This is a genomic window from Microcella sp., assembly GCF_025808395.1.
In the GTDB taxonomy this organism is placed as follows: domain Bacteria; phylum Actinomycetota; class Actinomycetes; order Actinomycetales; family Microbacteriaceae; genus Microcella.
The window spans coordinates 1,877,341-1,990,582 of sequence record NZ_CP075524.1; the positions used below are offsets into that span (position 1 = coordinate 1,877,341).

The 113,242-nt window shown below is 67.7% G+C and carries 113 protein-coding genes (2 of these 113 running past the window's edge); 56 read left to right on the forward strand and 57 right to left on the reverse strand.

Annotated elements, in window-relative coordinates:
• The 6 genes from KIT89_RS09145 to cysK form a co-directional block, all read right to left on the reverse strand.
• On the reverse strand, positions 1-203 hold the 5' end (the start) of the coding sequence (locus tag KIT89_RS09145) for a hypothetical protein (protein WP_297600584.1). The gene continues 310 nt to the left of window position 1, outside the view; the window shows 203 of its 513 coding nt (coding positions 1-203); its start codon is at positions 201-203; its stop codon lies beyond the left edge, outside the window.
• A gap of 110 nt (positions 204-313) precedes the next feature.
• A complete protein-coding gene (locus KIT89_RS09150) occupies positions 314-949 on the reverse strand; it encodes an NYN domain-containing protein (RefSeq protein ID WP_297600586.1) in 636 nt (211 codons plus the stop codon).
• A 123-nt stretch (positions 950-1,072) separates the two neighbouring features.
• A complete protein-coding gene (locus KIT89_RS09155) occupies positions 1,073-2,731 on the reverse strand; it encodes a SulP family inorganic anion transporter (protein ID WP_297600588.1) in 1,659 nt (552 codons plus the stop codon).
• A 5-nt stretch (positions 2,732-2,736) separates the two neighbouring features.
• Complete coding sequence (locus KIT89_RS09160; RefSeq protein WP_297600591.1) at positions 2,737-3,138, reverse strand: metalloregulator ArsR/SmtB family transcription factor; 402 nt, start codon at positions 3,136-3,138, stop codon at positions 2,737-2,739.
• Between the two features lie 66 nt (positions 3,139-3,204).
• Positions 3,205-3,771, reverse strand: coding sequence for a serine O-acetyltransferase EpsC (epsC, locus tag KIT89_RS09165; protein WP_297600594.1), 567 nt, complete (start codon positions 3,769-3,771; stop codon positions 3,205-3,207).
• The gene (gene cysK / locus KIT89_RS09170; protein ID WP_297600596.1) at positions 3,772-4,707 is read right to left on the reverse strand and encodes a cysteine synthase A; all 936 of its coding nucleotides are present in this window, start codon (positions 4,705-4,707) and stop codon (positions 3,772-3,774) included. It abuts the gene before it with no gap.
• Positions 4,708-5,139: 432 nt separating this feature from the next.
• Here cysK and KIT89_RS09175 point away from each other — a divergent pair, with 432 nt between their 5' ends.
• Positions 5,140-6,111 (forward strand): EamA family transporter, encoded by a 972-nt coding sequence (locus KIT89_RS09175; protein ID WP_297600599.1) that lies wholly within the window; start codon positions 5,140-5,142, stop codon positions 6,109-6,111.
• A gap of 343 nt (positions 6,112-6,454) precedes the next feature.
• Here the strand turns inward: KIT89_RS09175 and KIT89_RS09180 are convergent, their stop codons facing one another.
• Positions 6,455-8,383: a DEAD/DEAH box helicase gene (locus tag KIT89_RS09180; protein ID WP_297600602.1), complete on the reverse strand. Its 1,929-nt coding sequence runs from the start codon at positions 8,381-8,383 to the stop codon at positions 6,455-6,457.
• A gap of 242 nt (positions 8,384-8,625) precedes the next feature.
• Here KIT89_RS09180 and KIT89_RS09185 point away from each other — a divergent pair, with 242 nt between their 5' ends.
• Complete coding sequence (locus KIT89_RS09185) at positions 8,626-9,084, forward strand: GNAT family N-acetyltransferase (protein ID WP_297600604.1); 459 nt, start codon at positions 8,626-8,628, stop codon at positions 9,082-9,084.
• Here KIT89_RS09185 and KIT89_RS09190 read toward each other — a convergent pair.
• The 3 genes from KIT89_RS09190 to KIT89_RS09200 form a co-directional block, all read right to left on the reverse strand.
• A complete protein-coding gene (locus KIT89_RS09190) occupies positions 9,081-10,034 on the reverse strand; it encodes an ion transporter (RefSeq protein ID WP_297600607.1) in 954 nt (317 codons plus the stop codon). The two genes, KIT89_RS09185 and KIT89_RS09190, sit on opposite strands and share 4 nt — an antisense overlap.
• A gap of 121 nt (positions 10,035-10,155) precedes the next feature.
• Positions 10,156-13,269: an efflux RND transporter permease subunit gene (locus KIT89_RS09195; protein WP_297600610.1), complete on the reverse strand. Its 3,114-nt coding sequence runs from the start codon at positions 13,267-13,269 to the stop codon at positions 10,156-10,158.
• Between the two features lie 152 nt (positions 13,270-13,421).
• Entirely contained in the window at positions 13,422-14,873 is a 1,452-nt protein-coding gene (locus KIT89_RS09200) for a PLP-dependent aminotransferase family protein (RefSeq protein WP_297600612.1), read from the reverse strand.
• Positions 14,874-14,935: 62 nt separating this feature from the next.
• Here KIT89_RS09200 and KIT89_RS09205 point away from each other — a divergent pair, with 62 nt between their 5' ends.
• Positions 14,936-15,604: a hypothetical protein gene (locus KIT89_RS09205; protein WP_297600615.1), complete on the forward strand. Its 669-nt coding sequence runs from the start codon at positions 14,936-14,938 to the stop codon at positions 15,602-15,604.
• A complete protein-coding gene (locus KIT89_RS09210; RefSeq protein ID WP_297600618.1) occupies positions 15,601-15,741 on the forward strand; it encodes a hypothetical protein in 141 nt (46 codons plus the stop codon). Before KIT89_RS09205 ends, KIT89_RS09210 begins: the two co-directional genes overlap by 4 nt.
• On the opposite strand, the gene KIT89_RS09215 is transcribed toward KIT89_RS09210, so the two are convergent.
• Positions 15,717-16,463, reverse strand: coding sequence for a MerR family transcriptional regulator (locus tag KIT89_RS09215; RefSeq protein ID WP_297600620.1), 747 nt, complete (start codon positions 16,461-16,463; stop codon positions 15,717-15,719). The two genes, KIT89_RS09210 and KIT89_RS09215, sit on opposite strands and share 25 nt — an antisense overlap.
• A gap of 201 nt (positions 16,464-16,664) precedes the next feature.
• On the opposite strand from KIT89_RS09215, the gene KIT89_RS09220 reads away from it, so the two are divergent.
• Both KIT89_RS09220 and KIT89_RS09225 read left to right on the forward strand, forming a co-directional pair.
• The gene (locus KIT89_RS09220) at positions 16,665-17,507 is read left to right on the forward strand and encodes a DUF4097 family beta strand repeat-containing protein (protein ID WP_297600623.1); all 843 of its coding nucleotides are present in this window, start codon (positions 16,665-16,667) and stop codon (positions 17,505-17,507) included.
• On the forward strand, positions 17,504-18,229 hold the full coding sequence (locus tag KIT89_RS09225; protein ID WP_297600626.1) for a PadR family transcriptional regulator: 726 nt from the start codon (positions 17,504-17,506) through the stop codon (positions 18,227-18,229). Before KIT89_RS09220 ends, KIT89_RS09225 begins: the two co-directional genes overlap by 4 nt.
• A 59-nt stretch (positions 18,230-18,288) precedes the next feature.
• On the opposite strand, the gene KIT89_RS09230 is transcribed toward KIT89_RS09225, so the two are convergent.
• Positions 18,289-18,945 carry a hypothetical protein gene (locus KIT89_RS09230; RefSeq protein ID WP_297600629.1) on the reverse strand — a complete coding sequence of 219 codons (657 nt, stop codon included), beginning with the start codon at positions 18,943-18,945 and terminating at the stop codon, positions 18,289-18,291.
• Positions 18,946-19,083: 138 nt separating this feature from the next.
• Between KIT89_RS09230 and KIT89_RS09235 the strand changes: the two genes are divergently transcribed.
• Positions 19,084-19,440, forward strand: coding sequence for a helix-turn-helix transcriptional regulator (locus KIT89_RS09235; RefSeq protein WP_297600631.1), 357 nt, complete (start codon positions 19,084-19,086; stop codon positions 19,438-19,440).
• Positions 19,437-19,898, forward strand: a complete 462-nt coding sequence (locus tag KIT89_RS09240; protein ID WP_297600634.1) for an SRPBCC domain-containing protein — start codon at positions 19,437-19,439, stop codon at positions 19,896-19,898. The genes KIT89_RS09235 and KIT89_RS09240 overlap by 4 nt, the downstream gene beginning before the upstream one ends.
• 88 nt (positions 19,899-19,986) lie before the next feature.
• On the opposite strand, the gene KIT89_RS09245 is transcribed toward KIT89_RS09240, so the two are convergent.
• The gene (locus KIT89_RS09245; protein WP_297600637.1) at positions 19,987-20,502 is read right to left on the reverse strand and encodes a GNAT family N-acetyltransferase; all 516 of its coding nucleotides are present in this window, start codon (positions 20,500-20,502) and stop codon (positions 19,987-19,989) included.
• Positions 20,503-20,580: 78 nt separating this feature from the next.
• Between KIT89_RS09245 and KIT89_RS09250 the strand changes: the two genes are divergently transcribed.
• Together KIT89_RS09250 and KIT89_RS09255 are read left to right on the forward strand one after the other, a co-directional pair.
• Positions 20,581-21,021 carry a CrcB family protein gene (locus tag KIT89_RS09250; protein ID WP_297600638.1) on the forward strand — a complete coding sequence of 147 codons (441 nt, stop codon included), beginning with the start codon at positions 20,581-20,583 and terminating at the stop codon, positions 21,019-21,021.
• Entirely contained in the window at positions 21,018-21,383 is a 366-nt protein-coding gene (locus tag KIT89_RS09255; RefSeq protein ID WP_297600641.1) for a CrcB family protein, read from the forward strand. Before KIT89_RS09250 ends, KIT89_RS09255 begins: the two co-directional genes overlap by 4 nt.
• Positions 21,384-21,391: 8 nt before the next feature.
• Here KIT89_RS09255 and KIT89_RS09260 read toward each other — a convergent pair whose 3' ends face one another.
• From KIT89_RS09260 to KIT89_RS09275, 4 genes are all read right to left on the reverse strand, one after another.
• Positions 21,392-22,663 carry a hypothetical protein gene (locus KIT89_RS09260; protein ID WP_297600644.1) on the reverse strand — a complete coding sequence of 424 codons (1,272 nt, stop codon included), beginning with the start codon at positions 22,661-22,663 and terminating at the stop codon, positions 21,392-21,394.
• 61 nt (positions 22,664-22,724) lie between these two features.
• A complete protein-coding gene (locus KIT89_RS09265; protein ID WP_297600647.1) occupies positions 22,725-25,688 on the reverse strand; it encodes a glycoside hydrolase family 2 TIM barrel-domain containing protein in 2,964 nt (987 codons plus the stop codon).
• Positions 25,685-28,729: a glycoside hydrolase family 38 C-terminal domain-containing protein gene (locus KIT89_RS09270; protein WP_297600650.1), complete on the reverse strand. Its 3,045-nt coding sequence runs from the start codon at positions 28,727-28,729 to the stop codon at positions 25,685-25,687. The genes KIT89_RS09265 and KIT89_RS09270 overlap by 4 nt, the downstream gene beginning before the upstream one ends.
• A gap of 37 nt (positions 28,730-28,766) precedes the next feature.
• The gene (locus tag KIT89_RS09275; RefSeq protein ID WP_297600653.1) at positions 28,767-30,830 is read right to left on the reverse strand and encodes an alpha-galactosidase; all 2,064 of its coding nucleotides are present in this window, start codon (positions 30,828-30,830) and stop codon (positions 28,767-28,769) included.
• Between the two features lie 78 nt (positions 30,831-30,908).
• Here KIT89_RS09275 and KIT89_RS09280 point away from each other — a divergent pair, with 78 nt between their 5' ends.
• Together KIT89_RS09280 and KIT89_RS09285 are read left to right on the forward strand one after the other, a co-directional pair.
• On the forward strand, positions 30,909-32,012 hold the full coding sequence (locus KIT89_RS09280; protein ID WP_297600656.1) for a Gfo/Idh/MocA family oxidoreductase: 1,104 nt from the start codon (positions 30,909-30,911) through the stop codon (positions 32,010-32,012).
• Positions 32,009-32,755, forward strand: coding sequence for a ThuA domain-containing protein (locus KIT89_RS09285; protein WP_297600660.1), 747 nt, complete (start codon positions 32,009-32,011; stop codon positions 32,753-32,755). Before KIT89_RS09280 ends, KIT89_RS09285 begins: the two co-directional genes overlap by 4 nt.
• 60 nt (positions 32,756-32,815) lie before the next feature.
• Here the strand turns inward: KIT89_RS09285 and KIT89_RS09290 are convergent, their stop codons facing one another.
• From KIT89_RS09290 to KIT89_RS09300, 3 genes are all read right to left on the reverse strand, one after another.
• Complete coding sequence (locus KIT89_RS09290) at positions 32,816-33,667, reverse strand: carbohydrate ABC transporter permease (protein WP_297600663.1); 852 nt, start codon at positions 33,665-33,667, stop codon at positions 32,816-32,818.
• Between the two features lie 2 nt (positions 33,668-33,669).
• The gene (locus KIT89_RS09295) at positions 33,670-34,530 is read right to left on the reverse strand and encodes a carbohydrate ABC transporter permease (protein ID WP_297600666.1); all 861 of its coding nucleotides are present in this window, start codon (positions 34,528-34,530) and stop codon (positions 33,670-33,672) included.
• A gap of 89 nt (positions 34,531-34,619) precedes the next feature.
• Entirely contained in the window at positions 34,620-35,951 is a 1,332-nt protein-coding gene (locus tag KIT89_RS09300) for an ABC transporter substrate-binding protein (protein ID WP_297600669.1), read from the reverse strand.
• 439 nt (positions 35,952-36,390) lie between these two features.
• Here KIT89_RS09300 and KIT89_RS09305 point away from each other — a divergent pair, with 439 nt between their 5' ends.
• From KIT89_RS09305 to crcB, 7 genes are read left to right on the forward strand one after another with little or no spacing between them, the layout of a single operon-like run.
• Entirely contained in the window at positions 36,391-37,590 is a 1,200-nt protein-coding gene (locus tag KIT89_RS09305; RefSeq protein WP_297600672.1) for a mandelate racemase/muconate lactonizing enzyme family protein, read from the forward strand.
• Positions 37,591-37,608: 18 nt separating this feature from the next.
• A complete protein-coding gene (locus tag KIT89_RS09310; protein ID WP_297600674.1) occupies positions 37,609-38,376 on the forward strand; it encodes a FadR/GntR family transcriptional regulator in 768 nt (255 codons plus the stop codon).
• Positions 38,377-38,397: 21 nt separating this feature from the next.
• Entirely contained in the window at positions 38,398-39,309 is a 912-nt protein-coding gene (locus KIT89_RS09315; RefSeq protein ID WP_297600677.1) for a hypothetical protein, read from the forward strand.
• Positions 39,306-40,046 (forward strand): SDR family NAD(P)-dependent oxidoreductase, encoded by a 741-nt coding sequence (locus KIT89_RS09320; protein WP_297600680.1) that lies wholly within the window; start codon positions 39,306-39,308, stop codon positions 40,044-40,046. Before KIT89_RS09315 ends, KIT89_RS09320 begins: the two co-directional genes overlap by 4 nt.
• Before the next feature lie 11 nt (positions 40,047-40,057).
• Positions 40,058-40,897 carry an SMP-30/gluconolactonase/LRE family protein gene (locus KIT89_RS09325; RefSeq protein ID WP_297600683.1) on the forward strand — a complete coding sequence of 280 codons (840 nt, stop codon included), beginning with the start codon at positions 40,058-40,060 and terminating at the stop codon, positions 40,895-40,897.
• A gap of 36 nt (positions 40,898-40,933) precedes the next feature.
• Positions 40,934-41,275 carry a CrcB family protein gene (locus tag KIT89_RS09330; RefSeq protein WP_297600686.1) on the forward strand — a complete coding sequence of 114 codons (342 nt, stop codon included), beginning with the start codon at positions 40,934-40,936 and terminating at the stop codon, positions 41,273-41,275.
• Positions 41,200-41,574, forward strand: coding sequence for a fluoride efflux transporter CrcB (gene crcB, locus KIT89_RS09335; protein WP_297600689.1), 375 nt, complete (start codon positions 41,200-41,202; stop codon positions 41,572-41,574). Before KIT89_RS09330 ends, crcB begins: the two co-directional genes overlap by 76 nt.
• Positions 41,575-41,902: 328 nt before the next feature.
• Here crcB and KIT89_RS13600 read toward each other — a convergent pair whose 3' ends face one another.
• From KIT89_RS13600 to KIT89_RS09395, 14 genes are all read right to left on the reverse strand, one after another.
• Positions 41,903-42,574, reverse strand: a complete 672-nt coding sequence (locus KIT89_RS13600) for a C1 family peptidase (protein WP_367275866.1) — start codon at positions 42,572-42,574, stop codon at positions 41,903-41,905.
• Positions 42,571-43,686 (reverse strand): ImmA/IrrE family metallo-endopeptidase, encoded by a 1,116-nt coding sequence (locus KIT89_RS09340; protein WP_297600691.1) that lies wholly within the window; start codon positions 43,684-43,686, stop codon positions 42,571-42,573. The genes KIT89_RS13600 and KIT89_RS09340 overlap by 4 nt, the downstream gene beginning before the upstream one ends.
• A 2-nt stretch (positions 43,687-43,688) precedes the next feature.
• Complete coding sequence (locus tag KIT89_RS09345; RefSeq protein WP_297600694.1) at positions 43,689-44,039, reverse strand: helix-turn-helix transcriptional regulator; 351 nt, start codon at positions 44,037-44,039, stop codon at positions 43,689-43,691.
• Positions 44,032-44,418 (reverse strand): holo-ACP synthase, encoded by a 387-nt coding sequence (locus tag KIT89_RS13605; RefSeq protein WP_367275867.1) that lies wholly within the window; start codon positions 44,416-44,418, stop codon positions 44,032-44,034. Before KIT89_RS13605 ends, KIT89_RS09345 begins: the two co-directional genes overlap by 8 nt.
• The gene (locus KIT89_RS09350; protein WP_297600696.1) at positions 44,415-45,248 is read right to left on the reverse strand and encodes a hypothetical protein; all 834 of its coding nucleotides are present in this window, start codon (positions 45,246-45,248) and stop codon (positions 44,415-44,417) included. Before KIT89_RS09350 ends, KIT89_RS13605 begins: the two co-directional genes overlap by 4 nt.
• Positions 45,245-45,589 (reverse strand): hypothetical protein, encoded by a 345-nt coding sequence (locus KIT89_RS09355; RefSeq protein ID WP_297600698.1) that lies wholly within the window; start codon positions 45,587-45,589, stop codon positions 45,245-45,247. The genes KIT89_RS09350 and KIT89_RS09355 overlap by 4 nt, the downstream gene beginning before the upstream one ends.
• Positions 45,590-45,628: 39 nt before the next feature.
• Positions 45,629-46,642, reverse strand: coding sequence for a nucleotide kinase domain-containing protein (locus tag KIT89_RS09360; protein WP_297600700.1), 1,014 nt, complete (start codon positions 46,640-46,642; stop codon positions 45,629-45,631).
• 16 nt (positions 46,643-46,658) lie between these two features.
• Positions 46,659-47,615, reverse strand: a complete 957-nt coding sequence (locus KIT89_RS09365) for a TylF/MycF/NovP-related O-methyltransferase (RefSeq protein ID WP_297600702.1) — start codon at positions 47,613-47,615, stop codon at positions 46,659-46,661.
• A 2-nt stretch (positions 47,616-47,617) separates the two neighbouring features.
• On the reverse strand, positions 47,618-49,174 hold the full coding sequence (locus KIT89_RS09370) for a thymidylate synthase (protein ID WP_297600704.1): 1,557 nt from the start codon (positions 49,172-49,174) through the stop codon (positions 47,618-47,620).
• A gap of 232 nt (positions 49,175-49,406) precedes the next feature.
• Positions 49,407-50,228: a hypothetical protein gene (locus KIT89_RS09375; protein ID WP_297600706.1), complete on the reverse strand. Its 822-nt coding sequence runs from the start codon at positions 50,226-50,228 to the stop codon at positions 49,407-49,409.
• 501 nt (positions 50,229-50,729) lie between these two features.
• Positions 50,730-51,521 carry a carbohydrate ABC transporter permease gene (locus KIT89_RS09380; protein ID WP_297603952.1) on the reverse strand — a complete coding sequence of 264 codons (792 nt, stop codon included), beginning with the start codon at positions 51,519-51,521 and terminating at the stop codon, positions 50,730-50,732.
• Positions 51,522-51,652: 131 nt separating this feature from the next.
• The gene (locus tag KIT89_RS09385) at positions 51,653-52,741 is read right to left on the reverse strand and encodes a carbohydrate ABC transporter permease (protein ID WP_297600709.1); all 1,089 of its coding nucleotides are present in this window, start codon (positions 52,739-52,741) and stop codon (positions 51,653-51,655) included.
• Positions 52,742-52,745: 4 nt separating this feature from the next.
• A complete protein-coding gene (locus tag KIT89_RS09390) occupies positions 52,746-53,972 on the reverse strand; it encodes a sugar ABC transporter substrate-binding protein (protein WP_297600712.1) in 1,227 nt (408 codons plus the stop codon).
• A 33-nt stretch (positions 53,973-54,005) separates the two neighbouring features.
• Positions 54,006-55,064 (reverse strand): LacI family DNA-binding transcriptional regulator, encoded by a 1,059-nt coding sequence (locus tag KIT89_RS09395; RefSeq protein ID WP_297600715.1) that lies wholly within the window; start codon positions 55,062-55,064, stop codon positions 54,006-54,008.
• Positions 55,065-55,152: 88 nt separating this feature from the next.
• Here KIT89_RS09395 and KIT89_RS09400 point away from each other — a divergent pair, with 88 nt between their 5' ends.
• On the forward strand, positions 55,153-57,231 hold the full coding sequence (locus tag KIT89_RS09400) for a glycogen debranching N-terminal domain-containing protein (RefSeq protein ID WP_297600718.1): 2,079 nt from the start codon (positions 55,153-55,155) through the stop codon (positions 57,229-57,231).
• Here the strand turns inward: KIT89_RS09400 and KIT89_RS09405 are convergent.
• Positions 57,154-57,360 carry a hypothetical protein gene (locus tag KIT89_RS09405; RefSeq protein ID WP_297600721.1) on the reverse strand — a complete coding sequence of 69 codons (207 nt, stop codon included), beginning with the start codon at positions 57,358-57,360 and terminating at the stop codon, positions 57,154-57,156. The genes KIT89_RS09400 and KIT89_RS09405 overlap by 78 nt on opposite strands.
• Positions 57,361-57,362: 2 nt before the next feature.
• Complete coding sequence (locus KIT89_RS09410; RefSeq protein ID WP_297600724.1) at positions 57,363-58,463, reverse strand: NAD(P)-binding domain-containing protein; 1,101 nt, start codon at positions 58,461-58,463, stop codon at positions 57,363-57,365.
• A 162-nt stretch (positions 58,464-58,625) separates the two neighbouring features.
• Here KIT89_RS09410 and KIT89_RS09415 point away from each other — a divergent pair, with 162 nt between their 5' ends.
• A complete protein-coding gene (locus tag KIT89_RS09415) occupies positions 58,626-58,835 on the forward strand; it encodes a DUF3073 domain-containing protein (RefSeq protein WP_297600727.1) in 210 nt (69 codons plus the stop codon).
• A 64-nt stretch (positions 58,836-58,899) separates the two neighbouring features.
• On the opposite strand, the gene purM is transcribed toward KIT89_RS09415, so the two are convergent.
• Positions 58,900-59,994 carry a phosphoribosylformylglycinamidine cyclo-ligase gene (purM, locus tag KIT89_RS09420; RefSeq protein WP_297600730.1) on the reverse strand — a complete coding sequence of 365 codons (1,095 nt, stop codon included), beginning with the start codon at positions 59,992-59,994 and terminating at the stop codon, positions 58,900-58,902.
• A gap of 73 nt (positions 59,995-60,067) precedes the next feature.
• On the opposite strand from purM, the gene purF reads away from it, so the two are divergent.
• Positions 60,068-61,525, forward strand: a complete 1,458-nt coding sequence (purF, locus tag KIT89_RS09425; RefSeq protein ID WP_297600733.1) for an amidophosphoribosyltransferase — start codon at positions 60,068-60,070, stop codon at positions 61,523-61,525.
• Positions 61,526-61,537: 12 nt separating this feature from the next.
• On the opposite strand, the gene KIT89_RS09430 is transcribed toward purF, so the two are convergent.
• From KIT89_RS09430 to KIT89_RS09445, 4 genes are all read right to left on the reverse strand, one after another.
• Positions 61,538-62,974, reverse strand: coding sequence for a sigma-70 family RNA polymerase sigma factor (locus KIT89_RS09430; RefSeq protein ID WP_297600735.1), 1,437 nt, complete (start codon positions 62,972-62,974; stop codon positions 61,538-61,540).
• Positions 62,975-63,251: 277 nt separating this feature from the next.
• Positions 63,252-65,162, reverse strand: a complete 1,911-nt coding sequence (locus KIT89_RS09435) for a choice-of-anchor G family protein (protein ID WP_297600738.1) — start codon at positions 65,160-65,162, stop codon at positions 63,252-63,254.
• 179 nt (positions 65,163-65,341) lie between these two features.
• Complete coding sequence (locus KIT89_RS09440) at positions 65,342-65,722, reverse strand: hypothetical protein (protein ID WP_297600741.1); 381 nt, start codon at positions 65,720-65,722, stop codon at positions 65,342-65,344.
• A 35-nt stretch (positions 65,723-65,757) separates the two neighbouring features.
• Complete coding sequence (locus KIT89_RS09445) at positions 65,758-66,114, reverse strand: sterol carrier family protein (RefSeq protein ID WP_297600744.1); 357 nt, start codon at positions 66,112-66,114, stop codon at positions 65,758-65,760.
• A gap of 133 nt (positions 66,115-66,247) precedes the next feature.
• Here KIT89_RS09445 and purD point away from each other — a divergent pair, with 133 nt between their 5' ends.
• From purD to purQ, 9 genes are all read left to right on the forward strand, one after another.
• On the forward strand, positions 66,248-67,495 hold the full coding sequence (purD, locus tag KIT89_RS09450) for a phosphoribosylamine--glycine ligase (RefSeq protein ID WP_297600747.1): 1,248 nt from the start codon (positions 66,248-66,250) through the stop codon (positions 67,493-67,495).
• Positions 67,495-68,358: a phosphoribosylaminoimidazolesuccinocarboxamide synthase gene (locus KIT89_RS09455; RefSeq protein ID WP_297600750.1), complete on the forward strand. Its 864-nt coding sequence runs from the start codon at positions 67,495-67,497 to the stop codon at positions 68,356-68,358. Before purD ends, KIT89_RS09455 begins: the two co-directional genes overlap by 1 nt.
• 190 nt (positions 68,359-68,548) lie before the next feature.
• Complete coding sequence (locus KIT89_RS09460) at positions 68,549-69,433, forward strand: VOC family protein (protein WP_297600752.1); 885 nt, start codon at positions 68,549-68,551, stop codon at positions 69,431-69,433.
• 10 nt (positions 69,434-69,443) lie between these two features.
• Positions 69,444-70,235, forward strand: a complete 792-nt coding sequence (locus KIT89_RS09465; RefSeq protein ID WP_297600755.1) for an SGNH/GDSL hydrolase family protein — start codon at positions 69,444-69,446, stop codon at positions 70,233-70,235.
• Between the two features lie 29 nt (positions 70,236-70,264).
• Complete coding sequence (locus tag KIT89_RS09470; RefSeq protein WP_297600758.1) at positions 70,265-71,026, forward strand: SGNH/GDSL hydrolase family protein; 762 nt, start codon at positions 70,265-70,267, stop codon at positions 71,024-71,026.
• Positions 71,023-71,868, forward strand: coding sequence for an alpha/beta hydrolase (locus KIT89_RS09475; protein ID WP_297600761.1), 846 nt, complete (start codon positions 71,023-71,025; stop codon positions 71,866-71,868). The genes KIT89_RS09470 and KIT89_RS09475 overlap by 4 nt, the downstream gene beginning before the upstream one ends.
• A complete protein-coding gene (locus tag KIT89_RS09480) occupies positions 71,865-72,509 on the forward strand; it encodes a nucleoside/nucleotide kinase family protein (RefSeq protein ID WP_297600764.1) in 645 nt (214 codons plus the stop codon). Before KIT89_RS09475 ends, KIT89_RS09480 begins: the two co-directional genes overlap by 4 nt.
• Positions 72,510-72,579: 70 nt before the next feature.
• On the forward strand, positions 72,580-72,852 hold the full coding sequence (purS, locus tag KIT89_RS09485; protein WP_297600766.1) for a phosphoribosylformylglycinamidine synthase subunit PurS: 273 nt from the start codon (positions 72,580-72,582) through the stop codon (positions 72,850-72,852).
• Positions 72,852-73,547, forward strand: a complete 696-nt coding sequence (purQ, locus tag KIT89_RS09490; protein WP_297600769.1) for a phosphoribosylformylglycinamidine synthase subunit PurQ — start codon at positions 72,852-72,854, stop codon at positions 73,545-73,547. The genes purS and purQ overlap by 1 nt, the downstream gene beginning before the upstream one ends.
• Position 73,548: 1 nt before the next feature.
• On the opposite strand, the gene KIT89_RS09495 is transcribed toward purQ, so the two are convergent.
• A complete protein-coding gene (locus KIT89_RS09495; RefSeq protein WP_297600772.1) occupies positions 73,549-74,346 on the reverse strand; it encodes a hypothetical protein in 798 nt (265 codons plus the stop codon).
• A gap of 159 nt (positions 74,347-74,505) precedes the next feature.
• Here KIT89_RS09495 and KIT89_RS09500 point away from each other — a divergent pair, with 159 nt between their 5' ends.
• Genes KIT89_RS09500 through KIT89_RS09515 form a run of 4 tightly spaced genes read left to right on the forward strand, consistent with a single transcriptional unit; the run spans position 74,506 to position 76,762 of the window.
• Positions 74,506-75,045: a hypothetical protein gene (locus KIT89_RS09500; protein ID WP_297600775.1), complete on the forward strand. Its 540-nt coding sequence runs from the start codon at positions 74,506-74,508 to the stop codon at positions 75,043-75,045.
• On the forward strand, positions 75,042-75,698 hold the full coding sequence (locus KIT89_RS09505; RefSeq protein ID WP_297600777.1) for an N-acetyltransferase: 657 nt from the start codon (positions 75,042-75,044) through the stop codon (positions 75,696-75,698). Before KIT89_RS09500 ends, KIT89_RS09505 begins: the two co-directional genes overlap by 4 nt.
• Positions 75,699-75,711: 13 nt before the next feature.
• Positions 75,712-76,299 carry a TetR/AcrR family transcriptional regulator gene (locus tag KIT89_RS09510; protein ID WP_297600780.1) on the forward strand — a complete coding sequence of 196 codons (588 nt, stop codon included), beginning with the start codon at positions 75,712-75,714 and terminating at the stop codon, positions 76,297-76,299.
• Positions 76,300-76,303: 4 nt separating this feature from the next.
• Complete coding sequence (locus KIT89_RS09515; RefSeq protein ID WP_297600783.1) at positions 76,304-76,762, forward strand: DUF3817 domain-containing protein; 459 nt, start codon at positions 76,304-76,306, stop codon at positions 76,760-76,762.
• On the opposite strand, the gene KIT89_RS09520 is transcribed toward KIT89_RS09515, so the two are convergent.
• Positions 76,719-77,972 (reverse strand): mechanosensitive ion channel domain-containing protein, encoded by a 1,254-nt coding sequence (locus KIT89_RS09520; RefSeq protein ID WP_297600785.1) that lies wholly within the window; start codon positions 77,970-77,972, stop codon positions 76,719-76,721. The two genes, KIT89_RS09515 and KIT89_RS09520, sit on opposite strands and share 44 nt — an antisense overlap.
• A 194-nt stretch (positions 77,973-78,166) precedes the next feature.
• Between KIT89_RS09520 and purL the strand changes: the two genes are divergently transcribed.
• A complete protein-coding gene (gene purL / locus KIT89_RS09525; RefSeq protein WP_297600786.1) occupies positions 78,167-80,491 on the forward strand; it encodes a phosphoribosylformylglycinamidine synthase subunit PurL in 2,325 nt (774 codons plus the stop codon).
• A 24-nt stretch (positions 80,492-80,515) separates the two neighbouring features.
• A complete protein-coding gene (locus KIT89_RS09530) occupies positions 80,516-82,969 on the forward strand; it encodes an HAD-IC family P-type ATPase (RefSeq protein WP_297600788.1) in 2,454 nt (817 codons plus the stop codon).
• On the opposite strand, the gene KIT89_RS09535 is transcribed toward KIT89_RS09530, so the two are convergent.
• Positions 82,896-83,843, reverse strand: coding sequence for a DMT family transporter (locus KIT89_RS09535; protein ID WP_297600790.1), 948 nt, complete (start codon positions 83,841-83,843; stop codon positions 82,896-82,898). The two genes, KIT89_RS09530 and KIT89_RS09535, sit on opposite strands and share 74 nt — an antisense overlap.
• Before the next feature lie 64 nt (positions 83,844-83,907).
• Entirely contained in the window at positions 83,908-84,231 is a 324-nt protein-coding gene (locus KIT89_RS09540) for a chorismate mutase (RefSeq protein ID WP_297600792.1), read from the reverse strand.
• A gap of 149 nt (positions 84,232-84,380) precedes the next feature.
• Between KIT89_RS09540 and KIT89_RS09545 the strand changes: the two genes are divergently transcribed.
• Genes KIT89_RS09545 through KIT89_RS09555 form a run of 3 tightly spaced genes read left to right on the forward strand, consistent with a single transcriptional unit; the run spans position 84,381 to position 86,507 of the window.
• A complete protein-coding gene (locus KIT89_RS09545; protein ID WP_297600795.1) occupies positions 84,381-85,151 on the forward strand; it encodes a glycosyltransferase family A protein in 771 nt (256 codons plus the stop codon).
• A gap of 39 nt (positions 85,152-85,190) precedes the next feature.
• Positions 85,191-85,847: a hypothetical protein gene (locus KIT89_RS09550; protein ID WP_297600799.1), complete on the forward strand. Its 657-nt coding sequence runs from the start codon at positions 85,191-85,193 to the stop codon at positions 85,845-85,847.
• A gap of 9 nt (positions 85,848-85,856) precedes the next feature.
• Complete coding sequence (locus KIT89_RS09555; RefSeq protein WP_297600802.1) at positions 85,857-86,507, forward strand: hypothetical protein; 651 nt, start codon at positions 85,857-85,859, stop codon at positions 86,505-86,507.
• A 9-nt stretch (positions 86,508-86,516) separates the two neighbouring features.
• Here KIT89_RS09555 and KIT89_RS09560 read toward each other — a convergent pair whose 3' ends face one another.
• The 3 genes from KIT89_RS09560 to KIT89_RS09570 are packed head-to-tail and all read right to left on the reverse strand — an operon-like array spanning position 86,517 to position 89,071.
• Positions 86,517-87,104, reverse strand: coding sequence for a GNAT family protein (locus KIT89_RS09560; protein WP_297600805.1), 588 nt, complete (start codon positions 87,102-87,104; stop codon positions 86,517-86,519).
• Positions 87,105-87,106: 2 nt separating this feature from the next.
• Complete coding sequence (locus KIT89_RS09565) at positions 87,107-88,393, reverse strand: adenylosuccinate synthase (protein WP_297600808.1); 1,287 nt, start codon at positions 88,391-88,393, stop codon at positions 87,107-87,109.
• Between the two features lie 39 nt (positions 88,394-88,432).
• Positions 88,433-89,071 (reverse strand): TetR family transcriptional regulator C-terminal domain-containing protein, encoded by a 639-nt coding sequence (locus KIT89_RS09570; RefSeq protein ID WP_297600811.1) that lies wholly within the window; start codon positions 89,069-89,071, stop codon positions 88,433-88,435.
• A gap of 108 nt (positions 89,072-89,179) precedes the next feature.
• Here KIT89_RS09570 and KIT89_RS09575 point away from each other — a divergent pair, with 108 nt between their 5' ends.
• Complete coding sequence (locus KIT89_RS09575) at positions 89,180-90,457, forward strand: MFS transporter (protein ID WP_297600814.1); 1,278 nt, start codon at positions 89,180-89,182, stop codon at positions 90,455-90,457.
• A 125-nt stretch (positions 90,458-90,582) separates the two neighbouring features.
• Positions 90,583-90,894, forward strand: coding sequence for a DUF3253 domain-containing protein (locus KIT89_RS09580; protein ID WP_297600817.1), 312 nt, complete (start codon positions 90,583-90,585; stop codon positions 90,892-90,894).
• On the opposite strand, the gene KIT89_RS09585 is transcribed toward KIT89_RS09580, so the two are convergent.
• Both KIT89_RS09585 and KIT89_RS09590 read right to left on the reverse strand, forming a co-directional pair.
• Positions 90,891-91,262: a DUF4440 domain-containing protein gene (locus tag KIT89_RS09585; RefSeq protein WP_297600819.1), complete on the reverse strand. Its 372-nt coding sequence runs from the start codon at positions 91,260-91,262 to the stop codon at positions 90,891-90,893. The two genes, KIT89_RS09580 and KIT89_RS09585, sit on opposite strands and share 4 nt — an antisense overlap.
• A 59-nt stretch (positions 91,263-91,321) precedes the next feature.
• Entirely contained in the window at positions 91,322-91,963 is a 642-nt protein-coding gene (locus KIT89_RS09590) for an RNA methyltransferase (protein WP_297600822.1), read from the reverse strand.
• 65 nt (positions 91,964-92,028) lie between these two features.
• On the opposite strand from KIT89_RS09590, the gene KIT89_RS09595 reads away from it, so the two are divergent.
• The 5 genes from KIT89_RS09595 (at position 92,029) to KIT89_RS09615 (ending at position 96,775) form a co-directional block, all read left to right on the forward strand.
• Positions 92,029-93,372, forward strand: coding sequence for an acyltransferase (locus KIT89_RS09595; protein ID WP_297600824.1), 1,344 nt, complete (start codon positions 92,029-92,031; stop codon positions 93,370-93,372).
• 78 nt (positions 93,373-93,450) lie between these two features.
• Complete coding sequence (locus KIT89_RS09600; protein ID WP_297600826.1) at positions 93,451-94,824, forward strand: HNH endonuclease signature motif containing protein; 1,374 nt, start codon at positions 93,451-93,453, stop codon at positions 94,822-94,824.
• A gap of 53 nt (positions 94,825-94,877) precedes the next feature.
• A complete protein-coding gene (locus tag KIT89_RS09605) occupies positions 94,878-95,741 on the forward strand; it encodes a site-specific DNA-methyltransferase (RefSeq protein WP_297600827.1) in 864 nt (287 codons plus the stop codon).
• Positions 95,742-95,784: 43 nt separating this feature from the next.
• A complete protein-coding gene (locus KIT89_RS09610; protein WP_297600829.1) occupies positions 95,785-95,919 on the forward strand; it encodes an LAETG motif-containing sortase-dependent surface protein in 135 nt (44 codons plus the stop codon).
• A gap of 58 nt (positions 95,920-95,977) precedes the next feature.
• Positions 95,978-96,775, forward strand: a complete 798-nt coding sequence (locus tag KIT89_RS09615) for an HAD-IIA family hydrolase (protein ID WP_297600832.1) — start codon at positions 95,978-95,980, stop codon at positions 96,773-96,775.
• Positions 96,776-96,814: 39 nt separating this feature from the next.
• Here KIT89_RS09615 and KIT89_RS09620 read toward each other — a convergent pair whose 3' ends face one another.
• Both KIT89_RS09620 and pyrE read right to left on the reverse strand, forming a co-directional pair.
• Positions 96,815-97,981, reverse strand: a complete 1,167-nt coding sequence (locus tag KIT89_RS09620; RefSeq protein WP_297600834.1) for a hypothetical protein — start codon at positions 97,979-97,981, stop codon at positions 96,815-96,817.
• The gene (gene pyrE / locus KIT89_RS09625) at positions 97,978-98,559 is read right to left on the reverse strand and encodes an orotate phosphoribosyltransferase (RefSeq protein ID WP_297600837.1); all 582 of its coding nucleotides are present in this window, start codon (positions 98,557-98,559) and stop codon (positions 97,978-97,980) included. Before pyrE ends, KIT89_RS09620 begins: the two co-directional genes overlap by 4 nt.
• Between pyrE and KIT89_RS09630 the strand changes: the two genes are divergently transcribed.
• Positions 98,558-99,391 (forward strand): exodeoxyribonuclease III, encoded by an 834-nt coding sequence (locus tag KIT89_RS09630; RefSeq protein ID WP_297600840.1) that lies wholly within the window; start codon positions 98,558-98,560, stop codon positions 99,389-99,391. The genes pyrE and KIT89_RS09630 overlap by 2 nt on opposite strands.
• Before the next feature lie 128 nt (positions 99,392-99,519).
• A complete protein-coding gene (locus tag KIT89_RS09635) occupies positions 99,520-99,990 on the forward strand; it encodes a hypothetical protein (protein ID WP_297600843.1) in 471 nt (156 codons plus the stop codon).
• Positions 99,991-99,995: 5 nt separating this feature from the next.
• Here the strand turns inward: KIT89_RS09635 and KIT89_RS09640 are convergent, their stop codons facing one another.
• The gene (locus KIT89_RS09640; protein WP_297600845.1) at positions 99,996-102,635 is read right to left on the reverse strand and encodes a LuxR family transcriptional regulator; all 2,640 of its coding nucleotides are present in this window, start codon (positions 102,633-102,635) and stop codon (positions 99,996-99,998) included.
• A gap of 106 nt (positions 102,636-102,741) precedes the next feature.
• Here KIT89_RS09640 and KIT89_RS09645 point away from each other — a divergent pair, with 106 nt between their 5' ends.
• From KIT89_RS09645 to KIT89_RS09660, 4 genes are all read left to right on the forward strand, one after another.
• A complete protein-coding gene (locus tag KIT89_RS09645) occupies positions 102,742-103,218 on the forward strand; it encodes a hypothetical protein (protein WP_297600847.1) in 477 nt (158 codons plus the stop codon).
• Between the two features lie 150 nt (positions 103,219-103,368).
• A complete protein-coding gene (locus KIT89_RS09650) occupies positions 103,369-104,850 on the forward strand; it encodes a DUF6421 family protein (RefSeq protein ID WP_297600849.1) in 1,482 nt (493 codons plus the stop codon).
• On the forward strand, positions 104,847-105,491 hold the full coding sequence (locus KIT89_RS09655) for an SDR family NAD(P)-dependent oxidoreductase (RefSeq protein WP_297600851.1): 645 nt from the start codon (positions 104,847-104,849) through the stop codon (positions 105,489-105,491). The genes KIT89_RS09650 and KIT89_RS09655 overlap by 4 nt, the downstream gene beginning before the upstream one ends.
• Before the next feature lie 4 nt (positions 105,492-105,495).
• Positions 105,496-106,566: a low specificity L-threonine aldolase gene (locus KIT89_RS09660; RefSeq protein ID WP_297600853.1), complete on the forward strand. Its 1,071-nt coding sequence runs from the start codon at positions 105,496-105,498 to the stop codon at positions 106,564-106,566.
• Here the strand turns inward: KIT89_RS09660 and KIT89_RS09665 are convergent.
• On the reverse strand, positions 106,556-107,332 hold the full coding sequence (locus KIT89_RS09665; RefSeq protein WP_297600856.1) for an IclR family transcriptional regulator: 777 nt from the start codon (positions 107,330-107,332) through the stop codon (positions 106,556-106,558). The two genes, KIT89_RS09660 and KIT89_RS09665, sit on opposite strands and share 11 nt — an antisense overlap.
• A 151-nt stretch (positions 107,333-107,483) precedes the next feature.
• Between KIT89_RS09665 and KIT89_RS09670 the strand changes: the two genes are divergently transcribed.
• Positions 107,484-108,047 carry a DJ-1/PfpI family protein gene (locus KIT89_RS09670; RefSeq protein WP_297600858.1) on the forward strand — a complete coding sequence of 188 codons (564 nt, stop codon included), beginning with the start codon at positions 107,484-107,486 and terminating at the stop codon, positions 108,045-108,047.
• Positions 108,048-108,058: 11 nt separating this feature from the next.
• On the opposite strand, the gene erm is transcribed toward KIT89_RS09670, so the two are convergent.
• Positions 108,059-108,892 (reverse strand): 23S ribosomal RNA methyltransferase Erm, encoded by an 834-nt coding sequence (erm, locus tag KIT89_RS09675; protein WP_297600860.1) that lies wholly within the window; start codon positions 108,890-108,892, stop codon positions 108,059-108,061.
• 225 nt (positions 108,893-109,117) lie between these two features.
• Between erm and KIT89_RS09680 the strand changes: the two genes are divergently transcribed.
• The gene (locus KIT89_RS09680) at positions 109,118-110,113 is read left to right on the forward strand and encodes an LLM class F420-dependent oxidoreductase (RefSeq protein ID WP_297600861.1); all 996 of its coding nucleotides are present in this window, start codon (positions 109,118-109,120) and stop codon (positions 110,111-110,113) included.
• Between the two features lie 48 nt (positions 110,114-110,161).
• On the forward strand, positions 110,162-110,812 hold the full coding sequence (locus KIT89_RS09685; RefSeq protein ID WP_297600863.1) for a LysE family transporter: 651 nt from the start codon (positions 110,162-110,164) through the stop codon (positions 110,810-110,812).
• 9 nt (positions 110,813-110,821) lie between these two features.
• On the opposite strand, the gene KIT89_RS09690 is transcribed toward KIT89_RS09685, so the two are convergent.
• Both KIT89_RS09690 and KIT89_RS09695 read right to left on the reverse strand, forming a co-directional pair.
• The gene (locus tag KIT89_RS09690; RefSeq protein WP_297600865.1) at positions 110,822-112,981 is read right to left on the reverse strand and encodes an AAA family ATPase; all 2,160 of its coding nucleotides are present in this window, start codon (positions 112,979-112,981) and stop codon (positions 110,822-110,824) included.
• 116 nt (positions 112,982-113,097) lie between these two features.
• On the reverse strand, positions 113,098-113,242 hold the 3' portion of the coding sequence (locus KIT89_RS09695) for a methyltransferase (RefSeq protein ID WP_297600868.1). The gene runs 962 nt beyond the window's last position; the window shows 145 of its 1,107 coding nt (coding positions 963-1,107); its start codon lies beyond the right edge, outside the window; it ends in the stop codon at positions 113,098-113,100.

Below are 113,242 nucleotides of genomic sequence, written 5' to 3' on the forward strand. Positions count from 1 at the left end.
CCGGTGCCACAAAACATGAAGTCAACCGATTGAGCGGAGTTGCGGATGTGAATCGCGTCGGAGAGCGGGCGCGACGGAAAGAACATGGTGCAGCTGGAAATCGCGCACAGCATCAGCAGCGTGCCGACCGCAGCGAGAGTACGTTGCCACATTGACGGGAGCATCACGTGCAGCCCTTCCTCGTTGTGCGCGAACGGCGCCACCGACAGTCGACAGTGGTACGGTGACATTACTCCCCCGGGCGCTTCGGCCACCGGGTACGGGGCCCCCTCGGGGGCCCCTGTTTTCATTTTTGCCCCCAGAAGCATTGGGCTCACCGCCATTCAGCGGGCCGGTGGACGGTCTTGCCATCGGGCGTGACTACTGCACGCGGCAACTGCGATGCGAGCAACACGGCTCTGCGTATGGGTTTGATGAAGAGCGGCCGCTGCTGAAGCAGCCGTGCGGCCGGCGACTCGACCGGTGAGAAAAGCCCGAAGCGAGCATTCAGTTCATCACCCAGAAGCCTCAGCATGTCGGCGAAGTCGGAGTCATTCGACACAAGCACATAGACGTCAGCTCGCTGTCGACTCGCGTCGACAACCATGCGTGCCGCGAGGTTGACGTCAGAACCCTTCTCTTCTGTCTTGCGCACCTTGACCCGTCGTGGCGCTCCGGCCTCGTCAAGTTCGATTGGTATCACCGGAAGGCGTCGGGTGTCGTGACGGAATTGACCGAAGTGCTGCCGCACAGTGGGAAGCGAGGTGAGTGCGCGTAGATACGTCTGCTGCCGGATCGGCGCCTGCGGGTCGGTGCCCAGAGCGGGCTTGAGGAGTGCCGTGAAGTACTCGACCCCCACAATGTCATGAGTCGGCAGAAGTAGCTCGGAGAGCTTGACCAGGTCAAGCCACTTCGCGTCGGGATGGTGCTGCAGCTTCTGTCGATAGAGGTTGAAACCATCGACGTACACGGCTGCCTTGAGTCGACTCGTCACCGCCTGAGGCTCTCAGGCAAGTGTCACGCCGCGTCTCTGCTTTCCCCAGCCCTTGCCGCGTGCGGTCAGCGGGGGCGCAGAAAGGCCACCGCTGACCAATCAGAGCCGCTCGCGCGCAACGTGTGAACGCGCGTGCTCGATCGCGTCGTCGAGGGAGGCGATGAGGTGGCGTGGGTGCCGCAGATGGTGAGTGACTCCGACGCGCTCGATGAGGCCGAGGTGCTGCGGCTGCACGCCCTTGACGATGGCGGTGACTCCTCGCCGTTCGAGGGCGTCGATGATGTCGGCGATGACGCGGGCGCCCGTGGCGTCGAGTGAGCGCAACTGCGAGAGCCTGATGATGACGACTGAGACCTCGTCGATGGCCGCGATCTCGTCAAGCACGCGCTCGGCCGCTCCGAAGAAGAGGGCGCCGTCGAGCCGCACGAGGGCGATGCGCTCGTCGCCATCGGCTGCGGGGCCGGGCAGCGGCTCGCGCGTGACGCTGCTCGAGCGTGCCAGATCGCGCAAGGCCATGAGGGCGGCTGCGGCGATGCCGATGAGCACCGCGACAATGAGGTCGAACGAAATCGTCACGATCGCGGTGATGATGAAGATCGCGGCGTCTGATCGCGTCGAGCGCACGATCGCGCGCACCGTCGCCGGGGCCACCATGCGAGTGGCGGTCACGATGAGCACGCCAGCGAGAGCGGCGAGCGGGATGCCCGAGACAAGCCCACTCGCGGCATACACGACGAGCAACAGAACAAGCGAGTGCACGATGGCCGACAGCCGCGACCGACCCCCACTGCGCACGTTGACGGCCGTGCGCGCGATGGCGCCCGTGGCCGGCATGCCCCCGAAGAGGCCCGAAGCGATCGAGGCCAGGCCCTGCCCGACGAGTTCGCGGTCGGCGTCGACGCCGCCAGTCGGTGCGAGCGAGGCAGCAACGCGCGCCGAGAGCAGCGACTCGATGGCGGCGAGCGCGGCAACAGCGGCGGCCGGGCCGATGAGCACGAGAGGGTCGATGCTGCCGAGTGCCGGAAGCCCGGGGGCGGGCAAGCTCGCCGGCAGGGCTCCGATGATCGACACGGGGGCGTTGAGCAGGTGCGTGAGCACCGTGGCGACGACGATGGCGATGAGTGAGGCGGGCAGCAGACGGTGCACCCTGGGCAGCACGACCATGATCGCGACGACCAGCAGGGTCACACCGATCGCCCAAGCGGTCGCAGGCCACTGCAGCTGACCGAGCGCTGCGACGGCTGCGGCCACGGCGTGCGGGTCGACCTGTGCCGCCACCCCGAGGGCCGCCGGAATCTGCTGCGCCGCGATGATGATCGCGATGCCGAGCGTGAACCCTTCGATCACCGGCCACGGAATGTAGGTGACGGTGCGGCCGAGCCTCAGCGCCCCGCCGATGATGACGAAGACACCCGCCATGAGCGACACCACGGCCACGACCTCGACACCGAACTGCACGACGATCGGTGCGAGCACGACCACCATCGCGCCGGTCGGCCCCGAGACTTGCACGTTCGACCCACCGAAGACGGCCGCGACGACGCCCGCGACGATGGCGGTGATGAGCCCCGCCTCTGCGCCCACCCCTGAGCTGACGCCGAAGGCGAGCGCAAGCGGCAGTGCGACGACTCCGACGGTGACCCCCGCCAGAGTGTCGGCGCGCCAGGTTCGCCGCAGCATGCTGTAGTCGGCTCGACTCGGCAGCAGGGCACGCACGCCTCGACCGACGACGCGCAGGCGGCGGCGCGCATCCGTCATGGTCGTCACGTCACCTCGACGGGCGGCATCGCCCGAGCCGCGTCGCGCAGCGATTGCTCATCGTCGGCGATGCGCATGAGCAGTTCGCGCGCGATGACCAGCAGTTGGGCGGCCTCGCGATGCGCCAGACGGCAATAGACCAGGCTGCCGCGCCGCTCAGACTCGACGAGCCGATGGCGTCGCAGCACCGCGAGATGCTGCGACAAGTGCGAGGCTTCGAGGCCGGTCTGCTCGAGCAGGTCGGCCACAGTGCGCTCGTCGGCAGAACTCAATAGTTCGAGCACGCGAATACGCAGCGGATGCGCGAGGCCCTTGAAGAAGTCGGCCTTGACTTGATAGAGCGGGCGATGCTGACGCTCAGGCTCAGGGTCGCTCTTGCGCCAGGCACCGCCGTCGCTTGTCGACATGATGAAGTCATCATATCAGGCTGGCACGCACTCACCTCGCTGGCCAGCGCGGCGGGGCCGACCCGCTCAGATGTGGATGGCGGGGTCGACGAGAAAGCCGTCAGCACCCGTCGTGCCCGCGCCGCGATCGAGCGGGCGTGAGGTCGCCGGAACCCCGGTGGCGACCGAGTCGGGGGGAACATCCTTCGTCACCAGCGCCATCGCGCCAATCTGCGAACGCGCACCGATCGTGACCGGGCCGAGAATCGTCGCCCCAGCACCGATGAGCACGCCGTCGTGCACCGTCGGGTGCCGCTTGACCTTCTGCAGGGTGCGGCCGCCGAGCGTGACTCCGTGGTAGAGCATGACGTCGTCGCCGATCTCGGCCGTCTCGCCGATGACCACGCCCATGCCGTGGTCGATGAAGAGGCGCTTGCCGATGGTCGCACCGGGGTGAATCTCAATGCCCGTCCACCACCGGGCACCCTGCGACACCATGCGCGCGAGCAACCGCAGCCGCCAACGCCACAATCGGTGCGCGATGCGGTGCCACCAGAGAGCGTGTAGGCCCGCCGAGGTGAGCAGCACTTCGAGGCCCGAGCGCGCGGCCGGGTCGCGCAGTCGGGCGTTGCGGATGTCCTCCCGCATGCCCATCTACGCGCGAAGGTCGTCGTAGAGCACGCTCGAGAGGTACCGTTCGCCGTAGCTCGCGACGATGACGACGATGAGTTTGCCGGCGTTCTCGGGTCGCTTCGCGAGCTCGACAGCGGCGTGCACGGTGGCCCCCGACGAGATGCCGGCGAGAATGCCCTCTTCGGCTGAGAGGCGGCGGGCCATGCTGATGGCCTGCGTGATGTTGACGTCGACCACTTCGTCGTAGATGTCGCGATCGAGCACTCCGGGCACGAAGTTGGCGCCGATGCCGGCGATCTTGTGGGGGCCGGGCTGGCCACCGTTGAGAATGGGGCTCTCTTCAGGCTCGACGGCGACGACCTTCAGCTCGGGCTTCTGCTGCTTGAGGTATTGACCCGTGCCGGTGAGGGTTCCGCCGGTGCCCACGCCCGAGACGAAGATGTCGACGGCGCCGTCGGTGTCGTTCCACACTTCGGGGCCGGTCGTGCGGCGGTGAATCTCGGGGTTGGCGGCGTTCTCGAACTGGCGGGCGAGAATGGTGCCGGGTCGCTCGGCGACGATCTTCTCGGCGGCGGCGACCGCACCCTTCATGCCCTCGCCGGCGGGAGTGAGGATGAGTTCTGCACCGTATGCCGCGAGCAGCATCTTGCGCTCGGTGCTCATCGACTCGGGCATGGTGAGCACGGTCTTGTAGCCGCGGGCAGCGCCGATCATGGCGAGCGCGATGCCGGTGTTGCCGCTCGTCGCCTCGACGATGGTGCCGCCGGGCTTGAGCTCTCCGCTCTTCTCGGCGGCGTCGATGATGGCGACGCCGAGTCGGTCTTTGACGCTCGCCGAGGGGTTGTAGAACTCGAGTTTGGCGAGCACCGTGGCCGCAGCACCGTCGGTCACTCGGTTGAGGGTGACGAGCGGCGTGTTGCCGAACACCTCGGTGATGTCTGAATAGATGCGGGCCATGGTGACTCCTCGTCGTTTGGGGGCGCGGGTTTAGCGTACGGGTCGCGCGTGCGAGCATCCCGAATATGACGCCGTTCGACCACTCCCGCCAACGACGCTCGTCGCTCGCGTATTCCCTGAGTGCGGTCCGCCCTCCGCTCATCACGGTTGCGGAGCGGGGAGGGGGTTTTTCTCTCGCGAGACTCCCGAAGTGTAGGAGGTTGGCGCGCGAGAAGCCGCCGCAACCCCCTACACTTCGGGAACGTTTTCGAAGAGCACGTCAGCCCCCACCCAGCCCACCCGCACTGAGTAACCCTGGCCGCCCATCCAGGCAGACCCTGGCACACACTGGCCCCCCGGCACGACCACCCCGCCCGCCGGCACTACTACCCCGCCCGCCGCGCACCCTGCCCGGCCCGCGCCCTGCCAGAATTGGCGCGGAGGTGCACCACGATGCTCACAGTGGTTCTCGGGCTTGCGGGTGCCCTGGTCTACGGCGCGGCCGACTTTCTCGGCGGCCTCGCCGCTCGGCGCATCAGCGCGCTGAGGGTTACGGCGATCGGCGCGCTGTCGGGGGTTGTGCTGCTCTTCATCGCAGCCGTCGTCGTCGGCGGGCGCTGGTCGGTCGAAGCGCTCTTCTGGGGCGGGCTCTCGGGCGTCACCGGCGCCGCCGCCATCGCCCTGCTCTATGCGTGTCTCGCGATCGGGCCGATGAGCATCTTGTCGCCCCTCACCGCGGTGACGTCGGCGATCGTTCCGCTCACGTGGGGGCTCGCCACGGGCTCACAGTTGGGCATCATCGCCTACCCGGCTTTCGCGCTCGCACTCGTCGCCGTCGTGCTGGTCGGACTCGTGCCCGATCAACGGGCAGTGCGCCCGACGATGCCGGGTCTGCTCATGGCGACCGGCTCGGGCATCTTGATCGGCGCTTTCTACATTCTGATCGACCAGACACCCGACGATTCGGGGCTCATCCCCCTCGTGGCCAACCGCACGGTCAACGCCTCCATCATGATCACGTTGATCATCGTGCTTGCGGTGGTGGCGGGGCGGCGTCACATTCGCGCCCAGGATGCTCCGCTCGCCGTCATCGCCGGCACCCACGCCGCGCCGCACGCGCTCGAGCAGGTCGAAGCTCCCGCTCGCCTCTCGCTGCTGCGGGCTAGTGCCGCTGCACTGCGGGGCGGATGGCGGGGCGGGCTGCTGCTCGCCATCGGGTGCGGAGTGCTCGACGCCATCGCCAACATCATCGTGCTCGCGGGTCTGCGGCTGGGCGACCTCACGGTCGTCTCGGTGCTCACGGCGCTCTACCCCGCCGGAACGATCTTGCTCGCCGCGGTCGTCTTGCGTGAACGCATCGCACCGCTGCAGTGGGTGGGGCTAGCGCTCGCCCTCGCCGCGAGCGCGATGCTCGCCGCAGCCTGAGCGTCGCCGCCGCCGCGCCGCTCTCGCCCGCGGCCGCCACCCCGCCGCGCGGCCACTCCGCGCAGCACCGCACGCTGCAAGTCGCTCTTCGTGGCACAAGTCGCCGAACGTTTCACGACCCATGCCACAGAAAGCGACTCGCGCGAGTGCCTCGTGGGGTGCTGAAACGTTCCCGAAGTGTAGGAGGTCGTGCCGGCTTCGCTCCCGCCGACCTCCTACAGTTCGGGAGTCTGCCGAGATGAACAACTACCTCCCCCAGAGACCCGGGCGAAGCGCCCGGGGCCCGGGAGACGTGCCAGGTAGCCGACGGCGAGGGGACCGAGGGGCGAGAAGTCGCTGAGTTCTATAGGGCCGCGAGCTCGTCGAGCAGGCGGTCTCCGGGCCGCACGTCGTAGGTCTCGGCGGTGATCTCAGCACGCGAGAGCAGTTCGGCGAAGCGCCGCGCGCGCGGACGGGTGATGAGCGTCACGACCGTTCCGATCTTGCCGGCACGGCCGGTGCGACCCGAGCGGTGCAGATAGGTCTTGTACTCATCGGGCGCGTCGGCCTGCACGACGAGCGAGATGTCGTCGACGTGGATGCCTCGCGCCGCGACATCCGTCGCCACCAGCACCGACACGCGCCCGTTCGTGAGCTTCTCGAGGTTGCGCGAGCGGCGAGCCTGGTTGAGGTCGCCGTGCAGGCTGACGGCCGGAATTCCCGCGTCGTCGAGCTGGTCTGCCAACTCTTCGGCGAACGCCCGAGTGCGAGCGAACACGAGCGTCTTGCCCCTGCCGGCCGAGAGCTGCTCGATCACGGCGCGCTTGTCGCGCTGCTCGACGAGCAGCACCTTGTGCTCGATCGTCGACGACTTCTGGTCTTCACCGGCGACCTCATAGACCGAAGGGTTGCGCAAGAACTCGGTGACGAGCGACGCGACTCCCGAGTCGAGCGTCGCCGAGAACAGCAGCTTCTGGCTGTCGCGCTTCGTGCGGCGGATGATGCGCTGCACTGGCTCGAGAAAGCCCAGTTCGCACATGTGGTCGGCCTCATCGAGCACGACGACCTCGACCTGGCTGAGGTTGAGGCGCCCCTGCTCGATGAGGTCTTCGATGCGACCGGGGGTGCCGATGATGATGTCGACGCCGCGCTGCAGAGCGCCGACCTGGCGGCCCTGGGGGACGCCGCCGTAGATCTGCGTCGTGAACAGCCCGACACTGCGCGCGATCGGCTGCACGGTTCCGTCGATCTGCAGCGCGAGCTCGCGGGTCGGTGCGAGGATGAGCGCGCGCGGGGCGCGACCCATCTGACGGTTCTTGCCGCCGCCGTTCTCCATGAGGCGCTCGACGAGCGGGGCTCCGAAGGCGATGGTCTTGCCCGAGCCGGTGCGGCCCCGGCCGAGCACGTCTCTGCCCGCGAGCACATCAGGAATCGTCGCCGCCTGAATCGGGAAGGGCGCGATGGCCCCGAGGTCTTCGAGCGTGCGCGAGATGTTGTCGCCCAGACCCAGATCACGAAACGTGATGCCCTCGACGTCTTTCGCGACGACAGCATTGGCGGTCAAGCGCTCGAGCACCACATCGTCGACCTTGCCGGCCTTCGCGTCACGGCTCGGGTAGAAGCTCGACTCGCGACGCACCGGGCGCTCGTCACGGTCGAACGCACGAGCGGGGCGCTCGTCGCGGTCGACGCTGCGGGCCGGGCGAGAGTCGCGGTCGACGCTGCGGGCCGGGCGAGAGTCGCGAGCGGGTCGAGAGTCGCGAGCGGGCCGCTCGGCACGACCTGACGACTCCTTCTTCGGTCGCCAGTCGGGTCGGTGGGCCGCGCGACCTGAGCCGGTGCGAGCCGTTCCATCGCTGTCGCGGACCGGGCGGCCGTCGCGAGCCGGTCGTCCGTCTCGGGAGGGGCGACTCGTGCGGGCAGTGCGGTCGTCGTGCTCCGGACGCTCACCGCGGGCAGACCGCTCATCACGGGCAGGGCGACCCGCGCGGTCGTCACGAGCAGGGCGACCAGCGCGCTCATCACGAGCAGGGCGCTCATCGCGACCGGCGCGCTCATCGCGAGCAGGGCGGCTGCGCTCCGGGGCGTGGCCGCGGTCGACGCGCTCGTCGCGGCTCCAACGGGCCTTCTTCGTGGGGGCCGTCGAGGCGTCTTCGGGGCGGTAGCCGCGGTGCTTCGGGCTGCGCGAGCCGGTGGCTGCGCCGCGCGACGAACCACTCGAGGCGCTGCGTGCGGACGAGTTCTGTGAGGTGCGGGGCGTGCGCGGAGCGCCGCCCTTGTTGTTCTGAGCCATGGTTCTTTCTGGGGTTACGCAAGAAGCTTCGCCGGCGCAGCAGCGCCGTGATCCCAGGCAGTCGTCGACTGGCTGTCGAAAGCTGGGGGCCGTCACATCTCGAAGTGTTCTCTGACCGCCGATTGGCGCAGAGCACCGGCCCGGAAGACTCACACAGTGCACACGTGATCGCTCACGCCGCTTCCAGCCGACCCCCCCATGGTACCCGAGCTGCCCCCGAAGGCCAGTATTCTGGGCCGATCGTGACCACTATCGCCGTCGAAGACCCCCGTCAGCCCGAGATCGCGTCGATGCTGCGCGAGGGTGCCGAGTTCGCGCTCGCCCTGTACCCGCCCGAAGGGTGCTTTCTGCTCGACCTCGACGAGTTGAGTGCGCCCGGCGTCTCGGTGTTCGTCGCACGCGATGACGCCGGAGTCGCGCTCGGCATGGCCGCGCTGGTCGACAACACCGACTCGACCGGCGAGCTCAAGCGCATGTTCGTGCGAGATGCTGCGCGGGGGCATGGTGTGGCGACGCTGCTTCTGGAGGCTCTCGAGGCGGCCGCGCGCGAGTCGAGCATCCACACGCTGCGGCTCGAGACTGGCACGTTGCACGTGGCCGCGCAGGCGCTCTATGCCAAGCACGGGTTCGACGGCATCGCCCCGTTCGGGCCCTACGTGGGCAGCGAGTACAGCGTCTGCATGCAGAAGTCGCTCGGCTAGCTGCCGCGCAGGCGCGCAATCTCTTCTCGCAGCCGCCTGATGTGGTCGGGCGATGCCGAACCACCAGCCTCGACGGCGTCGAGTTCGCCGCTGAGCTCGTCGAGTTCGGCCGCCCCTCGGTCGACCGGCAGGCGGATGCTGCCTGTCGCCGACACTTCGCCGGCGCGGTCGGTGTGCACTTCTTCACGCGCTTGATCCATGGCGGTGAGCACGATGCCGATGAGCACGTTGAGCACGGTAAAGACGATGAAGAACATGTACGAGAGGAAGAAGAGGAGCGCGATCGGTGTGATGTCGAGCCCGGCAAGAAACGAGTCGGGAAAGTTTTCGAGCGTCAGCATGACCGTGAGCGTCAGCATTGCCGCGCCGACGTTGCCCCACTGCTCGGGGTTCTCAGTGCCGAACAGGTAGACGCCCGCCATGGCGTAGATAAACATCAAGAAGCCGATGAGCACGGCAAGGTTGGCGAGCGGAGCGACCGACTTGACCATCGACAGCATGAGGATGCGCGCTTCGGGCAAGAAACGGAAGATGCGCAGAATGCGCAGCAGCCGCACGAGTCGGAAGATGACGGTGGCACCGTCGAGGAAGGGGATGGCGATGACGATGATGAAGTCGAAAACGTTCCAGGGGTTGCGGAAGAACATCCACGGCTTCTTGCCGTATGACACGATGCGAAAGACCAGTTCGACCGTGTAGAAGATGATCGCGAAGCGGTCGATCATCGTCGCGATCAGCACCACCTCGGGCGACACCCCGCTGAAGGTCAGCACGGCGAGCGCGGCGGCGTTGGCGATGATGACGGCGAGCACGACGAACTCGAAACCGTTGCCGTACATGAGCTTGGCCAACCACTGCACGCGGTAGGCCGGCAGCTGCATGGTGGCTGACGTGAACAGCCCGGGTGAGACGGTCGTTGACTCAGAGGGGGAGGGGGTGGGCGCGGTCATGGCGAATCGCTTTCGGTCAGGGGGTGTGCCCAACCTAGCGCCGCTCAGCCCACTTGCGAAGGTTGCCGTTCGTGGCAAGGGTTGAGAAACGTTTCGGCACCCTTGCCACGAACGGCCACTCTCACGGCGTTGCCGGCCGCGCTCGGCGTGCGGGCTGCCCGTCGAGCTCTGCCGCCTTCGCCGCGCGCTTCTCCTCGCGGCGCTCGCGCGCACCCTCCACGAGGTAGTACAGCGCGGGCAGCACCACGAGGGTGAGCAGCGTCGACGAGATGAGCCCGCCGATGACGACGATGGCGAGCGGCTGCGAGATGAATCCTCCGCTGCCGGTGAGCCCGATGGCGAGCGGGATGAGCGCGAAGATGGTGGCGGCCGCCGTCATGAGGATGGGGCGCAGGCGTCGCGACGAGCCCTCGATGACCGATTGACGCACCGACATGCCGCGTTCTCTGAACTGGTTGACGAGGTCGATGAGCACGATCGCGTTGGTGACGACGATGCCGATGAGCATGAGCACGCCGATGAGCGACGGCACTCCGAGCGGAATGTTCGCGATCAACTGCAGGCCGATGGCGCCGGTCGCCGCAAACGGAATCGACACGAGCAGCAGCAGCGGCTGCCGCAGGCTCTTGAAGGTGGCCACCATGACGACGTAGACGATGAGAATGGCGGCGAGCAGCGCGAGGCCGAGTTGGCTGAAGGCGTCAGCCTGCTGGGCGGTGACGCCGCCGAGGTTCGCCGAGGCGCTGTCGGGCAAGGTGGTCGCGTCGACGGCCTCGCGCACCGCGGTCGAGACGCCCCCGATGTCGGCGATGCCGGGAGTCACCGAGACGGTCGCGCTGCGCACGCCGCGAATGGTCGTGATGTTCGCCGGGCCGGTCGCCTCGTCGACGGTCGCCAGCTCGCTGAGGGGCTGGGGGCCGATTGCGGTCGGGATGCTGAAGTCACGCAACTCTTGCGCCGTGGTGGGCGCGCTCTCGTTGGGCAAGTAGATCGACAGGGTCTTGCCGTCGATGACGACCTGACCGACCGAGGCCGGAAACATGGCCTGCGCAACGATGCCGCCGACGGCGATCTCGCTGAGCCCCAGTTCTGCGGCCCTCTCGCGGTCGACTTCGATGGCGAGGTAGGGCTGAGTCGACGCGAGGTTGCTGCTCGCTTCGGCGACCACATCGACGTCGCGCACGGCGGCGAGGATGCGGTCGGAGGCTTCGCGCAGGTCGCTCTCGTTCGCCGCCGTGATGCGCACGTCGATCGTCGATGATGCGAATCCCGAACCGGCAGACTGCAGGGCGAGGTCGCCCACGCCGTCGAGGTCGGCGACGGCGTCGCGCACCGCATTCTGCAGTTCGACCTGGTCGAACGACTCGTCGGTGGTGATCGAGTAGGTGATGTCGCCACCGCCTCTGAAGAAGGCGAGCGCCGACCCGTCACCCGAGCCGATCGACACCTGCACGGTCTCGATGCCGTCGACCTCGAGCAGGGTGTCTTCGACTACCGAGGCCGCGCGGTCGAGTTCTTCGAGGCTCGTGCCGTTCTCGAGCGACTGCGTGACGGTGAGCGTGTTCTGCCCCGAGTCGCCGATGAAGTTGGTCTGCAGGTTGGTGGCGAGCCCGGCGGTACCGCCGAGCAGCATGAGCGAGAGCAGCACGGTGGCGACGGGGCGCTTGAGCGTCCAGCGCACGACGGGCAGGTAGCTGCGCTGCAGCCGGGTGGGCTGAGCCGATTCTTCTTCGAGCGAGAGCGCGGCAGCGTGCGAGCCGACCTTGGGTGGGCGCAAGAACCAGTACGACAGCACCGGCACGATCGTGAGTGAGACGAAGAGCGAGGCGGCGAGGGCGATGGCGGTCGTCAACGCGAAGGGGCGGAAGAGTTCGCCCGTGATGTCTCCGACGAGCGCGAGGGGCAAGAAGACGGCGATGGTCGTCGCGGTGGCCGCCGTGATCGCGGTGGCCACTTCGCGCACGCCGACGAGAATCGCCTGCATCTTCGGCTCACCGAGGGCGAGGTGCCGCTTGATGTTTTCGACGACGACGATCGAGTCGTCGACGACGCGGCCGACGGAGATGGTGATGGCGCCGAGGGTCAAGATGTTGAGCGAATACCCGGCCGCCTGCATGCCGATGAAGGTGAGCAGAATCGAGGTGGGTATCGAGATGGCGGTGACGAGGGTCGATCGCACCGACAGCAAGAAGACCAGAATGATGATGACGGCGAAGATGAGGCCGAGGGTGCCTTCGACGGCGAGCGCCTCGATCGAGCTCTCGATGAACGGTGCCTGATCGAACACCACAGTGAAGGTGGTGTTCGAGCCGATGGCGGTGGCGATCGCGGGCAGGGCATCTTGCACCAGTCGTGACACTTCGACGGTGTTGCCGGCGGGAGTCTTCGTAACGGCGAGGGTCAGCGAGGGTTCGCCGTTGACGCGCGAGACGCCTTGAATGGGGTCGCTGACGATGGCGAGCTCGGCGACGTCGGCGATGGTCGTGACGCCGTCGCTCTCGGCACCGATGAGGGGCAGGGCGCCGAGTTCGTCGATGCCCTCGATGCGCACGCCCGTCAGCACCGACAGAGTTGTGCCGTCTTCGGTGATGGTGCCTGCGGGCAGCAGCACGCCGTAGGCGTCGAGCGCGTCGGTGATGTCGGCGCGACTCAGCCCCAGGGTGAACAGCTCGTCGTCGTCTGGCGTGATCGTGACGCGGTCGCCGACAGCACCGAAGACGGCGACCTCGCGCACGCCTTCGAGTTCGGTGAGCTCGGGCACTGCCTGGTTCTGCAACGCGGCGGCGAGGTCGCCAGGTGAGAGGTTGCTCGTGACTGCGATTTGGATGACGGGCAAGTCGTCGATCGAGCCGGTGACCACCTGGGGTTCGACGTCGTTCGGCAGCGAGAGTCGGTTGACGGCGAGTTGCACGCGCTGCTCGGCGCGGGCGATATCGGTGCCGAACTCGAATCGCGCGCTGACGATCGAGAAGCCGGTGCTCGAGGTGGCGTTCGAGCTTTCGAGGTTGGGCACGCCCTGCACGGCCGTTTCGATGGGCGTGCTGACGTCGGCTTCGACGGCTTCGGGCGCGGCACCGGGGTAGGCAGTGATGATGAGCACTTGCGGAAAACTGACCGAGGGAATCAGCTCTTGCTTGAGGCTCGTCAACGACAGGTAGCCGAAGAACCCCACAACGATCGTGACCAGGGCGATGAGGGCGCGGTTGCGCAGGCTGAACACCGAAAGCAAGTGCACGGTCAACTCCGGTCAGTGGGCGAGCGGTGCTCGGGGGCTGTGGGTGGCATGTCGAACGCGGGTCAGCATCCCAGCATCCGCTGTGTATTCGCACAGCGAGCGATGGGCGCCGACCTCGAATTCGACCGATCGGTCAGGATGCCCGAGTCACGCTACACGACGGCCGCGAGCACCTCATCTGAGGCGACGAGCGGCTCGCGCTGCACGACACGGTTCCAGGCGAGCTCGAGCAGGTCGAGGGCTCGGAGCGTGTGCTCGGCCGGGTGGCAGAACGGCAGGCGCAGAAAGCGCTCGAAGGCTCCGTCGATGCCGAAGCGCGGCCCGGCGCCGATGAGCAGCCCTTCGGCGCGCGCGGCGAGTGCGAGCTGCGAGCTGACGGGGGCCCCGAGGTTGACCCACAGGCTCAGGCCGCCGTCGACGTGGGGCACTGCCCAGCTCGGAAAGCGCTGCTCGAGCTCTGCGATCATGAGCGAGTGCCCGGTGCGCAGGTCGGCGCGGCGGGCAGCCAGCACGCGATCATACGAGTCGAGAAGACGCAGTAGCACGAGTTGCTCGAGCACGGGAGACCCGAGGTCGCCGGCGAGGCGAGCAAGCGAGAGGCGCGTGATGAGGTCGCGGTCGCCGCGCACCCAGCCGAGTCTGATGCCGCCCCAGATGCTCTTGCCGACCGAGCCGACGGTGACCACGGTGGCGCCGCGCTGCTCGGCGCCGATGGCGAAGGGCGCTGGCTGGTCGTCGCGGCCGAAGCCGAGTTCAGCCATGGTCTCGTCGACGAGCAGCACGGTGCCGTGCGCGGCGGCGAGGCTCTGCAGTCGCTGCCGCTGCTCGTCGGGCATGGTGCGGCCGGTGGGGTTGTGAAAGTCGGGCATGAGGTAGGCGAGCGCGGGGGCGGTGCGCGGCATCACTTGCTCGAGCACTTCGTTGCTCCAGCCCTCGTCGGTCGTGACCGGAACAGTGACGAGTCGCGCGCCCGCATGCTGCAGGGCTTCGACGGCGTGCGGGTAGCTCGGCGCTTCGATGAGGGCTCGGTCGCCGCGCGAGAGCAGGGTGCGAGTGATGAGGGCGATCGCGTGCTGCGCACCGAGGGTGATGAGTATCTCGTCGGCCGTGGTCGGCAGCCCGCGTGCCGTGTAGCGGTCGGCGATGGCCTGGCGCAGCACTCGCAGGCCGACGGGGTCGAAGCCGCTTTCGTGCAGGTGGGCGGGCAGCAGGTCGGCGGCTTCTCGGGCGGCTTCGGCGACGAGCGGAATGGCGGTGAGGGTCGCTTTCGAGAGGTCGATGATGCCCGGGCCGGCAGACTCCCCGAGTGCAGGAGCCCCGTCGTCGAAGCTGCGGGGTAGCCGCGCGACGGTGCCTGACCCGCGCAGGCTTTCGGCGAACCCGAGCTCGCGCAGTCGCGCGTAGGCGGCGGCGACGGTGGTGCGGCTGAGGTCTTCGTGCTCGGCGAGCAGGCGCTCGGCGGGCAGCCGGGTGCCGAGCGAGATGCGCCCGTCGAGAATGAGTAGGCGCACGCGGTCGGCGAGCGCCTCGTAGAGCGGAGTGGTGCCGTGCGGGCGCCACTCACCCAATTGAGAGGCCAATGCTCGAGCCGAGAGGGAGGGCATGCGGCCACCGTATCAGAATTGGCCTCTTGCTGGCAGTCCAATTTCCCATGGATGATGATGCCATGTTCGCGACTCAACTCATGATCCGCCGCTGGGGCCAGCTGATGCTCGGCCTCTTCCTCTACGGCGTCGCGGTCGCGCTACTCGTGCGGGCCAACGTGGGGCTCGACCCGTGGATGGTGTTCTCGCAGGGCCTCGAGGTGCAGACGGGGTGGTCGATCGGTCTCACCGTGGTGCTCGTGGGTGCCGTGGTGTTGCTGCTCTGGATTCCGCTCAAGCAGAGGCCAGGCATCGGCACGGTGCTCAACGTTCTGCTCATCGGCCCGGTCGTCGACCTCACGATGCTCGTCGTTGAGACGCCTGACGAGTGGTGGGCGCAGTGGCTTGTCTTCTTCGGCGGGCTCGCCCTGCTGGCGATCGCCACGGGGCTCTACATCGGGGCCCGCTTCGGGCCGGGGCCGCGCGACGGCCTCATGACCGGAGCCCACGCGCGCTTCGGCTGGAAGATCTGGAAGGTGCGCACGGGCGTCGAAGTGACAGTGCTCGCGATCGGCTGGCTGCTCGGCGGCACCGTCGGGCTCGGCACCGTCGCCTTCGCACTGCTCATCGGCCCCATGGTCGGCGTCACGCTGCCGCTCTTGCGCGTGCCTGAACCTCACAACCCCGGGCCGGCGGCACCTACGCCCGCCGTCGGCCCGGCATCGTCGACCGTGGGCACGGTGCCAGCATGATCGGCCTCATGATCGCGCTCGGCGGTCTGTGCCTCTGGGGCATCATCGCGACGATCGAGTTGGTGGCGAGAGACGGGTATGGGCCCATACCCGTCCGCTCGCACTGGGGTTTCTACGCGAGCTCGCTCGCCGCGTAGACGCGCATCGCCTCGCGCACGAACTCGGCGGCCTCGGGGCCGCCGTAGTGCTTCGCGAAGCGCGGGTCTGCGACATACATATCGCCAAGCCCGAGGTATGCCTCGGCACTCGGAGCCGTGTCGCCCCAGCCGGCTCGCACCCAGGCGTAGTGCCGGGCGGTCAGGGCTTGCACGTCTGCGTCGTCAGCCGGAGTGCCGGCCGCGTGCGCGGCGGCGAAGCCGCGCTGCAGTTGGTCGACCTCGTTCTTGAAGGCCGCTTGGCCCTCGGCGCCGAGTTCTCGCCACCAGCGGTCGCTGCGGGCGTAGGCGTCTGCACCCCAACGCTGTTCGACCTCGTCTTGGTAGACGGTGTGGTCGAATCCGTCGAACATGTCTTCTGCCATCAGTTGTTCACCTCCTTCCAGTTGTCGAATGGTGGTCGTGACGCTCGCGATCTGCCGCGCGACCCGCTCTCGCTCGAGTTCGAGCCAGTGCAGGTGCGTGACGAGTGCACGAACGTCGTCGGTCTGCCCCGCGAGCACCTCGGCGATGGCGGGCAGCCCGAGCCCCAGGTCTCGCAGCATCAAGATGCGCTGCAGGCGCGTGAGCGCTGCTTCGTCGTAGTACCGGTAGCCGTTGGCGCCAATGCTCGACGGATGCAGCAGCCCGATGTCGTGATAGTGCCGCAGGGTGCGGCTCGTGGTGCCCGAGAGTCGGGCGATGTCGTGAATCGACCACTGCATACGTGCTCCTCTCGTGCTCGTCACGTGCATGCTCGCGCTGTTCGCGTGCGTCGCCCACGTTAGAGGTTGACGTTGCGTCAATGTCAAGCGGTCGGGAAAGCATCCCTGTTGCGCTTCGTCGATTCGCGATATATCGTGAGTCTCGAAGACGCGATATATCGCGATAGGGATGCCCCACCGGGGTGTGAGCAAGGAGCCCGTATGGCCACCGAAACCTGGATTGTCACCGAACCGACCGTCATCGATCTTGAGATCGTGCGCGCCCTCAAGGTGGGGCTCATCGGCGGGCAGGTCGACATCGTCGCCCACGACGAGCCTGGTGCTCGCGTCGAAGTGCACTCGGTGGCGGGCCGCGATCTGCGCGTCGCGCTCGAGGGTGACACTCTCGTGGTCGATCACCCGCAGATCAGGTGGGAGACCTTCTTTGACAACTTCAAGCTGTTCAGCGGCAAGGCGAAGGCTGACGTGAGCATTCTGGTGCCGCGCAGTGCTCGGTTGACGGTGGGGGTGGTGACGGCCGAGGCGCTCATCAGCGGCATGCACTGCGACGCGTCGGTCAACACGGTGAGCGGAGACGTGGTGCTTGACGGAGTGGTGGGCGACGTGTCGGTGCACGCCGTGAGCGGCGAAGTGTCGATTCGCGAGCACCGCGGAAGCCTCGACGTTCAGACGGTCGGCGGTGACGTGACGGTATCGGGCGAGGTGCGGCGTCTGACGTGCGACAGTGTCTCGGCGAACGTGGTGGCCGACCTTCGCGGTACCCCAGACCGCGTGCGCAACAGCACCGTCGCGGGCGACCTCACGGTGCGGCTCGACGCAGGGGTCGCCGCGCAGTATCTGATCAACACGATGACGGGGCGCTTGCAGCTCGACGACGCGCGCATCAGCGGAGTGAAGGGCCAGTACTCGGGCCGGTATGGCCAGTTGGCGGGTGCGTTCACCGAGGTGCGCGCGAACTCAGTGTCGGGTGACGTGTCGGTGGTGCACACCGATCGTGGGTCTTCTGCGACGCCTGAGGCTGACACTGCTGAGGCTTCGGCGTGAGCCCCGCGGTGTTCGGCCACGGGCACTTGCGGCTCTATTTGCTGTTTGTGCTCGATGAGCGGCCGATGCACGGCTACGAGATCATTCAGGCGTTGAGCGATCGCTTTGGCGGAACGTATGTTCCGTCGGCGGGCACGATCTACCCGCGGTTGGCGAAGCTTGAGTCTGAGGGTCTGGTGTCGAAAGAGTCTGATGGTCGCAAGACCGTCTACGCCTTGACCGACGCGGGGCGTGCTGAGTTGAACGACCGCCGCGACGAGCTCGACGGTATCGAGGCCGGGCTTGGTGATTCGGTGCGGCGTCTCGCCGATGAGGTGCGAGCCTCGGTCGGTGAGGCGATGGGCGCGTTGCGGGCTGAACTCGCCGCGGCTGCGCGCGAGGCGCGCGACGATGCTCGAACGGCGGGCACGTGGACTTCTGACACGCAGTGGGCGGCTCGGGCGGCGGATGCAGCCGGTGCCGCGGGTGCTGCTGCGGGCGCGGCTGCGGCCGAGGCTGTGCACGACGTGACGACGTCGATGCATTCGACGCTGCGCGAGTCTCGGTCTGACGCTCGTGCGCAGGTGCAACGCGCCGAGGTGCTGTTGGCCGAGTTTCGGCAAGACGTGCGCACCGAGTTGCGGTCGGCCGCGTCGCGCGGGTCGCTCGACTCGTCGACGATCGATGCCCTCGACTCGGGGCTGCGCGAGCTGCGCGCGAGCATCCTGAACCGACTGCACTGAACCGGTCGCACCATTCTGACTGCACTGAGCGCGCGGGCGCGTAGCGCGAGCGGGGCCGCCTACTGGGCCCAGCGCAGCGGCAGGTAGAGGTCTTGCACGCGGTCGGCGACGGCCGTGTGATCGTTGCGCGTGTAGAGGCCGCAGGCGTCGACCGTGCAGTCGACGTTCTCGTCGGCGGCCGCAGGCAGTTCGATGTAGGCGGTGAAGGATCCGGCTGATCGGTCGTCGAACCCTCGCGCGCCGAAGAGGCGCCAGGCGAAGGCCTCGTTGATCCAGTTCGAGGCGGCGTACTGCACGACCCCCTCGTCGAACTCTTCGACCTCTTGCGAGCCCACACCGCCGAGGCACGGGCCGGGCTTGCCATCGAGCTCGTCGGGCACGCGGCACACCGCCACGTAGATTCCCTGGTCGGGGTTGAACCCCGTGCCGCTCACGACCAGCCGGTCGCCAGCAGACACCGCCGACAGGTCGGGCTCGGCGCCAAACTCGTCGACGACGCTCAGCGTGCGGGTGCGCTCGTCGTCGCCCGTCGCCACCACCTCAGTGAAGAACACACCATCGGCGACGCGCGCCTGCCCCGAGCTGCCCTGCGGCTGGTGCGTGAGAATCGGCACGACGACCGCCGCGACGAGCACGAGCAACGCCACGACCACCCCCGCGACGACCCACGGCCACCGTCGACGACGGCGCGGCGAAACGGCGGGGGACTGGGTCACCTCGCCAGTGTATTGAGCGAACCGCGGCAGAGCATGGGCCGAACGTCCCGCGACCGGGCAGCGCCACCACGAGCGCCGCTTGACATTCACGCATCGCGCACTATGGTTAAGCATCCGCTTAATTAAGGAGTTAGCGAAATGGATGTCGAGACGCAGTTGACCCAGGTGTTCTCCGCGCTCGCCGACCCCACGCGGCGTCGCATCTTGTCCCAACTCGCGACCGGCCCTGCGCGCGTGGGCGACGTTGCCGCGCAGTTCGACGTGAGCCCTCCGGCGATCTCGCAACACCTCAAAGTGCTCGAGCGCGCGGGCCTCGTCTCGCGCACGGCGCAGGCGCAGTGGCGCACGCTGTCGCTGCAGACCGAGCCGCTCGAGCAGGCCTCGGCCTGGGTCGACGCGCAGCGCCGCGAGTGGAACCTGCGACTCGACGCTCTCGAGAAGCATCTCGAGACCATGAAGCACGCCACCACGACCCCTCAGAAGGAGCCATCATGACCACCTCAGCAGCGACGACCGGAGAGTTCACCATCACCCGCACGTTCGACGCCCCGCGCGAACTCGTCTGGCGGGCCTGGACCGACGAGGGCGAACTCGCCCAGTGGTTGCACCCCTTCGGCGTCACCACCGACTCGGTCTCGTTCGACGTCAGGGTCGGCGGCCGCTACACCTACACGATGACGAACGTCGAGACGGGAGACACCTACCCGACCGGCGGGCAGTACGTCGAGATCGAGCCGTTCGATCGCCTCGTCTTCTCGTGGGGTGAACCTGACGCCCACGTCGATGAAGCGCCGCGCATCACACTCACCTTCATTGACCGCGGCGAGCAGACCGAGCTCGTCTTCCACTTGCGCGGCTACGACGGCACGCCCGGCGACGGCTTCGTCTACGACGGCTGGGACGAAGCGCTGACGAACATGCAGCGGCACTTGGCCGGTGAGCCCCTGGGGTAACCGTCGGTCACCAAGGGCTCTGCCTTCGGCGTCATCGAACCCGAGTGTTCCCCACGACGTTGCTTAACGAGCGATCGATCCCGGATCGTCAACTGCCCTGGTCGTGAGGTTTGACGGTGTGGTCGTGAGAAGACGGCTGGAATCCGAGGGACAGGTAGAGCGCTTTGGCTTGTGGTGCGGAGTCGTCGACCCGGAGGGCGATGCGCGTACGCAGAGCGTTTTGCACCCTCTGCACCAGCAAGCGCCCCAGCCCCATGCGGCGGTGTGGGGGCGTGACGAACAGCTCGAGGATGAATGCTCCGCGCGGCACGTTGTCCCAGGGAGGGTCTTCGACCGTCACGATCGCCCCGGCCAGTTCGTTGCCCACCCAAACGCCAAGAGAAGCGTTCGCGAGCAACCGCCCGTACTCGCCTGCCCAGGTGAGGTCAATCTCGGAGCGCGCCTCGGCCGCGGTCATCTCGTGCGGAGACCCGACGTAAGCCTGGTGATAGGCGTTCGCCAACTCATCGAGACGTGTCGGAGAGAGCGACCGGAGCAACGTTCCTTCCGCGAGCGGCACGCGTATGAATTCGCGCGGTTCGCAGATGAAGAGAGCATTGGCCACGTGACCAGCCTAGGAGGGCGTGTGGATGGTCAGCCCACGATCTCCCGTGAACCCACGCCCCGCAAGTAGGCTGGCGCGGTGACAGCACCGGCGAGCTTGAAGGCGGGCGCGAGCCCTCTCGACCTGCTCGCGGTCTTCGCCGGTGGCCTCGTCGGCACCACCCTGCGCGTGCTCGTCGACCTGGCCCTGCCGCACGGCCTGCGGGCTTTCGCCCTCAGCACCCTGCTCGTCAACGTGGTCGGAGCCTTCGTGCTCGGGCTGCTCGTCGCCGCACTCTGGCAGCGCGTGCCGGGGTGGGCCCGCGTGGGGCTCGGCCCGGGCATCCTGGGCACCTTCACCACCTTCTCGGCGCTCGCCTATTCGATCGTCGCCCTCACGCAAGACGGCGACGCGCTGGGGGCCGTGCTGTCGATCGTGCTGAGCCTCGGGCTCGGGATGCTCTCCGCCTGGGCAGGCCTCGTGCTCGGTGCCCGGCTGGGGCATCGACAGCCGCCCGACCTGGACGAGGCCGAGACGTGACCCCCCTCGTGCTGCTCGCCGTCGCCGTGGGCGGAGCCCTCGGCGCCGTGCTGCGTCAACTCACCTCGGTGGCCCTCGCGGGCCGAGGCCGCATTCCGTGGGGCGTGGCCGTGGTCAACGTCGTCGGCTCGTTCATCGCGGGAGCCGCGCTCGGCCTGCCCCTCGACCCCACCGTGCAACTCATCATCTTCAGCGGCCTGTGCGGAGGCCTCACCACCTTCAGCTCGCTCGCCGTCGAGACCGTGCAGCTCGTCCTCGACGGCAAGCACCGCGCCGCAATCGCGAGCGTCACGCTCAACTTCATGGTCGGCGTGCCCGCCGCCCTGCTCGGGTTCGTGCTCGGCGCGCTCGTCGTCGCGTAGCGCGAACGCTAGCTGCGCCCGAACTCCACGCGGTAGTCGCTGATGTACACGTGCTCGTCATCCTTCATGTCTTTGAAGTACAACCGAGCCTCAGCGCCGAGCCGCAAGCACGTGCGCTTCGCCTGCAAGTCTTCAGCCGAGTCGGTCGGCTGCAGCGACGGGTACCAGAGGGTGTGCCCCGGTCGGTGGATGACGCGCACGGGCGTCGACCACTGCTGCGCGTTGTCGCCGACCCCGAGGTCACGATTGGGGTTGATCGACACGAAGAGACTGTCGCCCACCCAGAAGCTGCCGTCGACGCGGCCGAGCATCATCACCCACACCTGCAGGTGCTCGTTCCAGCTGACCGAGGGGCCCCAATAGTAGAGCTCGTCGCCTTGCGACACAGCGCCACCACCCTCAGACGTCGGGATGCGCAGGCTCGCGATGGGCTGCCCCACGCCGTCCCACGGCGCATCGAAGGCGGTGCCGCTCCACCGACGTGCGGCGCCGGTCGGAGCATCCAAGTCGGCCAAGGGCACGCGCGCGACGCTCACGCACTGCGCTGCCGCCTCGGTCTCGCGATCCCATGTCGACGCATCCCACGCCTCGGGGTAGGCGTACTCGCCGAAGAAGACATACAGGTGATCACCCGACGCGACGGCGCTCGGGTCGCCGACCCCACCCGGAAAACAGTTGTTGCGATTGACGGGCAGCCGAATCATGCGGTCGTCGCGGTCTTCGAGCAGAATGCCGTGGTTCGTCCAGCTCTCGCCGCCGTCGGTCGACTTCATGATGCCGATGCGCGGCACCGCCTGCACGCCCTCGGGCCCGGTCAGCCCGGGGGGCCAGTCGACGTCGCGGTAGCCCTCGCCGGTCTCTTCCTGATACGGCAGCGTCGAGGGGTAGTTCTCGTTGTGATACAGCGCGTAGAGCGTGCGGCCCGACTCGTCGGCGGGGTCTTGGTAGATCGTCTCGAACCACACGGCTCCGTGCAGCCCCGGCTCTCCGGGCGGCGTGTTCGGGGGCAGCGCCGGCTCGGTGAACTCGTGCGACTCTCGCGCGAACGCCTCAGCGACGGTCGCGCCGCCCGCGAACTTCAGTTCGCGCGCGTCACCCCACAACGGGTCTTCGCCGTACTTTCCCGGAAAGATGCGAAACTCGTCGCCCACCCACGCGGTCGCCATGTTGCAGTCGACGAAGCTCGCGAAGGTGACGCGCTCGGTGGGCACGAGCGTCAACGTGATGCCGTCGACGCCCGTGTCGATGATGGTCGGTTCGGTGCGGCTGGTCTCGCTCATGAGGCTCCTACAGTTCGGGAGTTTCTGACAGGGAATACAGACAGGTCACGCACACGGGTGGTCATGCGACGGTGAACCGGATGCTCGCCCGCACGTCACGCGCAGCGAGCCGATACTGCGGCAGCACTCCGGGCCCGCACGCGGCCGTGCCCACCCCGTGCTGCGCGAGGTCAAGCACCACGTGCGTGCGGCCGTCGCCGCGCAGCAGATGATCGTGGGTCGTCGCGGCAACCGTTTCGGTCGACCACCGCCGCACCGTCAGCGCGACACCGTCAGGCGCCTCGACCTCGAGCGCCGCGCCGGCCGCCTCGACCCGAGCCCACTGCACGTCGCCCCGCGCCCCCGACTCTTGCGGACGCACCGTGCGCTCATGCACCTCGTCGAGCGAGCGGTCGAACCAGCCCCAGTGCGCGGCCTGACCCGTGTCGGGATACGCCGGGCCCGGCCCACGGCCGAACCACTGCACGCGCTCAGCAACACCGGGTAGCGCGAACGAGATGCCCACGCGCGCCCACTCGACAGCCTGCTCGCCGGCGATGAGCGGCAGCACCTCGACGTCGAGCTGCAGCCCGTCGGGTGCGGCAGTCCAACGGCACCGCAACTGCACGGCGACATCCGTCGCCGCGGCGCCGACGCGCGTCACGACTTCGACGTGCTCGGCCGTGCGGTCGATCGAGACCAGCCGTGACACGAGGCGGTCGAGCCCGAGCGCCGCCCAGTGGTCGGCGTCTGAGGGCGCCCCGGCGCGATCCCACCCCGCACCGAAGTCGTTGTCGATGGGCGCCCGCCACAGCTCGAGTCGCCAGGCCTCGACCGGCTGGGCCCCGAACGCCGTGACCGCCCCCGTCGCCTCGTCGAGGTGCAGCTCATCGAGCGTCAGCCCCGCCGGGTCGGGCAGGCCGGCCGGCCGCGCCCGCTCGGGCGCGACCGTCACGAGTTGCGCGCGCGAGACGACGTGCCCGGCCTCGGCCCACGCGGTCGCCGAGCGCTCGACGAGCTCGACCGTGGCGACCCCGCCCGACGCGACAGCACCGAGCAGCTCGTCCGGCAACGGCAGCGTCACCGTGCCGCGCGGCCCGACGGGCTCATGCTCGATCGACCCCGAGGCGACGGGCCCCGCGGCCGATTCGACGCGCCACTGCAGCGCGAATCGGCCGGTGTCGGTGTGGTCGAGTCGACTGCGCAGGTGCAGCAACCCAGCATCAGCATCCACCGTCAGCACCACGGGGGCGAAGACGGCCGCGAGATCGGCGAGCTGCGCGCGCGGGGTGCGGTCAGCGGCGATGAGACCGTCGATGACGAAGTTGCCGTCGTGCACGACCTCGCCGAAGTCGCCGCCGTAGAACGTGCCGACGGTTCCATCGGGCAGGGTGCGGTGGATGCCGTGCTCGAGCCACTCCCACACGAAGCCGCCCATGAGGCGCGGGTATCGGTCGAACAGCTCTTGATATTCGGTCATGCCCCCGGGGCCCGTGCCCATCGCGTGCACGTACTCGCACAGCACGAACGGCATCGCGCGCCGGCGCGCATCGAGTGCCGCTGCGTCGTCGTCTGGGCCGAGCGTCAGCCACTCGTTCGCGGCGAGCGGCGTCTCGGCGCGCTGCCCGATCTGCTCGACCTCAGCGTGCGAGGCATACATGCGGCTGTAGACGTCGACGTCTCGGCACGCGAGATCGCCCTCGTAGTGCAGCGCACGAGTCGCGTCACGCCCGCGAATCTCGGCGGCCATGGCGGCAAGGTTCTGCCCCGTGCCGGCCTCGTTGCCGAGCGACCACATGATGATCGAGGGGTGGTTCTTGTCGCGCTCGACCATGCGCGCTGCGCGGTCGCGCAAGGTCGCCTGCCACGCCACATCGTCGGTGGGGTTGCCGCGCCAGCCGATGTCGCCGAAGCCGTGCGTCTCGAGGTCGCACTCGTCGATCACCCAGAAGCCGAGCTCGTCGGCGAGGTCGAGCAGCTCGCTCGACGGCGGGTAGTGGGCGGTGCGAATCGCGTTGACGTTGTGCTGCTTCATGAGGTGCAGGTCGCGTTCGAGCGTCTCGCGCGGCACCGCGCGACCGTAGTCGGGGTGGTGTTCGTGCCGGTTGACGCCGCGCAGCTGCACGGGTGCACCGTTCACCGTGAAGACGCCGTCGACGATCGCCACCGAGCGAAATCCGATACGGGTCTCGACGCGCTCGTGCGGCGTCGACACCCGCAGGGTGTACAGCTGGGGGCTCTCGGCCGACCACGGCAGAGCATCCGCCACCGGCACCTCGACACCGGGCGTCACCGTCAGCCCCAGCTCGACCACCTCGATCGAGACTCCGGATGCCGCGCTCACGTCAACCCGCAGGCTCGCGCCGTTCGGCCCCCACGCCGCCACCGCGCGCACGTCGTCGATGGCGAGTTCGGGCCGCTCGCGCAGCGTGACGGAGCGGATGATGCCGGGGTTCCACCACTCGTCTTGATCTTCGACGTACGAGTGAGCGCTGAAGGTGTGCACGCGCACGGCGAGCACGTTGTCGGCCGCAAGCAGCCCGCTCACGTCGAACTCGGTCGGCAGGCGGCTGCCGCGCGTCGAGCCCACAAAGGTGCCGTTGAGCCACACGTCGCCCGCGCCCTCGAGGCCCTCGAATCGCAGGTGAGCGCGCTCGGGCACGGCGGCGAGTGCGAACCGCAGCCGGTGGTCGGCGACGGGGTTCGCGTCTGGCGGGTGCGGAGGGTCGATCGCGAACGGGTACTTGACGTTCGTGTAGGCAGGGGCGCCGTGCGGCCCACCAACCGTCTCGTCGTGAATGGGCATCGTGAAGCTCGACGGCACGGCGATCGTGCCCCAGTCGCTGTCATCGACGTCGAGGCGCTCGATGCCAACCGACGCGGCCGCTGCCGACGGCGCCCACCTGAAGCGCCACTGCCCGTCGAGCGAGACGACGCGCGCGTCGGTGCTCACCGTCGCGACGGGCGGCAGCGCGCCGGGCGCCGGGTTCGGGTCGGCGAGCGGGTGCGGCGCGACCGGGTGAGACACTGCGGGGCGCTCGCTCATCGTGCGCTCACCCCGCGCCACCGCACCGTGCGCAGCTGGAACGCCCGGAACGGCAACTCGATGCTCGACCCCGAACCGGCAGGCTCGCAGTCGAGCACGCGCTCGAGCAGGTCGGTCGACTCGATCGCCTCGGCCGTGCCGTCGAGCGAGAGCACCGTGTGCGCTCGCCCGCCGCGCGACTCGTAGAGCCGCACGATGAGGTCGCCCGAGCCGTCTTCGGCGAGCTTGACCGTCTCGATGACGACGGCGGGGTTGCTGCTCGAGACGATCGGCGCGATCGGCGCCGCGGCGCGCACGGCCCGCAGCGGTGTCGCGAGGTCGTAGCCGAGCTCGACGGCGTCGCCGATGGTCGCGCCGGGTGCGATGCGAAAGCGCAGCACGTGCTCGCCCTGATCGGTCTCGGGGTCAGGAAAGAGTGGAGCCCGCAACAGCGAGAACCGCACTGTCGTCGTCGTGCCGCCGTCTGCTCGGGTGTCGCGCGAGACGTCGTAGCCGTAGGTTGAGTCGTTGGCGATCGCCACTCCATAGCCCGGCTCGGCGAGGTGCACGAAGCGGTGCTGGCAGGCTTCGAACCGCGCGGCATCCCAACTGGTGTTGGTGTGGGTGGGGCGAAACAGGTGCCCGAACTGCGTCTCGGCTGCGATGCGGTCGGCGTGCACGTCAAGCGGCATGGCGAGCTTGAGAATCTTCTCGCGCTCGCGCCAGTCGATGCGGTTCTCGATCTCGAGCGCGGTCGCCCCAGCGCGCAGCGTGAGGCGCTGCTCGATGATCGACTCGCCGACCCGCCGCACCGTGATGACGGTCGCCTCGTGGTCGGTCGCCCGCACGCGCCGCTCGTCGACCTCGAGCAGTTCGGTGACGGTGCGCATGTAGTGCTGGTCGATGTCCCATGCATCCCACAGGTTGGGCAGGTCGGTGTGCAGGCGCAGCACGTTCGCGGGGCTGCCGGGCGCGACCGCCTCGCGACCGTCTGCGTGCGCGCGCAGCGAGGTCAGGTGACCGCGAGCATCCACCACCGCTCTGACGATGCCGTTGTCGAGCACCGTCGCGCCGTCGGCGGCGTCGGCCGCAGCGACGGCGGGATGCTCCGCCTCGCGCACGGCCGCCCCCAACGCCACGACTCCCTCACGCGCGAATGGCGAGGCGTTGACGACGAGCTCGTGGCCCTCACCCTCTGCGGGCGAGCTGGCGAGCGCCTGCAGCGCCTCGGCGATGATGCCCTCAAGTGTCTCGGTGACGGCCGCGTGCCGGTGCTCGGCCTCACGGTGCACCCAGGCGATGGCGGTGCCGGGCAAGATGTCGTGAAACTGCAGCAGCAGCACGGTGTGCCAGGCGCGTTCGAGTGCCTCGAGCGGGTATTCGTACCCTGCTCGCAGCGCCGCCGTCGCGGCCCACAGCTCGGCTTGCCGCAGCAGCGACTCGTTGCGGCGGTTGCCCTGCTTGGTGCGCAGTTGCGAGGTGAAGACGCCGCGGTGCAGTTCGAGATACATCTCGCCGCTCCACACCGGAGCATTCGGGTATTCGGCCTCGGCCGCCTCGAAGAAGTCGCGCGAGCTGCCCATCGTGACGCGCGGCGAGCCTTCGAGGTCTGCGGTGCGGTGCGCGGCGGCGATCATCTCGCGCGTCGGGCCGCCGCCGCCGTCGCCCCAGCCGAAGGGCACGAGCGACATCGTGGCGCGGCCCTTCTCTGAGAAGTTGCGCTCTGCGTGCGCAAGCTCCTTGCCCGAGAGCTCGCTGATGTAGGTGTCGACGGGCGGAAAGTGGGTGAAGACGCGCGTGCCGTCGATGCCTTCCCACCAGAAGGTGTGGTGGGGCATGCGGTTGATCTGGTTCCACGAGATCTTCTGCGTCAGAAACCAGCGCGAGCCGGCCGCGGCGACGATCTGCGGCAGGGCGCCCGAATAGCCGAACGAGTCGGGCATCCACGCTTCTTCGCACTCGACGCCGAACTCGTCGATGAAGAACCGCTTGCCCGCGATGAACTGCCGCGCCATCGCTTCGCCGCCGGGCATGTTGGTGTCGCTCTCGACCCACATGCCGCCGACGGGCACGAATTGGCCGGCCGCGACCTTCTCCTTGATGCGCTCGAACACTCGCGGGTGGTGCTCTTTCATCCAGAGGTACTGCTGCGCGCTCGAGCACGAGAACACGAAGTCTGGGTGCTCGTCCATGAGGTCCATGACGTTCGTGAAGGTGCGGGCGCACTTGCGCACGGTCTCGCGCAGGGGCCACAGCCACGCCGAGTCGATGTGCGCGTGTCCGGTGGCGAGCACGCGGTGTGCGCTTGCGTGGGCGGGGCGGGCGAGCACGTCGGCGAGGGCGTCGCGACCGGCGTGGGCTGTGGTCGGGATGCTCTGCGCATCGAGCACGTCGAGCATGTCTTCGAGCGCGCGCAGAATCTCGTGGCGGCGCGACGAGCCCTCGGGCAGCTCGGCCATGAGGCCGCGCAGGGTGAAGATGTCGCTCAGCAGCTCCCACACCGTGACGTCGAGCAGAGCCACCTCGAGCTGCTTGAGCTCGTAGAGCGGCTCGTCGGGCGCGGTCTCCCACGCCCCGTACGGCGTCGGGTCGAAGGTGTAGTCGCCCGCGACGTCGGGGTTCGCGGCGGCTTCGAGAACAACGTCGATCGCGGTCTCACCGGGCGCGACCGGTAACCACGAGTTCAACGGAGCGATCGACTTAATGAGCGTGCCGTCTGGCCGGTAGGCGAGACCTTCGGCTTGAAAGCCCGAGCGGCTGCGGTTGTAGCCGAAGTCGACGAGCACTTCGATGCGGGTGCCCTCGGGCGGCTGCGGCAACCACTCGGCCGGCACCTCGCCCGTGACGCGCAACCACACGGTCGACCACGCTCGGCCCCAGCGCCAGCCGAGCGGCACGGGCTCGAACTGCTGCTCGACGGCGGTCTCAAAGGGCACGGGCTCGCGCTCGACCTGCCACGCGGTCGCGGCGAGCGGGCGAGCATCCCGATACAGCGCCGGCTGCAGGTGATCGCGAACGAAACGATCGAGGCGGGCCTCGACGAGACGGTGGTCGTTGTGCATGAGTGCTTTCTGCGTCAGACGCGGTCAGGTGGTGCGGTCAGAGTGCTGGCGAGACCTTCAGCAACCACGACGTGATCGCGTCGTCGCCGAGCAGGGCCAGGCCGATGTCGAGCAGTTCGGCGCCCGACGAGTTCCATGCGTCACCGGTGGCGAGGTTCGACACCGTGTAGGTGGCGTCGGGGTCGAGCCCGCGCACGTGCGCCACGCTCGGCCGCGCTCCGCCCGGCAGCACGAACGCGCCCACGATCACGCGGCCGTCGGGGTGCGACAACTGCATGATCGGTGCGCGCTCGCCGAAGCCGCCGCGCTCTGGCGTGGGGGTGAGCGGTTGCAGCACGCCGTCGCGCACGAGCGGCGCGAGCTCGCGCTGAAAGAGGTCGACGTGCACCCGCAGCCGCTCGAGCAGTTCGGGTCGCAGCTCGGGCAGCCGCAGGCTCACGCCGAAGCGGTGCAGCATAGCCGCCCGCAGTGTGGTGTCGAACTCGTCGGGCGTGAGGGTCGCCCAGTCGAGATACGAGGGTTCGAAGTCGCCGCGCCATTGCGACCACGACCAGTGCAGAATGCCGATCGGCGGCAGCAGGTTGCGCACGCCCCACAGCACTTCGAGGTGGTGCTCGGTGAAGTCGGGGTCGCTCAAGAAGAAGCCGTGCACGTGCCGCGCGAGCCCCAGGTCGATGCGCAGCCCGCCCGACGAGCACGATTCGAGCATGATCTCGGGGTGCCGCGCGCGCACCTCGTCGAGCACCGAATAGAGGCCCTCGTAGTGCCGCAGCAGCCCGTCGCCCGCGCCGTGCCCATGGTCGGTGCGCGTGCAGCCTGCGTCGGGGTCGATGTTGAAGTCGAGCTTGATCCAGCGCGCGCCGGTGGTCGTGATGAGCGTGCTCATCGATTCGAGCACGTGCTCGCGACCGGCGGGCGAGCCCATGCAGACGTAGCCGAGAAATGTGGGGTCGTCATCGTCGAGCGATTCGGTCTGCACGCGATACGACGGGTCGGGTCGTCGCCCTTCGACGGTGTGCGCCATCGCTTCGGGCTTCGCGGCGCGCAGCAGCGAGTGCGAGCCGACCGCTTCGGCTTCGATCCACATGCCGGGCAGCACCCCGGCGTCGCGGATGCTTTGCCCGAGGGCCGCGAGCCCCGACGGAAACCTCGCCGTGTTGACGCTCGACCAGTCGCCGCGCTGCTCGCTCCACACGCTCGTCGGGTCGGCCGTGCCGAACCACCCGGCGTCGACGGTGGCGATCTCGATGCCGAGGTCGGCGGCAACCCGCGCGTTCTCGGCGATGACGCCTTCGTCGACCTCTTGGTCTTCGTATGGCCACCAGTGGTTCCACTCGACGGGCACGCTGTCGGTGAACTCGGTGCGGGGCAGCCAGTCGGCGGCGACGGCGCGCTGCAGAGCAACGGCGGCCGCATCCAGATCGGTGGCGACGGTCAGCACCACGCTCGGTGCTGTCACCGATTCGCCCGGGGCGAGCTCGACGGCGAACTGCCACGGCGAGATGCCGGCCGAGACGAAGCCGCCCGCCATCGCGTGAATGTGCCAGTTGCCGCTGTAGGCGGGCGCAATGGTGATCGCGGCGGGGGGCTCGCCCGCGCCGGGGCCCGTGCCAGTGCCGCCGCGTTCGAGCCCCAGCCACGGAATCATGCCGTGCGAACTGCGCCCCGCCCGGCTCTCGAGCACGAGATGGTGGCCGGCGTGCCCGGCGATGGGCCGAAACTCGTCGCCCCAGGCGCTGCGATACGAGTGGGTGCGCCAGGCTGATCCGGCATCGAGCACGAGAGGGTCCATGCGCGTGATGGTGACGGGATGCTCGCCGTCGTTGCGCAGCACCATCGCGCACTCCCACACGGGTTGGTCGGCCACTCGGCGAGCGCTCCACGCGGCGTGCACGCTCGCGCCGTCGGCCAGGCCGTCGAGCGCGCCCTCGATTGTCAGCAGGTCGGCGTCGCCGCTCACGACGGGGGTGGCCCACGCGTGCGACACACGGCGGTCGACCTCGACGACGAGGGGTGCGCAGTCGCTCAGAATGGTGTCGGCGAGAACAACAGAGACTCGGCCGCCCGAGTCGGGGCGGGTGCGCAGCAGTGCGTCGGTCATGCAGAGGTCCTCACCTGTAGGCTTTACATCATACCTAATGGGCTCGCGCCCACCACACCCTATGCGAAGGATTCGCCGGTGACCACCACTGATCGCCCCTCGGTCGGCCCCCTCCGGGTCGGCGTCGTCGGCCTCGGCTATGCCGGCACGACCCACCTCACCTCGTTCGGGCAGATTCCCGGCGTCGAGGTCATCGCGCTCGCCGGTAAAGAGCCTGACCGGCTCGCCGCCCTCGGCGAGATGTATGAGCTGCCTCACTTGTTCGACGACTGGCAGGCGCTCGTCGCGATGCCCGAACTCGACATCGTCAGCATCGCCACCCCGAATGCGCTGCACCACCCGATCGCGGTGGCCGCGCTCGCGGCGGGCAAGCACGTGTTCTGCGAGAAGCCGCTGGCGCTCGACACCGCGCAGGCCATCGAGATGGTGCAGGCGGCGAAAGACCACGATCGCGTGCTCGAGGTGGCCTTCAATCACCGCCGCCGGGCCGACGTGCAGTTCGCCCGCCGCTACCTCGAGACCGAGGGCATCGGTCGCATCTACCACGCACGTGCGTCGTGGAAGCGGCGCTCGGGCATTCCGGGATTGCGCTCGTGGTTCACGAACAAGGCCATGGCGGGCGGCGGCGCGCTCATCGACCTCGGGCCGCACGTGCTCGACTCGCTGCTGTTCTTGCTCGGCGAGCCTCGCGTGGTCGCCGTCAGCGCTGTCACGCACGGCGAACTCGGCCGGGCCGGTTACGGCGCGATGAACCGGCAAGAGCAGATGGCGAGCGACACGGGTGACTTCGAGGTCGACGACCTCGCGAGCGCGCTCTTTCGACTCGACGACGGCTCGAGCGTCGCATTCGAGATCAGCTGGGCAGGCCACACGGTCGACGACGAAGACATCTCGATCGAGCTGCTGGGGGTCGACGGTGGGCTGCGTCTGTTCGTGCCGCGCTATGCGAGCGACGACACCCTGCGCATGTATCGCGACATCGACGGCGTCGCCGTCACCCTCACGCCCGAGGTGCACGTGCCGGGCGGCGAGCACCCGCTCGTCATCGCCGAGTTCGTCGAGGCCGTGCGCAGCGGCGACTGGAATGCGCACCGCGGCGACTTCGCGCTGCACCGCACCGCCGTGCTCGACGCGTGCTACCGATCGGCGGCCGAAGGCAGAGAGGTCAGACTCGACTCATGACAAGCCCACTGCGCGTGACGGTCTGGAACGAGAACCGTCACGAGAACTACCCAGACTCGCTCACCGCGCGCTTGTATCCGACCGGGATGCACGGCGCGATCGCTGACGGGCTCACCTCGTTGCTCGGCTCAGCAGTCGAGGTGCGCACTGCCACGCTCGACGAGCCCGAGCACGGCTTGCCACAGTCGGTCGTCGACGCGACCGACGTTCTGCTGTGGTGGGGCCATGAGGCGCACCCCGAGGTCGACGACGCGATCGTCGACCGGGTGTATGACGCGGTGCTCGGCGGTATGGGCATCATCGTGCTGCACTCGGGCCACTACTCGAAGATCTTCAAGAAGCTCATGGGCACCTCGTGCTCACTGCGCTGGCGCAACGACGGCGACCGCGAAGTGGTCTGGACGGTCGACCCCACTCACCCCATCGCCGCCGGAGTGCCCGACCCGCTCGTCATCGAAGCTCAAGAGATGTATGGCGAGTTCTTCGATATTCCCACCCCCGACGAGCTCATCTTCATCTCGTCGTTCTCGGGTGGCGAAGTCTTTCGCTCGGGCGCGACGTGGACTCGAGGGCACGGGCGAGTGTTCTACTTCTCGCCCGGAGACCAGGAGTACCCCGTGTATCACCACCCGAGCATCCACCGTGTGCTCGCCAACGGCGTGCAGTGGGCCGCCCCCACTCGCCGTGGCCCCGCCCTCGACGCGACCTTCCACGAGCGAGGCTGGTTCGACGACGCACGCTGATCGCCGAACCTCGCGAGGCCGGGTGCTCGGGCAACCCGACCCCGCGAGAGCGCATGCGTCTTAGCGGCTGACGCCGACCTGCAGGCCCTGCATGACGTACTTCGACGCGAAGAGCAGCAGCAGCAGGGGCACAGAAGCGGTGATGAACAAGCCCGCCGACACCAAAGGCTGATCGGTCAAGAACCGCGTTCCGATGCTGGCGAGCGTTGGTGTGAGTAGCTTCATCGACTGTTCTGGAATGAGGATGAGTGCCCAGAGCAGCTCGTTCCAGACGCCCAAGAACTGCAACACCGCGAGGGTCGCGATTCCGCTGGAACCCATGGGCAGGATGATCGACCACAGCGTGCGGAAGAACCCTGCACCGTCGATGCGCGCCGCCTCGATGACCTCGACGGGAATGCCTCGAAACGAGAGAGAGAGGAAGAACACCGCGAAGGGTAGAGCGCTCGATACGTAGACGAGGATGAGCCCCCAGTAATTGCCGACGAGGCCCAAGCGGGCCAGCATCACGTAGGTCGGAATGATGAGCACCGCGCCCGGAATCAGCATGAGAGACACGAATATGGCCGTGGCGTACTTGGCCCCTGGCACCGGGTACTTCGCGAGCCCGTAGCCCGCAAGGGTCGCCAGAACGAGAACGAGCACGATCGTGACGACCGCCACATACAGGCTGTTCAAGAACGCTTGACCGACGCCGTACACCTCGATCAGGCGGGCGTAGTTGTCGAACGTCCACTCGCCCGGCAAGCCGAAGGGGTCACGCAGGTAGTCAACGTTGGGTCGAGCCGAGGTGATGATGACGAAGTAGAGCGGGTACACGATCGACGTCGCGATGAGCGCCAGAATGATGAAGACCGGCCCGTTCGCGCGCCCTGACGTGAGGCGCTTGCTGATGATCGTTTCTTCAGCCATGGTCAGTCCTCCTCTTGCAACTTGAACACCTTGTTCTGCAGCAGGGTCAAGATGCCGATGAACAGGAACAGCATCACGGCGAGCGCCGCCCCCGACCCGAGATTCGAGCTCGAGAAGGCCCTCAAGTACACGAGGTAATCAATGGTGGTGGTGTCATAGCCCGGCCCACCGGCGGTCATGACGAACACGAAGCCGAAGAGACCCGTGAACGTGTAGATCACGTTGATGATGAAGACGAAGCCCAGCACGCGGCGGATGTTCGGCAGGGTGATGTACCAGAGCCTCTTCCACCAGCCGGCGCCGTCGATGGCAGCAGCTTCGAACACGGCGGGGTTGATCGCGGTGAGGCCGGCGAACAAGAGCAGCGACATGTAGCCAAAGCCAGACCACACGAGGGCGAGAATGATGATCGCGATCGCCAGATTGCCGTCGGTGAAGAACTCTACCGGTGCTATGCCGAAGAGGCCGAGGGCCTGGTTCACGCCGCCGTAGTAGCCGAAGGCGTTGCGGAACATGATGCCGATGACGGCGATCGAGAGCACGTTCGGCAAGAAGAAGATGATGCGGAAGAACTTCCAGCCGCGAACCCGCTCGAAGAGCAGCACCGAGACCACTACGGCGACGAAGATGACCAGAGGGATGGCGATGAGGTACTTGAGGTTGTTGACGAAGACCTGTTGCACGATCGGGTCGTTGACCATGGCGATGTAGTTCTCGAGCCACCGCCACTCGAAGGTCAGGCCGTTCGTGCGCGTGAACGAGATGAAGAAGGCGAAAGCGATCGGATACGCCGAAAAGGTGATGACGAGCAGCAGCGCGGGGAGCACTGCAAGCAGACCGATCAGCCGGTCCTTCTTGCGCATCGCACCGGGCCGACGGGTGTTCGCAGACGGGTCCCCGCCCGTGGGTGCCGCCGAGGCGACACCCACGCGCGAGGACAAAGACGCAGAGGTCACTGGTTCGCGATCTCCTGCTCATATGACGCCTTCAGCTGCGCCACCGCGTCTGCGGGCGAGAGAGTGCCCAAGAACACTGCTGCATTCACGCGGTAGAACAGGTCGATCGTCGCCTGCGGCATGACGCTGTCGAAGGCGAAGGTGACGCCATCTGTCGATGCCGAGAGCTGCTCGAACTGCTCACGCAGCAGCGGGTTCTGAATCTTCGAGGGGTCACCTTCAGGGTGGTTCGAGCCCTGCGTCTGGTAGATCTCGACGAAGATGTCTTGGTTGGCCGGGTCAGCCAAGAACTCGAGGAACTGCACCGCGAGGTCTTGGTTGCGAGCCGTGTTGGTGATCGAGATGGCGATCTCGGGGCCGCCTGCACCGATCTTCGGGTACGGGGCGCCCTCGAGCATCGGGATGAAGAACGAGCTCACATTGCCCTCGCCGAAGCTCTCGAGCATGAGGTTGTTCTCCCAGCTGCCGACCAGGTAGTAGGCCGCCCCGTTGTCGATGAAGAGCGGTGCACCGCCACCGCTCAGCTGACCGGCGTCGGGGTTCGTGAGCCCACTCGCACCCCACTCGGCGAAGGCCTGGTATGCCTTGACCATGGCGGGGTGGTCAACGGGAATCTCGCCGGCGAACATCTCAGTGAAGACGGTCTCACCGAGCTCACCGCCCACGATGGCGCTGATGAACCAGGCGCCGACGTAGCCTTCGAGGTTGGCAACAGAGAACCCGACCGCGTCGGTGTTGTCCATGACCTGCTGGCCGTTTTCGAGCAACTCTTCCCAGGTCTCAGGAGTGTCGGCCGGGTCGAGACCGGCCTCCTCCAGGAGCGCGTTGTTCTGGAAAATCGTGAAGAGGTTGCCAGCGCCGTAGGGCATGCCGAGAATGCGACCGGCAGGGTCGTATCCCTCGCGGTTGACGTTGAAGCCCTGGAGCGAGTCGAGGGTCTTTTGCGACAACAACGGCTCGAGGTCGACGAAGAAGTCTCCGAAGGAGATGGTCGGGCCACCTGCGTACTGCACGCGAATATCGGGCCCGGTGCCGGCGATCATCGCCGCCTGAAACTGGGCGCTGTTCGTCGAGATGTCTTGACCCTGCTGAGCGGTCGTGATCTTGACTCCGGGGTTCGCCTCTTCGAAGGCAACCGCCATCCGGTCGAGGAACGAGTTCTCGAGGTCGGGCTCACCGTTGTCGAGGGTGCGCCCGAGAATTCCGGTGTCCCAGATGAGAAGCTCTTGAACCTCTCCGTCGGCGGGAGTCGCCGGAGCACAGGCGGCCATACCCACCATGACACCGGCGGTGAGGAGCGCAAGCGCTCCTGCTTTTCGTGTCTTCATTGCTGTGTCCTTCCATTCGGAGCACTCGACTGGCGGGAGCCGGTCGGGGTGTTTCGCGCGTTCGATCGCACCACGACTGTGCGCTGCGATCGAGCGGCGAGCTTCGCGCGGGCCGGGGTGCCCGTCGAAGAGACTGAGGGTCGCGAAAAGGATGGCAGGCAGGGCGTTCGTCCGGCGTTCGCCGGTGGGGCCCACATCAACTGCGACATCATCGTCCCGTTTCTCCGCACAGCGGCCAGAGCCGCGCTTGTTTCGCCATTAGATCATACCTAGCCCACGATTGCGCAAGATGGTGGATGAAATTGTTACCGGACTCACGCTTCGGCTTGCGGCTAACATATGATCTAATGATGCATCGCACGGTGGCGATCGTGGGTTTCCCCCAGTTTCGCCGTCGCGGCGGCTCAAGCTTCTCGATCGTGAAGGCGGACAACGGCCCATGAATATCGACTCCGTCGACTTCTACTACGCATCGATGCCCGAGGTGACCCTCGAGGCCGACGGCAGTCAAGACGCGCTGCTCGTGCGCGTGGTCGCCGACGGCCACGTCGGCTGGGGCGAATGCGAAGCGTCGCCCCTGACCTCGATCGCCGCCTTCGTGACCCCGCGCTCGCACGGAGTGTGCCAGCCCGTCGCGGCATCCGTCATCGGCGAGCGCGTCGACAGCCCCGACGACATTCACCGTCTTGCCCAACTGGTGGGCCGCAACAGCATGGACCTGTTGCAGGCCGGCCACACCTGGTCTGGCATCGAGATCGCGCTGTGGGATCTGCTCGGCAAAGTGCGTGAAGAACCCGTGTGGCGCATGCTGGGCTACACCGAGAACCACGCCAAACTGCCCTACGCATCGATGCTCATGGGAGACACGCCGCAGGGCACCCTTGATCGAGCCCGCCTCGCGCGGCAGAACGGCTTTCGCGCCGTCAAGTTCGGGTGGGGTAGCTACGGCACCGGCTCGGCAGCTGACGATGCCGACCACGTCGCCGCCGCCCGTGAGGGCCTCGGCGACGACGCACAGCTCTTGATTGACGCCGGCCAGATCTGGGGCGACGACGTTGATGCTGCCATCGCTCGACTCGAAGCGCTCGAGAACGCGCACGCCACGTGGCTCGAAGAGCCCTTCGTGCCGCACGCCTATGTGGCGCACGCTGCCCTCGCATCGCGAGCGCGCACGGTCGGTATTGCCGGTGGCGAGGGTGCGCACACGGTGCACATGGCCACCAACCTCATCGACTACGGCAACGTGCGCTTCATTCAGGTTGACGCGGCGCGCATCGGAGGCATCGGCCCGTCGAAGGCAGTGGCCGACCACGCCGTGCGGCACGGCGTCACCTACGTCAACCACACCTTTACGTCGCACCTCGCCCTCTCGGCCTCACTGCAGCCCTATGCCGGTCTGGCCGAGCACCGCATTTGCGAATACCCCGTCGAGCCCAAGCAGGTAGCACTGGCGATCTCGAGCAATCACATTCGGCCAGACGAGAACGGTGAGGTGCGGGCACCGGATGCTCCGGGGCTGGGTATCGACGTCGACCTCGTGGGTCTCGTGCCCTACTTGCGACACGTCGAGATCTCGATCGACCACGAGCGCGTCTACACGAGCCCCGATGTGCCCCTTAGGGTGAGTGAAGTCGTCTAGGCAACGAGGAGGTCGCGAGTGGCAGAGATCTCAGGTGACGCAGACCGAGGCTCTGGCTACGCCATGCGCGGCCTGCAGGCGCGTGTCATCGACGGCGTCGGTCGGCAGATCGTCGGCGGCCACTACGCCCCGGGTGATCTGCTGCCTCGTGAAGCCGAGCTCACCGACGAATACGCAGTCTCGCGCACCTCGGTGCGCGAAGGCATGCGCGTGCTCGCGGCAAAGGGGCTCGTCGACATTCGACAGAAGGTCGGCACCCGGGTGCGGCAGCCAGAGTTCTGGAACGTCTTCGACAGCGACATCTTGCGGTGGCACTCAGAGGTCGGCCGCGGCGACGAGATCATGCGCAACCTCGTCGAGGTGCGGCAGATCATGGAGCCGGCCGCAGCGCGGCTGGCCGCCGGGCGTGCGTCGATGGACGACCTTCGCCGCATGGACGACGCGTTGCACGACATGGTCGCCAACGCCGACAACCGCGAGGGCTACGCCCACGCCGACGTCGAGTTTCACCTCTCGGTCTACGCGGCATCGCACAACGTGCTGCTGCGCCAGTTCGGCAGCGTCGTCGCCGACTTCATGTATGCCTCGTTCAACGTGCAGCAGGCGACAGCGGCCGACGACGAGGTCTTTCGCGAAGACGCCGCGACGCACGCCGCCGTCTTCGAGGCGATCAACCGCGGCAACGGAGAGAAGGCGGCCGAAGCCATGCTGCACGTCGTGCTCGACGGCAAGAACGCGCTCATCAAGGCTCTCAGCGATCAGCGCGACGCCGCCCCGGCGCACTAGGGCCCCGCGCGGAGTCGGCGCATGACCGCCCAACCCCCGGTGCACCTCGCCCACGGCGCCGTGAGCGCCACTGTTCTGCCCGACGAAGGCGGCGTTCTCATCGACCTGCTCGTGCACGGTCGGCCGGTGCTCGCCCGCACTCCCTGGGCAAGCGCTGTCGCACCGGCTGCACGACCGGCGCCCACCGAAGACGAATGGGTCGCGCGGTGGCGCGGCGGCTGGCAACTGTGTTTTCCGACGGCGGGCCAGCCCGACGCTCGCGCGCAGCCAGCCCAGTCGTTTCACGGAGTCGCGTCGCAAGCGCCGTGGCTGCTCGTGTCGCAGTCGACCGACAGCGCGGCGCTCGGCTGGAACGACCGCGAGGGCCTGTGGGCAGAGCGGCTCTGGCGCGCGACCGAGCACGGCATCTCGGTGGCCACGAGGGTCGGCAACGATGGCGATGACACTCGTGTGCTCGCTATCGCCGAGCACCTGATTCTCGGGGGCGACGTGCTCGCTGGGCCGTTAGCCATCGACGTCGACCCCGCGACGATGCTGCGCCCGCTCGACTATGCGGGCCTGCCCGCGGGCGATGCGACGCCGTGGCCGGGCGACGACGCAGAGCGGTTCACGATCGTCGATGCCGCGACTCCCGCGCGCGTCGCCGCGCTGCAGACTGTGCGCCCCCAGCGGGTGAAGGTCACCGGCCCGCACGTGCGGGCCGCGGTGAGCTGGCAGGGCGAGACGCTGCCGCACGCACTGCTGTGGCAAGAGCTCGGCGTCTCGACTGAGCCCCCGTGGAACGGCGAGGTGATGGCGCTCGGCATAGAACCCACCTCGACACCGCACGGCGGCGGAACCGCGCTCGACGATGGTCTCGTGCGGTTGCCGCCCGGAGGCGAGCTCACCTGGAGTGTCGACCTGCACGTGACCTGGACGAAAGAGACCCCATGACCCCACCTTCGACATCAGAACCGTTGCGCACGATCGTCACCGGCGCATCGAACGGCATCGGCGCGGCGATCGCCGACCGGCTGCGAGCCCGCGGCGACCGTGTCATCGGTCTCGATCGTGAGGAGGGGCCCGATGTCGTGCTCACCGACCTCGCAGACCCCGGTGCTCGCGCAAGCGGTGCCGCGACCGCGCTCGAGCGCCTGGGCGGCGTCGACGTGCTCGTGACCGTGGCGGGCATCTTTCGGCAGGGCTCGATTCACGACAGCGACTTCGACGACTGGCGCGCCGTCTGGGCGGTGAATCTGGATGCTCCCCTCGACCTCATGCGCCAGCTCAGCCCGCACATGATCGAGCAGGGGTTCGGGCGCATCGTGACGATCACGAGCGTGCACGCCCGACAGGCGCAACCGGGGTGCCTCGCCTATGACGTGTCGAAAGCGGGCCTCGAGGCCGCGACCCGTTCTGCTGCACTCGATCTCGCTCCGCACGGCGTGCTCGCCAACGCCGTCGCGCCGGGCTTCGTGCGCACGCGCATGAGCCTGCTGCCCGACGGATCCGACGAGACCGACACCGACGCATTCCGTCAGCAGTATGTCGAAAGCGGCAAGCTGCCGCTGGGCCGCGGTGCGCTGCCCACCGAGGTGGCACCGGCCGTCGACTTTCTCTCTGCACGCGAGAACACCTACATCACCGGCCAGGTGCTGACCGTCGACGGCGGTCTCACCATGACGTTCTAGGGGCACGAACGATGACGATGCTCGACGGTCTCGGCTTTCCTGAAGCACTGCGCTGGCGCGGAGAGTCTCTCTGGTTCAGCGACATGTTCCGCTCACGCGTGATGCGCTGGCAACCGGGCCGGCCGGCCGAGACCGTGCTCGACCTCGAGGGGGGCGGCCCCACCATGCCGGGTGGCCTCGGATGGCTGCCCGACGGTTCGCTGCTCGTCGTCGACTGCACCGAGCGTCGCCTGTTGCGCGAGCACGACGGCACCGTCACGACGCACGCCGACCTGTCGGGCCTGATGACGCATTCCGCGAACGACATGCACGTCGATCCTGACGGCACTGCCTGGGTGGGCGGCTACGGTTTCGACCCCGAGGCCGACGAGCCTGTCGCTGCGCCGCTCGTGCGCGTGCATCCCGATGGCACCGTCTCGACCACTGCGGCCGCCTTCGTCTTCGCGAACGGCTGCGAGCGCGAGGCGAGCGGGGCCTTGCTCGTGGCCGAGACCTTCGCCGACCGGGTGAGCGCGCTCTCGAGCCAGAACGAGCTCAGCGTGCGGGCGAGGCTCGCGTCGGGCAGCGGGCCAGACGGCCTGTCGATCGCACCAGACGGCACGGTCTATGTGGCACTGGCCTTCGCGGGCGCCCTCGTGCGCCTCGCGTCGGCCGACGCGGGGCCGGATGCTGCTGCCGAGCTCGTGCATGCCCCCAAGCCGATCGCCGACGGGCCGGGAGCCGGGCCGCTCGGCGTCTACGACTGCGCCGTGCACCCTGACGGCACCCGCATCGCGGTCGCGATGGCGAGCCTCGACGAGGCCCTCGCCGAGCGCGTCGACACCGGCCGCATCGTGTTACTCGATCTCTAGGGGTTCGTCGCGGCCTATGGTCGGGTCGCATCCTTCGTGCTCGGCCTGCTCGTCGCCGCCCTCTGGCCGCCCGTGCCGAGCTGGGTGCGCGTGGGGCTCGGCCCAGGCATCCTCGGCTCGTTCACGACGTTCTCGGCCCTCGCTATCTCGGTCGTCGCCCTGGCGCGCTCCGGCGAGGTCCTCGTCGCGTTGCTGTCGATCGTGCTGAGCATCGGGTTCGGGATGCTCTCCGCCTGGGCCGGCCTCGCCCTCGGTGCCCGGCTCAACCCGCGGCAGACTCCCGAATTCAAGGAAGTCGACGAGTGGCCCCCCTCGTGCTGCTCGCCGTCGCCGTGGGCGGAGCCCTCGGCGCCGTGCTGCGTCAACTCACGTCGGTGAATCTCGCGGGCCGCGGTCGTGTGCCGCTCGGCGTGCTCGTGGTCAACGTCGTCGGGTCGTTCATCGCCGGAGTCGCCCTCGGCGCCCCGCTCGACCCCACGGTGCAGCTGATTATCGTCAGCGGCCTGTGCGGCGGCCTCACAACCTTCAGCACCTTCGCCGTCGAGACCATTCAGCTCGTGATGGCCGGCAAGCACCGGGCCGCGCTCATGAGCGTCGGCCGAAACCTCGTCTTCGGCATCGCGGCTGCCCTGATCGGCCCCACGCTCGGCCTGTCCCTCGGCATCACCCTCGCCTGACCGGCCACTGACCAAGCAGCTGGCCAGGCGAGCAAATCCCACAATCCCATCTCGGCGGCCTCTGTCGTATTTGTGGTGTGGCGCCGAGAGACGCCGCAGATCATGCGGGCCAGTGTGCTCGAGAGCACTGCAGTGTTGGCTAGATCGGGCGCTCGCTGTAGGGCGTGATAGCCGACCTGTAAACCCAAACAGAAGTGGGTACTTGCAGCTAGACGTGGAAGCCAGGGCTGAGACCGGTGAGTTCGCTTCAAGGCAGGTGGAGTGGGGGTCGCTATGGCGAAAGTCTGCGAGCCACGTTCAATAAAGCAGCCAGGTCGCAGGCCAGGCGCTACACCACCCTTGCCAAAGTGACCGCTTCCTGGCCGAACGCGGACAGGTAGTCGTGATCGAGCCACCCATAGCCGCCGGCAGCCCAGCCTTCTCCCCAACTGTTCTGAACGAGAAAGTAGCGTTGCCCCGCAACCGTAGCTGCTCCGACGCACGCAACCGCGTGCCTGCCAAGGGGCTTCGAGGCTGAATTAACGGCAACCACTCCCGATGCGGGCGGCCAGTAGAACTCACCCGTCACCTCAATCACGACTAGCGCGAGCTGGCCTCGGGCAAGTACCGCTTCGAGCTCCGCTTCGACTCCGTCCCGAGCTAGTCGGAAGTGCAAAGAGGCACCCTGACGCCACGGTGGCAACCCGGCTCTAGATGGGGCTGGCTCAGTTAGTTCTGCTAGCCCAGGATTGAACGGCCAGTCGGCTAGGGTTGGTTGACCATCGCTCTTGAGCGCGTCTGCGATCGCGGCGGTCGAAGTTCCGTGTTCGCTGGTTCGGCCTTGACGATGGGCGTGCGCCCAAAGCGCTTCAGGAGCCAAAGAGGCGATATCCTCTCCCTCCCGCGTTCGCTCGGCTTCATGTACAAGAGACATGGCAAAGGGGACGCACAGAGGTCGATTGCCCTGGGAATGGACGACCTCCGTCACCTGACTTCGAAGATCGATGTCAGGGTACGTCACCCGTTCTCACCGATCACGGCGGCGATCCTAGAATTTTTCGCCCACTGCTGGGGGCCGTTAAGGATTTCGATCTCGAGGGCCATCTCCGCCACGGGAGGAGCGGGGTCGAACGGAGACGCGTAGATCAGCTCCACCTTCCAGACTCCCCTTCTTTCCGCGACAAGCGTCACAACGCGTTCGCCGCCATTGCCCACCAGGTCGGAAGCTGTCTCACTGCGTACGAAACGGTCGGCAACGGGGCGCAAGAGCTCTCCGGCCTCTCCGAGCCGAGGCGCTTCGATCGACTCTGCGGTCGCGAAACGGAGAGCAACACCGTTCCCAAAGGCGGGAGGCGCCGTTGTCTCGGCAGTTGCTTGAACCGCCTCGTCGTACGAGCCGCGCGACATCCATCGGTGGCCCGTAGACGGATTCTCCGCAAGGCAGAGGACCACATCGTCCCCGACGAATGCACTTACGGAGCGTTCACCAGGTTGACTCACGAGCCACACATCCGCCGCGGTATTTGTGGGGGCACGGTCACGCCCAAGTTCTCGCTTGATGCGTGAGGGGGGCACGCGCAGGAGATCGTCGCGGACTCCACGATCAATGAAGCTGAGGTTCTCAAGTTGGCGTGTGGCTGCTTCGTAGCTCACATGGAGGTCCCGGGCGATTGAGTACATCTGTACAGGTGTGACTTCACTATTCCGTCGTACCCCATAGCGACCAGCCACGCTGCCAACCAGAGGGAGCGGCATCAAGAAGTATGCAGCAAAGATCTGCGCTTCGCGCTCGCGAGGGACGGTGGATCCCACTCCGTATATCTCTGCGATGCCATCCGCAGCCGGATTCCCGGCCAATTGGTCGCGATGGAGAAACCAATGTCCAAGCTCATGAGCGGCTGTGTACCGCTGGGAACCGGGTCCGCGGGAAGTCGATATCAGCACGCCTGGTTGGGCCAGTTCAGCGGTGGGGTCGAGTATCGCGCCGAGCAGGCCTTCCAAAGGCTGAAATACCAGCTTCAGTCCTAGTTCGCCAAAGAGTGGAAACGGGTCAATCGGGAGAGACTGGTCGACACCAAGTTCGTTGAGCGCTTCGCCAGCAGCCTGCATCGCATCGAGAGCATGTTGCGCCACGCCTAGGACCGACTTTCGGGCACATTTCCCGATGCCAGGAACTGGGCGAACTTGAGTAACTGGACGCGATCGTTCTCCGTTAGACCCCTTGCTACGCGAAACAGCGCTGCATCCGCACCCACCTGTGTTGCTTCGTTTCCGAGCAACCACTCGACCCGACGGTCGTAAAGCTTCGCCAATTGCGCAAGTTCCGTAGCGCTGACATTCCGAGTTCCGGCCTCGATCGCATGCACGCTAGTCCTCTGGATGTTGAGTGCCGTGCTCACGTCCTCCTGTGTTAAGCCAACATATTCTCGCGACTCCTTCAGTCGCCGTGCGAGATCTTTCCGCTGTCCTTCAGTTGCATCAGTCATTCGTTTCTCCTAGAGCCGATGCGGTCGCAATCGCCAAATCTCCTTGGTGACTCATTGACAGCGACCAGTCGCAAATGCCGAGCAAGCTTGCTGCGCTCTTCGCGCTCTTCCGGAGGATGAGGGATGGGGCTACTCCTTCGATTGAGCGCACCTCTATATCGATCGGATCGATTGATCCGATTCCCCGGCCGAGAGCCTTGATTACTGCCTCCTTTGCGGCCCATCTTGTCGCCAGTCGATCCGAGCGACCGACCGAGTACTCGCGTTCGTGAGCCGTCCAAGTCGACTCTAAGAAGTAAGCTCCCCCCGCGGCGATGAGCTTTCCCATGTCCGAAATGCTCACGATATCCACACCATTGAAAACCCGTAGACGGCTCATTCGCTCAGGACCGCTCGTGCGGACTCCACCATCGAAGTGATCTCGCGCTTTCGGTACGGGTTGAACTCTGCGCTCACCTTTGTTGCGTGAATGACGAGCTCGCCGGGGGTGTATCCGGTCTGGTCGCACAAGAAGGCAAGCAACCTAGACAGGCCCACTAGGTTCCCGAAGCCCCTCGTGATCAGGAACCAGTTTCTGTATAGCGCGGTCAACGAAAGCCGCCCCTCGTGGACTGTCATTGAAATGTGCACGAGGCACGGAAACGACATCGTTCGGTTGTCATCGGCCGCGTACTCCATGATCGTGACGGCTTCACCAGGCTTCTCAAGCGTCAGATCAGCGGCGCTGTATGATGCTTGGTTTCTCTCGTGCGCGTTCCGAAGCTGCTCGACCCGCTTTGAAAGTTGGTTCACACCGCCCGCGTCTTTGCCGGGCCATGTAATCATGCGACTGAAGTAGGTGCCCCGCCTGTTGGTCGGCTCGGTCTTGAGGGTTTCGAGCATGTCGATGTAGTTCTCATATAGACGCGTGGCACACGCGTTGAGCTTTTCCTCGCTTGCCTTACTCATGCCAGGGAACCAACTCGGTCCAGAGTTGCGGTACAGCGATCTCGGGAACAGAGTGTTGGCGACCGTCTCGACTCGTTGCCGCTTGGCCCCGGCTAGCGCCATTCCTACGAGGTCTGCCACTCCAGCGTGTGGGTCGCTAAGAGGATCGGTGACCGTCAACACAAGGTTGGTAGTGACTCCGCTCCTGTATGTGACGGCCACGTCGAGAGCGTCAACCCAAGCCTCGGCAATGTTTGCGCGCGGGGGGATGCTGACGGTCATGCAGTCACCGGTTTCCGCGCTTGCAAAGCTGAGAAGATCAGTGCCGACACTGCGGCCATCGTGGCCCAGTTTCTTTCTGCGACCTTAGACAGCTTGATGAGACGCTTCTTGCCAAACAACGCGTTGAAGCGATTCACCGCTAGCACGGCCTGTGGGGACTCTAGGACTGGGGAGCCGTCCGTGCTCACCGCAGTGCTGCTGGCGAACTCTGCGGGGGTCTCGCCGTACGCGCCCGCGATCGTGTCCTCGACGATCGCGCGAACCTCAACAGCGGACAAGGTATACGCGTCGTCGACTGACATGGGGAATACCGCAGTTCGCGGTGTTGCCATCATCGTCATAACTCTAGTGTCAGATATTCCGACACTAATGTCAAGTAATCACACTGACACGAGTTGCGGCTGGCGCGTTACATCGACAACGTGCTCATCCTTGGAAAGATGAGGGTTGATTCCCCACTTAGGCGGAAAGAAGAACTCGAGCGGCTCTGTAGAAGCTGAGAATCTCGCTTTGATCCGGCTCCGGGCGCTAAGGAGCTCCGGGACGGCCTCCCGGCAGTACTTGTCCGTTTCGCAGAAGAGACCCTGAGCGTCTATCGCATGTAACCGGCGACCCCAGAGCCCGTTGAACTCGTAGCCGAGTCGATCGAACTCAGCTTCCTGGTGGTCGACCATCCACATGATCGCCTCGCGAGGACTCAGCCCGTTCAGGTCAAGGAAAACCTTCTTGATTCCGCGTACGGCTCCAGGGCCGGGCTGCGTGAAGTCGTTCTCTGAAAAGTTGATCGGCTCCGAATAGTTCAGGTCAATTGCCGTCTGATATGACATAAAGTCACCCATTAGCGGAAACTCGTGCAGCATCAGGTAGATGCTTTCGAGCGAAGCTGCCGCTAGCAGCCTATCCGCGAGACTCTCCATTAGGAACATGTGCTGAAACAGCGACACGTGGTTCAAATGCTTGAGTGACTGACCATACGCATCGGTCGCGCAAAGTATGAACGCACCCGTGTAGAGGCCGCCATTCTCAGCACGAGTCTCCGAAAGGGCCCGCTCAAAACTGCCATCAGCCAGATCCTGCAATCTTGGCGATCTCTCGAGCTTTGTCGTGACGGAATTCCACGTGCGAATGTTGCTGAAGGTACGGAAAGCGACGATCTGGAAGAGTCGGTCCTGCGGAGTCGAGTCGTCCTGCTTGTACGCCACATCACGGATCATGTACTGGCTTACCCGGTCGGCCGCGCGGAAGACGTTGCAGAACTTGAACTCCTGCAAGATTGGATCGTGCGTCCACGGCCACGGCGCACCGCTAACACGAGCCTCAAATGCCTTCTGTCTCTCAGCCGCGAACTTCCAATAGAGCTCGTACACACCGGGTCGGGGGATGGGATTCCTCATAATGAGTTCTTCTCCGTTATTTCTGTTTCATGAATACGCCGGTTCCGTGCAGATTGAAGAAGCGATCGTCGTCTGCCAACAGCTCTCTTGCGGCCATCCTCTCGCCTAATGTGTAGCGGAAACGTGCGACACCCGTTAGGTGATCGAAGACGATCGCGCCCCCAGTCACCACGTTCTCACGCATGGCCTCGATCGCCGCCCTCGCCGAGCTGTAGTTGTCCGTGTCGACGAAGCCAACGACGACCGGAGTCTGGCCGAGCTGGTTGGCAGTCTCGACGATGTCGCCTCGGATGAGCTCAACACCATCGGCCTCGAGGTAGCGCTCGACAGAAGCGAAGTCGGTGAATACAGCACCAGGGTGAGCGTACATATCGAGCGCAGATCGACGCGGTGGGAACCCGCCGAACGTGTCGAAGCCGATCACACGCCATTCACGAGCAAAGGCCTTCGCCAATCGAGCCAGGAACATCGTTGTCCCACCCTTGAACACGCCGAACTCGACAATCGCGCCCTCGAGATCTAAGCGTGCCGCATTCCGAACACACTCGTACAGGTGTATCAAGGTATTTGGATAGCCGTTCGCGATCGAAGGCACATGTAGGTTCGCTAGCGTCTGCTCAAAGAGGTCATCCCGAAACTCATAGTGCGCGTACCCGGCGATAATTATGCTCGGGGCGTACTTGAGATAAGGCAGGGCGTCTCGAATCGCAGCTTCCTTGGACAGGTCCTCGGCGACCACAATAACTTCGGGAGCGTCAGTAGCGAGAGTGCTCAGCGCGCGCGATACCCCCGACGCAGTCGCCGTCGGGCCGTCGCCGTACCAACGCACCGTGCACGCCGGCGAACGGCGGGACATTAGTTCAATGACTTCATGCCCAACTTCATCGGATCCGATGACGCCGAAGCGAGTCGCACCACCGGCGACTTGCTCGAAGATGTCCTCTCGCAGCTTTGCCCTGTCTTCCGGCCGCATCTCTATTCGAACTCTCGTCGGAGAGCGGAGAGGGGATTTGGAGTTCCGCTGGCTACCGCCATGAGGACCCTCGCGGCGAGGTCAGATAGTCGACGAGCTGCGGCGACCTTCTCCTCCATCGATGGCGAACCGAGACGCACGAGCTTGTCCACCTTGTCAAACTGTTGAACGACCGCCTCAACCTCCGCCTCGATCTTTCCGAAGTCTCCTCGGAGACCACGTTGCGTGATCAGCTCTTCGAAACCCAATGGTCCATCGCTAAACCCTGATCCACTGCGGCCGAATATCGCTCGAGCAGCTGACTCGTCTTGATCTGCGAGGTAGGTCTCGTACTTCAGCGCGTACACAAAGAGGTCCGCTGCAGTGTCAATCAGTGACTCACTCCCAGACGGAGACCCGCCGATCACGTTCCCGATTCGGTCAGCTTTACGCGCGATGTTCGCGAGAATGCTGACTTGTTCCCCCCGCCGCTTCCACGAGTCGCCGTACGAAGCGTCTTTTGAACGGTGCAACTCTGCCAGCACCGACTCGAGGGCGCCGGTTTCATGATCTTCCGGCGGCTGTTCAAGTAGATCGCGCGAGTCCTTGAATAGCAACTCGCGCAACGCGAAGGCTGTGTCCGTCTTGCCGATTTCGCCAACAAGTCGCCGAAGAGCAAGGTCGCTTGCCCCATGCTGCTTGGCCCACTTGATCTGGACTGCGTAGAGAAAGTCGCGTAGGAGGGGGTCTGGGAAATTCTTGATGTCCTGCGCTCGATTATCGCCAGCGCGCAGTCCGGCTTCGATCTCGAACCAATGGCCTACCGTAGCGTCGAACGATTCCCACGGAGTCGCGAAACTAACCGGGTTCCATCCCGACTCGTAGCCAGAACGTGCGTCGAATTGCGACAAGCAGCGGTCGGCGCGCGCCTCGAACTCGTCATACAAATGCAGCGAGGATATGAAGAAGCTGGCACTGCCAACTGAAGCACCGAGCCAGAAAGCCATGGCCTCGTGCAGCACGCTCCACTCGAAAGTGTTTATCCCCGAGAAGCCCCAGAGGATGTCGTTAGACCGAATCACGATGTTGAGATCGAGGCGACCGTCGCGGAGCATGAAGTGCAGCCAGTTGTTGCAAGGGACGTCTTTGCTTGCGTTGTCGAAGTCCTGCGCCGGATCGTAAAGAGCGGCGACCGCGCGACGGGACGTTGGATCGTTCAGCAGGAGCTGTCGTATCTGGTCAATTTGGTCTACCAAGTCTCCCCATGCTCGAAGCCGCGGGCCATACGCCGCACGCCAAACTGCGCCGTCATCGGAGTAGTCCGTCGCGCGAGTCAGGTAGCGAGAAAGGAACTCCATGTCCGAACGACCGGCGAGGACCCACATGGTTTCCGCGATTGTGGCCACACAGTCGTTGCCGCGGCCTGGAACAGTGATGAATCGCTCGCGAGGGTTCGTCAAGATAACCAGACGGGCGAGGAGCTCGTGGGTTGTTCGACCCCTTACCTCTACTGGCCTGCCTTGCTGTCGAACACTGTGGAGTTCACGAACGAATGCAAACGTCGCATTTCGATAACGCATTGAACCTCCTGATCGAAGCACGTAGCGGGTGCGGTCGGTGTTTCCGGATCACGGATCGGCGGTCTGCGGCCCTAGATGCTCCATTGCAAGCCCGTTGTGCGCAAGGTTCGCTGACTTGATGAGAGGTTATCGACTTGTTGAGTCACTTCCAGGTTCACACGCCGAAATCTTCACTTTGCACTCTGGGCCCCTGCATGATGCGTAGGCGAGAGACACCACGAGAGGCGGCCGTTCAGCAGGCGAATACAGCCACGCCAGCAAACTCATTTGATAGCCAACTCGGGACAGCCTGGTCAGCAAGCACGTCTCTCACATAGTCGGGCGCTTCCCAGCGCAAGCCATCGAGTATCTCTGAGTAGTAGGGGCGGCCATAGTGTCCAGTGTCATCTGGCAACTTGCGAAACACGGACTCGGTGCCACGAGTGACCGTGGCTTCCGCAGCGGCGCTATGCGATAGCCATCGATTTGAGCAAACGCGGTCGAACAACAGTTGTGCGACTCGCCGAGCACCCCCCTGCTCCCCTTCGAGGAACTCTGCCAAATCCGTATCGGCCAAGTGAAGGTTCCGATCCCAGATGGGCGCCGCAATAACTCTTGGATCAAGCACATCTTCCAGAGGCAGCGCGATGTCCAGCATCAGCGATACCTCCTGGTCGTGTGCACCTACCGCTGAAGCGAGAACGATGGCGGGAGCCAGCGACACGGTTGCGCGTTCACACGACACACACGCTTCGAAGTGCTTCGGCGCCCGACAGAACGCGCCCTGGCGCGCGTTTACCGTTCCCAAGTAGAGGGCGTAAATCGGCGGTACCCGAAGATCAAGTCCGGCCCGTAAGAGGTTCTGCCGTTGTCGCCCAAGGTCGTAATCGAAGTCAATATCCCACGCCGAAGCTTCTCGTTTCAGACGTTTGGCTTGTACCACCATGCCGAACGCCTCGCCTTTTGAGTCCACCCACCACCAGAGCCAGTCAGCACCAACGCGCTTCTCCTGATGACGGGTGAAGGGAGCGAACTTTACAACCGGGAACGCTGCAGCCAAAAGCAACTCGGTCACGGGCTCCTCGTGCCAGGAGGCCCCGGCCGCTTCGTACACGGACATGTGTTCGCTTGCCGCAATGCGAGCTCTGCGAAGGGCCTCGTGTGGCGTTTCTGCAGGGTACATGTGGACGATGCTCTCAGACCTAGGTGCAGATGGTCAGCAAAGATGAGCCGGTGGTGCGTAACCGCAGACATCCACGCAAGACGATGCGCGGCGGGTCGAGTGCGGAAAGTCGACCGTGTCCTGATGCAATCAGGTGAGCCGCACTCTTTGGGGTGCGGCTCGCCAGCATTAGCCGTTCCCCGAATGAGCAAGGTGCGTCTTCTACATACCAGCCAGCGCAAAGAGAATGTGAGCCTTGCGCCCGAGTGTCTGGGATCGCAATGCCGATGACTTGGAGCGGCGAGGTGAAAGCAACCGAGATCGAGTTGGCCACGCCCCTGACCCAGCGCAATGTGAACCCTCGCCTGACCGGCCGCCCGCAAGCAGCCGGCCAGGCGAGCACCACACCACCACCTACCCCTTCTCAGCGCCCTCCGTCGTGTTCATGATGCGACGCTGGAAGATGAAGAACAGCACGGCCACCGGAATGCTCATGAGCACGGCGGCTGCGAGCTGCAGCGGGAACTGGTTGCCGGCGCCGAGCGTGCCTGACACGAGCTGGGCGACGCCGACCGTCAGCGTGTTGAGCTCTTGACTCTGACGGCTGACGATGAAATGGCCCAGTTCGTTCCACGAACCTTGGAACGAAAGGATGAAGATCGTCACGAGCGCAGGCGTCGCCATCGGCAGCACGACCGACCAGAAGCGCCGGAAGTTGCCGGCGCCGTCGATGCGCGCCGCCTCTTCGATCGACTCAGGAATCGAGTCGAAGAACTGCTTCATGATGAACACCCCGGCTGCTGTCGAGAGCAGCGGAATGATCATGCCGCCGTACGTGTCGTAGAGCCCGATCTGGTTGAGGATCAAGAACCGCGGAATCAGCAGCACGACGCCCGGCACCGACAAGATGCCGATGAAGAGCACGAAGATCACGGTGCGTCCGCGAAACTTCAGCCTCGAGAGCGCGTAGCCGGCCATCGAGTCGAACAGCACTCGACCGACCGTCACGCACACGGTGATGAGCACCGTGTTGCCCGCCCAGAGCGGGAACGGCGAGTTCGCGAACAGTCGCTCGTAGGCGGCGAAGGTGATCGTCGCGGGAATCAGGGCCAGCGGGTCTTGCGTCGCCTCAGCATCCGTCTTGAATGACCCCGAGATCGAGATCAAGAACGGGTAGATGTAGACGAGCGCGAGGAAGATCAGCATGAGATAGCCGAGCAGGATGCTGCTGCGCGCCTTTGCGCCGAGCTTCTTGCGTCGCACCTTGGCGGCCGCAGCCGCCTTGGCCTTCGAGGTCGGCTCGGGCGAAGACGCACTTGCTTCGGGCTTGAGATCGGTCATGACACACCTCCCTTGACGGCTGTCTGCGCGACGCCGCGCTTCTTCGGCGCGCGATCACGCAGAATCCAGCGCTGCAGCAGCGTGAGCAGAATGATGAACACGAACAGGATGAACGCGATGGCCGCGCCCTGACCCCACTGCAGGTCGATGAACGACGACTCGTAGAGCAGGTAAGCCGGCGTCATGAGCGTGCCGCCCGGGGCTCCTCCACCGAGGATGTAGATCTGGTCGAACACCTGCCACGAGCCGATCAACCCCAGCGTGAGCACGGTGAAGAGCGTCGGCTTGAGCATCGGTAGCGTGATGGAGAAGAACTTGCGAAACGGCCCCGCGCCATCCATGAGCGCCGCCTCTTCGATCTCGGCACCAATGCTCTGCAGTGCTGCCAAGAACAGCAGCATGAAGGTGCCCGAAGTCGTGAAGACCGCCAAGAAGATGAGCACCATCATGGCGACGGAGGGGCCGCTCAGCCACTCCCACCAGCTGACACCGAGCATCCCACCGTCGGCGAGAAAAGGGGGAGGCGTCGTGAGCCCGAAGATGCTGACGAAGCCGTGGAAAATGCCCGTCGGGTCGTTGAACCAGTTGGGGCCTTGGATGCCAATGGCACGCAGCACCGCGTTCACGGCGCCGGTGCCGAGAAAGAGAAACTGGAAGACGATCACGATGGCGACCGACGAGGTCACCGACGGAAAGTAGAAGGCGGTGCGGAAGAAGCCGCGACCCTTCAACACAGCGCGGTTCACCTGCACGGCCAAGAAGAGCGAGAGAGCAGTTTGCAGCGGCACGACGAGCAGCACGTAATAGAAGTTGTTGCGAATCGAGCGCCCGAAGTTGCGTTGATCAAGGCCGTCTTCGACCGTGATCGCCGCGTAGTTCTCGAGCCCGACGAAGTTCACGCGGGGGTTCAAGGGCGACTGAAAGCCGTTCCAGTCGCTCACGCTCACCCAGAAGGCGAGCAGAACCGGAATGGCCAAGAAGACGACCGTGATGATCACCGCCGGAGCGATGAACAGATAGCCGGCGCGGGCCTCGCCGCGGCGGATTCCTCCGCCGCGGCGAGTGCGCTGTGCAGCGCGTGCCATTGCTTTACTGCGCCGAATCGAATGCCGCTTGCAGGTTCGTCTGCAGCGACGCGAGGATGCTCGCGGGGTTGGCGGCGCCGAACGTCTCGAGCTCGCTGTTGAACTCGGTGAGCACGGCTGCCGCACCGGCGAACGACACGGGGCTGACCGCGTAGTCGACACCGGCGACGAAGGCCGCGTTCTCGGGGAACTGCTCGGCGTAAGCAGCCGAACCCGAGGTGGTGGAGGGGATCACGCCGAAGGCGGCGGCGGCAGCAAGCTGCTCGTCGTCACTCGTCAAGAACTCGATGAACTGCATCGACGCATCGCGCGTCGGCGAGTCGATCGGCATGCCCCAGCACGTGGCGAACGAGAACGTCGACGGGCCCGCGGGGCCCGCCGGCAGCTCGACCGAGATGAACTCGCGGTCGGGAAAGTCGTTCTGCATGGCGCCATTGATCCACGGGCCCTCGATCACCATGGCCGCGCGACCGAGACCGAAGGCTTCTCCGCCCCAGCCCGACTCGAGGTCGGGCGGGAAGGCGAGCGAGCCTTCGTCGACGAGGCTCTGCACGTAGGCGAGACCCTCAGCGTTCTCGGCCGAGTCAGCGGTGACCTCGCCGTTGTCGATGAGCGTGCCACCGGCCTGGTTCATGAAGACACCCACGCGGGCATACTCGCGACCCATCGAGAGGCCGACCTGGCCATCAGTGGTGAGCGTGGCGGCAACCGCCGACAGGTCGTCCCATGTGGTGGGCACGTCAGCGTCGGTGAGGCCAGCGGCCGCCCACGCGTCGGTGTTGATCTGCAGACCGAGCGTCGAGAAGTCTTTCGGCGCGCAGTAGAACTCGTCCTGGTAGCTGAACTGCTCTTGCAGTGCGGGCAAGAACTCGCCCGCGTTCGCCAGGTCAGCTGCGTAGGGCTCAAGGAAGCCCTGCGCCGCGTAGGTCTGGAACTGGTCCCACGGCAAATAGAACACGTCGGGCGCACTGTTGCCGGCGAAGCCCTGACCGAGTTGCTGAATGAGGTCGTTGGCGATGATGACCTCGACCTCGGTGCCCGTCTCTTCGGTGAAGCGAGCTGCCGCGTCTTCGTAGTAGCCCGACTCTGCCGGGCTCGACGATGCGATGAGCATCGACAGCGATTCGGTTTCACTTGATCCGTTGCCGCTCTCGCTAGCCGGCGTGCACGCGGCTAGAGTGACGACGAGCCCCGCGGCGAGAGCAGCGGCGCTCCATTGTGATGTCCTCACGATGTTTCCTTTCGATGAGTGATTGCCGGGGCTTCAGGCACCGGTGGTCTCGCCGAACGCACGGTGGGTAGACCGACGTTCGACAAGTCGAGGCACGAGCAGCCGATTCGTCGGCTGCTCGTTGCTGTCTGGATTCGGCAAGACGACATCGCCGTCGGGCCCGAACAGCAGAGTCAGGGTGGCCGCGACAACCTCGTCGAGCGGCTGGTCGATGCTCGACAGCCCGATCGCCGACGCAACCGGGGTGTTGTCAAACCCGACGACGGGCAGTTCGGGCTGCCCGAGCGCGGTCGCGGCCATCGATGCGCCGAGCGCGAGCGAGTCGCTCGCGCACACGATCGCATCGCACGGCTCGTCGAGCGCCAGCAGGTGACGGGCCGAGGCCGAACCCTGGTCGACGCCGTCTTCGGTGACCACTTGGTAGGTCGCCAGGCCGTCGGCGTCGAAGCCACTTGCCTCTTCCCACCCCGCGCGGCGCTCGTCACCCGTGCCCGAGGGGCTCGGCCAGCCGATGTAGCCGACGCGCGAGCATCCGGATGCTCGCAATTTCGCCGTCGCATCGCGCACGCCCGCCCGGCCATCGACGTCGACCCAGCGGTGCCGCGGGTCGTCGAGCGACGCGCCCCACGGCCGCCCGAACGACACGAACGGCACCTCGTGCTCGATGAGCCACGAGATGCGCGGGTCGCCGTGAAAGGTCGCGATGAGAATGAAGGCGTCGATGTCGCTGCCATCGCGCAGGCGGCGGATGTGCGCGAGCTCGTCTTCGGCGCCGTTGGCCGTGAAGATCATGACCCGCAGGTCGCGCTCGTCGGCCTGCTCGGCAAGCTTGTGCACGAAGCGGTCGAGCACGGCGCCCGAAATGCCGTCGCGCAACGGGTCGAGGCGCAGACCGATCGTCGATGACTTGCGGGTGCGCAGACGACGAGCCGAAGCGTGCGGCCGGTAGCCGAGCCGGTCGATGGCCTCTTGCACCCTGACGCGGGTTTCTTCCCGCACGATCTGGGGCGAATTGATGACATTCGAGACGGTCTGGCGTGAGACCTGCGCGGCCTCGGCGACATCGTCGACGGTGGGCATCTTCGCCATCATCCGCCCCCTTTGGTGGTCTGCCCGCCGTGCTGATGAGATTCGGCGAGAAATTCGATCGATCCATTTTGAACGATCAAATAATTCGGTAGTGTTGCCCACATCAGACACCGGTGTCAACCCCTCCGGCGTCGAAACCCTCGACCAGGCCGGGAGGCTGACCGACGTGACCGCATCGCTGCAACCCCTGCTCAACGACGAACTCGTCGTATTGCGGGCGCCCACGCAAGCCTGGTCATCGTCGACGGGCGCGATGGGTTCGGCGAGAATCCACGGCGTCTACGTGAGCGATGTGCGCGTGATTCGAGCGTTGCGCATTCGCATCGGCGATCAGGATGCTGAACACCTGTCAACCGGAATCCGCAGCGCTGACACGGTGAGCGTCGAGTCGCTCTTGCGCCACCTTGACGACCGCACGCCCGACCCCGAAGTGCGGTTGACCCTCGACCGCGTCGTCGACGCCCGCGGGCTGCGCGACACCCTCACCGTGCGCAACCGCCACGAGTTCGCACTCTCGGCACCGATCGTCATCGAGCTCGATCTCGACGCCACGAGCATGGAATCGGTGAAGCTCGGGCACGAACCCGAAGACGCGCCGACGGTGAGCCTCGACGGCGAGACCGCGCGGTGGACGGGCCACAGCGTGTCGGCGAGCGTCACTTCGGCAGAGTTGCGCGTCGAGAGCACCCCCACCGGAATCAGGCTCGTCGGCGAACTGTCGATCGCCGCGGCCAGCTCGATCAGCGTCTCGTGGCGACTCGAGGCTGACGACGCGATCGGCGCAGTACGCGGCGACGAGCGGCCCGCGCCGTGGAGCCGACCCGAGGTGCTCGCCGGCGACCAGCGGCTGAGTCGGTGGGTCGACCGAGCGCTCGACGACCTTGACGCGTTGCGCATGACGACGGCGCAGCATCCCGATCAGACGTTCCTCGCCGCTGGTGCACCGTGGTTCTTCACGCTGTTCGGGCGCGACTCGATCTGGGCCGCGCGCATGATGCTGCCGCTCGGCACCGGGCTCGCGGGCAGCACATTGCGCGTGCTCGCGGGGTTGCAGGGCACACAGCAGCAGCCCGCCTCGGCCGAAGAGCCCGGCAAGATCATGCACGAGCTGCGGCGCGAGGCGCTCGTGATCGACGACGACATCACGCTGCCTCCGCTCTACTACGGCACGGTCGACGCGACTCCGTTGTTTGTGTGCCTGCTGCACGATGCCTGGAAGTGGGGGCTGCCCGACGACGAGGTGCGCGCTCTGCTGCCGAGCCTCGAAGCGGCGCTGGGCTGGATGCGCGACGACGGCGACGCCGACGGCGACGGCCTGCTCGAATACATCGACCGCAGTGGGCACGGCCTCGCGAACCAGGGTTGGAAAGACTCGGGCGACAGTGTGCAGTGGCGCGACGGCTCGCTCGCCGAAGGCCCGATCGCGCTGTGCGAAGTGCAGGCCTATGCCTACGAGGCGGCCATGGGGGGCGCCGCGCTGCTCGAGGCCTTCGGCCGCCCCGGCGCCGAGGAGTGGCGCGCGTGGGCGGCACGGCTGCGCGCGTCATTCCACCAGAAGTTCTGGATCACCGACGCCGAACGCTGCGGAGAACTCGGCCCCTACCCCGCGATCGCGCTCGACGCGCACAAGCGCCCCGTCGACACCGTCACGAGCAACCTCGGGCACTTGCTGGGCACCGGCCTGCTCGACGCCGAGCAGGCGGCTCTCATGGCCGCCCGCCTGGGCTCACCCGAACTCGACTCGGGCTACGGCCTGCGCACCATGTCGACCGACTCGGCCGGCTACTGGCCGCTCAGCTACCACGGCGGCTCGGTCTGGACCCACGACACCGCGATCGCCGTGCTCGGCCTCGCACGTGAAGGCCACGGCGAGGTCGCGTCGTCACTCGCGCGCGGTCTGCTGCGCGCCGCCGAAGGCTTCGACTACCGCATGCCCGAACTGCACTCGGGCGACCCGGTCGACGAGGTCGCGCGCCCGGTGCCGTATCCGGCCGCGTGTCGACCCCAGGCATGGTCAGCGGCCTCGTCGGTCGCCGTGCTCACTGCTGCCCTTGGGCTGACACCGGATGCCGCAGCGGGCACCGTGCACTCGTCACCGCTCGCCGGGCTCGGCTCTGTCGCCGTGCGCGGCCTGCGGCTCGGAAGCCGCACGATCGACATCGGCGTCTAGTCGCGCCGAGCGCTCGGCCATGGCTCGCCGAACCGGCGGCAGCAGCACGACCACGGCGATGACGGCGAGCACGACGAGCAGCACGGCGAGCACGGCACCGGTGATCGCCACGATCATGAAGGCGTCCACGCTCAGCGCCCCATCTTGCTGAGGGTGGCGACGACCTGGCGTGCAATGTTGCGCCCTGCGCGGTTGGCGCCGATCGTCGACGCGGCAGGGCCGTAGCCGGCGAAGAAGACGCGGGGGTCGCGCTCAGAGTGGTGGCTCGCCACCGAGACTCCGCCCTCTTTCTCGCGCAACTTGAGGGGGGCGAGATGGCGCAGCTCGGGGCGAAAGCCGGTGGCCCAGATGATCGCGTCGGCGTGCTGACGGGTGCCGTCCGCCCAGACCACCGCGTCGGTCTCGACGCGATCGAACATCGGCCGGTAGTCGAGCACGCCGCGGTCGATCGCGGCCTGAATGCGACGCGTGCGCGGCACCCCCGTGCCTGAGACGATGCTCGGCAGCGCTCGGCCAGCTCGTGCCGCGTCGTCTTGCGCAGCCACTGCCTTCTCGGCGGCCTCGAGGTTGAGCTCGACCTCATCGAGAAACTCGGGCGGGCGACGCGTCGCCCACGTGATGCTGGCCGCGTGCGGCTCGAGCTCGAGAATGAATCCGATGGCACTCGTGCCCGCACCGACGACGACGACGTCTTTGTCGGCGAACGACTCGGCCGACTCGTAATCGCTCGTGTGCACGTGCTGGCCGGTGAACTCGCGCACTCCCGGGTAGTAGGGAATGAACGGCGAGCCCCACGTGCCCGTCGCGTTGACGATCGTCGAGGCCCCCAGCTCGAGCGGGCCGTTCTCGGTGGTGAAGCGCACGAGCAGGTCGCGCCCGAGATCGCTGATGTGCGTGACGTTCGCCGGCCGCACCACCTGCAGGCCGAAGTGCTCTTCGTAGCGTCGGTAGTAGTCGGCCACGATGTCGCGGGCGGGCGCGTGCTGGTCGGCGGTGGCGAAGCTCACGCCGAGCTCGTCCATGCCAGGCAGGTCGTTGACGCGGTGCGCCGAACCCAGCCGCAGCGCCTCCCAGCGAAACTGCCAGGCGCCGCCCGTACTGGGCCCGCGATCGAGCAGCACGAACTCTTGACCGGCTTCGAGGCCGAGTCGTCGAAGGTAGTACGCCACCGAGAGGCCAGCCTGGCCCGCACCGATGACCACGCACGAGGTGGTCAGGTCGGGGTCAGTCACCCGGCCAAGGCTACCCGTTTCGCACCGAGCGTCGAAGGCCCCGCGTTCGCGGGGGCAGGGGGGCGTGCGTGCTAAACTTCGGCACAGTTTTTCAACCGTTCTGACTCGGCTTTCTGGGTGTCTCCCAGACTCACCCGTCGACACACTGTGAGGGGGTCACGCATGGGGCGCGGCCGACAAAAAGCAAAGCACACCAAGGTGGCTCGGGAACTCAAGTACTACACCCCCGACACCAACCTGACCGCGCTCGAGCGAGAGCTCGCCGCGGCATCGCACGAGAACGAGTACGTCGACAAGTGGGCTGACCTGGTCGACGACGACGAGCTCGACGAAGACGACGACAGCGAGAGCCCGGCGGCGCAGACCGCCTGATCGCTCCCGCCCGATCGCTTCCACGCCTGCACCGAGCTCGTTCGCGGCGTTCGACGCGCTACGGCTATCCGGCGTATGACCCCACGAGCTTCACGGCCCCGCCGTCGACGCCCTTCGCGCCCTGCTCGAACTCGGCCACGTCGTGCGCACTCGTCGACACGCGGCCGGCGACCCATGAGCGAACACCGCGACTCTCGAGCGAGCGGATGATCGAACTCGCGCTGTCGTGGGCAACCACCGCGAGCATCCCGATACCCAGATTCCAGGTTCCCTCGGTCGATTCGAGGGTGTCGCCGGCGAGGTCGGCGAGCACGCGGAAGACGGTCGGCGGGCTCCACGAGCCGCGGTCGAGCTCGACCCAGCTGCCGACGGGCAGCACGCGCGCGAGATTCGCGGCGATGCCGCCTCCCGTCACGTGACTCAGGGCGTGCACGGCACCCGGCAGCTCGGCGAGCACCTCGAGCAGCGGAGCGGTGTAGAGCGCGGTCGGCTCGAGCAGCGTCGTGCCGACGACTCCGCCGAACTCGGCCAGCTCGTCGTGGTACCCGATCGAGCGGGAGGCGAGGATGTGCCGCACGAGCGAGAATCCGTTGCTGTGCAGGCCGCTCGACGCCATCGCCACGACGACATCGCCGTGCTGCACGCGCTCGGGGCCCAGCAGCTCGTCAGCCTCGACCACGCCCACAGCGGCACCCGCGACGTCGTAGTCGTCGGGGCCGAGCAGGCCGGGGTGCTCGGCCGTCTCACCGCCGACGAGCGCCGTGCCCGTGGCGGCGCATGCCTCGGCGATGCCGCGCACGATATCGGCGATGCGCTCGGGGTGCACCTTGCCGCACGCGATGTAATCGGTCATGACGAGCGGCTTCGCCCCGACCACCACGATGTCGTCGACGACCATCGCCACGAGGTCTTGACCGATCGTGTCGTGAATGTCGAGCGCTTGCGCGATCGCCACCTTGGTGCCGACACCGTCGGTGCTTGTCGCGAGCAGCGGGCGGCGGTAGTCGCGCAGAGCGCTCACGTCGAACAGCCCCGCGAAGCCACCGACACCACCGATGACCTCGGGGCCGTGGGTCGCCGCGACCGAGGCCTTCATGAGTTCGACCGCCCGGTCGCCCGCCGCAGTGTCGACCCCGGCAGCGGCATAGGAGTTCGTCATTCGTTCATCCGTTCCGCGGTCTGACAGACTGGCCTGCGTCACCCTCAACCTTACGGTCTGGAGCCACTGGCGAATGTGCGGCATCGTCGGCCTCGTCTCGTCGAGTCCCGTCAACCAGCAGGTCTACGACGCGCTGGCCCTTCTGCAGCACCGCGGTCAAGACTCGACCGGTATTGCCACCGCCGAGGGCCGAGTGCTGCACATGGCGAAGGCCAAAGGCCAGGTGCGCGAGGCGTATCGCACGCGCGACATGCGGGCCCTGCTGGGCACCATGGGTCTGGGGCACGTTCGGTACGCCACGCGGGGGTCGGCATCCAGTGAAGAAGAGGCGCAGCCGTTCTACGTGAACGCGCCATACGGCATCATCCTCGTGCACAACGGCAACCTCACGAACACGCGCGAGCTCACGCGCGAGCTGTTCGACGTCGACCGCCGTCACCTCAACACCAACAGCGACACCGAGTTGCTCGTCAACGTGCTCGCTCACGAACTGCAGGCACAGGTCTCGGGCGACGACCTCGACCCCGATCAAGTGTTTGCGGCGATCACTCGTGTGCACGAGCGCGTCGAAGGCTCATACGCGGCGATCGCGCTCATCGCCGGGCACGGCCTGCTGGCGTTTCGCGACCCCTTCGGCATTCGCCCGCTCGTGCTCGGCCGCCGCACCACCGGGCTCACGGGCGACGAGTGGGTGGTCGCGAGCGAGTCGCTCGTGCTCGAGGCCGGCGGATACGAGATCGTGCGCGACCTCGCCCCCGGTGAGGCTGTGTTCATCACGAGCGCGGGCGAGATGGTGTCGCGGCAGTGCGCCGCGAACCCCCGTCTGATTCCGTGCTCGTTCGAATACGTCTACCTCGCCCGGCCCGACTCGATCATGAACGGCATCTCGGTCTATGAGGCGCGGCTGCGGCTCGGCGACCGCCTCGCCGACACGATCGCGCGCTACACGCCGAAGGGCGACATCGACGTGGTCATGCCGATTCCCGACTCATCTCGGCCGGCCGCCATGCAGGTGGCGCAGAAGCTCGGCATCGAATACCGCGAAGGCTTCTACAAGAACCGCTATGTGGGCCGCACCTTCATCATGCCGGGCCAGGCCGAGCGCAAGAAGAGCGTCAAGCAGAAGCTCAACGCGATGTCGAGCGAGTTCGCCGGCAAGAGCATCCTCATCGTCGACGATTCGATCGTGCGCGGCACGACCTCGAAAGAGATCGTCGAGATGGCACGTGCCGCGGGTGCCGCGAAGGTCACCTTCACCTCAGCCGCGCCGCCCGTGCGCTACCCGCACGTCTACGGCATCAACATGCCGACGCGCAGCGAGCTCGTGGCGCACGGCCGCAAGATTCCTGAGATCAACACCGAACTGGGAAGCGACTACCTCATCTATCAAGAGGTCGCCGACATGCAAGCGGCCATCATCGAGGGCAGCGACATCACCGAGCTCGAGATGAGCTGCTTCACGGGCGACTACGTCACCGGCACGGTCAGCCCCGAATACCTGCAGTGGGTCGAGCACAACCAGCTCAGCTGAGCCGGCAAGCCGTCACTGCACGAGCACGATCGTGATGCTCGACGAGTTCGAGCCGAGCACGATGGGCTTGATGAGGGCGTTGATGAGGGCATCCACCGTTCCCGTCAGCCCGCCCAGCAGCCCGCCCGTGCCCGGCAGCAGCGTTTCGAGGTAGCCCCTGTCGACCGTCTGCACGAGCGCGAGCGACGACACCCCGCCCGGAACCCCCGTCGCCGCGATCGTGAAGGTGCCGTTCGAGTTCACAGTGGTGGTCGCATAGACCTGCCCGGCGGCCTGCAGCGACAAGTGTGCGCCCGGCGTCGCGGTGCCCGTGAGGGTGAGCGAGATGTCGGCGCCGACGATGCCGCCCGGGGCAGTGTGACCCGCGGGTGCGTCCCCTCCGGTGATCGTGTCGGTGAGGCCGCCGACGAGGTCGCCGACGAGTCCCGTCGCATCGCTCGCGACCGAGGCTGCGTCATCGATCGGCGACGGGATGCTCACCAGGTCATCAGCAGACCCCTCAGCGTCGCGGTCTGGCGCCTCGAGCGCTGACGCTCCAGCGCCTCCGTCGTCTGCGGGCTGCTCGCTCACCGTCGACTGGTGCATCGTGTCGACGGTCGACTGGGTGGCCGCGATGCTGCCGGCGACTCCGACGATCGCGATGACCGTGCCGGCGGCCACCTTCGTCACGAGGGCGGCGGTGGTGGCGCTCATCGCGCCGAACACGGCCACGACCGACTCGGGCAGGGCGGCGTCGCTCAGCACCCCGTGCGCGGCGTCGGCCGGCGGTATCGCCTCAGCGGCGAACGCGGCGCCGCCGCCCTGCTCGGTCAGTGCGAGTGCCCCACCAGCGCCGACCACGAGCGGCAGCAGAATCGTGTGCAGGCGCGCCCCGACATCGTGCACCTCTTCTGAGACGATCGCGCAGTGGGCGCAGTGGGCGAGGTGGAAGGCGAGCCGTTCGGCGTCGCGCGGCCGCAGCCTGTCGCGTTCGTGCTCGCCCAGGTGCTCGGCGGCCCAGCGGCACTCGCCCTCGACCTGAGCGGCGTCGACGTGCGCCTGCAACCAGGCGATACGCAGCCCTTCTCGGGCGCGAAACGACAGTGCTGCCGTCGCGTTGGCCGAGAGGCCCAACAGCGGAGCCGCCTCGTGCGGGTCGAGGCCCTCGACCTCGGTGTACCAGAGCACGGTCTGCCACCGCTCGGGCAGTGAACGAAAGGCCTGGGCGGTGAGCGAGCGGTCGAGCGCGCCGATCGCGACATCGTCTTCGGCCTCACCCGGGTCGAGCAGCACCTCGAGGTCGTCGACCGCGAACTCTTTCGTCGCCCGCCCCTGCGAGGCGGCGACGTTCTTGATCGTCGTGTAGAGATAGGGGCGAAACGCACCCTCGGGGCCCCCGCCGGCGAGCACGATGCGCAGGATGCGCGCAAAGGCCTCGGCCACGATGTCGTCGGCATCGAGGCGAGTCACCGCTCGCGCCACTCGAAGCCCCGCCTGATGGTGCCTTCGCCAGAGCTCGGCATACGCCGCACGGTCGCCTCGACGAGCGCGGCGCACCAGTTCGTGATCCGCGGGGCCTTCCGCCCCGCGCACGCGTTCGAGGAACCTCATTGACTCCCCCATATCTCTTGGCTACTCCTGCACCCGAGAATGTGCAACCCCCGGGGTGTATCCCGTGCCGCGATCGTTATCGCGACGAGGGGGTGGCCAGAGAGTCTTCACCCTCTCTGGCCACCCGGCGACGCGCCTACCCGATCAGCACGTCCCGGCTCAGCGCGAACCCCCCGCGCCGAGCCTTCAGCAGGGCCACGCCGGCAGCGATGAGCACCATGATGAGGGCGATCAGCGCGCCGATGTTCGCACCGGTGAAGGCCAGGGGGCCTCCGCCGTCGGTGAAGCTGGGCGGCGGGGCGGCCACGCAGTCGTCACCTGTGCATCCCGGCCCTCCCGGCCCCCCCGGGCCGTCGGGGTCTTCTCCATCGTCAGTCGGCAGCACACCGGGGCCGACAGTCGCCGTCGCGAGGTTGAGGGTCACGAGCGAGCCCTGCAGCGCAGCGACCCGAACCGCGGTCTGAGTGAAGTAGGTTCCGTCAGCGGCCGAGATCGACCCGGTGCTCTTCACGTTGACCTTCACCGACAGCACGTCAGACAGCGCGGTTCCGAGCCCGGCACCCCCGAGCAGGCCGCTCGTCGCGGGGTCGACGAGCGTGGCCTGCAGCGCCGAGCGCACCGCCGCGATCGTCGAATCACCGTTGCCGATGGTGCTGACAATAGGCACCGACAGCCCCTTGAGAACCGCGGAGATGTCGAGCGCGACCGGAACCCCGAGAACGGTGAGCGTCGCGGTGGCGACGTCGGCGTCGGCCTTGCCGAGCATCGAGAGGTCGCCGGCGATGCGCAGGTCGAGCGCGGTGCGCAGGTCAGGCAGCACCTTCGTCGTCACGGTGCAGACGAGTTCGGTCAGGGGGCCGGTGAGGCCTCCCGTCAGTCCGCCGACCAGCCCCCCGACGATCGGCAGATCACTCACGATCGGCACTTCGACGCAGGTCTCGACCGTCTCTGCCTGCTGCGGCGTGAGCACGTTCACCGACGCGCGAATGTCGACTCGCACGTTCTTCAGGGTCGCGCGCACGACGTCGACCACATCATCGGCGATGTCGGCCACCGACCCCGTGATCGAGTTGAGCACGGGCACCAGAATCGCCTCGCTGAGCAGTTCGGTCGAGGGCGGCAGGCTGTTGAGGTTGCGCCCCAGGAGCGTCTGCAGGTCGATCACGATGGCGCCCTGCTCGAGGTCGACCGAGGCTCCCCTCGTATCGAGCCGCGCCGTCAGCAGCGGCTCGACGGCCCCGCGCAGGTTCGAGTCGATCGACACGTCGACGTTGACGAGACTCGCGTTGCTGCCGAGCACGCCCCCCAGTGACGAACGCAGTGCCGAGGCGAGCGGGCCGGAGCTGCCGCCGAGTGAGGCGATGCGCGCTTCAGCCGGTTCGATCGCCGCGAGCACCTTCGAGGTGAGGTTCGAGATGGCGGGCGTGCGCACGAGCAACTGCGCCCCCGCCAGCGTGTAGTCGCCCGACGCCACCTCGCCGTGACCTTCGGCGCTCGCACCGACGGCACCCAGCCGCAGGTCGAGCGAGGTGATGGTCGAGGTGAATCGCGAGCCCAAGAGCGCGGTGAGGTCGATGACCATGGCGCCCGAAGCATTGGCGTCGCTCGGGTGCACATCAGCAGCGCCGCCGTTGCCCACCGTCTTCACGTGCGCCTCAGCCGAGCCGTCGCTCCACGCGCCTGCCCACTGCATGGCGGCACCAGCGTCGACGCCGCTCCCGAGATCGAGCGCCACCCCGTTCGGCAGCGCAACATTGACCGAGCGCAGCACCTCGACGGCGAGCGGGTTGGCCGAGATGACCTCGCGCTTGCTGCCGTTGTTGAGAGCCGCCGCTGCCTGCACCGCGACGAGTGTTCGCAGGTCTGCGCCGCCGATCGTGCCCCCGACCAGTTCAGCGCGAGCGTAGGCGACCGGTGTCTCTGCGGCGTGCGCCGCTGATGCCCCCAGCAGCACGGGGCCTGCGGCGAGCGCCGCCGCGAGCACGATCGCGCTCGTGCGACGCCCCCGCGCCCCCGCGCGAGGGCCGTGGAAATCTGTCGATATCACTGTTCTGTCCCTTCCCCTGAGAGACCGAGGCGAGAGCCTCTGTCATTGGGAGGGACAGTAGAACGGTCGGTCTCTTACGCGGATGAGCAGAAAAAGTTCAGAAATCGACCAAACCGTTCGACCGAGCGCTCCGAAGCGCCCGACCGGCGAGGGCCTCGAGACCTGAGAGTGGGCGGGCGCTAGCGGGTGGTGCTGCCGGGCGCGGGGTCGAGGTCGTCGTCGATCACGCCATCGATCGGCAGAGCATCCACCGCCTCATGCTCGGCCTCGACGAGCCGCGCCCGCTTCTGCGAACGGCGATCGAGCGCAATGCCGACGAGTGCGCCCAGCACGACCCCCGCCGTGATGCCGTAGAGCGAGAAATAGCCGACGAGCGCCGGCAGGCCCACTTGGGGATCGGCCGGAAAGAGCGGAGTGATCACGAGCGTCACCAGCAGGCCGATGAGACCCCCGACGACCATGAATGCCGGAATCTTGGGGGCGCGACGCACCCGCACCTCGGTGCGGGCCGATGTCGAATCAGGTGCCGAATCAGGGGCTGCAGCAGATGGCGAACTCACGCGCCCATTCTGGCGCACCCCGCTGTGAGCGCCCGTCAGTAGTCGAGGGGCATGAGGGCAGAGAGATCAGAACGGGCTCCGGATGCGTGCACCCGGCCCGCCGACGCCGCCTCACCCCAGGTGGTGCCTCCCGTCGCCAGCGCGACAAAGGTCTCGGCGTCGATCTCGACCACGTTCGGCGGGGTTCCGCGCGTATGCCGAGGGCCCTCGACGGCCTGCACTGCCCCGAACGGCGGAACCCGCACTTCGACACTGCGACCCGGGCTCGCCTCGGCGAGCACTTGCAGCAGGTAGCGCACCGCCGTCGCGAGGTCGTCGCGTTGCGCGCCGCCGTCGACCACCGCGCGCACCGCCACCCGCCCGGTCGCCTCGTCGATGCGCGCGCGTGCCATGCGCCAAGACTACGACTGCACGCCACACCCCCCCGAGTGGTCAGTTGTCGCCGCAACCGTGCAGGGTAGCGACGACAACTGGCAACTCACGGCTGCGGGAGGGCGGGATGCGCGCTCTCGGTAGGCTGACCGGGTGAGAATTCTCGTCCTCGGTTCGGGTGCCCGCGAGCACGCCATCATCACGTCGCTGCTGAGCGAAGACGTCGCCCACGAGATCACGGCGGCTCCCGGCAACGCCGGCATCGCCGAGGTCGTCGAGACGGTGGCGCTCGATGCCACTCGCGGCGACGTCGTCGCCGACTACGCCGTCGACAACGACATCGAGCTCGTCGTCATCGGCCCCGAGGCCCCCCTCGTCGCGGGAGTCGCCGACGCAGTGCGCCGCCGCGGCATCGCCGTGTTCGGCCCCGGGGCCGCCGCAGCGCAGCTCGAGGGCTCGAAGACCTTCGCGAAGCGCGTCATGGACGACGCTGGCGTTCCGACCGGCCGCGCGATTCGCGCCGGCACCTATGACGAGGTGGTCGCGGCGATCGACGAGCTCGGGGCGCCCTACGTCGTGAAGGCAGACGGACTCGCCGCCGGCAAGGGCGTCATCGTCACCGACGACCGCACCGCGGCGCTCTCGCACGCCGAGCACTACCTGCAGCAGGGCGGCGTGCTCGTCGAAGAGCATTTGAGCGGCCAAGAAGTCAGCCTGTTTCTGCTGAGCGACGGCCACACGGTGGTGCCGCTGAGCCCCGCGCAAGACTACAAGCGCATCGGCGACGGCGACGAGGGCCCCAACACGGGCGGCATGGGAGCCTACTCGCCGCTGCCGTGGGCGCCCGAGGGTTTCGTCGACGAGGTGATCCGCACGGTCGCCGAGCCGACGGTGCGCCAGCTCGAGCGCGAATCGACCCCGTTCATCGGGCTGCTCTACTGCGGTCTGATCGTCACCAAGCAGGGCATCCGGGTCATCGAATTCAACGCCCGCTTCGGCGACCCCGAGACGCAAGTGGTGCTGCCGCGCCTCATCACGCCGCTGAGCGAGCTGCTGTTCGCGGCGAGCACAGGCCAGCTCTCGGGCCGCCCGCACCCCGAGTTCTCGAACGACGTGTGCGTCACGGTCGTGCTCGCGAGCGAGGGCTACCCGGTGTCGTCGGCCCCCAATCGCCCGATCACGGGGCTCGACGAAGCAGCCACCGTCGAGGGAGTGCACGTGTGCCACGCCGCGACCGCGCGCACCGACACCGGCTTCGTCGCCACCGGCGGGCGCGTGCTGAGCGTCGTCGCGACCGGCAGCGACTTCGCCCACGCCCGCGACCGCGCCTACGAGGCCATCGGCCGCATCGGCCTCGAGGGCGGGCAGTACCGCACCGACATCGCGGCGCGCGTGCTCTGATGACCTCGGTGGATGCTCTCGCCGCGCTCGGCTGGCACCACGTCTATTCGGGCAAAGTGCGCGATCTCTTCGAGCACGCCGACCACCCGACGCTCATGCTCGTCGTCGCGAGTGATCGGGTGAGTGCGTTCGACCATGTGCTCGAGCCGGGCATCCCGAGCAAGGGGGCGTTGCTGACGCAGTTGAGCCGGTGGTGGTTCTCGCGCTTGGCGGTGCCGAACCACCTCGCCGACGGGCCGGCAGTGCCGGCCGAGGTCGCCGAGCGCGCCATGCTCGTGAAGCGACTCGACATGCACCCCATCGAGTGCGTCGTGCGCGGGTATCTCACGGGTTCGGGGTGGCTCGAGTACCAGGCGTCGGGCACGGTGTGCGGCATCGCCTTACCTGAGGGCCTCAACGACGGAGACCGTCTGCCCGAGCCGCTCTACACTCCCGCGTTCAAGGCCGAGCTCGGCGAGCACGACGAGAACATCACGTTCGAGCGGTCGGTCGAGCTCGTGGGGCTCGAGGTGGCGACGGCGCTGCGCGACACCTCGCTCGCGATCTTCACCACCGCGTCGCAGATCGCGCTCGAGCGCGGAGTGATTCTCGCCGACACCAAGTTCGAGTTCGGCACCGACCCGGCGACGGGCGAGCTGACCCTCGCCGACGAGGTGCTTACGAGCGACAGCTCTCGCTACTGGGATGCCACGCTGTATGCCGCTGGCGGCCCTTCGCGCCTCGACAGCTTCGACAAGCAGATCGTGCGCGACTGGCTCGCCGGCCACTGGGATCGCACGGGCACCCCGCCCGCGCTGCCCCCCGAGATCGTCGAGCGCACCGCTGCCCGCTACCGCGAGCTCATCCACCGCCTGACCGCCTAGCGTCACGCCCGGGCGGCCTCTCGCGGCGTCCTCGCGCACCAGCGCAGTGGAGCGTCACCCGCCGAGTTGCCAGTTGTTGCCGCAACCCCAGCGCGTTGCGACAACAAGTGGCAAGTCGGGGCATGGGCGCGCACCGAGGGCTCGCGCTGCGCCGCGGAATGACGCGGGATGCTCGCGCGTTGACCCTCGCATGAGCAACCAGTCGCGGCTCGCCGCCGACACCTCGATGGGCCCGGTGACCCTCGATGTCGCCGACCTCGACTCGATGACGGCGTACTACCGCGACGCCGTCGGCTTGACCGTGCTCGACGCGACGGGCCCGGTCGTGACGCTGGGTCGCGCGGGCGACACGGCATCAGCATCCGTGCCCCTGGTGATTCTGCGCCACAGCCCCGCCCTCACCCACGCCGGCCCGCGCGAGGCGGGCCTCTTCCACACCGCGATCCTGTTCGAGACGCAATCGGCCCTCGCCGCGGCGGTCTACACCGTCGCCACGACGCACCCGAACCGGTTCACGGGCTCGAGCGACCACCTCGTGAGCCAGGCCTTCTACTTCGACGACCCCGAGGGCAACGGGGTCGAGCTCTACTGGGATCGCGACCGCAGCGAATGGTCGTGGGTGCACGGCACGATCGAGATGGGCACGATCTTTCTCGACCCGAACACGTTCTTGCGCGAGCACCTCACCGACGACGCACTCGCGGCGCACGGCTCAGCCCCGGCCGTCGTCGGGCACGTGCACCTCAGCGTCGGCGACACGGCGACCGCGCGGCACTTCTACGTCGACCAGCTCGGCTTCGACCTGACGACGACCTACGGCGATCAGGCGATCTTCGTGAGCGCGGGCGGCTACCACCACCACATGGCGATGAACACGTGGCGCAGCGGTGGCGCCGGCCGACGGATGCCCGCTCTGGGTCTCGGCCAGGTCGACATCGTGCTGCCGGGAGCCGACGAGCTCGGCGCCACCGCCGAGCGACTGCGCCACTTCGACCTCGCAGTGCGCGACGACGGGCGCACGCTCGAGGTCGACGACCCGTGGGGCACCCAGATTCGCCTGACGGCAGCCACCTAGACTCGCGCTCATGAGCGATGTTCGGCCCCCGCGGAGCCTGCGGCTCAGTCGCGCGATCGCGGCGGCGCAGGCTCCCGTGCTGCTCGCTCAGGGGCGCCAATTGCGGCGTGACACTCCGCGACTTCCGGATGCTCCGCTGCCGTGGAGCGGCACCGTCGAGCCGAGCGTGCCCGACGTCGAGGGCCGGGCATCGCGCCCGCTGCACCTGCTCGTGATCGGAGACTCGACGGCCGCGGGTGTCGGCGTCGACCACGCCGACCTCGGCCTGGGCGGGCGACTCGCCGAGGCCCTCGCCCGCCGCACCGCGCGCCCCGTGCACTGGCGCGCGGCGGGCCGCAATGGCGCCACCGCTGGCGACCTCGTGAAACACTTCGCGGCGCCCGCGCTCGACGAACCCACCGACCTGGTATTTCTCACCGTCGGTGCCAACGACGCTCTCGCCTTGCGGTCGACTCGCGCGTTTCGCCGCGATGTTCGTCGCCTCATCGAGCTGACTTTCAGCGAGCATCCGCAGGCCGCTCTGCTTATGTCGTCGCTGCCCGCATTTTTTCGTTTCACGCTGTTGCCCGACCCGCTCAAGCGCAGCCTCTATCGTCACTCGCAAGCCCTCGAGAGCGAAGCGCGCACGCTCGTCGACGCGCACCCGCGAGCCCACATGTCGCCGCCTCCACCGCCGTACACCGACGGTTTCTTCGCGAGCGACGACTTTCACCCGAGCGCGCTGGGCTATCAAGACTGGGCCGAGTTCGCTGTCGATGACGCGTTCAGTGTCGGCTTCGACCGGCTGCTGGGCGACGCGTGAGCGCGGGCACCCCGCCTAGACTCGCGGCTGTGACCTCAGCCCCCCGACCGTTGCGCGGCCGAGCACTGAGTCGAGCCGTCGCGGTGGCGCTCGCGCCCGTGCTGGTGCCTCAGACGGTGAAGCTGAGGCGCACCGTGCCGAAGCTGCCCGAGGCGGCCCTGCCGTGGGAGGGCGGCGGCGGCACCGACCCGATTCGCCTGCTCGTGCTCGGCGACTCGATGGCGGTGGGCGTCGGCGTCGACGACGCGGCCGACGGCCTCGCCGGGCACCTCGCCCAGCAGCTCACCGAGCGCACTGGCCGCCCCGTGCGGTGGCGGGCGCGCGGTCGCAACGGAGCCACCGCCCGCGACGTGATTCGCGATCATCTGGCGGATGCCCTGCTCGAGCCCGCCGACCTCGTGTTTCTCAGCATCGGTGCGAACGATGCCATGCAGGTGCGGTCGCACCGGGCGTTCCGTCGCGATGTGCGGCACATTCTGCACGATGTCTTCGCGGCGCACCCCGACGCGATCGTGCTCATCAGCGCCCTGCCCGCCTTCCACCGGTTCGGGCTGCTGCCCGAACCGCTGCGCAGCACGCTCTACCTGCACACCGAGGCTCTCGAGGTGGCGGCGCGTCGGGCGCTCGAACGCTTTCCCCGCGCGCACATGACCCCGCCGCTGCCCCCCTATGCCGAGGGTTTCTTCGCGAGCGACGACTTTCACCCGAGCGCTCAGGGCTACCGTGACTGGGCCGCATTCGTCGTCGAGGATGCTTTTCAGCACGGCATCGGCGCGGCGCTCGAACGATGAGCGGCCTGCACGTCGACGTCGCCGGGCCCGACGACGGCGAGAGCGTTCTGCTGCTGCACGGCGGCAACGTCGGCGGCTGGATGTGGGCGCCGGTGCGCGGCCAGCTCGACTCGCTGCACACGCTCGTGCCCGACCTGCCCGGCTTCGGGCAGTCGCTCGACCTCGGCTGGAACGGCATCGACGATGCCGCCGACCACCTCGCTAGCACCATTCGCGAGCACGCGCACGGCGGTCGCGCCCACGTCGTCGGCATCTCGCTCGGCGCAGCCGTCGCCCTCGCCCTCGTGATGCGCCACCCAGATCTCGTGCGCAGCGCCATCGTGTCTGGCACACCCATTCGCGGGCTCGGCCCCGTCATGCGCGTGCTCACGCGAGTGCAACTGCGCTTGTGGAAGTCGGTGGTCTACTGGTCGACGCTCGGCCGGTGGTACCACCTGCCACCGGCGGTGCTCGAGACCTTCATCGAGAAGGGCATCGGCCTCGACCCCGACGCGGCGCCCGAAGTGGTGCGGCAGGTGAACGCCGGAATACGCGACCTCGTCGCGCAGCTCGGCGGCTGCGCCGTGCCGATGCTCGGGCTCGCGGGCAGTCGCGAATCAACTGTCGTCACGCACGCTCTCGCCGATCTCGCACGCGCCGAGCACGTCGTGCTGCGGCTGGCGCCCGGCAAGCACCACGTCTGGAACCTGCAGGCGCCCACCCTTTTCGCCGACGCAGTGCGTGACTGGGTCGAGCACGGGCGGCCCCACCTCGACCTCGCACCCGTGCCCCGCAGCGTCGCCCGCCACGCGCGCCGCATCGCGCGTCGCGCTCGTGCGGCGTCGGGCCAGGCCACCCGATGACTCCGCGCGCGCTGAGCGAGCTCGCCGACCTCGTGCTCGTCGTCGAGGGGATGCGCGCGGCCCGGCCCCGAGCATCCGGTCGCCTCATCGTCGGTCTCGTCGGTGCTCCCGGCGCGGGCAAGTCGACGATCGCCGCCGCGCTGTCGGCCGAGCTGCCCGACTCGGTGGTGCTGCCGATGGACGGCTTTCACCTGCCGCAGGCCGAGCTCGTGCGACTGGGGCGCCGCGATCGCATGGGCGCCCCCGACACCTTCGACGTCGATGCGTTCGTCGCCCTGCTCACCGACCTGCGCTCGGGTGCCGGTTCAGGAAGACGGATGCTCGCCCCGGGCTTCGACCGGCGGGTCGAAGAGCCCGTGCCGGGCGCGATCGAGTTGCTTCCTGAACGAGCAACGGTGGTCGTCGAGGGCAACTACCTGCTGCTGCCGCGCGACGGCTGGCAGCGCGTCTCACCCTTGCTCGATCTGAGCGTCGGCATCGTGCTCGACGACGACACGAGGCACGAGCGGCTGATCGCGCGCCATATCGCCTTCGGCAAGGCACCGGATGCTGCGCGCGCCTGGGCACTCGGCCCCGACGAGCGCAACGCGGCCGCCATCGCGGCGACGCTCGATCGCGCCGACTACCTGCTCGAGGGCTGACGCGAGGGGCCTCTGACCCGTCGATAGACTGGGCGCATCCACCCGCCGACTCATCCGCAGGGAGCCCATCGTGCCCACCATCGTCGTCGAGGTCATGCCCAAGGCCGAACTGCTCGACCCGGCCGGCAAGGCCGTCGCGGGGGCACTGCACCGCCTCGGCCACGAGGCGATCAGCGATGTGCGCATCGGCAAGCGCTTCGAGCTGCACATCGACGGCGAGGTCGACGCCGAGCTGATGGCCACGGTCGAGCAGCTCGCGGCCGACATGCTGAGCAACGGCGTCATCGAAGACGTCATCAGCGTGCACGTCGACGGTGCGGGCGTGGCCGGAGAGACCCGCTAGTGCGCGTCGGCGTCGTCACCTTTCCCGGTTCGCTCGACGATCGCGACGCGCAGCGCGCCGTGCGTCTCGCGGGCGCCGAGCCCGTCGAGCTCTGGCATGGCACGCACGACCTCATGGGCGTCGACGCGATCGTGCTGCCTGGCGGGTTCAGCTATGGCGACTATCTGCGCGCCGGCGCGATCGCCGCACGCTCACCGATCATGGCCGAAGTCATCGACGCTGCGAACAATGGCATGCCCGTGCTGGGCATCTGCAACGGCTTTCAGATACTCGTCGAGGCGCACTTGCTGCCGGGCGGGCTCATCCGCAACGACCACGGCGACTTCATCCGCCGTGACCAGCGGCTGCGCGTCGAGAGCACCGATTCGGCGTGGACGAACGGCTTCGAGCTCGGCCAAGAGATCACCATTCCGCTCAAGAACGGCGAGGGCGGCTTCATCGCCGACGAGTCGACGCTCGACCGGCTCGAAGGCGAGGGTCTCGTGGCGTTCCGCTACCTCGACGTGAACCCGAACGGCTCGTTGCGCGACATCGCGGGACTACGCAACGAGCGCGGCAACGTCGTCGGCCTCATGCCGCACCCCGAGCACGCCGTCGAGCCGGGCTTCGGCCCCGACACCCCCGCCGCCATGCGCTCGGGCGTCGACGGCCTCACCTTCTTCACGAGCGTGCTGACTGCATCGGTGCTGCGCTAGCTCACCACCCGAGCCGACGAGCGATCGCGTCTGCCGCTTCTGTCGGAAACTCGTTCCACTCGGGTTCGAGCTCTCGGCGCGTGAGTTCGAACAGACTCTTCGCTGCGCGCTCGGCGGGCTGCGCGATCGCTGCTTCGATGTCGGCCGCGATCTCGGGAAACGTCGCTTCGAAACGCCGCGTCGGCTCGAGGCCAGCAGGTTCACCGCCCTGTTCCTGCGCGCGGGCTCGCAGCGCGAGCACCAGGTGCTTCACCGCCCACTGCCTGATGAACTGGCCACCGTTGATCGTCTCGCCCCGTCGCAGCCGACCGGTGCCGATGAGCAGCTTGACGAGCACCAGTCTCGTGTCATTGAGGGCATCGCCGGTCGGCAGGCTGGCGGCGCGCGCTTGCGATTGGGCGATCAACCGCGCCGTCGAGCCCTCGTCATCGTCGACCGCGACGGTGGCCTCTTCGGCGAGCGCGCCCGCGAGTTCGCCCGGCTCGGCGAGCGCGAACTCGAGCACATGGCCGTGGTCGTACACGGCGACGAAGCCGATCTCGCCTTCTCGCGCTGTCAGCACGAGGCGCTCGCGGTCTGGCAGCCAGTCGAGGTCGCGGCGAGCAGCGGCACCCGCTCCGGGCGCGGCGAGTGCGAAGAAGTCGTGGTCTGACCATTCGTCGCGCCTCGAGGCGGCGGCGTGCGAGCTCGAGCCGAGAAAGACGAGGCCCGTGAGGGCAGGATGCTCGCGCACCGCCGCCGTCAACGCGGCGGTCATGCGCTCGAAGTCGTCAGAGCCGATCGGCAAGGAATGGGTCATGGGTCACCTCAGAGAAGGGGTGCAAGCGCACCAGCGGAAGCAGTACTCGCTGCGACGCGGTTGCACGGTAGCCATGACAGAGCCGTTGAGTTGTGTGTGGTGATGCTGGCATACGCTGACATAGCTGGACAAGTACCGACCGGTCGGTATGCTGGTGCCATGAGAACCTTCCGCATCCCTTCGGCGTTGCACGACGTCTTTGGCGAGCGCCAATCGGCCGCATCGCTGACACTCATCGCACTCGCTATGCCCGTCGCGGTGCTTGCGGCCCTTCCGGCATTCCTGACAGTCGAACCCTGGCGCGCGGTGCTCGCCGGGCTGCTCGTCGCTGACATTGCAGCGGGCGCCATCGCGAACTTCACCCGCAGCACGAACGACCACTACGCGGCAAGCGCGTTGCGACGCACGGTGTTTCTCGTCGTGCACGTGCACATCTTCGTCGTTGCCCTGTTGCTCGACCTGCCGATCATTCCGGCTCTCGTCGCATGGGCGCTGACGATCGCCGCAGCCACGGCCGTGGTGCTACTGAAAGCAACTGGCCTGCAACGGCCGGTAGCGGGCATGGGGGTTGTCGTCGTGCTCGGTGCGACCGCGATGACGCCCGAGGCGACCATGGTGCTCCTGTTCATGACAGCCCTCTTCGCGATCAAAGTCGTGCTCGCCTTCGCCATCGACCACAGCGCCGACACGGGCCCGTGAGCCACACCGGCCCTTCCGTCACGGTGCGTCCGGCAGAGCGCGACGAGCGCCACGCGGCCGCACAGCTGCTGGCCACCGCCTTCATGCACGACCCCCTCATCGTCGTGGCGACCGACGCGGCGAGTGACCCCCGCGCCTCGCGCGAGGCGATCTTTGGCGCCTCGATCGTCGGCACCTTGCAGTCCGGCGGCGAACTCGTGCTCGCCGAGCGCGCTGGCGCGATCATTGGGGCCGCCCTCATTGCTGATCCGCAGCGCGGCACCGCGGCTCGAGCCATACGATCGGTCATCGCTCGACTGATCTCTGGCGTGCGCTTTCTCGCACTCGCCCCGCGCCTCGCCCCAGGGGCGCTCCAGCACCTCAATGACGCCGACCTCGCCTCGCGCCGGCTCGCACCCGAGAATCCCCACCATGTGCTCGTTGCCGTGGGCGTCACCGAATCGGCACGCGGGCTCGGCGTCGGAAGGCAGCTCGTCGAGCACGCCGTTGCCCGCGCGTGGCGTGATCGGCGCTCGTGGGGGGTCAGGCTCGAGACTGAGAACCCCGGCAACGTCGACCGCTACGCTCGCTGGGGCTTCACGAGTCTCGGCGTGGTGCCGTTGCAGCACTTCGACGTGCACGTCATGGCGAAAGCCAGTGGGCAAAGAGACTGACGAGGAGAAGTAGATGTCAGATGCCAGAGCGAGCATCATCGATGCGGCCTTCCGGCTCTTTCTCGAGAAGGGTTACGACGGCACGAGCCTGAACCGCATTCTCGACGAGGTTCCGTTCTCGAAGGGCGCGTTGTACCACCACTTCAAGAACAAAGAGGCCCTGCTCGATGCGGTCATCGAGCGGTTCTTCTCTACCTCGCTCGTCGACCCAGTGCGCCCTCGCCCCGCGACGCCGCTCGCTCTCGCCCACCGTCTCGTCGACGACTACGTCGACGCGGTCGAGAGCATCTCGGCAATCGCAAGCCCTCTGGCGTACTACTCCTTCCTCATTCAGGTCGCTCCTCGAGTGCAGCCGGCACTGAACGCCGCTCGAGTGCATATCGACGACGAACTCTCGACCGCCCTAGGCGCGCTGTTGCCCGCCGACCCTGACGCAGCTCGAGTGATTGCTGCCGACCTCACGGCTCTCGTCGAGGGCGCAGGGCTTCTCGACGTGCTGCTGCAGCGTGTGCCCGACCGAGAGCATCTGCACGAACGCGTCGACGGGCTCGTGCGTGCGCACCTCGCTGCACGAGGTGTCGCCCTCCCGGTGATGGAATAGGTGCATGACCCCGAAGAAGCTCTATCGCATCGTGGCGATCGCCGAGGCGATCACGTGGACCTTGCTCATCACTGGCCTCATTCTTCGCGCCACGGCTGACCTGGCCATTGCGGTGACGATCGGCGGCAGCATCCACGGGTTCGTGTTTCTCGCCTATGGCGCCACGGCGGTGCTCACGGCAGTGAACCAGCGATGGGGCGTCGGCCTCGGCACGGTCGCGGTGATCACGGCGATCATTCCCTACGCGACGATTCCTTTCGACATCTGGGCGCACCGCACCGGCAGGCTCGAGGGCGACTGGCGTCGCGAGGCGACGGACGACCCGCGTGATCAGCGCTGGTTCGATCGTCTGGTGCGGTGGATGCTCAACCACCCCTACCTGCTGGCGGCACTCATTCTGCTCGCGGTCGTGGTGCTGTTCACCGTGCTGCTGATGCTGGGCCCGCCGATTCCGAAGGGCTGATCGGGTCGGCCGACGGCGCCATCATCTGCTGCGCGCGCTGCTCGGCCTCTGGGGTGCCGCTGAAGAGCTGTTTGTTGGCCGAGCCGTCGCCGCTGTCACGCGGCCGCTTCTCGGTGTCGACCATGAGCACGCGCGTGCGGGGAATGGCCGCGGGGTTGACGGTGCGCACCCAGTCGACGATCTGCTCGCGCACATAGGCGCGCAAGTCGAAGAGGGCACCCGCATCGCCGGCGCTGATGAGTATGCGCACGCGGATGAGCCCGCCGGTCGCATCGAGCACCTGCAGCACCGACACGCGCTTGTCCCACAGGGGCGACTCGTCGAGTATCTCGGTCAAGCGCTCACGCATGCCTGAGGTGCTGACCCGCCAGTCGACGTCGAACTCGACCGAGCCGAGCAGCTCGCTGCCCGTTCTGGTCCAGTTCTCGAAGGCCTGCGTCGTGAAGTGGGTCGACGGCACGACCAGTCGGCGGTCGTCCCAGATGCGCACGACCACGTAGGTGAGGGTGATCTCTTCGATGCGCCCCCACTCGCCTTCGACGATGACGATGTCGTCGACGCGGATGGCGTCGTTGAAGGTGATCTGAAACCCGGCGAAGACGTTGGCGAGCGTCGACTGCGCGGCAAGGCCGGCCACGATGCTCGCGATGCCGGCCGAGGCGAGCAGGCTCGCGCCGACGGCCTGCATCTGGGGGAAGGTGAGCAGGGCGACGCTCACGGCCACGATGACGATGACGACCAGCGAGAGGCGTTGCAGAAACTCCAACTGGGTGCGGGCTCGGCGGGCGACGCGGTTGTTCTCGACGTTGATGGGGTATCGAATGAGGGCGGCGGCGAAGGCGAAGTCGACTGCTTCGACCACGAGCCAGGCGACGAGGGCGATGGTGCCGAGCGTCAGCACCCGGTCGACGACGGCAGACAGGGGCGTCACCGGTGCCGCGATGTCGATGGCGACCCAGATCGCGGCCACGAGCAGCAGCAGTCGTACCGAGGGTCGCGTCTCGCGGGCCAGTTGCGCCGCCCAGGCGTGCCGAATCGACAGCAGCTTCACGACGAGCTCGAGCAGCAGCATGAGCAGCAGCGCCACTCCCACCGCGATGCCGGCGACGATGAGCAGCTCGATCCACGACCGCAGTTCGACGTCGGCGATCTCGACGATCTCGACGACGTCGTCATCGACGACCGTGCGCGCGAGCGCTGTGACGATCATGAGTTCAGCGCGGCGCCGAGAAACATCGCGCCCATGAAGACGAGCAGCGCGATGAGGGCATACATCCAGATGGTGCGAGCGTTCACGGGGGCTCCTCGGGCTCTCGGCCGGACGGCGGTCGGCGACGAGCACCAGCCTAGGCGCGGATAGTATCGAAGCAACCGGCTCGCCCTCGATTCTGGAGCATCCGCATCGTGCCCACCCCTCCGCAGATTCCCGCTCCCGACACCGTCGAGAACGCCGCCGCCACCCCTGAGAAGGTGCAGCCCTTCGAGGCGCTCGGCCTCAAGGCCGATGAGTATGCCGAGATCAAGAACCTGCTCGGTCGTCGCCCCACGAGCGGCGAACTCGCCATGTATTCGGTCATGTGGAGCGAGCACTGCTCGTACAAGTCGAGCAAGGTGCACTTGAAGCAGTTCGGCCAGAAGGTCAGCGACGCGATGCGCACCCACCTCATGGTGGGCATGGGTGAGAACGCTGGGGTCGTCGACATCGGTGAGGGCTGGGCGGTCACCTTCAAGATCGAGAGCCACAATCACCCGAGCTACATCGAGCCGTTCCAAGGTGCGGCGACGGGCGTCGGCGGCATCGTGCGCGACATCATCTCGATGGGCGCGCGCCCCGTTGCGGTGATGGATGCCCTGCGCTTCGGTGCCATCGACCACACCGACACGGCTCGCGTCGTGCCGGGGGTCGTGAGCGGCATCAGCCACTACGGCAACTGCCTGGGGCTGCCCAACATCGGGGGCGAGACCGTCTTCGACGCCGTGTATCAGGCCAACCCGCTCGTCAACGCGCTCGCTGTCGGGGCCTTGCGCCACGAAGACCTGCACCTGGCGAACGCGCGCGGTGTCGGCAACAAAGTCGTGCTGTTCGGTGCACGCACGGGCGGCGACGGCATCGGCGGCGCGAGCATCCTCGCGAGCGACACGTTCAGTGAGGGCGGCCCGACGAAGCGACCCGCGGTGCAGGTCGGCGACCCTTTCGCCGAGAAGGTGCTCATCGAGTGCTGCCTCGAGCTGTATCGCGGCGACCTGGTCGAGGGCATCCAAGATCTCGGCGCAGCCGGCATCTCGTGCGCCACCTCTGAGCTGGCGTCGAACGGCGATGGCGGCATGGTCATCGATCTCGACGCCGTGCTGCTGCGCGACCCCACGCTCACCGCTGAAGAGATTCTGATGAGCGAGAGCCAAGAGCGCATGATGGCGATCGTGCACCCCGACAAGCTCGAGGCGTTTCTCGCCGTGACGGCGAAGTGGGATGTCGAGACGAGCGTGCTCGGCGAGGTCACCGACACGGGTCGGCTCGTCATCCACTGGCGTGGCGAGACGATCGTCGACGTCGACCCGACGACGGTCGCGATCGACGGCCCCGTCTACCACCGCCCCTTCGCGCGCCCCGCCTGGCAAGACTCACTGCAGGCCGACTCGAGCGCGCGCCTTGCTCGCCCGACAGACGACGAGGCCCTGCGCGCTCAGGCGCTGCAGGTGCTCGCCGGCCCGAACCTCGCCGACACCGCGTGGATCACCGACCAGTACGACTACTACGTCATGGGCAACACGGCCCTGGCGACGCCCGACGACGCGGGCATGATCCGCATCGACGAAGAGTCGGGTCTCGGCGTCGCCCTCGCGACCGACGCGAACGGCCGCTACTGCCAGCTCGACCCCTACGTCGGCGCGCAACTCGCACTGTCGGAGGCCTACCGCAACGTCGCCGCGAGCGGCGCCGTGCCCCGTGCGGTGAGCGACTGCCTCAACTTCGGCAGCCCCGAGAACCCCGACGTGATGTGGCAGTTCGAGCGGGCCGTGACGGGTCTCGCCGACGCGTGCCTCGAGCTGGGAATCCCCGTCACCGGCGGCAACGTGTCGTTCTACAACCAGACCGGCGATGTTCCCATTCACCCGACCCCCGTCGTCGCGGTCATGGGCGTCATCGACCACGTCGACCGCCGCCTGCCGTCGGGGTGGCAAGACGAGGGCGAGAACCTCTACCTGCTGGGCACGACGCGCGACGAGCTCGACGGCTCGGTGTGGGCTGACGTCGTGCACGGTCACCTCGGCGGTCTGCCGCCGCGGGTCGACCTCGCCGCCGAGCGCAACCTTGCGGGTCTGCTCGCTGCGGCCGCCGAAGAGGGCCTCGTGACGAGCGCGCACGACCTCTCAGGGGGCGGCCTGCTCGCGACGCTCGCAGAAGGGGTGCTGCGTTTCGGTCTCGGTGCGCGCGTCTGGCTCATGGAACTCATGGAACGCGACGGGGTGGATGCTCTCGCCGCCCTGCTCTCAGAATCTCAGGCTCGCGCCCTCGTGTCGGTGGCTCGCGAAGACGACGTCAAGTTTCGCGGCCTGGCCGAGGGGCGCGGCGTGCCCGTGCTGCGCATCGGCGTCACCGACGCCGAGATCGACGGACTCGAGGTGCAAGACCGCTTCGCCATCACGCTCGCCGAGCTCGCCCACGCGCACCGCGACACCCTGCCCGCGCGCTTCGGCCCCCGCGTCGGCCATTCATCGTCGGCATAGCAACGCCGCGCTAGGCTCGCCAGAGTGACGACGACAGGCAAGAACAGCGCCCAGGGCCTCACTCTCGCCGAGGTTCGCTCGCGCACTGAGCTCGGCCAGGTCAACGTCATGCCGAGCGACACGGGCCGCTCGTTCTGGCGCATCATGCAGGCCAACCTGTTCACGCTGTTCAACCTCATCGTCGGCGGCAGCTTCGCGTTGCTGCTCGTGCTCGGCTACTGGCAAGACGCGCTCTTCGGCTTCTTCGTCATCGCGAATGTCGTCATCGGTGTCGCGCAAGAGTTCCGCGCGAAGCTCACGCTCAGTCGCCTCGCGGTGCTCAACGCACCGAGGGCCAGGGTGCTACGCGACGGCGAGGTCATCGAGATCCGCGTGGGCGAGGTCGTGCTCGACGACATTCTGGTGCTCGCCGCGGGCGACCAGGTCACGGCCGATGCCGAGGTCATCGAAGCCCACGGGCTCGACATCGACGAGTCGCTGCTCACTGGCGAGGCCGACCCGGTCGCCTCACCGACGGGGCGCGAGCTCATGTCGGGCTCGACGGTCGTCGCGGGCAGCGGGCTCGCGAAGGTCATCAGGGTCGGCGCCGACTCGTACGCGGCCCGCATCACGGCCGAGGCCAAGCAGTTCTCGCTCGTGCGCAGCGAACTGCGCAGCGGCATCGCGAAGATCATCAGATGGATCACCATTCTGCTGCTGCCGGTCGGCGCCCTCGTCGTCAACGGTCAGATGCAGGCGGTCGGCGGCTGGGAGGCCGCGATCGCGACGGGTGCGTGGCGTGACGCGACGGTGGCCTCGGCCGCGAGCCTCATCGCCATGATTCCGCAGGGTCTCGTGTTCATGACGAGCGTCGCCCTTGCTGTCGGCGCTGTGAAGCTCGCCCGCCACGAGGTGCTCGTGCAAGAGCTTGCTGCCGTCGAGGGCCTTGCGCGGGTCGACATGCTCTGCCTCGACAAGACCGGCACGCTCACCGAGGGCCGCATGGTGCTCGACGGCGTCGAGACCCTCACCGGCTCAGACCTCGACCCGGCCGCCGAGGCGGCCCTCGCCTGGATGGGCGCCGACCGCAACGCCAACGCCACCTCGGTCGCGCTCGTCGAGCGCTTCACGGCCGTGCCCGTCGAGCAGCCGGTGCGCGCGATCGAGTTCTCGAGCCGCCGCAAGTGGAGCGCCGTCTCGTTCGCCGACGGCCCCGCGCGCGGAACCTGGGTGCTCGGAGCCCCCGACATCGTGCTCGCCGACGTGCCCGATGCTCAGGATGCCCTCACCAGGTTCGCCGAGCGCGCGACCGCGGGCGAGCGCACCGTGGTGCTCGCGCGCACCGACGTCGTGCTCGACCCCCCGGTCGACCCGCCGGAGGGCGAGCGCCTGCCCGAACCCGACCTTCCCGGGGCGCTCAGCGCTGTCGCCCTCGTGTCGTTCCGCGAGAAGGTGCGCGAGGACGCGCACGAGACGCTCGGCTACTTTCGCGAGCAGGAGGTCGAGCTGTGCGTCATCTCGGGTGATGACCCGCGCACCGTGGCCGCGGTCGCGCGTGAGGCGGGCATCCTGCACGACGGCCCCGGATACGACGCGCGCCGACTGCCCGACGACGAGGCCGAGCTCGATGCGGTCATGGCCGAGCACCGTGTGTTCGGGCGGGTGAGCCCCGAGCAGAAGAAGGCGATGGTGCTCTCGCTGCAGCGGCTTGGCCACACGGTCGCGATGACGGGTGACGGCGTCAATGACGCACTCGCGCTCAAGCACGCCGACATGGGCATCGCGATGGGGTCGGGTGCGGCGGCCACGCGCGCCGTCGCGCGCCTCGTGCTGCTCGACGGCCAGTTCAGTCGTCTGCCGCGCATCGTCGCCGAAGGTCGGCAAGTCATCGCCAACGTCGAGCGTCTTGCCAAGCTGTTCTTGTCGAAGACGACCTACGCGATTCTGTTCGCAGTCGTCTTCGGGGCTCTGCTGTGGCCGTTCCCGTTCTTGCCGCGCCAGTTGTCGATCGTCGACGGGCTCACGATCGGCCTGCCGGCGCTCGTGCTCGCCCTGCTGCCGAACATTCAGCGCTACCGCCCGGGTTTTCTGCGCCGGGCTGCGCAGTTCTGCATACCGTCAGGGCTCGTGGTGGGCGGCACGCTCATCTCGGTCGTCGCCTACGCCTATCTCGGCGGGCACGAGGCGGCCGTCGTGCAGACCGCAGCCGTCATCACGCTTACCCTCACCGCCCTGTGGGTGCTCGTGATCTTGTCTCGACCGTTCACGCTCGTGACGAGCCTCGTCGTCGTCGCGGCCTACCTCGGCCTGCCCGTGCTGCTCGCTATTCCGATCGTCACCGACTTCTTGAAGCTGGGAGCCCCGCCGCTCGAGCTCATCATGGTCGCCGTCGGCGCGAGCCTGATCGGTTCAGTGGCGCTCGAGGTCATGCATCGCGTGGTGTCGCGCCGCGACCCGGCAGCCGCAGCCTCCGCTGCGCGAGCAGCACGCCGAGGATGACGAGCAGCGCACCCACGGGCTCGTTCCACACGAGCACCTCGCCGAGGATGAGCACGCCCAGCAGCACGCCGACGGGCGGCGAGATGTAGGTGACCGTCGCAGCCCGCGTCGGCCCCCAGGCTCGGATGACGTTCTGGTTCCACGCGTATGCGAGGCCCGTGCCGAGCGCCCCGAGCAGCACGATGGCGATGACCACGGTCGGCGTGAGCTGCACGGGGTCGGCGCCGATGATCGGCGTCAGCATGAGCATCCATACCGCGGCCAGCCCGATCATGACGAACGAGATCATGATCGCGCTCAGGCCGGTGTCGCTCAGATAGCGGCGCATGTACGACAGGCTGAAGCCGTAGCAGGCCGTCGCGCCGAGCAGGGCGAGATAGGGCGCGATGCCGCCGGCACCGGGTTCGAAGCCCTGCCACGGGCCGATGATGACGATGACGCCCACGAGGCCGACCGCGATGCCCAGCCGCTGCTCGCGCGTGAGCTTCTCGATGCGAAAGGCGAGCCCCGCGATGAGCGCCGTCATGATGGGCGTGGTGGCGTTGAGAATGCTCGCGACCCCCGAGGCGACGAACTGTTGCGACCACGAGAACAACAGGTACGGGATGACCGCGAAGGTCACCGACAGCAGTGCGAGGTGGCCCCACACCCGCTTCGATCGCGGCAGGCGATCGCGAGTCACGAGGGCGATGAGCCCGAGCGTGATCGCTCCGAACAGCGTGCGACCCGTGGCGACCTGCACGGGCGAGAGCCCCTCGAGCGCGAGCGCGATGAACAGAAAGCTCGCGCCCCAGACGACGCCCGCGAGGGTGAACTGAATCGCGACCCAGGCGTTGCCAGTGGGCGGGGAAGCTGCAAGCGAAGTGCCGGTCACCTCGAGAGACTACTGCCGAGTGCCGACGCTACGACCCGGTGCGCAGCGTGATGTCTCGAATGCGCTAGTCGCCCTCTGAAGCGTCTGTCGAGATCGCCCCGGTCGTGGCGATCTGCTCGTGGTGCTGAATGACTTCGGCGACGACGAAGTTGAACCACTTCTCGGCGAAGGCCGGGTCGAGGTGCGCTTCTTCGGCGAGTGCCCGCAGGCGGGCGATCTGCGTCTTCTCGCGCTCGGGGTCGCTCGGCGGCATGTCGGTGGCGGCCTTCAGCCTGCCCACCTGCTGGGTGCACTTGAATCGCTCGGCCAGCAGGTGAATCAGTGCGGCGTCGATGTTGTCGATGCTGCGGCGCAGTGACACCAGTTCGTCGTGGGCCGCGTCATCCATGTTCTGAGCGTATCGCTCACTGCCGACTCGCGGGCGCGCCAGTATAGCGACATTCGGCCATCGCGGCAGGGGGGTTGTCTCGCCGTCGCGAACGCCGTTGAGTGACTGGTGAGGCGGATCACCTTTTCGTTTCAAGAAAGGGATCACTCATGCATCGCACCTTGCCGACTGACCGCATCTCGGTCGTCATTCCGGTTCGCAACGACCGGCAGTATCTCGAGCGGTGCCTCGACGCCCTCGCACTGCAGACCTACCCGGCGTTCGAAGTCATCGTGGTCGACAACGCGAGTGATGACGCGAGCGGCGTGCTCGCGTCGTATCGCGGCGCTCGAGTGGTGCGCGAGCCCGTGGTGGGCATTCCGGCGGCGAGCGCCACCGGCTACGACTCGGCCCAGGGCGACATCATCGCGCGCCTCGACTCAGACAGCGTGCCGGGGGTCACATGGCTGGCCTCGGTCTGCGAGGCCTTTCAGCGTCACCCGAACGCCGCGGCAGTCACCGGTTCAGGTGTCGCGATGGACGACGACGGCACCCCGCGTCGTCGTGCGTCGAGCTTCTACATGCGCGCCTACTTCTTCTTCGTGGGCCTCGCTCTCGGTCACCCGCCGCTCTGGGGCTCGGCGCTGGCCATGCGGCGAGCGGTGTGGCTCGAGGTGCGCGACGAGTTCTGCCGGAACGACCAGAGGGTGCACGACGACATGGATCTCAGCATTCACCTCGGGCCGGGGCACGAGATCGTCTTCGATCACCGCTTGACGCTGCCGGTGTCGTCTCGACCGCTCAGCCTTGATGGCAGCGCGCTCGTGCGTTTCGCGCGCGGCTTCTACACGATTCTGCGCCACTGGCCTCGTGAGTTTCCGCTCGCCCGCTTCGTGCGGCGAGCGCAGGCGCGGCGCGAGCTTGAGGCCCAGCCAGCCTGACCCGCGGTGACGACGTCGGCGGCGCTCTAGAGTGTCGCCATGACGACGGATGCTCGCTCGCGCACGGCGTGGCGCGACCACCCCGCCCCGCGGGTGCTCGGGTCTGCCCTCGGCTGGTTCGGGCTGGCGCTCGCGCTCACGCTGCTCGTGCAGGCCACGGCTGCGCTGAGCGACCTCGGCGGGTTCTGCGCTCGCGGCGGAGCCTTCGAGATCACCGTCGAGTGCACTGATGCGATCGACGCCTTTCTGGTCTGGCCCGAGCTGGGCGGTCTGGTGGCTGTCGGTGCGAGCCTGCTGCTCACGCGCGGCTTCGGCACCCCGGTGGCCGTCTACGCCTGGACCGCCGTGTTCCTCAGCCTCGGCGGAGTGTTCGCTCGATCGTTCGTCGAGCGAGGCGACTGGTCGGGGCTCATCATCGCCGTGCTGTTCGCTCTCGTGGCGATCGCGCCTCTCGCCGTGGTGCTGCCGGTGGCGCCGCAGAGACTGGTGCTCGGCCGCGTCGACGTGCGCGGGCATCCCTTCTCTGATGCGCATCTCAGCCGCCCCGGAATCGTGGCGCGCACTCCCCCCGCGCCGCCGGGCGAGAACCCGCCGTCGGCCGCCGACTGGCTGCTGAGTCTCGGCATCGTCGCCGCCTCTGCGTCGCTCGGCATCGCGCTCGGCTCGGTCTGGTTCACGGCGGCCACCACCCTCTAGAGTGACGCCATGACGACGGATGCTCGCTCGCGCACGACATGGCGCGACCACCCCGCCACGCGGGTGCTCGGTTCGGCGTTCGGCTGGTTCAGCGGAGCGCTCGCGATCACGCTGCTCTTCCAGTCGGTGACCGCTCTCTCAGACCTGGTGGGCTTCTGCGCTCGCGGCGGGCCATACGAGATCGCCGTCGAGTGCACCGACGCGATCGTCGCGTTCACGCCGACGAGCGTGCTGGGCGGTCTCGCCGCCGTCTTCATCGGCTCGCTCCTCGCCCAGGGGTTCGGCGCGTCGATGCTCGCCTTCGCCTGGCCGGCGCTGTTCGTGAGCCTCTCGGTCACGTTCTTTCGCTCGTTCGCCCTCTACGCCGACTGGTCGGGGCTGCTCATCGGCATCATGTTTCTCGCGATGGGGCTCGCCCCGCTCGTGCTCATGCTGCGTGCCGCCCCGCAACGCACCATACTCGGCCGAGTCGACGCTCGCGGTGAAGCGTTCTGGGAGCCCCACCCGTCGCAGCCCCACCTGCTGTCACTGCGCCGCCCGAAAGAGCCCGGCGAGAATCATGCGACCGCGGGTGACTGGCTGCTGAGCGTGGGGGTGGCGATCGGCGCCGTCACGGCAGGGGTCTGGCTCGGGGTTGTCTGGTTCGGGGCCGTCGCCTAGCTGGTTCGCTCAGCCGAGCCTCGCGAGCAGTGCGGCTCGCACGCGCGGCCAGTCGTCGATCGTGATCGAGTAGACCGCCGCGTCGCGCCATGAGCCGTCAGCCCGCTGCTGGTCACGGCGCGCGATGCCTTCGAACTGCGCACCGAGCTTCTCGATGCCTGCCCGTGAGCGGTCGTTGAGCACGTCGGCCTGCAGCTTCACACGACCGTAGCCGTGGTCGAAGAGGTGGCTCAGCAGCAGCAGCTTGCAGGCAGGGTTGACGCGGGTGCCCCAAGCACGCGGCGTGTAGGCAGTCCAGCCGATGTGGGCCGACTCGGTGGCGGGCACGATGTCGCCGATGCTCGAGGTTCCGATGACGTCGCCGGCGTCGTCGTGCACGACATAGGTGTTGCCTCGGCCGATGGGCAGATACGTGGGCAGCCAGGCAGCGAACTCGGCTCCGGTGCGCGTGCCCGCTGGTCCGCCGCCCCACCCGCCCGCGAAGACTGCCGCGGAGCCGAGAGCCTCGGTGAGGCCCGCGAGGTGCTCGTCGCGGTAGGGCTCGAGCCGCACTCCATAGCCCTCGAGCACGGTCTGCGGCAGGTCGTGTGCTGTCACGCTCAGCTCAGCAGGTCGTGGCGCACGACGATGGCGTCGCGGGCGGGGCCGACGCCGATGGCTGAGATGCGTGCGCCGCTCAACGCCTCGATGGCGAGCACGTAGTCTTGCGCGTTCTTCGGCAGGTCGTCGAAGCTGCGCGCGCCCGTGATGTCTTCTGTCCAGCCCGCGAAGTTCTCGTAGATCGGCACCGCGTGATGAAAGTCGCTCTGCGAGACGGGCACCTCGTCGACGCGCTGGCCGTCGACCTCGTAGGCGACGCAGACGGGGATGCTCTCGAGCCCCGTGAGCACGTCGAGCTTGGTCATCACGAAGTCGGTGACACCGTTGACGCGGGCGGTGTAGCGAGCGATGGGGGCGTCGTACCAGCCGCAGCGGCGCGGGCGACCCGTGGTCGTGCCGAACTCGAAGCCGGTCTTGCGCAAGAACTCGCCCGACTCGTCGAACAGCTCGGTCGGAAAGGGGCCGGCGCCGACGCGAGTCGTGTACGCCTTGACGATGCCGATGACGCGGTCGATGCGGTTCGGCCCGATGCCCGAGCCGGTGGCGGCGCCGCCGCTCGTCGAGCTCGATGAGGTGACGAAGGGGTAGGTGCCGTGGTCGACGTCGAGCATGGTCGCCTGGCCGCCCTCAAAGAGCACCGTCTCGCCGCGCTCGAGTGCCTGGTGCAGCACGAGGGCCGTGTCGGCCACCATCGGCCGCAGGCGGTCGGCATAGCCCAGCAGTTCGTCGACGACTTCGTCGACCATGATCGCGCGTCGGTTGTAGATCTTCACGAGCAGGTGGTTCTTGACGTTGAGTGCACCCTCGACCTTCTGCCGCAGGATGTTCTCGTCGAACAGGTCTTGAATGCGGATGCCCACGCGGTTGATCTTGTCGGCGTACGCCGGGCCGATGCCGCGCCCCGTCGTTCCGATCTGACGCTTGCCGAGAAAGCGCTCGGTGACCTTGTCGAGCGTGCGGTGGTACGAGGTGATGACGTGCGCGTTGGCGCTGATGAGCAGTTTCGACACGTCGACGCCGCGAGCGCTCAGCGCGTCGAGCTCGCCGAAGAGCACCTCGATGTCGACGACGACGCCGTTGGCGATGACGGGGGTGACGCCCTCGGTGAGAATGCCGCTCGGCAGCAGGTGCAGGGCATACTTCTCGTCGCCGATGACCACGGTGTGGCCGGCGTTGTTGCCGCCGTTGAACTTGACGACGTAGTCGATGCGACCGGCAAGCAGGTCGGTGGCCTTGCCTTTTCCTTCATCGCCCCATTGGGCGCCGATGATGACAACGGCAGGCATGGTGGTCCCTTCGAAGTGGTGGAGGGGTTGCGCCTCAGTCTATCGGGGCGGGTTGCCGGCCCATTGGCCCCTGGCGGGCACGGGGTTCGCTTGCGCGAGTGATCCGGGCTCGAGGCCGAGCCGCTGCTCGGCGAGGTCGAAGACGATCGCGTTCGCCTCATCGACTCCGATGGCACCGACGGCGTGGTGCTGCACGGCCACCCCGTCGGCGACGGCGGTGAGCAGTCGCGAGTCGGCCGCGGGGTCGGCGCTCGCGCCGGCCCCGGCATCCACCACTCGTTCGATGACCTCGGTGAGGATGCGCTCGCAGTCACGGTGATGCCGGTCGAGCGCGGCCGCGAGCGCGGGGGTGCGGGGGGCTTCGCTCCACGCGTCGATCCAGACTCGGTAGTGGTCTTCGGGGGTGGCCGCGAGCCACCCTGCGAGGGCGCTGACGGGGTCGAGCCCGTCGAGCAGTTCGCGATCGCTCGCGAGCTCGATCGAGACGGCGGCATCGAAGGCCGCGGCCACGAGTTCATCGCGAGAGCTGAAGTAGTGCCGCAGCAGGCCGTGCACGACGCCGACCTCGGTCGCCACTTCTCGCAGTGTGACGCCCGCGAACCCTTTGCGCGCGACGATGCGCAACGTCGCGCGTACGATGTCGTCGCGGCGTTCGTCTGAGGTCTTGCGCTCTGCCACGCTGTCGAGCATAGGCCGAGGGCGGCCCGCGTTGTCCACTCGGACAAGCGGTGATACGGTTATTGTCCACCTGGACAACTCTGCTCCTGGACAACACAAGGGAATGCCATGACGCAGCACGATGGGCGACGCCTCCTGCCGAGCGTCGTCGTGTCGATGGTGATTCTGTCGTCGGCCTCGTTCGTCATCTTTCCGCTCATTCCGTCGCTGCAGGGCAGCCTCGGGGTGAGCACCGCCGAGATCGGCTACCTCGCGGCGGCCGGGTTCGGCGCGGCCCTCATCGCCGAGCTGCTCGTCGCACCCTTCGCCGACCGCGGGCATGCCCGGCTCATGGCCGTCGGCGGCGTGCTGCTCGTCGCCGTCTCGCTCGGCCTCAGCGCCGCCGCCATCGCGGGCTGGCAGCTCATCGCCGCGCGCGGGCTCGGCGGCTTCGGCTTCGGCATCTTCGTCATCGCCGCGAGTGCTCTGCTCGTGCGCAGCGACCCCACTCGCAGCGGAGAGCTGCTCGGCCGACTCGGTGCGGCCGAGCTCGCGGGCATCGCCGTCGGGCCTCTCGCCTCGGGTGTCGCGATCTCTGTCGCGAGCCCCTCGGCCATCCTCGCCGTCTCGGCGGTCGTCGTGCTCGCGGCCGTCGCTCCAGTGCTCGCCGGGTTTCGCGAGGCGGCGTCGTCGCCCTCGCTCGCTGACGACCCGCATCCCACCACAGGCGGCATCGCCGCCGGCGTCATGGGCTTCGACGGCACCGACGCCGGGGGCGCGCTGCGGCTCGGGGCGGGTGCGCCGCGCTCGAGCCTCGACCTGCTGCGCTCGCCCCGCATCATCGGCATCGTGCTGCTCTACGCCGCCGTCATGGTGCCGACGGGAGCCTACGACGGCATCTGGCCGCGCTTCATGGCCGACATCGGCGCCGGGCCGCTGCTCACCGCGGCGAGCTACGCACTGTTCGCGGTGCCCTACGTCATCGTCGCCGGCTGGGCCGGCCGCATGGCCGACCGGCGCGGCGGCGTCTCGGCCTACTGGCGCGGGCTCGCCATTCTGCTGCCGATCGTGCTGCTCTACGGCTTCGTCGGCAACCCCTTCATCGCCACCGGCATGGGCTTCGTCGAGTCGACGGGGCAAGCACTCGCCTTCATCGGTGCGGCCGCCGCCATGGCATACGCCGTCGACCCCGCGCGCGCAGGCTCGGCCCAGGGGCTGCTGCGCGGCATCGGCCTCGTCGCCGCGACTGTCGCCGCCGCGCTCTCGGGCCTCGCCTACGAGGCCGGTGGGCAGCTACTGCTGTTCGGCGGCACCGCCGCGGCCGTGCTCGTCATCGCGAGCGTCGGGCTGCTGCTCGCGCGCGACGCCCGCGGAGGCTCACGCGACGCTCGAGCTTCGCGCTCCTAGCTGCGCCACCCCTCACCGAGTTGCCAGTTGTTGCCGCTTCACCCAAGGGTTGCAACAACTAGTGACCACTCGAGCCGGTCGCGAACGTCAAGCCTGGTAGCAGGTGCGTCGGGCAAGCTGACGGCATGGGTCGTCAGCGAGAGCGCGCCGAGACCGACGAGCGCGCCGACAGGGTGTGCGCCTCGTGCGGCCGACGCATCGAGTGGCGCGCTCGGTGGGCGCGCGACTGGCACGCGGTGCGCTGGTGCAGCGAGGCCTGCCGCACTCGGGCAGTTCGGCCCGTCGATCGCGAGCTCGAGGCGGGCATCCTGAGCCTTCTCGCTCACCGCCCCGCTGGGGCGACGATCTGCCCGAGCGAGGCGGCGCGCGCGGTCTGCGAGTCTGCGGCTGATGGCGCGTGGCGCGACCTCATGGAGCCCGCCCGTCGCGCGCCCTAGTCGCCTGCGGGCGTCTGCTGGTGCGCCCCGACGCGCCAGCGGCCCTCGTGATAGACGTAGGTCGTCGACGCCCACAGGTCGACGGGCTGACGCTCGCGCACACCGCGCAGGCGGTAGACGAGCATCGCGGCCCGGTCGCCGAGGCGCACGACCCGCTGATCGCTCATCGTGTATTCGCTCCAGACGACACCATCAAGGGCCACAATGACCGCGCCACGCTCAATAAGCGAACCTGGAAACACCATGATCGCGTCAGGCAACATGGCGTTGAACGAGTGGGTTCCCCCCTCGCCGCGAGTCATCGCCTGCCACCCCTCGTGCTCAGAGTGAATCAGTTGCGCGGGCAGATCGTCAGTGATCGCGGTCATGGTGCCAGTCCATCGGCTGCGGCGAGCGCCGTCAAGACGGTGATGTGGGCGGATGCTCGTCACGAGCCCGCGTGCACCCTCACCCACTCGTGCATCACGATTGCCGCGGCCGCGCTTGCGTTGATCGAGCGCGTCGACCCGTACTGCGTGATCTCGATGACCTCGTCGGCGGCGGCGAGCGCTTCGGGCGATAGGCCCGGGCCTTCCTGCCCGAAGAGCAGGATGCAGGCGCGCGGCAGGGGCGCAGCATCCACCGGTCGTGATCCCTCCACGTTGTCGACCGCCACGATCGGCAGCCCGCTCTCGCGAGCAAACGCGACGAGCTCGCCGATGTCGGAGTGGTGCCGCACGTGCTGGTAGCGGTCGGTGACCATGGCGCCGCGCTTGTTCCAGCGGCGGCGGCCGACGATGTGCACCTCACGCGCGAGGAAGGCGTTGGCGTTGCGCACGATCGAGCCGATGTTGAGGTCGTGCTGCCAGTTCTCGATCGCCACGTGAAAGGGGTGCCGGCGAGCGTCGAGGTCGGCGACGATCGCCTCCATGCTCCAGTAGCGAAAGCGGTCGATGACGTTGCGGGTGTCGCCGTTCGCCAGCAGCTCGGGGTCGTAGCGCGGGTCTGTCGGCCACTCGCCCTGCCAGGGGCCGACGCCGTGCGTCGTCACCTCGTGGCTGGGGTCGCCGGGGCCCGGCTCGACGGTCATGGCTCCAGGCTAGGGGCCTTCTGCGCCTATGCCGTCGCACTGCCGTCACGTACTCTGATGACATCATGGCCAGCGCTACCCGAGACCGTGCCGTCGACCTGACGCGTGCCGCCTGCCTCGTCGTCGTTGTCGGGCTGCACGTCATGATGGCCGGCATCACGGTCGAGACCGACGGGCTCGCTATCTCGAACTCGCTCGACGGGCATCCGATCTTCGCCTGGAGCACGTGGGTCGTGCAGGTCATGCCGCTCTTCTTCGTCATGGGCGGCTTCTCGAGCCTGCTCGCGTGGCGCCGCCAACGCGATCGCGGGGTGATGGCGAGCGCCTACGTGCGCGACCGCGTGGCCAGGCTGGCGAGGCCGGCGCTGCTGCCGCTCGCCCTCGTGGGCATCACGCTCGCGATTCTCGCCCTGGTCGGCCTGCCAGACGCGGTGCTCACCGAGGTGGGCTTTCGCATCGGTCAGCCGCTCTGGTTCTTGGCCGTCTACCTGGGCTGCGCTGGTCTCGTGCCGTTCATGGCACGCCTGCATGAGCGGGCTCCGTGGCTGACGCTGTTCGGGATGCTCGCCGGGGTCATGGTGGTCGACACCGTCTCGCTGCTCACCGCGCAGCCGTTGATCGGAGCCCTGAATCTGCTGTTTGTGTGGGTGTTCATTCAGCAGCTCGGTTTCTGTCTCGCCGACGGGTGGTTCGACTGGCGTCGGCGGTGGCTGCTGCTCGTCGCGGGCATCGGCGCGTTCGGGGTGCTGCTGTTTCTGACGACGATCGTCGGCTATTCGACCGACATGTACGACAACCTGAACCCTCCGACGGCGGCGATTCTCGTGCTCGGTGTCGGGCAGGTGCTGCTGTTCGCGTGGATGCGCCCGTGGTTGTCGCGCCTGGCCGAGCGCGAGACCTTCGCGGGGCTGAGTGACGCGATCAACCGCAACGCGATGCAGATCTACTTGTGGCATGTGCCGGTCATCGTGATTCTGGCCGTGGTGCTGGTGATCTCGGGGGCACCGTTCCCTGAGCCGTTGAGCGAGGAGTGGTGGCAGAGCCGACCGCCGTTCCTCATCGCGGTGGCGCTGCTGCTGATTCCGATCGTGATGGGGGTGGCGTGGATCGAGCGGCGCGGCGAACGCGTCGTGCCCGCCCCGGTGGGGCCGTGGCTCGCGGCGCTCAAGGTGCTGCTCGGCATCGCGGGTGTGGTGACGATTCTCATCGGCGGATTCACTCCGGCCTACAGCGCGGCGATCGGGGTCACGCTCATGCTGCTGGCGGTGCTGCTGCGGTCGCCCCGGCGACGGGCGGTGGATGCTCGCTCTGACCAGCCCGTCGCTGCGACGCCCTCTGCTCTCACCGACCCCGCCGCTTCCGCTTCCGGCTCCGCTCCAGAGCGCTCCGCTCCCTCACAAAAGCCCTGATCAGAACCTTTTCCACAGCGAGGTGTCGACCTGCTCCGCTGCCGTCGCAATGTCGGTGGTGCACGGTTGACTACTGGCATGTCGACCACCCCCGCACCCGATGCCGCGCGCACCGCGAGGGCCCTCGATGGGCCGTGGCCGACGACACTCGACGCACCCGCGTCTGTGCCGAGCACGGCCGCGGCCGTCGTCGACACCGCGATCGGCACAGTGCTCGACTCGATCGTCGAAGTCGAGCGGCTCATGGCATCGCTCTCGGCATATCGAGCCGTCGCGATAGACGAGGTGCACCGGCTCGCGCTCGCGGCCGAGGGCCCTGCGCGATCGGGGCCGGGTCGACCGTGGTCGCCGACGGTCTCTGCTCGCCGTGTCGCCGCGAGTGAGCTCGCGACGGCGACGCGCATCAGTGAGCGCGAGGCTGAGCAGCTTGTCGCCGACAGCGCGGCACTCGTGCATTCGCTGCCGACGACTCTCGAGGCGCTGCGCTCGGGGGTCGTGTCATACCGGCACGCGAGCATCCTCATCGATGAGGCGCGCTCGCTGCCCGACGAGTCGTGGGCCGCGTTCGAGGCCTCCGCCCTGCCGCTCGCCGAGTCGCGCACTCCAGCCGGCTTCCGACAGCGCGCGCGAGCACTTCGCGAGCGCGAGCACCCCGCCTCGATCTCCGAGCGTCGTCGGGTCGCCGAAGAGTCGCGCTCGGTGTTCGTCGAGCCCGGCCGCGACGGCATGGCGTGGCTCACTGCTCATCTCCCCGCCGAGCAGGCGATCGGCGCGTACCGCCGCATCACTGAGATCGCCACCGGCCTCGCTGCCGCCGACGATGCACGCACCCTCACGCAGCGTCGCGCCGACGTGCTGGCCGACCTCCTCACCGACGGAGTCGTGCGCGGCAGCGCAGTCGGCTCGGGCGTTCGCGCGACGGTGCTTGTCACGGTGCCCGCCCTCACCTTGCTCAACCGCGCGAGTAGCGGTTGTATCGGCCCCGACACGTCGCCGCCCGCCCAGGCAGGCGGCGCGACTCCCGCGCCTGCTGCTGCTCACCTCGAAGGCTATGGCCCGATCGCCGACGACGTCGCTCGCCGGCTCGCCGCCCACGCACCGAGCTTCGTGCGGTTGCTCACTCACCCCGAGTCGGGCACCGTGCTCTCGGTCGGCAGAGACCGATACGCGGTGCCGCGAGATCTGAAGCTGTGGTTGCGGGTGCGCGACGAGACCTGCCGATTTCCGGGGTGCGGTCGCTCAGCAGCTCAGGCCGACATCGACCACACGATCGATTGGCAGCACCAGGGCGCCACTCGACATGACAACCTCGCGCACCTGTGCGAGGCACACCACCGACTCAAGCATCAGACTGCCTGGCAGGTCAGCCAGGCCGGTGGTGGTGCGCTCGACTGGCGCGCGCCGAGCGGGCGCCGGTATCGCACCGAGCCCGCGACGCAGATCGCGAGCTGAGAACCCGCGCCGCCCTGCGCACAGCGCGTGTGCACCCCTGTTAACGTCAGTGCATGAGCACGTCTGCTGCAGCCGCCTCGTGGAGCCCCGACGGCCCCGACCTGCTCATCCACGGAGACAACCTGACGGTCATGGCCGGCCTGCCCGATGAGAGCATGCAGCTGATCTACCTCGACCCTCCGTTCAATACTGGTCGCACGCAGCGTCGCACCACGGTTCGCAGCACCCGCGACCCCGACGGCGCGCACCTGGGGTTCTCGGGCACCACCTACGCCCGCACGATCGAAGCGCTCAGCAGCTATGACGACACGTTCGCCGACTACTGGGGCTTTCTCGCACCCCGGCTGATCGAAGCTCGCCGGCTGCTGCGCGACGACGGCACGCTCTACGTGCACCTCGACTGGCGCGAAGCGCACTACGCGAAGGTGGCGCTCGATGCGCTCTTCGGCCGCGAGTGCTTTCTCAACGAACTCATCTGGGCGTACGACTACGGGGCCAAAGCCAGACGGCGCTGGCCGACCAAGCACGACACGATCTTGGTCTACGTGAAGAACCCGCAGACCTACTACTTCGACAGCAGCGCCGTCGACCGTGAGCCCTACATGGCCCCGGGCCTCGTGACTGCCGAGAAAGCGGCGCGCGGCAAGCTGCCGACCGACGTCTGGTGGCACACGATCGTCGCGACGAACGGTGCCGAGAAGACCGGCTACCCCACCCAGAAACCCCTCGGCGTGCTGCGCCGCATCGTGCAGGCCTCGAGCCGCGAAGGCGACTGGGTGCTCGACCCCTTCGCCGGCAGCGGAACCACCGCCGCCGCCGCCCACGCGCTCGGCCGACGCAGCATCAGCATCGACGAGAGCGCCGACGCGATCGCGATCGCAGCGCTGCGCCTCAACGGGCCCTTCGGGGGCGACTGAACGAGCCCCGAACCCGCCGCTGCAGCAGAGCTAGAGTGGTGCAGTGATCGAACTTGCACTCACCGGCTCGAACGACCTCGTACCGCTCATCGCCGGCATCGCGGCGGCCATCGTCGTGCTCGGCGCTGCGCTGCTCATCGTGCGCGCAGTGCTGAAGCGGCGCGCAGACAACGGGTGAGCATCCCGTTCACCGACCGAGACCGAACCCGAAACATCACGCCAGTAGGCTGACCCGCATGGCTGACCGTCGCGACATCGAGTGCTGGCTGACCGACATGGACGGCGTTCTCGTGCACGAGAACACTCCGCTGCCGGGTGCCGTCGAGCTCATCGCCCAGTGGCGCGACACGGGCACGCCGTTTCTGGTGCTCACCAACAACTCGATCTTCACCCCCCGCGACCTCGCCGCCCGGCTGCGCGCCTCAGGGCTCGACGTGCCGGAGGAGTCGATCTGGACATCGGCGCTCGCGACAGCAGACTTCTGCGCGAGCCAGATACCGGGCGGCCGCGCCTACGTCATCGGCGAAGCCGGCCTCACGACGGCGCTGCACGAGGCTGGCTTCATCATGACCGAGACCGACCCCGACTACGTGGTCGTCGGCGAGACCCGCAACTACTCGTTCGACGCGATCACGAAAGCGATCAGGTTGATCGGCCAGGGCGCCCGGTTCATCGCGACGAACCCCGACGCCACAGGCCCGAGTGCTGAAGGGCCCATGCCGGCGACCGGCGCCATCTCGGCGCTCATCACGAAGGCCACCGGCAAAGACCCCTACGTGGTGGGCAAGCCGAACCCGATGATGTTCCGCTCGGCGATGAACCGCATCGGCGCGCACAGTGAGAACACCGCCATGATCGGCGACCGCATGGATACCGACATCGTCGCCGGCATCGAAGCCGGCCTGCACACGGTGCTCGTGCTCACCGGCATCAGCGACGACAACGAGATCGCGAAGTACCCGTTCCGACCCGACGAGATTCTCGCGGGAGTGCACGAGCTCGTCGCGACCGAACCCGTCGAAGTCGAGCTGTAAGGTCGCCTTCGAGCGCGCCGAACCAGGTCGACGGCTCGCTCAAGGTGCGGGCGGCGGAATCGCGAGCGACCCCGTGAGCGGTTCTCCCGATGACCTGCTGACGAAGCAGAAGAAGTCGGTCAGGCCGTCATCCCACTGCTCTTCCGTCACCGCGAACGCTCCCTGCAGCTGAATGTCGGTGAAAGCGCCGGCGGCGGCAAGATCGATCACGCCGGGAGCACTGCACAGAATCGCGATCTGCGCAGCGAGCGCTTCTTCGCCCGGGTACTGTCCGAACTCGGCCTGCCCCTCAGGCAGCGGGAAGGGAGCCCTCGCCACCAACTGACCGGTGTGCGGCACCCCGCAGTCGACCACCGTGAACTCGTCTTGCCACGCGTTCGCATACGGTTCGAGGCACTCGCCGCCCCACAACTCGTCCCAGCGGTAATCGCCAGGAGGCACCGGACCGACCAGCCGCTCCACCTCGGTCGGGGTCGGGGTCGGGGTGGGAGTGGGCGTCGGTTCGGCTCCCGGAGCCGGGCCGAGAAGGTCGGGGATGCGCGTGCCCACGAAGAACAGGGCGACAAGAGCAAGCAGCGCGACGAGCGAACCGGCGATCCAGAGCAGCACCTTCTGGTTCTTCGTCAGCGGCGCGCGCGGCGGTGTGCCCTCGCCATCGGCACCGCCCTTGCGCGTCGACCGCGGCGCGGCAGGGATGAGCTCGTCGTCGAACTCTCTGAAGTTCTCCGAACCGAACAGCTCGTCGAGCGCTCCGCCCTCCTCGGGCGTGCGCATGAGCTCGGTCGCCGCGTCACCAGCAGGTCGCCCTGCCTGGTCGATCGCGGGCATCGCCTCCGTCGGCTCGAGCACGACCTCCACGGGTTCGGTCGCTGACGGCTCGGGTGCTGACGGCTGAGGTGCTGGCGGCTGTGACGCTAGCGACTCAGGCGCTGGCCACCCCGTTGGCGGGGGTGCGGCAACGGGAGGCAGCGTGGGCGGCGGCTGGAGCGGTGGCGCCACGAGCGGAGGCGGCGGCGCGAGAGGCGGGGGGAGCAGTGGCGGGGTCAGCAGCGGGCCGGGTTCGGGAGTGGAGCCCGGCGACTGCGGCGCGGGCGGCGCAGACTCGGGCTGCGGCTCGGGCGCACCGAACTGCGAGCGGAACCACTCGTCGGCGTCGAATCCGCCCGAGTTGGTGTCGTCGGTGCCGGGGTCGCGCTCGTCGATCATGCGAGCCCCAGATCGCTCAGGCCGATAGCGGCGCGGTATTCATACCCGGCTTCCTCGATCACGCGGCGAGCATCCGTCGCCCTGTCGACGACGACGGCGACCGCGACGACCGTCGCGCCGGCCGCCTCGAGAGCGCGCGCCGCAGTGAGCGGCGACCCGCCCGTGGTCGACGTGTCTTCGAGCACGACGACGCGCTTGCCCGACACGTCGGGGCCTTCGACCTGCTTGCCGCGCCCGTGGTCTTTCGGCGCTTTGCGCACCACGAAGGCGTCATACGTCGTTCCGCGGGCGGCGCCCTGGTGCAGCACTGCCGCGGCGATGGGGTCGGCGCCCATCGTGAGCCCCCCGACTGCGGCGATGTCGGGAATGTCGGCGATGAGGTCGACCATGACCTGCCCGATGAGGGGTGCGGCCCGATGATCAAGGCTCATGGCCCGCAGGTCGATGTAGTAGCTCGACTTCGCGCCGCTCGTCAGCGTGAAATCGCCGTGGAACACGGCTTCATCGCGAATGAGCTCGATGAGCTGCGCCTTCACCTCGTTCACACCCTTCACTGTAGTTCGTAGGCTGAACCTCATGCGCATCGCCACCTGGAACGTCAACTCCATCCGCACCCGGCACGGCCGCGTCGTCGACTGGCTCGTGAATGCCGACGTCGACGTGCTGGCGATGCAAGAGATCAAGTGCAAGCCCGACCAGTTTCCGATGCAGCCGTTCGAGGCGGCCGGGTACGAGGTGGTGCTGCACGGCCTCAATCAGTGGAACGGCGTCGCCATTGCGAGCCGTCTGCCGATGACCGACATCGAGGTCGGCTTCAGCGGCCAGCCCGGGTTCGCGAAGGGCCATGAGGGTCCGGATGCTCCGCTCGAGGCTCGCGCAATCGGCGCGACGATCGACGACGTGCGGGTGTGGAGCCTCTACGTTCCGAACGGCCGCGCGCTCGACGACCCGCACATGGACTACAAGCTGCGGTTCTTACGCGCCCTCGCCGACGACAGCGCACGCTGGCTGCGCGACAACCCCGGCGGGGCGCTCGCGCTGACGGGCGACTTCAACGTCGCGCCCACCGACGCCGACATGGGCGACCCGAGCTTCATCCCCGGCCTCTCGACGCACATCTCGCCGCAAGAGCGCGAGGCGTTCGCCGCGCTCGAGGCGGCCGGACTGAGCGACGTCGTGCGCCCCCTCGTGCCCGAGGGCTTCACCTTCTGGGATTACAAGCAGCTGCGGTTTCCGCGCAACGAGGGAATGCGCATCGACTTCATTCTGGGCTCGCCGGGCTTCGCCGATCGGGTGGTGGATGCCCGCATCGAGCGCGAGCAGCGCAAGGGCGACGCCCCGAGCGACCATGTGCCCGTCGTGGTCGACCTCGAGAGCGACGCCGACGACGACCGCCCGATGATCTTCTGAGTGCGGCACCGCGCAGTCTCGCCGAGTAATCACTACTCATGACGACGCCCGGCGCCCTGCGGCATGCTGAGTTCACAGCATCGCCGCGCTCTGCGCGGCCCCGTGAACGTCATCGATAGGAGCCCCCCATGCGCCGCACCGCCCCCGCCACCGCCGCCCTCGGTCTCAGCCTTGCCCTCGCTCTGAGCGGGTGCTTCGCGAACCCGCTCGACGGACTCGTCGACGGCCTCGTCGAGGGCGGGGTCGAGCAGCTGATCGAAAACCAGACCGGCGTCGACGTCGACATCAACGGCACGGGTGCGAGCCTGCCGGCCAGTTGGCCCGCAGAGGTTCCGACGCCGAATGGCCAGATTCTTTTCTCGGCCGCCGCCGGAGACGTCTTCTCGGTATCGATCAGCGTCGCCTCGACCGAGGCCGCCGAGGCGGGGTACCAGGCGATTCTTGCCAACGGATTCACCGAGAGTTCGGTGTTCGACCTCGGTGACGGCACGAAGTCGTACACAGCGTCGAACGAGACCTACGCCGTCTCGTACATCTTCGGCCCGAGCGACGACGGCACGTCGACCGTGCAGATGACCGTCTCGACGTCGTCGAACTGAGCTCGCTAGAGCTGCCCGCGCAGCTCTTCTTCGAGCTCGCCCCTGCCGCTGATGCCGAGCTTGCGGTAGACGCTCGACAGGTGATTGTCGACGGTGCGCACTGAGACTCCGAGCCGGTCGGCGATCTCGCGGCTGCGCTCGCGCCGTGCGGCAGCCTGCGCGATGAGCCACTCGCGCTCGGTGAGACCGTACTCGAGTCGTGCGCTCGAGGTCGTGCGCACGGGCACCACGTCGCGCGCGAGTTCTGCCGCGAGCACGCGAGCTCGGCGCTGCAGCATCCGGTCGCCGTCTGCCCACTCGACCGCACTCGCCACCGCGTCGTGCGCTGCCGCCGTCAGGCCCGCGCGGTCAAGAGTGGGGGCGAGCTCGATCACGGCAGCAGCATCCTGGGCGTCGATGGCGGCCGCGAGATCGGCGATCGCCGTGATGAGCCTCGAGGCGGCGACGGGCGCCCCCTGGGCCACCATGGGGGCGACGGCGGATGCTCCGCCGATGCGCACGGCCACCGAAGCGGCGAGGCTCGCGAGCAGCAGGTGCCCGAGCTCGAGCCCTCGTGCGACGGCGTGGGCGAGCCCCGCGACCGCGGTGTCGGGGTCGTTCTGGTGCACCGAGATCCACGCCTCGGCTTCGGCGGTCTGCAGCACGACCTTGACGTCGTCGCGCTGAGTGGGCGCCAAGAGGTCGAGCAGTCGTCGCGCCTCGTCGATCTGCCCGAGCTGCGCGTGCACGGTGGCGGCGAGCGCGGTGGCCGCGCCGACGAGCCCCGTGAAGTCTCGCCATCGCAACTGCTGAACGGCGAGCAGGGCAAGGGGCAGCGCGTCGTTCAGGCGGCCGCCGTGCAGGTGGATGAGTGCCAGAGCGTACGACCAGTTGCCGGCCGAGTCGGCGAATGGTTGCAGCCTGCGCTGCTCGGCGAAACTCTGCGCCTCAGCGATGCGGCCGTCGGCGACGTGGATGAGAAAGCTCGAGAGGTCGAGCAGATCGCCGGCGTGCGGCTGCACGTGCGCGAAGTGCTCGGCGAGGGGCCGCCCGGCGTCGACCGCCGTGCGGGCGGCGTCGACTCGGCCCATCATGGTGGCGATCATGGCGTTGCCGATGGCGGCGCCGAGGGCCGCGGCCGAGTCGGCGGGGGTGGAGCCGGTGGGTGCGGAGCCGGCGGGTGCGGTGCCAGTGGGTGCCGAGTGCGCGGCCGCCTCGCCGTCGAGCGCGCTCGCATCGCCGGCCATGAGGCGCCACTTGGCCAGGTCGGGGGTGACGAGCGCCGCCGCCGCGGGGTCGAGGGTCGACAGCACGGCGGCGGCACGCGCCACGGCGGTCGCCGGTTCGTGGGCACGCAGGGCGGTGTGCTGCCCCCACCGCAGCTCGACGCGGGCACGAGCCTCGTCGTCGTCGGCGAGCGCGGCCGCTCGTTCGAACGCCGCGTCGACCTGGGCGGGGTCACCGGCGAGCGCGCTCAGCGACGCGGCCACCGTGAGCGCAGCTCGGGCATCGTCGGCGACGGCGAGCGCAGCCTCGCCCAGCTGCAGCGCCCGCTGATGGTCGGCGACGCGATGGGCGTAGTCGGCGGCCCACACCAGGTCGTCGACGAGCACCTCGGCACCGCAGTCGTGCAGCAGGCAGAGAGCGGTGAACCGCACGGGCGGCTCGTCGAGAGCGAGCAGTCGCTCTGCCGCGGTTCGACGCCGTTCGGCGCGCACGACAGCGGTCATGTGGGCGACGAGCGCTTCGGCGTAGACGGGGTGCGCCAAGTGCACATAGCCGGCTTCACGCGGCTCGGCGGGCGTGAGCACGGCGGCGTCGAGCAGATCGGTGACGGCGTCGGCCTCACCTGCGGTGAACGCCGCGTGCGGCCAGGGCTGGGCGACGGCCACGAGCTCGACGATCGCTCGTTCGGCGTCGCTGAGCGATGCCAGCCGCCCCGACACCGAGTCGAGCACGCGGGTGGGCACCGCGGCAGCGTCGACCTCGGCGCCGTGGTCGCCCACGCGCACGCCGCCGGCCGCCTCGGCCGCGAACACCAGCTCGCGCAAGAACAGCGGGTTTCCGCGTGAGGTCTCGTATAGGCGCTTGAGGGTCTCGGGCCTCGGGTCGACTGAGAAGCGGCGACTCAGCACGGTGCGCGTCTCGTCGATCGTGAGGGGTTCGAGCTCGGTGACGGTGACCAGGTCTTCGTGCAGCAGTCTCGCCACGGGCCCGGTCATGGCGTGCTCGTCGCGCGCCGTCAGCAGGGCGGGCACCCCGAACACGCGCACAAGCTGATAGAGCGCGGCCGCCGATGCCTCGTCGAGCAGCGGGGCGTCGTCGATGACGAGAAGGTAGTCGCTCGCGTGCCGCCCGACGAGGGTCATGAGGTCGGCCAGTCGAGTGCTGATGTCGCTGACGGTGCCCGCCGGCGCGTCAGTCGGAGCCACGGCGAGCAGCGGCGCGAGAGCCCCCAAGGGCACTCCGCGCAATTCGTCGAGAGCCACGACGGGCACCACCGTTCGCCCCCGCGCAGCGAGGCTCGAGGCGGCGGCCGCGGCGACGGTGGTCTTGCCCACTCCGGTGGCGCCGCGCAGCAATTGAGAGCGCGCCGGAGTGCGGGTGAGGCCTTCGATGAGGGCGTCGAGCACTGCGGTGCGCGCGACGAGGGGCCACGGTGCCATTCGTGCTCCCTCAGCCGACTGCGGTCTGGCGATTGCGTGAGGCGCCCTGGCGCCCAGCAAGTATCAGAGGCACACTGTAAGGCACGCACACGACAGGAGCCCCCTCATGCGCCGTACGCCAGCAGTAGCCGCCGCCATCAGTGTAAGTCTCGCCGTCTCGCTCTCGGGATGCTTCGCGAATCCACTCGATCAACTGACGGAGGGTCTCGTCGAGGGCCTGGTCGAAGGTGGCATCGAGCAGCTCATCGAGAACGAGTCGGGTCTCGAGATCGACTTCGGCGGTGGAGCGGCCTTGCCGTCGTCGTGGCCAGCAGAGCTGCCGGTGCCGAACGGCGAGATCATCCTCTCGGGTGCCTCAGACGGCACGGCCACGATCGCGATGAACACCACCGAGCGCTTCGCCCAGGAGGGCCTCGACGCCTTGCTGGGGTCGGGCTTCACGATCGTGCAAGAGTCGGGCATCGGCACCGACGCGAAGGTCTACATTCTCGAGAGCGACTCCCTCACCGTCTCCTACGCCTGGGGTTCGAGCTCTGACGACGACGTGGTCTTCTTGCAATACGGAGCGACCCCCAAGAACTGACCACCGGCGCGCTGTTTCCACGCGCGATACTGAGCGTGCACGCACGATTCGTGCGCGCTTCGCAACCACGACCCCCAGACTCCTGCGTAGGCTCGATGATGGCCAGTTGTCACTGCTGCGCCGGCACCCGAGCAGACGAAGGAGGGACCCATGACCGAGACCACCAGCACCGGGACGACCATCATCGGAGAGCCCGAGGTCGTCGAAGACGGCGCGGCCGTCGACCGCACGGCGCTGACCGATGCGGCGCTCACGGCCGCCGAGATCGTCGCTGACCCCGCCTGGTCGCGCCTCAAGACCGCGGCCGAGTCGCTGCGACCCTTGCAGGTGCATGACGGCAGCATCCCCGAGCCTGCTCACCACGCCGACGCCGCCGTGCACGTCGCGACCATCGTCGATGCGTTGCGGCACTTCGCCCCGCTCATGCCGCACGACGAGAGCTACCTGAGGGCATGCGCGCTCGACTTCGAGCGCTGGGTCGAGAGCGGCTTCGTCGTGCCCGACTTCTATGACGCCCTCGACGCCTTCCACCCGGCGCGCGATCGCCGAGACGGCGTTGCGCATCTCGTCGTCTTTCCGATGTACACGCAGAACGGCTCGGCCGATCGCCTGGTCGAAGCCGTCGTCTTCGAGATCATCTGGCCCGAGTTCGTGGCGAACCTCGAAGCCGGCGACTATCGCAACCCGCTGTACCTCGGGCTGCGGTTCGCCGACTTCACCGCCGGCTACGACACCAACTCGGCCGTGCTGTTTCCCGAATCGGTCGCGGTCACGCCGCGCGTGCCCGCGGGCGCACCAGACGGCGCCCCCGCGCAGTTGCCCACCTTCACGTGGGGAGCGATCTTCGCCGACCGCGAAGCAGCCCGCTTCCGTCGCGTGGTGCGCGCCGCCGCCGAGATCACCAAGCTCGAGCTGCCCGAAGACGCGCTCGAGCTGCTCGACGACCAGGCGCTCGCCGAACGCACCTTCGTCATGTGGGACATGATTCACGACCGCACCCACATGCGCGGCGACCTGCCGTTCGACCCCTTCATGATCAAGCAGCGCATGCCGTTCTTCTTGTACTCGCTCGAAGAGCTGCGGTGCGACCTGACGGCGTTTCGTGAAGCCGTCGCGCTGTGGCGGCACCCCGACACCGACGACGTCACGCGGCAGCACGCGCGCCTCGTGCAGTACGCCGTCATCTTCGACCGCATCTTCCGGTTCGCCATCACCGGAACCCGCGTGCGCAATTACGACGGAGTGGGCGGTCAGCTGCTGTTCGCGTGGATGCACCAGAAGGGTGTCTTGCACTGGACAGACACTCAGCTCGCCATCGACTGGGATGCCGTTCCTGACGTCGTCGTCGACCTCTCGAACGCCATCAACGACCTGTACTGGGCCTCGATCGATCGACCCAAGATGGTGCACTGGCTGAAGGCCTACGAGCTGGTCTCGAGCACGCTCACCCCGCACCCGGCGTCTGCCTGGGCTCGCGGCTTGAGCGATGAGGTGCTCGCGGGCCCGCCCAAGGGCTACACCGATCTGGTGCTCGACGACGAGTTTCCGCTCTCGATGTTCTACGAGGCACTGCAGAAGAAGATGGCCGTGGTCATCGAGTCGACCGCGGGCATCACCGGAACGAGCGAGTGAGCGACGCTCTCGCCGGTCGCACGATCGTCGTCGCCGGCGCGGGCGGAGTCGGGGGTCGCTCCGTGTGCGCGGCCCTCACCGCCGCGGGTGCGCACGTCGTGGCCGTCGGGTCGCGAGCAGAGTCACTGAGCGACGTGGATGCGGCAGAGACCGCGGTCGTCGACCTCGCCGACCCGTCGGCCGTGGCCGCGTGGGCGGCTGAGCTGCGCGGGCGTCGGCCGAGCATCGACGGGCTGCTGCACCTCGTGGGCGGGTGGCGCGGCGGCTCAGACCCTGACGACTTCGACTGGCTCGAACGTCGTGTGCTCACCACTCTGCGAGTTGCCAGCCGCGAGCTGCGCGACGACCTCGGAGCGTCGAGCGCGGGGCGTGTGGCGATCGTCAGCTCAGCATCCGTCGCCGCACCGAAGTGGGGCATGGCCAACTACGTCACGCTGAAGGCGGCAGCCGAGATGTGGATGCAGGCGCTCGCGAGCGGATGGCGCACGAAGCAGCTGCCGGCCGCCGCCGTCACCTTCGTCGTCGGCGCGCTCGACGAGCCGGGTGCCGTCGACGACCTCGCCGCCGCGTGCGCCGCACTCTGGTCGGTGGGGCACGAGCAGCTCAACGGCGCCCTCGTCGACCTGAGCACGAGAGAATGATCGAGTGAGAGTTCACGACACCAACCGCCGCGGCTTCGCCAGCGACAACTACGCCGGCGTGCATCCCGAAGTGTTCGCCGCACTCGCCGACGCCAACGGCGGTCATCAAGTGGCCTACGGCGAAGACGAGTACACCGCGAGGCTCACCGAGGTCGTCAAGGCCGAGTTCGGCGAGCAGGCCGAGGTCTTTCCGGTGTTCAACGGCACAGGCGCCAACGTGCTCGCCCTCACCGCCGTCATGCCGCGCTGGGGTGCCGTCGTGGCGACGAGCACCGCGCACATCCACAGCGATGAGGGCGGCGCGCCCGAGCGGGTGAGCGGCCTCAAGCTCTTCACGGTGCCCACCGATGACGGCAAGCTGACTCCCGAGCTCGTCGCGACCGAGGCCTGGGGCTGGGGCGACGAGCACCGCGCGCAACCGCTCGCCGTCAGCATCACCAACACGACCGAGCTCGGCACGCTCTACACGCCAGTCGAGGTGCGTGCGCTCGCCGACTTCGCCCACGAGCACGGCATGGCTCTGCACCTCGACGGTGCACGAGTCTGGAACGCCGCAGCCGCCCTCGGCACCTCGCTGCGCGCCTTCACCGCAGACGCTGGGGTCGACGTGCTCTCGCTCGGCGGCACCAAGAACGGCCTCATGGGCGCCGAAGCGGTCGTCGTGCTCAACCCCGACCGCGTCGACGGGCTGCTGTATCTGCGCAAGATGAACATGCAGCTTGCGAGCAAGATGCGCTTCATCAGCGCGCAGCTGCTCACGCTGTTCGACGAGGGGCTGGGAATCCGTTCTGCGATGCACGCGAACGCGATGGCGGCCCGCTTGCGATCGGCGCTCGAAGGGATGCTCGCCGACGGCTCGCTGCCCGCCGGGTCGCTCGCCTTCAGCCAGCAGACGCAGGCGAATGCCGTGTTCGCCGTGCTCGACAACGCCGCGGCCGACCGCATTCGTGAGCGCGTGCGCTTCTACGACTGGGATCGCGCTCGGGGTGAAGTGCGCTGGATGTGCGCCTTCGACACGACCGAGGCCGACATCGACGGCTTCGTCGAGGTCATCCGCGAAGAACTCACGCGCTGACCTCGACGAGGGGCAGGGCCGACGACACCTGCAGAGCCGTACGACGCACCACGCGTTCGAGTTCGTCGGCTCGAGACGCGAAGTCATCGGCAGAGACCGAAACCGACACTGCTCCGATCGTCGAGCCGCGCTCTGACCGCACGGGGGCCGCAATGCAGGCGAGCCTGGGCATGTACTCTTCGACCTCGACCGAGAGCTGATCTCTGCGAATGCGCGCGAGTTCTTCGCGCAGCGGTTCACTGCCCGTGATGCTCGATCGCGTGAGCGCCGGGCGATCACTGCGCTCGACAAGCGCAGGGCTCGCCGCGAGCATGAGCTTGCCAAATGCCGTCGCGTGGTTTGCCTCGGCGAAACCGACGTGAAGCTGGCTGATGCGCGGGTGCTCGACCGAGTCTGAGATGTGGGCGACCACGACGTCGCCGTCGACGAATCCCGTCAGGTAGACGGGGGCGTGGGCCGCTGCGCGCGCGGCGTCGAGAAGCCGTCGAATCGGCGGCGTGGCGAGCACCTGGCGCTGCAAAGCCAGCCCCAGCAGGCCCACCGTCTTGCCGAGGCGATAGCGGTGGTCGGGACCACGCACTACATAGCCCTGGCGCTGCAGCACACCGACGAGCCGGTACGCGGTAGCAGAACTCACCCGCAGGCGTTCGGCGACGTCGGCGATCTCGACACCGTTCGCGGCGCGTGCCACTGCCTCGAGGGCGCCCAGAACTCGCTCCACCGACTGCGTGCCGGTGGGCGAGTCGATGCGCGACTTCTTCGCCACGACGCCATGCTACGCGCACGCACAACGAGCGCGACGGGCGACTTCGGCGACTTCTCTCACATGGTGCGAAGCGCCCTTGCCGGGGTGAACGCGAGAGCGAAGACTGCCCCCGACGTGGCCACCGAGCCACCCAGACAGAGAGGTCGCCCCCATGAGCGAGAAGATTCTGATGCTGACCGGAGACGCCGCGGAAACGCTGGAAGTCTTCTACCCGTATCACCGCCTTCAAGAGGCCGGGTTTGACGTGCACATCGCCGCCCCCGAGAAGAAGCGCCTGCAGTTCGTGGTGCATGACTTCGTCGACGGATTCGACACCTACACCGAGAAGCCGGGCCACACGTGGCAGGCAGACCTCGCCTTCGCCGACGTGCAGGTCGACGATTATGTGGGTCTCGTCGTGCCCGGTGGCCGTGCCCCCGAGTTCATCCGCAACAACGACGACGCCAAGCGCATCGTGCGTCACTTCATGGAGAAGGACGCCCCCGTTGCCGCGCTGTGCCACGGGCCGCTCTTGCTCGCCGCCGCGGGAACCCTCGCCGGCCGCACCTCGTCGGCCTACCCCGAACTCGCGATCGATGTTGAGCTCGGAGGCGGCACGTTCGAAGATGGCCCGGCTGTCGTCGATCGCAATCTCGTGACCGGCCGGGCCTGGCCAGACAACGGCCTCTGGATCGGCGCATTCCTAGGGGTGCTCGCCGCACGCGTTCCCGCGTAGCGTGACGTCATCTACTCACCGCTCACCCTGCGCTCCGCCCACAGCCTCGCCCACTGCTCTGCGGTGATGCGAGACACGGGTCGATCAGGGTCGATGCCGAGGCGGCGGCAGCGATCGCGCGCCAGGCGCCGTGATGCGCGGTCGACCTGCGCGAGCGCGATCGCTGCTGTTCCCGGCACCGCGAAGACTGACGCGACCCAGCGCTGATAGGCCATGAGCCCGTGCGCCGGAACGAGCGGCGACCGACGGCGGTCGATGAGCAAGAGCGCGGCGTCGACCGCTGGCCTCGGCCGAAATGCGGTCGACGCGATGCGTCTATCAAGATGAAACTCGAACCAGGGCAGCCACTGCGCCGTGAGCTGGCTCCCACCTCCGATGCCCGCACGCCTGCGGGCAGCCTCCCACTGCATGATGAGCACCGCTCTCGACCAGTGATCGGCGCTGAGGATTCGCCGCAGTATCGCGGTCGTGAGGTGGAACGGCAGATTGCCGACGAGCACGAACGGCGACGTCGGCAGCGTGGCGCGCAGCACATCGCCTTCGACGACCGTGACGTGCGCCGCAACCCGCGCGCGCAACGCCGTAGCGCGTCGAGGGTCGAGCTCGAGTGCGGTGATCGGCCGCCGTAGCGCCGCGAGCGGCACCGTGAGCCGGCCGAGCCCGGCCGCGAGCTCGACGATCGGGCCGCGCGTCGCGGCCACGCGCTCGACGACCGCCTGAATGGCAGCACGGTCGATGAGGTCGTTCTGGCCGAGGTCATGGCGGCGACTCGGCGGGTGACCCGCACGGGGGGCGCGGGAGTCAGGTTGGCGAGGTGATGACGATGAATGGCGTCGACGAGACATGGCTGCTCCACTGCTGAGAGGGTGCTGCGCAGCGCACAGAGGCTGACACAGCGATGACCGGGAAGAACGGTCGAGCAGAGCGAAGACTCGCGATGTGAGTCGCGTCGAAAGGGTGAGTCGGTCGTCGGCTCGCCGTCAGCGGCGGCGCAACCGGATCAAGATCGAGGTATCCATGATGTGGTCGACGATAGCACCGCGACGCGATTCGCCGCGTAGCGTTGGGTCATGCGATTCGGACTCTTCATTCCCCAAGGCTGGCGGCACGACCTGGTCGAGATCGACCCGAACGAGCACTGGGGGGTGATGAAGGGTCTCGCCCAGCACGCTGACGCTGGGCCCTGGGAGTCGATCTGGGTCTACGACCACTTTCACACCGTGCCAGTGCCGAGCGACGAGGCGACGCACGAGGCCTGGACCCTCATGGCGGCCTTCGGCGCCATCACCGAGCGCGTGCGCCTCGGACAGATGTGCACGTGCATGGGATACCGCAATCCCGCGTACCTCGCGAAGGTCGCGGCCACGGTCGACCACGTCTCGGCCGGACGGGTCGAGATGGGCATCGGCGGCGGGTGGTACGAGCACGAGTGGAACGCCTACGGCTACGGCTTTCCCGAGATCGGCGACCGCTTGCGCATGCTCGACGAGGGAGTGCAGATCATGCGCCAGGCGTGGTCGGAGGGCACGGCGACACTCGACGGCCGCTACTACCAGGTCGACGGCGCGATCGTTCGGCCGCTGCCTGTGCAGAAGCAGGGCATCCCGTTCTGGATCGCCGGAGGCGGCGAGAAGGTGACGCTGCGCATCGCAGCGCAGTATGCGCAGTACACGAACTTCACCGGCACGCCCGAAGAGTTCACCCACAAGAGCGACGTGCTGCGCGGCCACTGCGAGCGGCTCGGCACGAGCTTCGACGCGATCACCCGGTCGTCGAACTTCAACACCGTCGTCGGGCGCGATGAGGCCGAGGTGGCAGAACGCATCGACGCGATCGAAGCCCGACTGGCGCGCTTCGTCGGCGCTGAACGGGCCGCGGCACAAGTGGCCGACCTGCGACAGGGGTCAGAGCGCGGGCTGGCGGGCACTCCTGAGCAAGTCATCGAGAAGCTGCGGGCGCGCGAAGCCCTCGGCATGACCTACGCCATCCACTACTTCGCCGAAGCCGCCTACGACACGAGCGGCATCGAACTGTTCGAGCGCGAGGTGGTGCCCGCGCTGCAGTAATCTCGACGGGCCGGTCGCGCCGCGGGTGGCCCGATCGAGAGGATGACCGTGCTGGACGCACTCGTTGCTGGGGTCATCGCCGGCTATGCCATTGCGATTCCCGTCGGGGCGATCGCGGCGCTGCTCATCACCCTCGGGGCGCAGCACGGAGCCAGGGTCGCCGCGGGCGGAGCCTTCGGTGCGGCGACCGTCGACGGCATCTACGCGACGGTGGCGGTGACGGCCGGAGCGGTCATCGCACCACTCATCGCGCTCGTCGAAGAGCCGCTGCGGTGGGTCTCGGTGGTCGTGCTGATCGTGCTCGGCATCGTGCTGGCGTGGCCGGCGTTTCGGCGGCGCACGGCCCCCGTGGCTGCCGCTGAGGTGCAGCATGAGAAGACGGGCACGGCGAAGAAGCGCGTGACGGCGCGACGCCTCTTCGTTACCGTCGGCGTGCTCACTCTCGTCAACCCGGTCACGATCATCTACTTCGCCGCCCTCATCGGCAGCTCGACGATCGCCGCGGATGCGGGGGCTCCCGAGCGCATCGTCTTCGTGCTCGCCGCCTTCGCCGCCTCGTTGAGTTGGCAGTTGCTGCTCACGACTGCGGGCTCGGTCGTCGGGCGAGTGCTCACCGGGCCGACCGGCGCGCGCGTCACGGCACTCGTCGGGGGCACGCTCGTCATCGCGCTCGCGGTGCGCGCTGCGCTCGCGCCCTGACGTCAGGCACTACAGCTCAGGGACATCCATGCGCTCGACGGCGAGCGAGTCTCCGCCAGGCGCCACATCGACGCGCACCACGTCGCCATCGGTGATCTGACCCCCGAGAATGGCGCGAGCCAGAGCATCGTCGATCTCGTGCTGCATGAGCCGGCGCAACGGGCGCGCGCCGTACACGGGGTCGTAGCCGCGCTCGGCGAGCCAGGTGCGGGCATCCGGCGTCACCGCCAGCTGCAGGCGACGATCGGTGAGTCGACGTTCGAGACGGTCGATCTGCAGCGAGACGATCTGCCCCAGGTCGTCAGTCGAGAGCGGTGAGAACACGACGATGTCGTCGAGGCGGTTGATGAACTCGGGCTTGAAGGCCTGACGCACGATGTCGTTGACTCCGGCGACCTTCGACGGCCAGTCGAGCGACGGGTCGATGAGCAGTTGCGAGCCGAGGTTCGAGGTGAGGATGAGGATGGTGTTGCGAAAATCGACGGTGCGGCCCTGACCGTCGGTCAGCCGGCCGTCGTCGAGCACCTGCAGCAGCAGGTCGAAGACCTCGGGGTGCGCCTTCTCGACCTCGTCGAGCAGAATCACCGAGTATGGCCGCCGCCGCACAGCCTCGGTCAGCTGGCCACCCTGCTCGTAGCCCACGTAGCCGGGGGGTGCGCCGATGAGGCGCGAGACCGAGAACTTCTCGCCGTACTCGCTCATGTCGATGCGGATGAGCGCCTTCTCGTCGTCGAACAGGTAGTCGGCGAGCGCCTTCGCGAGCTCGGTCTTGCCGACGCCCGTCGGGCCGAGGAAGAGGAACGAGCCGGTCGGGCGGTCGGGGTCGCTGATGCCCGCCCGCGTGCGGCGCACGGCCTCGCTCACGGCCACGACGGCGTCGCGCTGCCCGATGATGCGCTTGCCGAGCTCGGCCTCGAGGGTCAGCAGCTTCTCGGTCTCGCCCTGGGTGAGCTTGTCGACCGGAATACCCGTCCAGGCAGCGACGACCGCTGCGATGTCTTCGTCGGTCACCTGGTCGTTGACCATGCGCGGCCCGCTCTCGACGCTCTCGGCGTCGACGAGCTGCTGCTCGATGCCGGGAATCACTTCGTAATTGAGCTTCGAGGCCTTCTGGTAGTCGCCCTCGCGCATGGCGCGATCGAGCTCGATGCGCACGTCGTTGAGCCTCGTCTTGAGGTCGCCGACCGCGGTGAGCCCCGACTTCTCGGCAGCCCAGCGCTGCTGCAGGGCGTCGCGCTGCTGCGTCTTCTCGGCGAGCTCTTCACGCAGTTTCACGAGCCGCGCCTTCGACGCCTCGTCTTTCTCCTTCTTGAGTGCGAGCTCTTCGATCTCGAGTCGCGTGACGGCGCGCTTGAGCTCGTCGAGTTCGACGGGGCTCGACTCGATCTCCATCTTCAGGCGGCTCGCTGCTTCGTCGACGAGGTCGATGGCCTTGTCGGGCAGCTGACGGCTCGAGATGTAGCGGTTGCTGAGCGATGCCGCGGCGACGAGAGCGCTGTCGGCGATCGTGACCTTGTGGTGCGCCTCGTAGCGCTCTTTGAGCCCGCGCAGAATGGCCACCGTGTCTTCGACGCTCGGCTCGCCCACGAACACCTGCTGAAAGCGCCGCTCGAGCGCGGCGTCTTTCTCGATGTACTCGCGGTACTCGTTGAGGGTCGTGGCGCCGATCATGCGCAGCTCCCCGCGCGCGAGCATGGGCTTGAGCATGTTCGCGGCGGCGACCGAGCCCTCGCCGCCACCTGCGCCCATCAGCGTGTGCAGCTCGTCGATGAAGGTGATGACCTGGCCGTTCGATTCGTCGATCTCTTTCAGCACGGCCTTGAGCCGCTCTTCGAACTCGCCGCGATACTTGGCACCGGCGACGAGGGCTGCGAGGTCGAGGCCGACGAGCTGCTTGTCCTTCAGCGAGTCTGGAACATCGCCGGCAACGATGCGCTGCGCAAGGCCTTCGACGACGGCGGTCTTGCCCACGCCGGGCTCGCCGATGAGCACTGGGTTGTTCTTGGTGCGACGGCTCAGCACCTGGCTGACGCGTCGAATCTCGGCGTCACGCCCGATGACCGGGTCGAGCTTGCCCGACCGCGCGATCTCGGTGAGGTTGACGCCGTACTGCTCGAGGGCAGACTTCTGCTCGTCGGTGCTCGAGGGCGCGCCCTGCATGTTGGCCATTGTGTGCTCCTGTTGCTGAACCTGAGTCGGTGTGACTCAAGTTTACGACGCGGCGATGTGAGATGCCAGAGAGCGAGCGCGACGAGCGTGCGCCCACGGCGAACGACGCCGAGAGATCACCGCTTTCGTGAGACCGTCACGGTGAACTTCGCAGTGCGGCGCACCTGCCGCGTGGGGCCGACTGCTCGCTCGAGCGCGGGTGCATAGGCGAGGTGCGTGTTCCAGACGGTCCACAGCTGGCCGCCGGGCCGCAGCAACCGC

Coding starts and splice junctions, on each gene's coding strand:
- KIT89_RS09155 (WP_297600588.1), bottom strand. CDS start 2,731: ATGACGGATGCGCGCCGCCGCCTGCGCGTCGTCGGTCGAGGCGTGCGT.
- KIT89_RS09160 (WP_297600591.1), bottom strand. CDS start 3,138: ATGTCGACAAGCGACGGCGGTGCCTGGCGCAAGAGCGACCCTGAGCCT.
- epsC (WP_297600594.1), bottom strand. CDS start 3,771: ATGGGCATGCGGGAGGACATCCGCAACGCCCGACTGCGCGACCCGGCC.
- cysK (WP_297600596.1), bottom strand. CDS start 4,707: ATGGCCCGCATCTATTCAGACATCACCGAGGTGTTCGGCAACACGCCG.
- KIT89_RS09175 (WP_297600599.1), top strand. CDS start 5,140: ATGCTCACAGTGGTTCTCGGGCTTGCGGGTGCCCTGGTCTACGGCGCG.
- KIT89_RS09180 (WP_297600602.1), bottom strand. CDS start 8,383: ATGGCTCAGAACAACAAGGGCGGCGCTCCGCGCACGCCCCGCACCTCA.
- KIT89_RS09190 (WP_297600607.1), bottom strand. CDS start 10,034: ATGACCGCGCCCACCCCCTCCCCCTCTGAGTCAACGACCGTCTCACCC.
- KIT89_RS09200 (WP_297600612.1), bottom strand. CDS start 14,873: ATGCCCTCCCTCTCGGCTCGAGCATTGGCCTCTCAATTGGGTGAGTGG.
- KIT89_RS09205 (WP_297600615.1), top strand. CDS start 14,936: ATGTTCGCGACTCAACTCATGATCCGCCGCTGGGGCCAGCTGATGCTC.
- KIT89_RS09210 (WP_297600618.1), top strand. CDS start 15,601: ATGATCGGCCTCATGATCGCGCTCGGCGGTCTGTGCCTCTGGGGCATC.
- KIT89_RS09215 (WP_297600620.1), bottom strand. CDS start 16,463: ATGCAGTGGTCGATTCACGACATCGCCCGACTCTCGGGCACCACGAGC.
- KIT89_RS09220 (WP_297600623.1), top strand. CDS start 16,665: ATGGCCACCGAAACCTGGATTGTCACCGAACCGACCGTCATCGATCTT.
- KIT89_RS09235 (WP_297600631.1), top strand. CDS start 19,084: ATGGATGTCGAGACGCAGTTGACCCAGGTGTTCTCCGCGCTCGCCGAC.
- KIT89_RS09240 (WP_297600634.1), top strand. CDS start 19,437: ATGACCACCTCAGCAGCGACGACCGGAGAGTTCACCATCACCCGCACG.
- KIT89_RS09260 (WP_297600644.1), bottom strand. CDS start 22,663: ATGAGCGAGACCAGCCGCACCGAACCGACCATCATCGACACGGGCGTC.
- KIT89_RS09265 (WP_297600647.1), bottom strand. CDS start 25,688: ATGAGCGAGCGCCCCGCAGTGTCTCACCCGGTCGCGCCGCACCCGCTC.
- KIT89_RS09270 (WP_297600650.1), bottom strand. CDS start 28,729: ATGCACAACGACCACCGTCTCGTCGAGGCCCGCCTCGATCGTTTCGTT.
- KIT89_RS09275 (WP_297600653.1), bottom strand. CDS start 30,830: ATGACCGACGCACTGCTGCGCACCCGCCCCGACTCGGGCGGCCGAGTC.
- KIT89_RS09285 (WP_297600660.1), top strand. CDS start 32,009: ATGACAAGCCCACTGCGCGTGACGGTCTGGAACGAGAACCGTCACGAG.
- KIT89_RS09290 (WP_297600663.1), bottom strand. CDS start 33,667: ATGGCTGAAGAAACGATCATCAGCAAGCGCCTCACGTCAGGGCGCGCG.
- KIT89_RS09295 (WP_297600666.1), bottom strand. CDS start 34,530: ATGCGCAAGAAGGACCGGCTGATCGGTCTGCTTGCAGTGCTCCCCGCG.
- KIT89_RS09300 (WP_297600669.1), bottom strand. CDS start 35,951: ATGAAGACACGAAAAGCAGGAGCGCTTGCGCTCCTCACCGCCGGTGTC.
- KIT89_RS09305 (WP_297600672.1), top strand. CDS start 36,391: ATGAATATCGACTCCGTCGACTTCTACTACGCATCGATGCCCGAGGTG.
- KIT89_RS09315 (WP_297600677.1), top strand. CDS start 38,398: ATGACCGCCCAACCCCCGGTGCACCTCGCCCACGGCGCCGTGAGCGCC.
- KIT89_RS09320 (WP_297600680.1), top strand. CDS start 39,306: ATGACCCCACCTTCGACATCAGAACCGTTGCGCACGATCGTCACCGGC.
- KIT89_RS09325 (WP_297600683.1), top strand. CDS start 40,058: ATGACGATGCTCGACGGTCTCGGCTTTCCTGAAGCACTGCGCTGGCGC.
- KIT89_RS09345 (WP_297600694.1), bottom strand. CDS start 44,039: ATGACTGATGCAACTGAAGGACAGCGGAAAGATCTCGCACGGCGACTG.
- KIT89_RS13605 (WP_367275867.1), bottom strand. CDS start 44,418: ATGAGCCGTCTACGGGTTTTCAATGGTGTGGATATCGTGAGCATTTCG.
- KIT89_RS09350 (WP_297600696.1), bottom strand. CDS start 45,248: ATGACCGTCAGCATCCCCCCGCGCGCAAACATTGCCGAGGCTTGGGTT.
- KIT89_RS09355 (WP_297600698.1), bottom strand. CDS start 45,589: ATGACGATGATGGCAACACCGCGAACTGCGGTATTCCCCATGTCAGTC.
- KIT89_RS09360 (WP_297600700.1), bottom strand. CDS start 46,642: ATGAGGAATCCCATCCCCCGACCCGGTGTGTACGAGCTCTATTGGAAG.
- KIT89_RS09365 (WP_297600702.1), bottom strand. CDS start 47,615: ATGCGGCCGGAAGACAGGGCAAAGCTGCGAGAGGACATCTTCGAGCAA.
- KIT89_RS09370 (WP_297600704.1), bottom strand. CDS start 49,174: ATGCGTTATCGAAATGCGACGTTTGCATTCGTTCGTGAACTCCACAGT.
- KIT89_RS09380 (WP_297603952.1), bottom strand. CDS start 51,521: ATGCTGATCTTCCTCGCGCTCGTCTACATCTACCCGTTCTTGATCTCG.
- KIT89_RS09385 (WP_297600709.1), bottom strand. CDS start 52,741: ATGGCACGCGCTGCACAGCGCACTCGCCGCGGCGGAGGAATCCGCCGC.
- KIT89_RS09395 (WP_297600715.1), bottom strand. CDS start 55,064: ATGATGGCGAAGATGCCCACCGTCGACGATGTCGCCGAGGCCGCGCAG.
- KIT89_RS09415 (WP_297600727.1), top strand. CDS start 58,626: ATGGGGCGCGGCCGACAAAAAGCAAAGCACACCAAGGTGGCTCGGGAA.
- purM (WP_297600730.1), bottom strand. CDS start 59,994: ATGACGAACTCCTATGCCGCTGCCGGGGTCGACACTGCGGCGGGCGAC.
- purF (WP_297600733.1), top strand. CDS start 60,068: ATGTGCGGCATCGTCGGCCTCGTCTCGTCGAGTCCCGTCAACCAGCAG.
- KIT89_RS09445 (WP_297600744.1), bottom strand. CDS start 66,114: ATGGCACGCGCGCGCATCGACGAGGCGACCGGGCGGGTGGCGGTGCGC.
- KIT89_RS09455 (WP_297600750.1), top strand. CDS start 67,495: ATGACCTCGGTGGATGCTCTCGCCGCGCTCGGCTGGCACCACGTCTAT.
- KIT89_RS09460 (WP_297600752.1), top strand. CDS start 68,549: ATGAGCAACCAGTCGCGGCTCGCCGCCGACACCTCGATGGGCCCGGTG.
- KIT89_RS09465 (WP_297600755.1), top strand. CDS start 69,444: ATGAGCGATGTTCGGCCCCCGCGGAGCCTGCGGCTCAGTCGCGCGATC.
- KIT89_RS09475 (WP_297600761.1), top strand. CDS start 71,023: ATGAGCGGCCTGCACGTCGACGTCGCCGGGCCCGACGACGGCGAGAGC.
- KIT89_RS09480 (WP_297600764.1), top strand. CDS start 71,865: ATGACTCCGCGCGCGCTGAGCGAGCTCGCCGACCTCGTGCTCGTCGTC.
- KIT89_RS09495 (WP_297600772.1), bottom strand. CDS start 74,346: ATGACCCATTCCTTGCCGATCGGCTCTGACGACTTCGAGCGCATGACC.
- KIT89_RS09500 (WP_297600775.1), top strand. CDS start 74,506: ATGAGAACCTTCCGCATCCCTTCGGCGTTGCACGACGTCTTTGGCGAG.
- KIT89_RS09510 (WP_297600780.1), top strand. CDS start 75,712: ATGTCAGATGCCAGAGCGAGCATCATCGATGCGGCCTTCCGGCTCTTT.
- KIT89_RS09515 (WP_297600783.1), top strand. CDS start 76,304: ATGACCCCGAAGAAGCTCTATCGCATCGTGGCGATCGCCGAGGCGATC.
- KIT89_RS09520 (WP_297600785.1), bottom strand. CDS start 77,972: ATGATCGTCACAGCGCTCGCGCGCACGGTCGTCGATGACGACGTCGTC.
- KIT89_RS09540 (WP_297600792.1), bottom strand. CDS start 84,231: ATGGATGACGCGGCCCACGACGAACTGGTGTCACTGCGCCGCAGCATC.
- KIT89_RS09545 (WP_297600795.1), top strand. CDS start 84,381: ATGCATCGCACCTTGCCGACTGACCGCATCTCGGTCGTCATTCCGGTT.
- KIT89_RS09550 (WP_297600799.1), top strand. CDS start 85,191: ATGACGACGGATGCTCGCTCGCGCACGGCGTGGCGCGACCACCCCGCC.
- KIT89_RS09555 (WP_297600802.1), top strand. CDS start 85,857: ATGACGACGGATGCTCGCTCGCGCACGACATGGCGCGACCACCCCGCC.
- KIT89_RS09565 (WP_297600808.1), bottom strand. CDS start 88,393: ATGCCTGCCGTTGTCATCATCGGCGCCCAATGGGGCGATGAAGGAAAA.
- KIT89_RS09575 (WP_297600814.1), top strand. CDS start 89,180: ATGACGCAGCACGATGGGCGACGCCTCCTGCCGAGCGTCGTCGTGTCG.
- KIT89_RS09580 (WP_297600817.1), top strand. CDS start 90,583: ATGGGTCGTCAGCGAGAGCGCGCCGAGACCGACGAGCGCGCCGACAGG.
- KIT89_RS09585 (WP_297600819.1), bottom strand. CDS start 91,262: ATGACCGCGATCACTGACGATCTGCCCGCGCAACTGATTCACTCTGAG.
- KIT89_RS09590 (WP_297600822.1), bottom strand. CDS start 91,963: ATGACCGTCGAGCCGGGCCCCGGCGACCCCAGCCACGAGGTGACGACG.
- KIT89_RS09595 (WP_297600824.1), top strand. CDS start 92,029: ATGGCCAGCGCTACCCGAGACCGTGCCGTCGACCTGACGCGTGCCGCC.
- KIT89_RS09600 (WP_297600826.1), top strand. CDS start 93,451: ATGTCGACCACCCCCGCACCCGATGCCGCGCGCACCGCGAGGGCCCTC.
- KIT89_RS09605 (WP_297600827.1), top strand. CDS start 94,878: ATGAGCACGTCTGCTGCAGCCGCCTCGTGGAGCCCCGACGGCCCCGAC.
- KIT89_RS09615 (WP_297600832.1), top strand. CDS start 95,978: ATGGCTGACCGTCGCGACATCGAGTGCTGGCTGACCGACATGGACGGC.
- KIT89_RS09620 (WP_297600834.1), bottom strand. CDS start 97,981: ATGATCGACGAGCGCGACCCCGGCACCGACGACACCAACTCGGGCGGA.
- KIT89_RS09630 (WP_297600840.1), top strand. CDS start 98,558: ATGCGCATCGCCACCTGGAACGTCAACTCCATCCGCACCCGGCACGGC.
- pyrE (WP_297600837.1), bottom strand. CDS start 98,559: ATGAGGTTCAGCCTACGAACTACAGTGAAGGGTGTGAACGAGGTGAAG.
- KIT89_RS09635 (WP_297600843.1), top strand. CDS start 99,520: ATGCGCCGCACCGCCCCCGCCACCGCCGCCCTCGGTCTCAGCCTTGCC.
- KIT89_RS09640 (WP_297600845.1), bottom strand. CDS start 102,635: ATGGCACCGTGGCCCCTCGTCGCGCGCACCGCAGTGCTCGACGCCCTC.
- KIT89_RS09645 (WP_297600847.1), top strand. CDS start 102,742: ATGCGCCGTACGCCAGCAGTAGCCGCCGCCATCAGTGTAAGTCTCGCC.
- KIT89_RS09650 (WP_297600849.1), top strand. CDS start 103,369: ATGACCGAGACCACCAGCACCGGGACGACCATCATCGGAGAGCCCGAG.
- KIT89_RS09670 (WP_297600858.1), top strand. CDS start 107,484: ATGAGCGAGAAGATTCTGATGCTGACCGGAGACGCCGCGGAAACGCTG.
- erm (WP_297600860.1), bottom strand. CDS start 108,892: ATGTCTCGTCGACGCCATTCATCGTCATCACCTCGCCAACCTGACTCC.
- KIT89_RS09680 (WP_297600861.1), top strand. CDS start 109,118: ATGCGATTCGGACTCTTCATTCCCCAAGGCTGGCGGCACGACCTGGTC.
- KIT89_RS09690 (WP_297600865.1), bottom strand. CDS start 112,981: ATGGCCAACATGCAGGGCGCGCCCTCGAGCACCGACGAGCAGAAGTCT.